Here is a 113,993-nt window from a genome sequence, read left to right as displayed (position 1 = left end):
CGGCGCCTGACCAGCTTGACCACCCGGCGGCATCCGGCGCGGGTCCTGTGGCGGCACTCGTCGCGGCTGCTCGTGCGGGGGTTGGCCACCTCGCGAGGGCATCGGCGGCGTCGGCCCACCCGGGCGTGGACCCGGGCCACCCGCGCGTCCGCCCGGAGCACCGCCGCTCGGCATCCCGCCAGGCTGCGGCGTGAATCCGCCCGCCGGTGGGGGCGACATCTGCTGCGGCGCCCCGCCACCCTGGAACGGTGTCGGCCCCGCGTCCGCCGCTAGTGGCTGGCCCGGGCCGCCGGTGAAGCCGGCCGCGCCGACGTTGTCCGTCGGACGTCCGCCGCTCTGCCGTCCCGGTTCGGGGCCGAATCCCGGCGGGGCCATGCCATAGCCGCCGCTCGACGAGCCGCCGGATGAACTCTCGCCGTGCGGCGAGCCGCCGCCGTGCGGCGGGCTGCTCGGTGAGCCTCCGGTCTGCGACGGGCCACCAGAGGAATCCGCGCCGTGCGAACCGCCCGACGAGCTGCCGCCGTGCGACACCCCACCCGACGAACTCGGCATTCCGCTGCCACCCATCGGCGGCGTTGATCCACCTGCGGGTGCCTGCTGCTGGGGAGCCGGACCATCCGACGCGACTCGCTGCGCCTCGGGCTGCTGCTGTGCGACGGGCTCAGCCGCCTGACGCGCAGGACCCTGCACGTCAGGCTCCGAACGTTGCGACGCGGGTTCCGGCCTCTGCTGGGAAGCAGGAGCCTCACCTCGCGACTCAGGCTCGTGCCGCGACTCCGACGCCGTCTCGTGCCGCGACTCTGCCTCGGAAGACGCCTCACCCCGAGACTCCGGCTCAGACGATGCCTCGCTCCGCGACTCGGGCTCGGACGGCGCCTCGCTCCGCGACTCCGGTTCTGACGACGACTCCGCCCGCGACGGCGGCTCTTCACTCCGTGACTCCGGTTCCGACGACGAACTCGGCTCCTCCGAGCCCCGCCGCGAATCCCCGGACTCGTCGGCACCCCGGGATTCACCGGACTCACCGGACTCACCTGAGCCGCTCGGCTCGCCGGATTCACCGGTGCTGCGCGAACCCCCGGACTCGCCCGATTCACCAGAGTTGCGGGACTCCCCAGAGCTGCCCGAGCCCGAGCCGGAGCCTCCGGACTCGCCGGCTCCACGAGACTCCCCCGAGCCGGAATCCCCCGACCCCGAGTCCCCGGAGCCAGAACCCGACTCCGAATCTCTCGAGCCGGAGCCGGAGCCCCCATCCCCACCAGGCTCAGCCCGCGGAATGTTCGCCTCATGCACCGAGTGCAGCTGCTCCTTGGCGCCCCCGACAGCCCCACCGACGGCCCCACTCGACGCGCCCGTCAGCAGCTGCTCCGGCGTCAACGACCCGAGATCCCCCGTCACCGCGGCCTGACCAACCGTCTGCGCGACCCCCTCGGCAGCCCCCCGCGCCCCGGCCCGCATCGCCGCGTCCGCGATCTGCCCACCAGCGCTGTGCGACAACCCCTCGGTCGCTCCACGCCCGATCGCGCCGCTGCCGGCTCCGACGACTCCGCCGACCGCGCCCGAGATCGCCGAATCCGAGGTCTTGGACCAGTCCCAGCTCTGGCGATCTCCCTTCGCCATCTGCAGGCCTTGAATACCCGCGTCCATGCCGAGGTTGATGGCCTCGTTCTTGAGGACCTCCATGCCGATCTTCTTGAGGCCCTGCTTGAGCAGCTTCTCCAGCAGCTCTTTCGCGACCTGCTTGAACCCCTGCTGCGCCAGCTTCTCGAGCAGCTGCCGGAACAGCATCTGCACGGTCATCCGCGTCGCGATCTGGGCCGGCGCGATGCCCGCCGTCGAGCCGCCGAACGTCACCGCCGCGGCCGCGATCATCGCCGCGATCTGGGCGGCCAGCACGATCAGCGAGATGATGATCATGTACTTCGTGTACTCGACGTCCAGGGCCGTCTGGTCGCACGAGTCGCCCAGCGCCTTCGTCGCGTCGGCCAGCTGCTTGAAGTACGCCTCGTCGCCCTCGACGAACTTCTTCCACTGCTCGACGAACGCGTCGGCGCCGTCACCCGTCCAGTTGTCGCGGATCCCGGACGCCGCCTGGTTGCCCGCGTCCGACGCGGGGCCGATCGCGGAAGACGCCGTGTGCCACGCGTCCCGCAGCGCGCGCAGCTTGGTCTCGTCGCCCTCCGGCCAGCTCTCGCCGACGACGATGGGCAGCAGCCACTTGACCGCGTCGGGCATCTCCATACCCACGGGTCATTGCCCCTTGCCGAGCTGGGACGTCACGTCTTGGTCGGCGCCCGTCAGGGCCTTCATCGACTTGTCGACGTTCTGCTGCATCCCGCGCAACCCCTGCACGAGGTTGGTGAAGCCCTCGACGGCACCCTGCGCGCCCGGCACGTAGTCCTTCGCGAACTCCTTGCCGGAGTCGTCGCCGCCCCAGCACTCGCCCTGCGCGGACAGCGCGCCCTGCAACGCCTTCAGCGCGTTGTCGAGCCCGTCGGCGGCCGTGACCAGGCCGGTCGACGCGCGCAGCACCGCGTCCGGCTCCGCGGTGAAGCCGGCTCCCCCGTCCGGCATCAGTCGCCCCTCGTCATCCAGGACGACGGCGGCTCCTCGTCCTCGTCCGCACGCGGCGGGCGGACACGCTGGGGTGCGGGCGCAGGCGCCGGCGGCTGGTCGTTGCGCAGGATCGAGCCGTCGTCTTCGAAGGATTCGGGACGCGGCGGCTCGGGAGCTTCCTCGGCGAAGTCCGGGATCGGCGGCACCAGCCCGGCCAGCGACGGCGCGCCGTCGACCAGGTCGGCGAGGTCGGGCAAACCTTCGGTGATCGGCGCCATCAGGTCCGCGATCTTCTGCTTGACCTGCAGCGATCCCTGACGCACCAGGGTCTGGACGGTGTTCGCGAGCTGCGCGGGGGTCGTGCGCTCGAACGCGTTCGGTGCGAACTCGAGCTTCGCGAGGCTGCCGCCGGCGTCGATGGTCGCGCGGACCAGGCCGTCGGGGGACGTCACGTGCGCGGTCGTCTCCGCCGCCGCGGCCTGGGCGTCACGCAGCTGCGCCGTCTGCCGCTCGAAGTTCTCCAGGAGGGTGTCCATCTGGTCCTTCATCGCGGCATTGCGTGCCTGAAGGCGCGCACGGTCGTCGCCCGCGGTGGTCACAGGAGCCCCCGGTGTCCCTCGAACCTACTAATGACTTCCCGTCACCCTAATGCCAATGGAGCAGTCATCGGAGCCGGTTCGGGCGTTTGCCTCAGCGAATCGTCCGGCGCCGGGCGAGGAGGTACCCGGCCCCGCCGACCAGGTAGCAAACGGTTGCGGCGATCAACAGGCCCGGCGACCGGCCGTCGTCCGGGATGACGAGCGCGCCCAGTGATACCGCCGCCACCTGGGTGATGTTGAAGAGCGTGTCGTAGAGCGCGAAGACGCGGCCGCGGGCTTCATCGGCGACGTCGAGCTGGATCGACGAATCGACGCAGAGCTTCAGCACCTGGCCCGCGCCGGTGATGAAGAACGACGCGAGCAGCGCGCACGGCAGCACCATCGGCAGCCCGAGCGCGGACTGCGCGATCGCCGCGACGACCAGCGCGCCGAGCACCGCGCGCACCCGTCCGGCGCGGCGGATCAGCCGGGCGGTCAGCAGGCCGGCGATGAGCAGCCCGGCCCCGGCCAGCGCGGCCATCTGCCCCAGCCCGGGCAGGCCGGCGCGCAGGAGACCGTGGTCGGTGAAGTAGTTGCGCATCAGCAGCACGGTGACCAGCAGCGAGACGCCGAACGACGCCCGGTGCGCGAAGAGCGCGATGAACCCGGCGGTGACGCTCGGCGCGCGCCAGGCGTGCTTCGCGCCGTCGGCCAGCCCGCGGGCGACCGCGACGAGCGGGTTCGTCGGCTCGTCGACCACGGACGGCCCGAGCAGCCCGCGCGCGAACCCACGGGCGATGAACGCCGCGACCAGGGTGCCGAGCACCGCGAACGCCGTCGTGTACGCCGAGCCGGCGTCGTCGCTGCCGAACAGGGCGCGCAAGCCGATCGCGCAGCCGCCGCCGATCACGGCGATGACCGAGCCGATCGTCGTGGCGAACGCGTTCGCCGTCACCACACTCGGCGGCGGGACGACGTGCGGCAGTGACGCCGAGAGCCCGGAGCCGATGAAGCGGGAGATCCCTTCTGCGGCCAGGGCCAGGGAAAACAGGCCGACCCCGCCGAACCCGAACCCGACGGCGGCGGCCGACGCGAGGATCGCCAGGCCGCGCAGGAGGTTCGCGAAGATCAGGACCTTGCGCCGGTCCCAGCGGTCGAGCAGGGCCCCCGCGAACGGCCCGACGACGGAGTACGGCAGCAGCAACGCGGCGAACCCGCCGGCGATGGCTAGCGGGTCGGCGGCGCGTTCGGGGTTGAAGAGCACGGCACCGGCGAGCCCGGCGCGGAAGACGCCGTCACCCCAGCTGGCGGCGAAGCGGGTGAAGAGCAGACGCCGGAAGGCCGGGTCCTTGAGCAGCGCTTTCGGCCCTACGCGCGGGGTTGCCGTCTGGGCGCTGATCGTCACGAACCCAGAGTAGAGGGTGGCCGACGCACTTCGGGGGGCTCCGGGGGCCCTCCCCCGGTTGGACGCCCTCGGGGCGAGATCGCGAAAGTGGCGCAGCCACTGAGTAAGAGGTGGCCGACGCACTGAGGTCGCCTCTCGGCGGCTATGCGCAGTGTGGCTCCAGCCGGACTGGTATTCCACAAAGGCGGTTCTTCAGTGAGCCCGGGGGACACGGAGTGCGCCGACCACTGTTTCAAACGAGGCGGGTGGGGCGATTGTTCCCGAGCCGAAGTAATTCGCCGGGCCAGAGGTGAGATCATGGGTCGCGTGCCAGCGGACGCCGAGGTTGAGCCGGGAACGCTCCTGGTCGCCGCCCCCACCATGGTCGACCCCAATTTCCGGCGGACCGTGGTGTTCGTCATCGATCACCGCGACGAGGGCACGCTCGGCGTCGTCCTGAACCGGCCGAGCGACGTCGCCGTGCACGACGTGCTGCCCAACTGGGGTGGCCACGTCGCCGAGCCGCAGTCCGTGTTCGTCGGCGGGCCGGTGGAGAAGAAGACGGCGTTGTGCCTGGCCGCGCTGCGCACCGGCGAGACCGCGGCGAGCGTGCCGGGCGTGATCGCGGTCCGCGGGCCGGTCGCGCTGGTCGACCTGGACACCGATCCCGAGGTCCTGGTGCCGAAGGTGCGCGGCGTGCGCGTGTTCGCCGGGTACGCGGGCTGGGACTCGGGCCAGCTGGCCGGCGAGATCGAGCGGGACGACTGGGTGATCGTGCCCGCGTTGCCGAGCGACATCCTGGCCTCGCCGAGCGGCGACCTGTGGAGCCAGGTGCTGCGCCGCCAGGGCGTGCCGATCGCGCTGCTGGCCACCCATCCGGGTGACCTTCAGCGGAACTAGGCCTTCTTGAAGACGCCGCAGCCGCCCTCGCCGCACGCGCAGCCGCTGCAGCCGGCGGGCGCCGCCGGGGCCGGCGCGGGGACGGTCAGCGCGGCCCGGTTGCCGAGTACGCCACCGCCCACGACCAGCACGAACATCGCCACGAGGCCCCCGAGCGCGGCGGCGATCAGGCCACCGGCCGACGGCATCGCGAGCCCGGCCAGCCCGGAGAGGATCGAGATCGCGCCACCGGCGGCCGTCGGCAACCCGGCGACGCGGTTCGCGAGCTTGAACGCGTCTTCGCTGCGCAACGCGGCCTGCGTGCGCACGCCGGTGCCGCCTTCGCGCGTCAGTTTTTCGCGGACGCCGAGGACACCGCCCCAGCCGACGACGACACCGAGCAGGATCGGAACCAGCGCGATAGCGAACACGGGTCAAGGATAAGCGTGACGTTCTGGCAACCTGCCGGATACCCTGATCGACTGTGCTACAGGCCATGTCACCCCGCGTACTGCCCACCGTGTTGGCCCTTGCCCTGATCGGGGGATTGGCCGCCGCGGCGCCGGCCGATGCCACCGAGAGTCACCAGCGCCCGATCCGGTTGCTCGGCGAGAAGATCGTCCCGAACTCCCTGCAGTACCAGGGGACGACGGTCGGCGGCCTGTCCAGCATCGACTACGACCCCCGCACCGGCGGCTACGCCCTGATCTGCGACGACCGGTCGGCGATCAACCCGGCCCGGTTCTACACCGCGACCTTCCCGATCACGGCGAAGGGCGTCGGTGACGTCACCTTCACCGGCACGAAGCCGCTGCTGCGGCCGGACGGCACGCCGTACCCGCCGCTCACGCAGAATGACCCCGCCAAGCCGCAGAACGAGCAGACGATCGACCCCGAAGAGCTGCGCGTCGACCCGTGGACCGGCGACTACTACTGGTCGCAGGAGGGTGAGCGCACCGCGACGACGTTGATCGACCCGTCGATCCGCGAGGCGCGTCGCGACGGCAAGTACGTCCGTGACCTGCCGATCCCCGCGAACGAGAAGATGACGCCGACGGCAGGCCCGCGGCAGAACCTGGTGCTCGAGGGCATCACGTTCACCGGCTTCGGCGCGCTGCTGGCCAGCGACGTCGAGGGGCCGCTCCTGCAGGACGGCCCGGAGTCGACGCTGACGACCGGCGGCGTCTCCCGGATCACGCTGCAGGGCCGCTACGGCCCGGTCCTCGCCCAGTACGCCTACCCGCAGGAGCCGATCTTCGCGTCACCGGTCCCGGCCGGCGCGTTCGCGACGACCGGCGTCTCGTCGATGCTGGCCGTCGACCAGGCCGACCCGACGAAGTTCCTGATGATGGAGCGCTCGTTCGTCACCGGCGTCGGCAACAAGGTGCGCGTCTACGAAATCGACACGACGGGCGCGACGAACGTCCTGAACGTGCCGTCACTGGGCGCGGCGAAGCACGTCACGCCGGTCAAGAAGCGCCTGCTCTTCGACGCGGCCGACCTCGAATTGTCCACTGTGGACAACCTGGAGGGCATGACCTGGGGCCCGAAGCTGCCGAACGGCGAGCGCAGCCTGGTGATCGTCAGCGACAACAACTTCTCGCCCACCCAGGTCACGCAGTTCGTCGCACTGGCGGTCCCCTCCGAACGGCTTTGACCAGCAAGTTACGATGAACGTATGAACACGGCTCGGCTGCTCCTTAGCCTGCCGCGCTGACCGGTCCCCGGCCGGCGCGGCGACCCCTCATGCCCTCGAGGCTGAGGGGTCGAGTTGTTTCTGGAGTACCTCGCGACGAAGGAAGACGGCGATGACCGAGACAACAGGGACCGACGTCCCGGCGCACCGCTACACGGCCGCGCTGGCCGGTCAGATCGAGCGGCGCTGGCAGGACTTCTGGGCCGACCACGGCACGTTCCACGCGCCCAACCCCGTCGGGCCGCTGGCGGTCGAGGGGCAGCCGGTCCCCAGCGACAAGCTGTTCGTCCAGGACATGTTCCCGTACCCGTCGGGCTCCGGCCTGCACGTCGGGCACCCGCTGGGCTTCATCAGCACCGACGTCTTCGCCCGCTTCCACCGGATGATCGGGCGCAACGTGCTGCACACGATGGGCTTCGACGCGTTCGGCCTGCCGGCCGAGCAGTACGCGGTCCAGACCGGGCAGCACCCGCGCAAGACGACCGAGGAGAACATCCGGACCTACCTGCGCCAGATCCGGCGCCTGGGCCTGGGCCACGACGAACGCCGTCGCATCTCCACGATCGACCCCGAGTACTACCGCTGGACGCAGTGGATCTTCCTGCAGATCTTCAACTCCTGGTACGACGTCGAGGCGGGTGGCGCGCGGCCGATCGCCGAGCTGGAGGCCGCCTTCGCCGACGGCTCGCGCCCGACACCCGGTGACAAGGACTGGGCCTCCCTGAGCGCGGTCGAGCGCAAGACGATCATCGACGACCACCGTCTGGTCTACATCTCCGAGGCGCCGGTCAACTGGTGCCCGGGCCTGGGCACGGTGCTGTCGAACGAAGAGGTCACCGCCGACGGCCGCAGCGAGCGCGGCAACTTCCCGGTGTTCCGCCGCAACCTGCGCCAGTGGATGATGCGGATCACCTCCTACGCCGATCGCCTGGTCGACGACCTGGACCTGCTGGACTGGCCGGAGAAGGTCAAGTCCATGCAGCGGAACTGGATCGGCCGCTCGCACGGCGCCCGCGTCACGTTCAAGGCCGGCGAAGACGCCATCGAGGTCTTCACGACCCGGCCGGACACCCTGTTCGGCGCCACCTACATGGTGCTGGCGCCGGAGCACCCGCTGGTCGACAAGCTGACCGCGGCCACCTGGCCCGAGGGCGTCGACAAGCGCTGGACCGGCGACGCGGCAACGCCCGCCGACGCCATCAAGGAGTACCGCGTCGCGGCGTCGCGGAAGTCCGAGCTGGACCGGCAGGAGAACAAGGAGAAGACCGGCGTCTTCACCGGCGCGTACGCGACGAACCCGGTCAACGGCAAGCAGATCCCGGTCTTCGTCGCCGACTACGTCCTGATGGGCTACGGCACCGGCGCGATCATGGCCGTCCCGGGCCAGGACGTCCGCGACTGGGAGTTCGCCGAGAAGTTCGGGCTGGAGATCATCCGGACCGTGCAGCCGTCCGACGGTTTCGACGGCAAGGCGTTCACCGGCGACGGCCCGGCGATCAACTCCGGCTTCTTGGACGGCATGGACGTCGCCGAGGCCAAGAAGACGATCATCGAGCGCCTGGCCGAAGACGGCACCGGCGTCGGCACCGTGCAGTTCAAGCTGCGCGACTGGCTGTTCTCGCGCCAGCGCTACTGGGGCGAGCCGTTCCCGGTGGTCTACGACGAGGACGGCCAAGTGCACGCCGTCCCGGAGTCGATGCTGCCGATCGAGCTGCCCGAGGTCGCCGACTACTCGCCGGTGACGTTCGACGCCGATGACCGCGACTCGATGCCGTCGTCCCCGCTGGCCCGCGCGACCGACTGGGTCGAGGTCGAGCTGGACCTGGGCGACGGCCCGAAGACCTACCGCCGCGACATCAACACGATGCCGAACTGGGCCGGTTCGTGCTGGTACCAGCTGCGGTACGTCGACCCGACGAACGCGGAGTCGTTCTGCGCGCCGGAAAACGAGGCGTACTGGATGGGCCCGCGCGCCGCCGAGCACGGCGCGGACGACACCGGCGGCGTCGACCTGTACGTCGGCGGCGTCGAGCACGCGGTGCTGCACCTGCTGTACTCGCGGTTCTGGCACAAGGTGCTGTTCGACCTGGGCCACGTGACGTCCAAGGAGCCGTACCGGAAGCTGTTCAACCAGGGCTACATCGAGGCGTACGCCTACACCGACGCGCGCGGCGTCTACGTCGCGGCCGAGCAGGTCGAGGAGCGCGACGGCAAGTACTTCTTCGAGGGTGAGGAAGTCAGCCAGGAGTACGGCAAGATGGGCAAGAGCCTGAAGAACGTCGTCACGCCGGACGAGATGGCCGAGAACTACGGCGCCGACACGTTCCGCTTCTACGAGATGGCGATGGGCCCGCTGGCCATGTCCCGCCCGTGGGCGACCAAGGACGTCGTGGGCTCGCACCGCTTCCTGCAACGGCTGTGGCGCCTGATCGTCGACGAGGCGGGCGGCGAGCTGCGAGTGTCCACAGAGGACGCTTCGGAGGCGGACCGCAAGGTGCTGCACCGAACCGTGGCGGGCGTCCGCGAGGACTACGCGGAGATGCGCTTCAACACGGCCGGCGCCAAGCTGATCGAGCTGAACAACCACGTCACCAAGACGTACGGCGCGACCGCGTCGACACCGCGCGAGCTGGCCGAGCCGCTGGTGCTGATGCTGGCCCCGCTGGCCCCGCACATGGCGGAGGAGCTGTGGCGCCGCCTGGGCCACGCGGACTCGCTGGTGCAGGGCCCGTTCCCGGTGGTGGACGAGAAATACCTGGTCGAGGACTCGGTCGAGTACCCGATCCAGGTCAACGGCAAGGTCCGCTCCCGCATCACGGTCCCCGCGAACGCCGCACCGGACGCGGTCCAGGCGACGGCACTGGCGGACGAGAAGGTCGCCGCCCTGGTCGGCGGCGGCACGCCACGCAAGGTGATCGTTGTGCCGGGCAAGCTGGTCAACATCGTCCTGTAGGCCGCGCTGGTGGCCACCCGGTTCGCTGGGTGGCCACCAGCCAGCCCCGAGCCCGGCCACTGTCCGTTGGGGGTGGCCTCGTCCGGGCCCAGCTGCAGTTGTCCACTCTCTGCCGGGCGGGCCGCCTGGGCTCCCAACTGCGGTCGTCCAGCACGCGGCTGAGTGGTCGCCACCGGTCTTCGACCCGGTTGTCCGCCGTCGCCGACCGGCCGCCATCGGTCCTCCGGCCAGGTTGTCCACACCCACCGCCGAATGTGGACAACCGTTGCCGCGCAGCCACTTTTCCGGCCCTCCGTCGCACCCCGCCGATAGACTGGACCTGGGGACGCCCCCCTGGGAGCGGTGGGGGGTGTCTTGGTTCCGCAGCGCGACGGCGGAAAGGTGCCAGTGCTCGCGTGGCGTTCTCGATTTGATTGAGCGGTCAAGGAAATCCGCTCGATCGAAGGAGAACCCGGCATGACCCTCGACGGCAAGGTGGCCCTGGTGACGGGCGGCAGCCGCGGCATCGGTGCGGCCACGGCACTGCGGCTCGCCGAGGACGGCGCCGACGTCGCCCTGACCTACCAGCACAACGCCGGGCAGGCGGCTGACGTCGTCGACAAGATCAAGGCCTTCGGCCGGCGGGCCCTGGCGATCCAGGCGGACTCGGCGGACGCCGCCGCGGTGTCGGCGGCCGTGGAAACCACGGTCGTGGAGTTCGGCCGCCTCGACGTCCTGGTGAACAACGCCGGCGTCGGCTTCGTCGGGCCGCTGTCGGACACCGCGATCGAGGACGTCGACCGCGTGCTGGCGGTGAACGTCCGCGGCGTGCTCGCGGTGACCAAGGCCGCGGCCGCCCACCTGGGCGAAGGCGGCCGCGTGATCACGATCGGCAGCTGCGTGACCGACCGCGTACCCGGCCCGGGCATGGTCCTGTACGCGACGAGCAAGGCGGCGATGACCGGCCTGACCAAGGCCCTGGCCCGCGAACTCGGCCCGCGCGGCATCACGGTCAACCTGGTCCACCCGGGCCCGACGGACACGGATATGAACCCGGCAGACGGCCCGTACGCGGCCGACCAGCGCGCCCTGACGGCGTTCGACCGGTACGGAACGGCGGCCGAGGTGGCGTCGGCGGTGGCCTACTTCGCGGCCCCGGCCAACGGGTACGTCACGGCGTCGACCCTCTCGGTCGACGGCGGCCACGCGGCCTAGCTGCGGTCGAGCCCGATTTCCTTCGCGAGGTCGATCAGCATGGACTCGAACAGGACGTCCGGCTTGGACATCGGGATCGGGTAGTTGCCGAAGACCTCGAGCGTGACGTGCCCGTAGAGCCGGGCCCAGAACTGGATCATCAGGTACGTCACGCCGAGGTCGAGTCGCTCCGCCGGGATGTTCTGCCCGGACTCGGAGAGCACGTCTACCAGCGACTGCTGGAAGGTCATGAGGTCGTCGCGCAGCTCGTCCGGCACCCCGCTGCTGGGCGGCGTGACCAGGTCGTGCATCGCGAGCACCCGCCCGGCGGCGGCCAGGAAGATCCGCCCGAACGGCTCGTCGACCCGGCTCAGCGCACTCCCGGCCGCGGACCCGACCCCACCGGTCGGCGACGCGAAGACGAGCGTGAATTCCTTCGTGTGGGTGAGTGCCCACCGCCGGAAACCCTTGCAGATGGCGAACAGCTGCAGCATCCCGTCGTCGGGGATCTCCGCGATGTCCTCGGCCAGCTCGTCGGCCAGGTCCGCGCAGACGTCGAGCCGCAGGTTCTCGACCAGGTCGTCGCGCGATTCGTAGTACCGGTACAAGGCGGGCGCGGTGATCCCCAGCTCCCGCGCGATCGCGCGCAGAGTGACCGCCTCGGGCCCCTGCTCGACCAGGAGCCTCCGGGCGGTCCGCCGGATGTCCAGTTCGGTAGCCGCACGCGCGCGACCCCTCCGCGTGGGGTGGCTCATCCGAACAGTCTAGGCGCTTACGACAACAAGTCCCGAACCAACGCGGCGGCGAAGGTTACGGAAAGGTGCAGCTCAGGCCCTCGCCTTGAGGTTGGTCAGCACCAGGTCCGCGACACTGCGGCTGATCTCGCAAGCGTCCTTGCCGTCAGCGGCGGCTCGGTCTCCGAGGATCAGCGTGACGCCGTAGGTCAGCTTGTCCGTCACGCCGACGACGACGTTGCAAAGCCGCTTGTCGGACGTGTCCCCGTAGGCGATCGCCGGGTACTCCTGGACCGGGCTCAGCTCTTTCCAGAGCGAGGATTTCGGTTTGGTGTTCTTGTAGGCGAGGCTCAGGCCCTGGTCCGACTTGGTGTCGTAGCCGACCGTCAGCCCCGCGCCACTTCCGGACGTGCTGTCCCACTGGCACAGGGGGCCGAGCTCGGCGTCCTCGGTCTTTCCGGGGCCGGTGTCGCCGAGGAAGTCACTCACCTGCGCGGCCGTGAGGGCGGTGTCGCACGGGCTGCCGGCCAGCACCTGGTCGGGAAGGGGGTTGGCGACCGCGGGGGCTCCGCTGTCGGGTACGTCGGACCCGGGGGTGGTTGCGGAGCTTGTGGGCGCGGGTGTTGCTGTGCCGTGTTCGCCGTTGCAGCCGCTCAGCAGGGCGGCGCACGTGGCGGCAACGGTCAGGGTGACGATGCTCTGCCTGTTCATTCGGCTATCCCGCGTTTCGTGGAGGTGTCGGCAGCTGCCTGCTGGTCGACGGCTTCAGTGATTCCTAGTGCTTTGCGAAGCCGGCCGATCAACTCGGTCAGGTAGCCGAACTGATAACGAAGGTGGCCCTCGTAGTAGCGGCCGGTTTCGTTGACGCCGTTCTGCCCGTTCACCGCGGCGTTGCTGGCCGGCTCATCCGCCGGAGGATCGGCCCGCGAAAGGTACGACGCGGTGCGGTACTGGGTGCCGATCGTTTGTCGTAGGTCTTCGGCCTTCTTGAGCATTGCCCGCATCTCCGAGCTGCTCATCGCGAACCCCTGTCCACCGGCCGGCCGCGACGCTCCGCTGGGCGTGTCCGTCGCCCAGAAGCCGATGCCGCTGAAGATCGCTCCTCCTGGCGCCGTCATCGCGCTCCTCCTCCCAGTCCGTTGAGCGTCGCGTACAGCACGTCGACCATTGCCGCTCGGGTGCCCGGCTGGATGCTGACCATCCGTTCGCGCGCCGGGAACGCGTACGTCAGCACTCGCCCGACTCCCGCCGCGTCCACCGCGGTGATCGGGGCGCTGCGGGCACCGTCGTTGACCGCGTAGCACTGGTGCATCCCCGTTCGCTTCGCCGCCATCAGCCGGCGGGCCCACGGCAGGGGGTCGCGGGTGGCGTCGGACGTCGGGTCGGCCAGGTCGTACGACTCTTCGTGGCCCGAGAACCGCGACTCCGGGATCGCCACCCGCTCGATCCGGGCGGGTGGGACCGGCGGCAGCACGTCCACCAGCGACTCGGCGATCCGTGACGGCTCCACGGCGTCGATGCGGATGGTGTCGGCCTTCCGGATCAGCCGGAACGCGCGTGGGCCGTCGGCCGAGATCAGGGCCGTGCCCGACTCGTCCGCCTCGATGTCGCCCAGCCACGCCGTGAACTGCCGCGGTCCGCGCGCCAGGACGCGCAGGACGTCGCGGAACTCGCGCGTCAGCGTGCCGCCGGTGGCGAGGCGAAGCGACGCGAGGACGTCGAGCACCTTCTCGTCCAGCCGCTTGCGGGTCTCGTCGCCGAGCCAGAGGTTGTCCGGGCCGAGGACCGCCGGGGGTGGGCCGTGCCGCTCCCACTCCCAGGCCGTCAGCAGCGCGGACTTGGGCAGGTAAAGCACCGTCACAGCCCGATCACCGGGGGCACGGTCCTCTCGTCGGACGCCCCGAAGATGCTCTCCGGGTCGGCTTCCACCAGGTACGACGCCCGCTGGTGCTCTTCGTCCTCGGTCTTGCCGCCCTTGGCTCCCTGGCCCATGCCGCCCATCCCCGGCGAGCCCGGCTTGCCCGCCGCGCCGCCGCGGATCCCGCCGGGTGCGCCCGGACGTCCTTCGCCGGGAAGCCCCGCGCCGGTGGACGCGCCGGGAGCACGGGCTCCGGTGGCGCTGCCCGTTCCCGGCGACGAGCCCGCGCCGAACCCGCCGCTGCCGCCTGGGCCGAAACCACCGCCGGGCCCGAAACCGCCACCACCGGGGCCGAAGCCCGGGCCGAAGCCGCTGCCGGGTGAAGAGGGCGAAGAAGGCTGGTAGCCCGGCGGGAACTGCGTCGACGGCGGGACGTAACCCTGCGCCCGGACGCTGTCATCCACGCCCGGGACCTGCGTGTGCGAACCCGGCGGCACGACCTGGCCCGGAGGTGGCGGCGTGACTTGACCAGGAGGCGGCGGTGGCTGCACGCCCGGCGGGTGGACCGCCGGTGGCGGCTGCACCTGCGCGCCGATCGGCCGGTGGTCGTCGTCGCCACCGCCGACGCGGGGGCGCTTGGCGGGCGGCTCGACCGGGTCCTTCGGGTCCTTGACCTCGAATTCGCCGCCGGTGTACTCGCGCAGCTGGCCGTAGTCGATCGTCCGGCCCGCGGTGTTCGTGCTCGACTGCTGCGAGTACGAGGTGTACCGCTCGACGTTCTCCTGCGCCTTCCGGTTGTACTGGTTGATCTTGTCTTCGGTGTCGGTGTCCCACGGCGTCGCGACGTCCCAGGCGCTGCGCGTCGGCGGCTGGTCGGTGACGTCCGGGTGCAGCGAGTTCTTCAGCTGGTGGAACTGGTCGATCTGCGTCTGGGACAGCGTCGAGTTGCGGTCCAGCGTCGCCGACGCCGAGGTCGCCGACGCCGTCAGCGGCTGGAGCCGCTCCCGTGCCGCGTCCGCGGCGCCGCCGGTCCACGCGGATTCGAGGCCGGACGTCAGCTCGCGCGTCCCCTGCTCCAGCTGCAGCTGGTACTTCGACTGGTCCACGCCGGCCCGGTGCACGCTCTGCAGCGACTCGGTGCCGGGGCCTGTCAGCACGGCCCGCACCAGCTGCCCGGGTGACAACCCGGCGGCCTGCGGGTTGTCCGCGCCGGTACCGGTCTGTGAAGCGATGTAGCCGCCCGCGATCGCCCCGGGCAGCCCGCCCGCGAGCATGCCGATGCCGGCCCCGTTCAGGACCTTGCCGAGGCCATCGGCCCCCGACTCGACGGTGTGCGCGATCTCCGACCCGACGTGCTTGGCAGCGTCGAGCATGTCGCCGAACAACCCCACCGAACTGCGCTCCCCTCGCGTTCGATCTCCCCTCTTGCGTTACGCACGATAGCGCACCGGTTACAGCTGGTGGGAGGAATCGACCTGGTCAGGGGTGGCCACGGGGCGTTCGTCACAAAAAGCGGAACCGCCCGCGACTGTCGGTGCCGTATGCCACACTCGGTCGCCGTACGGTTACTGACGTGAACGGGGAGGTTCGCGTGACGAACCCTGAGCAGCTCTTCGCGGCCTTCGAGGCCAAGATGGCGCAGGCGCAGCAGCAGGCCGACCGGATGCGCGCCGAGATGGCGACGGTCTCCGTCGCCGAGCGCAGCAGAGACGGCCAGATCGCCGTCGAGGTCAACCACCTCGGCAACCTCGTCGGCCTCGAGATCGGCCACGCGGTCCGCGACAAGCCCGATCTGGCCGGGGAGATCCTCCGGACCGTCCAGGTGGCGCAGAGCAGGCTCGCCGCCGCGGTCGAGTCCGGCGTGCCCTCGATCGCGGGCACCGACACGATGACCGAACTGGTCGGCCAGTTGCACCGCGAGTACCCCGAACCCGAGCCCGACGGCTTCGTCGAAGGTGGCGGCGGTTACGGCGCTCGCGCCGACGACGGTTCCCGCTTCATCGCCGAAGAAGAACCACCGAAGCCGGCTCCACCCGCGGTTCGCCCGCCGGCGAACGACGGCGTGGACGACGACTACTTCGGTGACGGCGACTACCTGCGCTGAGCGCAGGAAAGAGGAGGAAGGTAGACGTGGCCGGACAAACTGGCCCCGGGTTCGACGAGAACCCCGAGGCGATCGACGAGCACGCCAAGCAGATGGAAGCGACGTTCGACGTCCTCAAACAGGCCTTGGCCCTCAGTCGTGACGACCCGATCGGCCCGGACGCGTTCGGGCTGATCGGCCAGGTGTGCCAGCTCAGCACCTGGTGCGGACACCTGGCGGGGCAGGCGACGGACACGCTCGAGTCGGTGGTCGCCGGAGCCGACTACCACGTACAAGCGGTGCAGGCCTGGGCGAAGGCTCGCCGGGTGGACGAAGAATCGGCGTCGGCACTGGTGAACCGGGCCTCGGAGGTCAGCCGTGGCTGAAAGCCCGCTCATGGCGGAAGCCAAGCGCGAGACGGATTCCGAGAAGTACGGCGCCGACAGCCTCCTCGAAGGGGCTGGAGCCCTGCAGGACTACTACGGCGGCTTCGAGAAGATCCTGCACGGCGACTGGACCGAAGGCCTGTTCAGCTTGGCGAACGCCGGCCTCGGCGCCATGGACCTGGTCAGGGACGGGAACCCCCTCGAGACGCTGGTGAGCTGGGGTTTCGGCTGGGTGATCGAGCACCTCGACTTCCTGAAGGAACCGCTCGACTGGGTCACCGGTGACCAGGACGCCCTGGATCTCGAAGGCAAGAAGTGGGAGACGATCGGCGAGCACGTCCAGAAGACCGCCGAGGAACTGACCGCCGAAGTGCGGAAGAACTGCCTCGGCTGGAAGGGCAAGGCCGCCGACCAGTACCGGGTTTACGTCCAGCAGCAGCTGGACGCGTACGCGGCGCTGTCGGACGCGGCGACGAAGGTGGCGCAGGTCATCGGGATCTGCAAGACGATCCTCGACGTGGTCCGCACGTTGATCCGCGATCTCATCACCGACACGCTCGCGAAGGTCGTCATGATCCTGCTCCGCTACCCGCCGCCCGGGTATCCCGCCGCGCTGGCCGCGGAAGGCGTGCCGTTCGCGGTGAAGCAGGGCGGGAAGATGGTCGAGGAGTGCAGCCGGCTCGCACGAGCTTTCTCGCGGGCGAAAGAGTTTCTCGGCGCGCTCGGCGACTTCTTCCGCAGGGTGGTCTCCGCCGTAGGGACCGCGGGCAAGGAAATGTTCGACGGCTTCGCGAAAGCGGCAGCACGGGAAACCGGCATGAAAGCGTTCGAGCAGCTGGCCACCGGACCTGGTCGATCCGCCGGGGAGTCGCAGCACGACCGTGACGCGACGTCGATCGTCCCGGAAGACCACTCGACCGCTTATCCGGTCGACAAGGTGCCCCGCTCCGGCCCGGTCACCGACGACGGCCGGCCGTTTTCCGGGCAGCCGGGCGCTCAGCGGATCTCCGGGTCGATCTAGTCATCGTGCCCTCGACATCGGAAGAGCCCGGAACCCGGAAGGCCGCCGCATGAACATTCCTACGGTCGGAAGACCGCAGTGGGTGCGAAGCGTCGTCATCGCGGTTCTTGCCGTGCTGTTCGTGGTGGGGTCGTGGACGGGGGTGGCGTGGGTGACCGCGAGCCACGGTCCGGACCGCGGCGGCACGCCCGTCGCTCTCGCTCGCGTCAAGTCGTGTGAGCGGCTCGGGCCGATCAGCCGCGGGGGTATCGGGTTCTACTGGATCTGCGTGGCCGACGTGACTCCTGTCGGCGGCGCGACCAGGTCCGTGCGGTTCGGCCTGGACGAGCTGACACCGGACGACTTCGGGAAGGCTGTTCCCGTCGTGGGCTGGGAGACGGATTTCCAGCGTGATGTCGTGAAGCGGAAGATGCCGTCGTGGGTGCCGGCTCTGGTGGTCTTGCTTCTCGTCTTTTTGTGCTGGGCGGAACGTCGACGCTTCAGGCGGCTGCGGCGTCCGGTCGTGCACCACCCGGCCGACGTCCGGCTCACGGAGCCGGTCCGGGTGCCGAACCCGCCGGCTGCCGGCAGTCCCGACCGTGGTGCGTCGGTGATTTCGCCCGCCGAGTGGTCTCCGCGGAGGTACTGGCGCACGGCCGGTGCCTTGGTGGCGGTGGGGTGCGCGCTCGCCGCGCTCGCGCTGCCGCTCGACGATCCTGAAAGCCGCAGAGCGCTTTTCGTCCTCGCGGGGTTCGGGTTCGCCGCGCCGGTCTGGTTGATCTGCTGCACACCGCGCTGGTACCGGAAGAGCTCCTACTCCGCGCAACTGACGATCTCGGCCGAAGGCATCAGCTGGAAGCGTCGCCGGCGCGAGGAGCTCTTCACACTCGCCTGGCCGGACTTGGCCGAGGTCCGGGTCCTCACGGTCACCCACGGCGAGCTGACCCTGCGCGTGGTCGATCTGCTCCCCGCCGATCCGGAGGCGCCGGAACGGCGTCCCGAACTCCGCCGGTTCTGGCAGATCGGGGCGAAACTCGGCGTGTACTGGCTGCCCGGGGAGCCTCGGACCGTTCGGGTGCCCGAGGCGTTCAGCGACGCCGCGATCGGTCAGGTGCGGGCGGCGATGGCCGTCTTCCGGCCGGATCTCTTCCGGGAGTACGCCGCGGGCGTGACGGCGGGGGCGCCGCCGACGCCGATCACTCGGGGGGCTACGTGATCGGCGCCGGCGACCCGATGCCCTGCCCGGCTCGCGCCGGTCGGGCAACGTCATCACGTCTCCGTGCTGACGTTCCAAGAGAGCGGAGCCGGTCTGTGAAGTGACGTCCGGGGGACATGCATCCCCCGAACGAGTGACAGACATCCGCTGCTCGCATGATTGTCGCACTCAGCCCCGGATAAGTTACAAAAACCTTCACTTTCTTCCGGGCCGACCCTGATGACCTGGTCGGACGGCGTTTCGTGGCAAAGTACGGAGATGAACTCCGACGTGCTCGTTGTGGGATCCGCCAACGCCGACCTCGTCGTCGCGGTGGATCGGCGGCCGGGCGGCGGTGAGACCGTGCTGGGCGGGGACACCGTGCTCTCCCCCGGTGGCAAGGGCGCCAACACGGCGGTCGCGGCGGGGCGGCTCGGGGCGGACGTCGCGCTGCTCGGCGCCGTCGGCGACGACACCTACGGCCGGCTGCTGCTGGATTCGCTCCGCGCGGCGGGCGTCGACACCGGACTGGTCCGGACCAGCGACCGGCCGACCGGCATCGCCTACATCACCGTCACCCCGGACGGCGAGAACTCGATCCTGGTCTCCCCGGGCGCCAACTCGAACCTCGAACCGGCCGACGTCGAGGCCGTCTTCGACGGGGTGCGGGTCATGGTCGCCTCGCTCGAGGTGCCGCTGTCGACCGTCGAGCACGCCGTCGCGAAGGCCGCCGAACAGGGCGTCAAGGTCCTGCTGAACCTGTCGCCGGCGGCGAAGCTCTCCGCCGGGACGCTGGCCAAGCTGGACGTCCTGCTGGTCAACGAGCACGAAGCCGCCTGGCTGACCGGACCCGGCGCGGACTTCCGGCAGCTCCTCGACCTCGGGCCGCGCGCCGCCGTCGTCACGCTCGGCGCGGCCGGCGCGGTCGTCGTCGAAGCCGGTTCCACCACCGAAGTCGCGTCGCCGAAGGTCGAAGCCGTCGACAGCACCGGGGCCGGGGACGCCTTCGCGGGCGCGCTCGCGGCGTCCCTCGCCGACGGCGCCGACCTGGTCTCCGCGGCGAAGCACGCGGTGCGCGTGGCGGCGTTCAGCGTGACCCGGCACGGCGCGCAACCGTCTTACCCGACGGCCGCTGACCTGGGGGAATGATCGTCCGGACGCCCGTGTTGCACCTCACATGGGCGATTCATTCGGCTCGGCCTGGTGGCGTGGCTACGCGGCTCACCTGAGGGCGATAGCCGAAGCGAGACGCGCGGATCACCTCGCGATCATGCCGCTCGACGAGACGCTGAAGGCGCTCGGCAGGCAGTTCGAGATCGACGAAGGCGGCTACGACGTGCCGCTGGAGGACATCGTCGGCACCGTGGCCCGCGCCGGCGACTTCGACCGTGAGTTCCGGCCGCGCAACCGGGCACTGCGCGAACGCTGGGAGAGCCTGACGCGGACGTCGGCCGAGCTCCCGCCGGTGCGGCTCGTGCGGCTCGAAGGCGTCACCGACATGTTCTTCGTCGACGACGGCCACCACCGCGTCGCCATCGAGCGGGCTCGCGGCGCCCGCACCATCCGCGCGCGGGTCCGGCGGATCTGCACGATCGCGTGCGCGATGCGCTGCCTGACGCTCGCGGACCTGCCGTCGAAGACCGCGGAGCGACTGTTCCTGGAGCGCGTACCGCTGCCGGACGACGTCCGCTTCGGCCTGTGGCTCGACGATCCGGCCGACTGGTTCCGGCTCGCCGACTCGGCCGAGGCCTGGGGATTCCGCCGTATGCTGGCCGGGCGGCCGGTGTCCAGCCGCGACGAGCTGGCCGAGGCCTGGTGGCACGAGGAGGTCCGGCCGGTACTCGAACAGGTACGCCGTCGCGGCTTGTGCCCGCCACCACGAGATATCCAGGTCTATCTGAGCTATGGTCTAGACCATGTCGTCTGAGCTTGATGCCGCCTCCGCTGCGGGACGCACGTCGGCGGGGCCTTTGTCCGGGGTCGCCGTCAGCCCCGGCCGCGCGAGTGGTCCCGTCGTCCGCGTCGCGGAGCCGCTGGGTGAGCCCGCCGCCACCCCGGCCCCGGCCGATCCGGCCGCCGAGGCCGCCCGGATCGTGCCCGCCGCCGAAGCCGTGGCCGCGCGCCTGGAGAAACAGGCCGAGACCGCGTCCGGTGAAGCGGCGACGATCCTGATCACGACCGCCGCGATGGCCGCCGACCCGGCGCTCGCCTCGCAGGCGGAACAGCTGGTCAAGACCCAGGGACTGCCCGCGACGCGCGCCGTCTACCAGTCCGCCGAGGGCTTCGCCGAGGCGCTGGCCGCCGCGGGCGGGTACATGGCGGAGCGCGTCCGCGACGTCCGCGACGTGCGTGACCGGCTGATCGCCGAGCTGCTCGGCATCGCGCCGCCCGGGGTGCCCGAGCTGGCGACGCCGAGCGTGCTGGTCGCCCGCGACCTCGCGCCCGCCGACACCGCCGGCCTCGACCCGGCGAAGGTGCTCGCCCTGGTCACCGAAGAGGGCGGCCCGACCAGCCACACCGCGATCCTGGCCCGCGCGCTCGGCATCCCGGCCGTCGTCGCGGTCCGCGGCCTGCTGGCGCTGGACGCGCAAGCGCTTGCGGTCGACGGCGACACGGGTGCCGTCGAGTTAGCCGACCCCGCGGCCCCGGTCGTCACCGCGACGGTGGCCCAGCTGGCCGAGTGGAACGGCACCGGCGCGACGTCCGACGGCCACCGCGTGAAGGTCTACGGCAACGTCGGCTCTCCGGCCGACGCGCAGGCCGCGGCGGACGCGGGCGCCGAGGGCGTCGGCCTGTTCCGCACCGAGTTCTGCTACCTGGACGCGCCGGCCGAGCCGTCGGTGGCCGACCAGCGCGCGGCCTACACCGCAGTGCTGTCGCCGTTCCGCGGCAAGCCCGTGATCGTCCGGACCTTGGACGCGGGCGCCGACAAGCCGCTCGCCTTCCTGTCGCCGGAGGCCGAGCCGAACCCGGCGCTCGGGGTGCGCGGGCTGCGCGTGGCGTTCGACCGCCCGGAGATCCTGGACCGCCAGCTCGAAGCGATCGCGGGTGCCGCGGAAGACTCGGGCGCCGAGGTCTCGGTGATGGCGCCGATGGTCGCGACGGTCGAGGAAGCCGCCTGGTTCGCCGACCGCGTCCGCGCGGCGGGCATTGCCCGCGCCGGCGTGATGATCGAAATCCCGGCGGCGGCGCTGAGCGCCCGCGAAATCCTCGAGGCCGTCGACTTCGTCTCGGTCGGCACGAACGACCTGGCGCAGTACACGTTCGCGGCCGACCGCCAGCTGGGCGCGGTCGCGAAGCTGAACGACCCGTGGCAGCCGGCGCTGCTGCGCCTGCTCAAGCTGATCGGCGACGCGGCCAAGGCCACGGGCAAACCGGCAGGAGTCTGTGGCGAAGCGGCGGCCGACCCCCGGCTGGCCCTGGTCCTGGCGGGCCTCGGCCTGACGAGCCTCTCGATGAACGCCCCGGCGGTCCGCACGGTGGGCGCCGCCCTGGCGAGCGTCACGCTGGCGGAGTGCGAGGCACTGGCGGAGGCGGCCCTGGCGACGTCGAACCCGACGGCCGCGCGAGCCGCCACCCGTCCCTGACCTGGTCGAGAGCCACGAAGGCAACGGCGGCCGCCCCCACGCTCAGTCTATCGGTCATCACCGACGGTCCGGGTTTGTGCGAACCTGGGACGCGGAGTTGTCCACAACGTTCGAGGGGTGTGGACAACGACGTCCCGTGAAGGCCATCTCGGACCCCGGTCCGAGGTGGCCTTCACGGCGTCTGGGCAAGAGTGTCGATTCCGGCCCGGCCCGCTCGACGCCTTGGTGAAGGAGAAAGCCGAGTCGGGAGGTAACGGTCATGGCCACAGGTACCCGGGCCGGGCGGCGGGAGTGGGTTGGGCTGGCCGTGCTCGCGCTGCCCACCCTTCTCGTGTCGCTCGATGTCTTCGTGCTCATCCTCGCGCTGCCGAAACTCGCCGTCAGCCTGCACGCCGATGGCACCGAACAGCTGTGGATCATGGACACCTACGGCTTCATGGTCGCCGGGTTCATGGTCACCATGGGGACCCTCGGAGACCGGATCGGGCGGCGGAAGCTGCTGCTCATCGGGGCCACCGCCTTCGGGCTTGCCTCCGTCGTCGCGGCCTTCTCCACCAGTGCCGTGATGCTCATCGGGGCGCGGGCCGTGCTCGGGATCGCCGGGGCGACGCTCGCTCCCTCGACCCTCGCGCTCATCGGGACGATGTTCACCGACCCGCGGCAACGTGCGTCGGCGATCGGGATCTGGGCCGGGTGCTTCTCCGTCGGTGCGATCATCGGGCCGGTGGTCGGCGGGTTCCTGCTCGAACACTTCTGGTGGGGCTCGGTCTTCCTGCTCGGCGTCCCGGCCATGGTCCTGCTGCTGGTCATCGGCCCGAAGCTGCTGCCCGAGTACCGCGACGAGACCGCCGGCCGCCTCGATCTGCCCAGTGTCGCGCTGTCGCTCGCCGCGATCCTGCCCGCCGTCTACGGCGTCAAGGAGCTCGCTCGCGACGGCGTCCGCCCGCTGCCGGTCGCGGCCCTGATCACCGGGATCGCCGTCGGGTACGTCTTCGTGAAACGGCAGCGGACGCTCGACGAGCCGCTGCTCGACCTGCGGCTCTTCGCCGGGAAGGCGTTCCGGACCGCGCTCGGCGGGATGCTGCTGTTCAGCATGCTCGGCGGCACCACGATGCTGTTCGTCGCGCAGTTCTTCCAGCTCGCGCTGCACCTTTCGCCCATCGCCGCGGCGCTCGGGCTGCTGCCCGGGATGATCACCTCGACCATCAGCTTCCTCGTCGCTCCCGTGCTGGCCCGGCGCGTGCCGACCGGCACGCTCATCGCGGGCGGGGTCGTCACCGCCGCGCTCGGCATGGTCGTGCTGGCCTTCGCCGACGCCGACCCCGTGTGGCCGGCGATCGGGTTCGCGGTGACGTCGCTGGGGGTCGGGCCGATGGTCACGCTCGGGACCGATCTCGTCGTCGGGTCCGTGCCGCCGCGCCGGGCCGGGGCCGCCGCGTCGCTCGCCCAGACCGCCAACGAGTTCGGTTACGCCCTCGGCATGGCGACCGTCGGCACCCTGGGCAACGCCATCGTCCGCGCCCACGACGAAGCCGACGGCCTCCACGCCGTCGCCGGCCTGAGCGCGGTCGCCTTCGCCGTTCTCGTCTACTTCGTCGCCCGGCACCTGCGGACCGCCCAGCCGATCGCCGTTTGACGGGCGAAGGCCTCCCCCGCCCGATGCCTGGGCAGGGGAGGCCTTCTTGACGCCGGGGGCAGAGGGGCCCCGGGCTAGCCGAAGAGCCCGCGTCGCGGGTGGCGGATGACCAGGGAGCCGCCGTGGACGCGGCCGCTCAGCACGTACCGCGGGTTGCCCATGCGGCCGTTGCTGTGGGTCTTGTCCTCCATCGAGCCGAACTTGACGTCGCTGATCGCGTTGACGTCGACCGCCGCGTGCTCGGGGATGACGATCTCGACCGAGCCCCACTTGGCGTCCAGCTCGATGTGCACCACCGGCGACTGGACCTGGGCCTCGGTGAAGTCCAGCTTGGTCGAGCCGTACTTGTTCCGCACGACCATCTCCGACGGCACCACCCACGGGCCGCCGCGGTGCAGGGACGAGTACTTCGCGTTGAGCTCGAAGCGCTGACCGGGCACGTAACCGCCGCCGAAGCCCACCGGGGGCGCGTACGACGGGGCCGCCGCGCCGGCCGCGGCCGGGTGGTGGAGACCGGCGAGGTCGGCCAGCACGGTGTTCAGCTCGCCCCGCGTCTTCGACGCGAGCGCGCGGTCCGTGCGCTCGGTGAACTCGTCCAGGTCGATCATCCCGCGGCCGATGGCCTTCTGGAGCACCCCGACGACGTGCTCGCGCTCGTCGTCGGACACCCGAAGATCGCGCTCGCTCAACGGCTTGGTCTCGGTAGCCGGCTGTACCGTCGTGGTCTCTTCCTCGCCCATGTCCACGATGGTAGAACCGGATTCCTCCAGGGAGATCGGGGGAAAACCCTGAACGGACCCGTACTTCGCGGTGCCGCGCTCGGCGCGGCGCTCTTCGTGCTGGCCGGGTGCACCGGCGACGAGCCCGCCCCGCCGCCGGCTCCGGCGCCCACCAGCGCGCCGCCGACCTCCGCGGCTGCCCTGCCGGAGGGCCTCCACGGCGTGGCCGCCTCCGGCGGGATCGGCGTCACCGCACTGCTCCCCACCACCGGCCCGACCCTCTTCGACGCCGACCGCGGGCCCGCGGGCACTCCGCCCGGTTACCCCGGCGGTGATGCCGGGATGAGCGTCGTGCGCGTCGGGAAGTCCGCCGTCCTGACCGCCCACCACGACAACGACCTGTTCGACGTCTTCGTCTACACCGGCCCGGCGAGCCCGCCGCGGTCGCTCGGCCGCGCCTGGTCCGTGGCGCCCGGCGTCGACGGCGCGAGCGTGTGGGTGATCCGGCAGGACGCGCCGGACAGCTGCCGGCTCCAGCACGTGACGCTCGACGGCGGCGAGGTCGGCCACGGCCAGTCCGCCAGCTGCCACACCCAGGTCCGCGCCGAGACGAAGTACGGCCTCCTGATCACCATCAACGCCGACGGCGCCGAGTCGACGGACGCGCTCATCGAGCCGGCGACCGGCCGCACGGTGCAGCAGGCGCCGCGCATCCTCGCCGTCGCCGGGGACCGGATGCTGCTCGACGGCCTGACCGATCTCACCCTGGTCGACCTGCGCGACAACAGCCGCAAGAAGCTCAGCCGGCCGACGATCGGGCCCGCGCCCACGGTGGTGACCTCCCGCGAAGGCGCTCTGTTCGCCGCCGACTTCGCCGTCCACTCCTACCGGGCCACCAACACGCAGCTGCGTGACATCTGGCTGCTCCGCCCGGACTCGCTGAGCTGGGAACACGCGCCGGGGATGCCGTTCGTCACCGAGCACCTCAACGACGGCGGCGGAATGGACTGGAGTGACTCGGGTGATCTGGTGCTTGCCGACGGCGTCCTCGCCGCCTGGCACCCGGGCGAGCCGACCTGGCGGCTGGGCAAGGCCGCGCTGCCCGCGGGCGACTGGGGCGGCATCACCGTCCTGCCGTGACTACTACTCCTCGTCGAGGCCGTGCTCGATCGCGTACCGGGCCAGCTCGACGCGGTTGTGCAGCTGCAGCTTCCGCAGCGTCGACTGCACGTGGTTCTCGACGGTCCGGTGCGACAGCACGAGCCGCTCGGCGATCTGGCGCGCGGTGAGCCCCTTCGCGACCAGGCGCAGGACGTCGGTCTCGCGCTCGGTCAGCCGCGGCGGCTCGGCCCCCTCGGCGGGGGCGTCGGCCATCCGCCGGTACTCGCCGAGCACCAGGCCGGCCAGGCCCGCGGTGAACACCGGGTCGCCGACGGCGGTCCGGCGCACGGCGTCGACCAGCTCGGCCGCGGACGCCGACTTCACCAGGTAACCGGACGCGCCGGCCTTCACCGCCTCGAGGACGTCCTTGTGCTCCCCGCTCGCCGAGAGCACCAGCACCCGCGTCGACGGCAGGGCCGCCGTGATCTCGCGGGTGGCGTCGACGCCGGAGGTGGTGCCGAGGTTGAGGTCCATCAGCACGACGTCCGGCCGCACGGTCCGCGCGATCCGCAGCGCCGCGTCGGCGTCCGGGGCGGTCGCCCGCACGTCGAAGCCGTGTTCGGTGAGGTCGCGGGCCACCCCGTCCCGCCAGATCGGGTGGTCGTCGACCACCATCACCGAAATCCGTGGTTCGCTCATGACGCGCTCCTGGTGCTCGGCACCCTGACCTCCCACTCCGTGCCCCGGCCGGGACCGGTGTCGAGGGCCGCGCTCCCGCCGAGGTCGCGCACCCGGCCCCGGATGGATTCCACCACGCCGAGGTGCCCGTTCGCGGCCGCTCGCTCGAGAACGCCGTCCGGAATGCCCGGTCCGTCGTCGCGGACGCTCACCACCACCTCGGTGCCGAGGTCCTCCAGCAGCACCCACGCGTGCGCGTCCGCACCCGCGTGCTTCTCGACGTTGGCCAGCGCTTCCCTGGTGACGGCGACGAGCTCGTCCGTGACGTGCGCGGGCAGCTCGACGTCGTCCGCCGGGGTCGAGACCTGCACCGACGGCGTCGCGAGCAGCTGCAACGCCGTGCGCAGGCTCGTCGTCCCGGTCTCGCTCGGCTTCAGCGGTTCCGTCGTCACCAGCGACCGCAGCGCGATCTCCTGCTCGCCCGCCAGCCGGGCCAGCTCGGCCGCCTCGCCGCCGACCTCGTTGCCGCGCTTGCGGACGCGGGCGAGGACCTGCAGCACGCTGTCGTGGATCGACCGGGCCAGCCGCTCGCGTTCGGCGGTCGCCGCTTCCTTCCGCAGCGCCTGCGCCAGGCGGGTCGCGGCCTGCCGGCTCAGCGTCGCGGCCATCCCGACCAGCAGCCCGGCGGCGGCGAGCAGGACGCCGTCCCGCGCGACGTCGAGGTCGAACTTCTCGCGCGCGAGCCCGGTCGCCACCCCGACGACCAGGCCGGCGAGCACGCCGCCGACCGCGCCGAACCGCGCGCCCGCGGCCACCGGCGGCACCGCCGCCCACACCGTCGTGATGAGCGGGACGTTCAGCGCGAACTGCGCGTCGCTCAGGACGAAGGGCGAGGTGAGCAGCAGCCCGGTACCGACCACGACGTCGGCGACGACCAGCCACGGCGGCCGCGTCCGCTCGCGCAGGTACAGCACGCTGATCACGACCGACCAGACCGCCATCGCGCCCAGCAGCGTCCAGGCCAGCCACTCACGCCGGTACTGCTCGTGCTGCACGACGACCGTGCCGCAGGCGAACGCCCAGGTGAGCACGCGGAACGCGTTCACGCCGCGCCACAGCGGCGTGATCGGGTCCGGCGTCCGCGCGGTGGTCATTCCTTCTTGTCGTCCTTGTTCACGGCCGTCGCCGCGCGGGCGTTCTTCTCTTCGTCTTCTTCGTCGTCCTCACCGATCGTCGGCACCTCCGCGTCGGGGGTGCCGGGTTCGGCGTCGTTCGGCTGCGCGGCCTGGTCCTTGAGGACGTCGACCTCGGCCGGGTCCGGGTTCCGCTCGTGCAGCAGCGACCGGACGCCGGCGTTCAGCACGGCCAGCAGCGGCACGGCCAGCAGCGCGCCGGCGATCCCGCCCGCGACCAAGCCGGCGGTGATGGCCAGGACCACGGCCAGCGGGTGCAGCTTCACCGCCCGCCCGAGCAGCAGCGGCTGCAGGATGTGGCTCTCCAGCTGCATCACGCCGATGACGATGCCGAGCACGATGACCGCGCCGATGGGGCCGTTAGTCACCAGCGCGATCAGCACGGCGACGCCACCGGTCAGCACGGCGCCGATGATCGGGATGAACGCGCCGATGAAGACCAGCGTCGCCAGCGGGATCACCAGCGGCACACCCATGATCCACAGGCCGACGCCGATGCCGACCGCGTCGACGACGGCGACCGCGGCCGTCGCGCGGACGTAGCTGACCAGCGAGGCGAACCCGCGGCGCCCGGCGACGTCGACCCGGTTGCGGACCCGGCCCGGCACGACGCGGACCAGGAACGTCCAGATGCCGTCGCCGCCGCTGAGGAAGAAGATCGTGATGAACAGCGTCAGCAGGAAGCCGGTGAGGATCTCGCCGACGGTGCTCGCCGTGGTCAGCGCCGTCGTGGTGATGGACGCCTGGTTGTTCTGGATGAAGCCGATCGCCTGGTTGATGAAGTCCTGGATCTGCTCCTGCCGCAGGTGCGGCGGGCCGTTGAGCAGCCAGTTCTTGATCTGGTCGAGGCTCGCGTTCAGCTGTTGCTGCAGCTGGGGCAGGCCGGAGGAGAACTGCGTGATGACGAACGTCAGCAGCCCGCCCAGCACGGCCAGCCCGGCGATCACCACGATCGCGGTCGCCAGCCCGCGGGGGAACTTCAACGCCACCAGCTTCTGCACCGCCGGTGCCAGCAGAGCGGAAACCAAGAGGGCGATGGACAGCGGGATGACGACCACCGAGAGGTAGCCGATCACCCACACCACCGCGTACAGCGCGGCGACGATCACGATGAACCGCCACGCGAGCGCGGCGCTGATGCGCAGCCCCCGGGGGATCAGTCCCGTGATGTCCTCGTGCTCCGGCAGGAACGGGTCTTCTCCTCGCGCGTGGCTCACCGCCACACCGTACTGGCTGAGACGTCCGATTCGCCGGACTGCCAGCTGTGATCACTGATCGTCAGAACGAAATACACCGTGTGTTCTTCACACGATGGGGGCATCAAGTCGTTTCGAGGGTGCGCGTCACGCCGGGTGTTTGGTTAGGTCGCTACCGCAACGTTATGTAGCAACGGGTCGAGTGCGTCAGGAGACAACGAGTGGCGAACATCGCGACGAACGAGGGGCAGGGCGCCAAGCGCTCGCGCCGTCTCGTGTCGCGTGCGCTGCTCGTCCTCGGTGGCGCCGTCGCCGGCACCGCCGCCGCGTGGCTCGTCTCCGGCGGCACCGCGTCCGCCGACACCGTCGAGGTGGGCACCGCCCCGATCGCCGAGGCCGCCACCGGCAGCCTCGGTGACGTGAACGAAGGCGCGACGAACGCGGCGACCGACGTCTCGGCTTCGAGCTGCCACCAGGACGCCACGGCGTGGAGCAAGCCGTGCGCCCGCACCCTCGAGCACGAGGTCTCCGAGCGCGTCAGCGACTCGGTCTCGGACCTGGCCGAGGACGCCGTGGTCAGCCCGGCGCACCGCACCCTGGGCGCGGTCGAGCACATCGCCCGCAAGCCGCAGGACACCCGCGAGGTCCTCGAACAGACCTTCACCCCCGAGCCGGCGCACGATGTGCTGCAGCTGCTCGACCCCGCCGGCCAGGGCAACCTGGTTCCGCTCCCCCAGCTCCCGGGCCTCGCCCCGGTCGAGCCGCAGGGGCCGGTGACCGAGGAAATCGGTCAGGCCACGGACTCGGTCGCCGTCTCGGCCGTCCAGCTCCCCGCCGTGTTGCGAGCAGCGCTCGCGATGCCGACGGGTGTCCAGCAGAACGACGTCACCGGTGCCGCGGGCGAGTCCCGCGACTCGCACCGTGATCTGCCGTCGTCGCCGCTGGTCCCGGTGCAGCTTCCGGCCGCACCGTCTGTTCCCACCGCCCCGGGTGGCAGCTCTGCCCCCGGTGGTCACCTCGACGGCTTGAACTTCGGCGTCCCCTCGTGGGTCTCCTCGGCCGTCAGCGATGCCGCCGCCAGCGCTTACCGCGGCGGCCTGCGGCACACGCCGCGCACCCCGGGCACGCAGCCCGGTGTCACTCCTGACTGAAACACCTCCCTCCACGGGTAGCTGACGCGCCCAAGTCCGTCTTCATCTGACGGCGCAGCGTCCGCACTAGTCCCGTGGCACGGCGGTGCGCTTTGTTGCGCCCGCAAGAAGTTCCTTCCCCTCCCGGTGCGGCTCGGACTCCATTTCGAATTCGACGAGCGCACCCCCATAAGCCCGTAAGGGAACCCGAAATAAAGGAGAAACACCCCATGCAGACGTGGGCAAAGCGCGGCCTCCAGACCGCGCTGGTCACGGGTGGTTTGCTGATGCTGGGCACCGGCATCGCCTCGGCTGACGAGAACGTCAACCCCGACTCCCCGGCCTCCCCGCTCGACCTGAACGTGACGGCTCCGATCTCGGAAGCCAACAACGCGGTCGGCACCCCGTTCGGCCAGCTGGACCTGCCCGCCGGGCAGACGGAGCTGAGCACCAAGCCGGCCACCAAGGCCGCGAACGAAGCGGTCAAGCAGCTCGACGAAGCGAGCCCGATCAGCCAGAGCACCCTCGGCGGTGCCACCAAGGCTGACGGCGCGGGCGCCTTCACCCCGGGTCACCGCAACCTCAAGGGCAACAAGGTCGCCGGCGACATCGTCGTGCCGATCCAGATCGTGGACAACGCGGTCGGCGTCATCGGCGACGCGCAGGTCGACGGCACGGACCACTCGCAGACCTGGAACCACAACCAGGACGTCGCGACCGACGGCTCCAAGTCCGGCCTCGCCGGCAACGCCGTCGTCCTCGACTGGGCGCTCCCGGTCCAGATCGCCGGCAACTCCGGCGGCGTGGCGGGCGGCAGTGGCGCGGTGCACGGCGGCTCGGCCAGCCAGAGCACCACCGAGACCGGCGACATCGACACCGACGGCACCGGCTCCGGCCTGTCCGGCAACGTGGTGGCCGGCCAGTTCGCCACCCCGGTCCAGGTGACCGGCAACGCCGTGTCCTACCTCCTCGGCAACGCGTACAGCCAGTACGACGCCGACAGCGACGCCACCTCGGGTGGCTCCATCAAGTCCGCCGGTGACGGTGGCTCGGGCTCGGGCAACATCATCGGTGCGCCGATCGCCCTGCCGGTCAAGTTCAACGGCAACGCCGGTGGCGTGTGGGGCTCGGACGCGGACACGCTGTCGAACTCCTCCGCCGACGCCAAGGCCGGGGACACCCGCGAAGGCTCGCTGGGCATCCCGACCTACGAAGAGACGAGCGGCAACGACTCGTTCCTCGACGGCAACGCGGGCGCGGTGTCGCTCTCCCCGGTCGCCAACGTGGCGGGTGTCGCGGCGTCGTGGATCGGCAACGCGGCCACCGGCAACGCGACCGCGGGTCGCGACGGTGAAGGGACCCAGGGCGGCAGCTCCTCCAGCACTGTCGACTCGGGTGGCTTCGTCAAGACGGCCGGCGACGGCTCGGCGGCGGGCGGCAACGTCCTGAACCCGTCGGTCGCGCTCCCGGTCGAGGCGTTCGGCATCGGTGGCACGTACATCGGCAACTCGCACGCCAGCCACGACAACACCACCGACGCCAACGCGGGCAACGGGTCCTACACCCGCGGCAACGACGGCTTCCTCGGCGGCAACATCGTCAACACCCAGACCGCGGGCGCGCCCGAGGTCTACGGCATCGGCGCCAGCCACATCGGCAACGCGACCGGCCAGTCCACCGAGGACAAGACGGTCACCGCCGGGGCGTACGACGGCTCGCAGGGCAACGACTCGTCCGGCTCGGGCAACGTCGTCCAGGTGCCGGTCGCCGTCCCCGCCGAGGTCTTCGGCATCGGCGGCTCGTTCATCGGCCAGGGCTCCGGCTCGGCGGAGGAGACCAAGGTCGTCTCCGGCGGCGGCGGTGGCAGCACCAAGGACGACAACGGCTTCCTGAGCTCCAACCTGGGCACCGTCCCGGCGTCGCTCCCGGTGCAGGTCGCCAACATCGGTGGCGCCTTCATCGGCCAGGGCCACGGCAAGGGCTCGACCGACACGACGTCCAACGCGGGCGGCGACGTCACGGCGAACGGCCCCGCGGGTGCGGGCGCCGGCAACATCGTCGAGGCCCCGGTCTCCCTGCCGGTGCTGGCCGCCGGCTCGGGTGCCGCCCTCGGCGGCATCGGCACCGGTGAGAACGACAACATCACCGACTCGTCGGCGGGTGGCGACGCCCTCACCGACGGGCAGGACGGCGCGATCGCCGGCAACATCGTCAAGGCCCCGGTCGCGGGTGCCGCGCAGCTGTTCAGCGACGGCGTCGCGGGTGCGGCCCTCGGCCACGGCACCGGCACGAACGACACCGTGTCCACCGCGGGCGGCGACGCCACGACCAACGGTGACCGCGGCGCGATCGCCGGCGACATCGTCGGTGCGGACGCGCTGCCGGTCGTGCAGATCTTCGGCGACGCGGTGAGCGCGGCCGGGGTCTCCAGCGGCGACGGCATGAACACCACCACCGTGACCAACGCGGGCGACGACACCACCTCCGGTGTCGAAGGTGCGATCGCGGGCGACATCCTGGACATCCCGGTGACGGCGATCCCCCAGGTGTTCGGCGACAGCGTGGCCGTGGGTGGCGTTGCGCACGCCATCGGCGACAACTCGCTGACCACGGAGAACGGCGGCGAGCCGGTCACCGATGGTTACGGGTCGAGCCTGTCGGGCTTCGACTTCTACCACGACGCCGTGGTGCCGGTGCAGATCTTCGGGGTTCCCCTGGAGCTGATCGGCAACGCGACCGCCGACGCGACCGACATGACCAGCATCGACGGTGACGACGCGGACGCGGCCGACGCCATCTCGAACCCGGTCGAGGGTTCGGAGCTGGGCGCCGGCGAGCTGCCGTCGCTGACCGGTCTGGTCAGTGGCCTGCCGACCGCCGGGCTGCCCACCCAGGGCCTGCCCGCGCTGCCGACGGCCATCCCGACCCAGCGCGCCGACGTGCCGGTGAGCGGCCCGATGTCCGGGCTGCCCCACCTGCCGACCCCGGGCCTGCCCACCGCGGGTGGCCTCCCCGGCCTGAGCAGCCTGTCGGCGCTGGGCGGTGCCCTGCCCGGGCACGGCACCGAGCGTGCGGACCTGCCGACCGGTGGCCTGCCGGTGCACGTCCCGGCCCTCGGCGGCGGCCTGCTGCCCACCCTCCCGGCCGTCCCGGCCCTGGGTGGCGGCGTCCCGACGCTGCCCGTCGCGCTCCCGGTGACCCCGGCCCTGCCGGTGAACCCGCAGCTGCCCGCCGCCCCGACGACGCTGCCGGCCGCGCCGGCCGCGCTGCCGGTCAACGCGAAGCTGCCCGTGCTCGACGGTGCGGCCCCGGCCGCGCAGGTCCCGGCCATGTCGGGCCTGGACTCCACCAGCTTCCTCTCGAAGCTGCTGGGTTTCGTCAAGCGCAAGTAGTACCTGCACTACCTGCATCAACTGAATAGACTCTCCCTCCCTGGAGACGACGAGCCCCAGGAGCCAGCGCCGGCTCCTGGGGCTCGTTCGCGTCCCGGGTCAGGAGAACTGGAGAGACCGCTTCGCCAGGCCGTGCCAGAACCCGTCGATGACCGTGCGCCCTTCGGCGGAACTGGCGCCGAGCGAGACGAACAGCGGTGCGAAGTGCTCGATCCGCGGGTGCGCGAGAGCCGCCGCGGGCGCCTTGTGCCGGAAGTCGAGCAGCGTGTCGACGTCGCCGCTGCGCAGCACCTCGTCGCCCCAGTGGTCGAACTCGGCCGACCAGGCCGGCGGCGTCCCGTCGGTCGAGCGGGCCATGCCGCTCAGGTTGTGCGTGAAGAAGCCGCTGCCGATGATCAGCACGCCTTCGTCGCGCAACGGCGTCAGCTTGCGGCCGAGGTCGTAGAGCTCCTGCGGGTCCAGCGACGGCATCGAAACCTGCAGCACCGGGATGTCGGCGTCCGGGTACATCTCGACGAGCGGCACGTAGGCGCCGTGGTCGAGGCCGCGGTCGGGCGCGTCGTGGACCGGCGTCTCGGTCGCGCGAAGCAGCTTCTTCACCTTCGCCGCGAGCTCCGGCGCGCCGGGCGACGCGTACTTCACCTGGTAGTAGCGGTCCGGGAAGCCCCAGAAGTCGTAGACCAGCGGCACGGTCGTCGTGGCCGAGAGGGTCAGCGGCGCTTCTTCCCAGTGCGCCGAGACGACCAGGATCGCGGTGGGTTTCGGCAGGCCGGCGGACCAGCCGGCGAGCTGACGGGTCCACGTGGCGTCGTCGGCGAGCGGCGGCGCACCGTGGCTGAGGTAGAGGACCGGGCTGCGGGTCATCGACGGCTCCAGTGCTTGAAAGTTCAACTACTAGAGTACCTGACGCCGCCGCGGTCGTGGTTATTCCTCAGGCGGCTTCGAGGTTCGCCGCGCAGCGCTCGAGGGTGCGGATCGTCGTGCGGTAGTCGTCGTCGCTGACGCCGTCGGTCACCGCCGAGCGGAACGCCTTAATGCGCGCTTCGACGCGGGCGTGCGCTTCGCGGCCTTCGCCGGTGAGCTCGCCGGTGTCGGCGACCCAGCCGCGTTCGCGCAGGTCGGCGACCTGCGCGAACGTCGAGCCGAACGGTGCCATGACGACGTCGATCTCCGCCTGCGTGCGGGCGCCGAGGGCGATCGTGTTGAGGACCTGCCACTGCCGGCGGGTCAGCGATTCCGCGTCGAGGGCCTGGGCCGTGGAAGTTTCGAGAAGCTCGTGGACGTGGCGAAGCCACCAGCCGAGGGGTTTCATGGATACTCCGAATGTTGTCGGACAACTACATGTAAAAGTACATGCAGTTCGGGAGTGGAGCAACCATGACGGACGCGGTGGCCGAGGTCGAGCGCGCGATGATCGCGATCCGCCGCAGCCAGCAGCGGCGGGCGCTGAGCCGGATCGCCAAGGAGCGCGGCCGCGGCGGGCACGACCCGGTGCACGAGCTGCTCGACGTCGTCGAGGAGCTCGCCGAACGCGGCGAGGCCGGCACGGTGACGGCGCTGAGCACGGCGATGGGCGTCGACCAGCCGCGCGCGAGCCGGCTGGTCGCGCGCGCGGTCGAGCAGGGGCTTCTCCGGCGCGAAGCCGATCAGCACGACGGACGGCGTGCGGTGCTCGTGCCGACGGAGGCCGGTCAGGCCCACCTCGACGAGCTGCACACCTTCCGCCGCGCGGTGTTCGCCGAGGTCATGGCCGGCTGGCCGGCCGACGACCGCGAGAACTTCGGCCGGCTGCTGACGGCGTTCGTCCGCGGGTACGGCGAACTCGGCCGCTAGTCGCTACCGCCTAGTCGTGGGACAGGTCGACGAAGCGGCTGTAGTGCAGCTGGTGCGCGACGACGATCGTCGCGGTCGGGCCGGCACGGTGCTTCGCGATGATCAGGTCCGCCTCGCCGGCGCGCGGGTCGTCCCGCTCCCAGGCGTCCGGCCGGTTGACCAGGATGACGAGGTCGGCGTCCTGCTCCAGTGAGCCGGACTCACGCAGGTCGGACAGCATCGGGCGCTTGTCGGTCCGCTGCTCGGGACCACGGTTCAGCTGGCTGATCGCGATCACCGGGACCTCGATCTCCTTCGCCAGCAGCTTCATCTGCCGCGAGAACTCCGAGACTTCCTGCTGCCGCGACTCGACGCGCTTGCCGGACGTCATCAGCTGCAGGTAGTCGAGGACCACGAGCTTGAGGTCGTGCCGCTGCTTCAGCCGGCGGGCCTTCGCGCGGATCTCCATCATCGTCATGTTCGGCGAGTCGTCGACGAACAGCGGTGCTTCGGAGACTTCGCTCATCCGGCGGGCCAGGCGCGTCCAGTCGTCGTCGGACATCTTGCCACCGCGCATGTCGGCGAGGCGGATCTTCGCCTCGGCCGAGAGCATGCGCATGACGATCTCGGTCCGGCTCATTTCCAGCGAGAAGATGACGCTGGTCAGGCCGTGCCGGATGGACGCCGAGCGCGCGAAGTCCAGCCCCAGCGTCGACTTGCCGACACCGGGACGCGCGGCGACGATGATCATCTGGCCCGGGTGCAGGCCGTTCGTCAGCTCGTCGAAGTCGGTGAAGCCGGTCGGGATGCCCTGGGACTGCCCGCCGCGGGACGCGATCGCGTCGATCTCGTCCATCGTCGGCTGCAGCAGCTCTTCCAGCGCGACGTAGTCCTCGCTGGTCCGGCGCTCGGTGACGTCGTAGATCGCGGCCTGGGCGCGGTCGACGACCTCGTCGATGTTCGCGCCGTCCGCGGCCGCCGCGCCGTAGCCGTACTGCACGATCCGGGTGCCCGCCTCGACCAGCCGGCGCAGCACCGCCTTCTCCGCGACGATCTCCGCGTAGAAGCCGGCGTTCGCCGCTGTCGGCACCGTCGCGATCAGGGTGTGCAGGTACGGCGCGCCGCCGATGCGGCCCAGCTCGCCCCGGCGCTCCAGCTCGGCGGAGATGGTGATCGGGTCGGCGGGCTCGCCACGGCCGTAGAGGTCGAGGATGCAGTCGTAGATCGCCTGGTGCGCCGGGCGGTAGAAGTCGTCGGGGCCGAGGGCCTCGATGACGTCGGCGACGGCGTCCTTGGACAGCAGCATGCCGCCGAGCACGGACTGCTCGGCCGTGATGTCCTGCGGCGGCTGGCGGTCGAACCCGCCACCGGAGCCGGGGTCGCTCGGACCCGGGTCGTTCTCCGCATACATCGGACCGCGGTCGTCGGTCAGCGCCACCGCTCCGGACACCTCCTCGTCATCATGCGAACACCCGTTCGATTATGCCGGAACTTCACTCTCGAAGCACGTGGCGCGAGCCGCGCCACCAGTCCTCTTCCGCCGTGTCCCCCGATGATCGGCGAAGACGGGTCATGAGTGTCCGACCGCCACGCCGGACACCACCGTGAGTACCGGCTCGGCGGGGACGCTATGTCCCCCGGAAGGCCGAAAGCAATTCAGGGTGGGGACCCATCTGTGGACAACCTGTGGATGAATGGGGGCAACCAGTCACAGGTGCCGCGATAGCTGTGGACAAGTTGGGGACAAGGGTGATCGGCATCCGCGAATCCCCAGCTCAGGGCCTGTGAGTAAGGTGTGGAGAACTTCCGCAAAACTCGTGCGGCGTGTCGTGTGAAACCCGTCGCTCGGCGTGTCGTGGACCAGCTCAGGCCCATTGACCCCCACAGCCTGTGGATGAAAACTACGGACGGTAGAGGCGTAACCCGGTGGGCTGAACGGCCGTCGCGTCACGCCGCGGTGAGCCGGCCCTGTGCGCTGCGTAACCGATCGGCGAGAACGCGCTGGTCGGCCGGGGTGAAGGCGATCCGGCTCTCCCCACGCCCCGGAATCTCCTCGGTCAGCCAGCGGCCTTCCGAGGTATCGATGTAGTTCACCGGCCGTTCGATGCGATGCCACGATCCGGTACGGCTGCGGGCCGCGACGTACAGGCTGCCGCTCCCCATTCGGCGTAGCGCGAGGATCCGCCGGAGCTCGTCGGCCTCCTGCGAGCCGTCGGCCGGCCGGTCGTTGCGCATCAGGGCGAAGCCGTCATCGTCGCGGCGGCCGCCGCCCTCGAGCTGGCTCTTCGGCACCGCGATCGGCGTCCCACGGCCCGGCGCGAGCTTCGGGATCTGGCCGAGGAAGTCGTCCAGCACTTCACCGGGACGGGTCGACTCCAGCACGACGACGTCCAGCTGCTCGTGCTTGGCCAGCACGAACGCCTCGCCGCCGGCGCTCCCGGCCAGCAGCCGGTAGCTGACCGCCTTGCCCTGGAAACCGCCGTCCACCCAGCCGTAGTACTCCAGCTGCGGCCGCGCGACGGCTTCGATCGTCGCGACGAACCCCGGGTGCATGCCGCGCGGCCCGAACAGGCCCGCCTTGGTGAGCTCGGCGTTGACGCGCTCGTCTTCGGCGCGCTGGGCCTCGTCGCTGTACCAGGTCGGCGTCTCGGCCAGCACCGTGTGCGGCTCCCCGCCACGGCGCCGGATCAGGTTGATCACGGTGCCGGTCGAAAGGGTGACCTGCCTGTCCAGCACCGCTCTTCCCCCTAGTGAAGATCAGCTTTGATGAACCCGGAAAGCCGGGCGCGCCCATCTTGGCACGCGCCCGGTGGCCCCGCGTGCGTTACTCGCCGATGACCGGCGGCGCGGTCAGCTCGTCCGTGCCGAAGATGTCGTTCGGGTCGTCGCCGAGCAGGTACTTCGACGTGCGTTCCTCGTCGCCGCCGCCCTGGCCCTTCGCGCCGTGGCCCATGCCGCCCATGCCACCCATCCCGGTGGAGCCGCCGCGCCCGGCCGCCGCGCCGCCCGCGCCCATCGCACCGCCGGCTCCGGCCCCCATGCCGCCGCGGCCGGCGCCGGACGCGCCCGGCATCGCCGCGCCGGTCGAGCTCCCGGGCCCGAAGCCGCCGCTGCCACCCGGCCCGAAGCCCGCCGTCGGGTCGCCGATCCCGCCGACTCCACCGACCCCGCTCGAGCCGCCCGGTCCGAAACCGCCGGCACCGCCGCCCGAGAAGCTCGGGCTGCTCCCCGGCCCGAACCCCGGCATGCCGGGCACGTCCGAAGGCGAGAAGCCCGACGAGTGCGTGCCGTCGGAGTTGAAGTTCGGCGGGGTGTAGTTCCCCGTCGGGATCTTGGACGGGTCGTAGTTCCCGCCGGGGACCTGCGACGGGTCGAAGCCCGGCACCTTGGACGGGTCGTAGCTCCCGCCCGGCACCTTGGACGGGTCGTAGCTCCCGCCCGGCACCTTCGACGGGTCGAAGCTGCCGCCGGGGACGTTCGGGCTGCCGAAGGACGGGACGCTGCCCGGTCCCGGCATGTTCACACCGCCGGGACCGCCACCCGGACCCCCACCGGGGCCGCCGCCCGGGCCGCCGCTGCGTTCTGACCCGTCGCCGGTGCCGTTCTTGTCGTCCTTCTTCTTGCCGTTCTTGTCCTGGTCGACGGCGACGTTCTCCTGCTGCCCCTGCAGCGCGGAGTACGTCGGCATCTTCTGGCCGTTGTCGTTGCTCGACTTGTAGTAGGTGTTGAAGGCGTCGACGTTGGCCTGGCCCTTGGTGTTGTAGTCGCGGATCGCCCGGTCGGTGTCGGTCGTCCACGGCGTCACCGCGTTGAGCAGGTTGTTCTTCGGCGGGTCCTTCGGGACCTCCTGCACCTGGGCGTGCACCGTGGTGAAGGCGTTGTTCTGCTCGCCGAGGTACTTGTCGGAGTCGGTCAGCTTGGTGCCCGAGTCCTCCATCCAGGTCCGCAGCGGGTGCGCGCCCGCGTTCTGCGCCGCCTCGGAACCGCCGCCGGTCCAGGCCGCGTCCATGTCCTTGGCCAGGCCGTCGATCGTGGTGAGCCGGTCCTGGTAGGCGCCCTTCAGCCGGCTCGCCGCCGCCTGGCCGTTCGAGATCGAGCCCGTGCCGGGGCCGGTGGTGATCTGGTTCCAGATGTCGTAGCAGTCGATCTTGCGATCACCCTGCACGGAGTTGTGGTCGTCCGAGTGCGTGGTCGCCATGTTGTACGCGGCGAAGCCGCCGAGCAGGACCAGTTCGAGCATCTCAGCCCCCCATCAAGGTCTGGATCATCGACTCGCCGAACTTCTGCACCACCGCGCAGGGGTCCGTCGCGCCGGCGCCGTTGTCGTACTGCACCAGGATGTTGACCGCCAGCTGGTCGGTCACCCCGATGAAGACGCCGCACTTGCCGTCCTTGCGGTCGTCCACCGCGGCGGCGTAGACGGCGGGGTACCCGTAGGCCTGCGTCTCTTCGAAGTAGGCGTCGTTCGCCTTGGTGTCGTAGACGTCCTGGAGCCCGTTCTTGTTCGCCGTCACCGTGGTCACGTCGATCTGGTTGCCCGGATCGGCGGCCTCCTGGAAGGTGCAGCTCGGGCCGTTCGCCGTGGTGCGCGGGGTGCCGTCGCCGAGGGCGAGCTTGGCCCGGCCGGTCGCGTCGATCGTCGTGCAGGCGTCCGACGTGATGTTCGCGGTGTTCAGCGGGCTCGGCACCCGCGGCGCGGAGTCGGCGGCCGAGCGCGACGTCTCGCTGCCGCCGGAATCGGCGGTCGGCGCCGGGTTGGCGGTGCCCCCGGTCTTGCTGGAGCAGCCGGCGACCGCGAGCACGGCGAAGGCCACGGCCGGGACGGCGAGCAGTCGGCGGTTCACGTGGCCTGGTTCCCCGTCTTCGAGAGGTCGGCCTGCGTGTCCGACTCCTTGGTGGTGATCTTCTGCTTCGCGGCGGTCAGCGCCTCGATGTAGTTCTTGACGTACTCCTGCATCTTCTTGTTCTGCTCGAGGAACGCCTTGCCGGACGGGTTCGCGAGCTTCTCCCAGTCGCCGCTGGCGAACTCCTTGCCGGGCGCCTTGACGTTCGCCATCAGGTTGGCGTCGTCGTAGTCGCGCTTCAGGTCGGCCTGGAGGTCCTGCCACTGCTTGATGACGCCGTCGATCTTGGCGGCGTCGAACGTGAACCCGCCGCCACCGGCCAGCGCGGACATGTTGACCTCGTTACCCATCCGGATCCATCCCCTTCGCGTCCCCGCCCATTCTCCTACGACGTGGCCGTTGTGTCCGGGGTTCCCCCGAAACGCGTGAAGGCGGGCCGCCCACCAGGGGCGACCCGCCTTCAGCACGTGCTACTGGCTACTTGGCCTTGACCTCGAGCCGGACCTCGACCTTGACGTCGGGGTGCAGCCGGGCGCCGACCGAGTGCTTGCCGACCGTCTTGATGTGGTCGCGCAGCTCGATGACGCGCTTGTCGAGCAGCGGGCCACCGGCCGCCTTGATCGCGTCCACGATCTCGGCCGAGGTGATCGAGCCGAAGAGCTTCTTCGAGCCCTCGGCCGACTTGCCGGTGAGCTGGATGGCGCCGAGGCCCTCCAGCGTCGCCTTGATCTCCTTGGCGTGGTCGAGGTCGCGGATGCGACGGCTCTCCTGCGCGCGCTGGATCGTGCGGACGTTCTTCTCCGCGCCCTTGGTGGCCGCGATCGCGTAACCCCGCGGGAGCAGGTAGTTGCGCGCGTAACCGTCCTTGACCTCGACGATGTCGCCGGGGCCGCCGAGGTTGGCCACGTCGGTGGTGAGGATGATCTTCGCCATCTCCGGGCCTCCTTAGCGCGCGGTCGAGGTGTAGGGCAGCAGCGCCATTTCGCGGGAGTTCTTGACCGCGATGGCGATGTCACGCTGGTGCTGGCTGCAGTTGCCGGTGACGCGACGGGCACGGATCTTGCCGCGGTCGGAGATGTACTTCCGCAGCAGGTTGGTGTCCTTGTAGTCGATCAGTTCCGGACGGCCCTTTTTCTCGGCCTTGCAGAACACGCAGACCTTCTTCTTGGGCTTGCGAATGGGTGGCTTGGCCACTGGTTACTCCTGGAATTCAACTCTTGTGGATGTGTACGAGATCAGAAGGGAGGCTCGTCGGAGAAGCCACCGCCACCGCCACCGCTGCTCGCGGCCGGGGCGGAGCCCCACGGGTCGTCGGCCGGCATTCCGCCGCCACCGCCGCCACCGCGGTTTCCGCCGCCGCCGCCACCGCCGCCGCCGAAGTCACCACCGCCGCCGCCACCGCGGCTGACCTTGTTGACCTTGGCCGTGGCGTAGCGCAGCGAGGGGCCGATCTCGTCGACCTCGAGCTCGACGACGGTGCGCTTCTCGCCTTCCTTCGTCTCGAACGACCGCTGCTTCAGCCGGCCCTGGACGACGACGCGAGCGCCGCGCGTCAGCGACTCGGCGACGTTCTCCGCCGCCTGCCGCCAGATGTTGCAGCGCAGGAACAGCGCCTCGCCGTCCTTCCACTCGCCCGACTGCTTGTCGAGCGTGCGGGGCGTGGACGCGACGGTGAAGTTCGCGACCGCCGCACCGGACGGGGTGAAACGCAGTTCCGGGTCGGACGTCAGGTTGCCGATCACCGTGATGACGGTGTCTCCAGCCATCGGGAATACCCTTCGGCTCAGGCCTTGGCGGCGACGACGGGCGGCTTGGCCGCGGCGGCGCGCTTGATCTCGCGACGCATGACCTTGGTGCGGAGCACGGTCTCCTGAAGCGACAGCTGGCGGTCCAGCTCCTTCACCGCGTCCGAGGACGAGTTCAGGTCCAGCAGGGCGTAGATGCCCTCGGCGTGCTTCTTGATCTCGTACGAGAGCCGGCGCCGGCCCCAGACGTCGACCTTCTCGACGCTTCCGCCCGAAGTGCGGATCACGTTGAGGAAGGTGTCCAGCGTCGGAGCGACAGTGCGCTCGTCGAGCGTGGGGTCCAGGATGACCATTACCTCGTAATGGCGTGACACAACCACTCACCTCCTATGGGCTCGCGGCCACGGACTGTCCGTAGCAGGAGGGTTTGTCCAGGTAAGGCTACCTGGGGGTGCCGATCGGACCGGACGGCGGGGTCGGCTGGGGCTCAGGCGGCCCGGCGCAGGACCCAGGTCCGCACGAGCGCCGCGGTGACGCCCGCGAGCACGATCACCGCGAGCAGCATCGGCAGCTGGACGTCGTCCGGGCCGACGGGCGAGGACATCGACTGCGCGTTGCCGGCGTCGCGGATGTCGGCGCCCTGGCCGGCCTGGTCGCCGGTGCCGACCTGCGGCGCGGAGGCGTCACCGGGCAGCGTGCCGTTGGCCGGGTAACGCACCCCCGGCGCGACGGCGGTGCCCGGGGTCGCGGTGGGGAGGCCGCTGTAGTCGCGCATCGGCGCGGTGCCGCCACTGCCGCCCGCGGTGCCCGGGTTCAGGTTCGAGAGGTTGCCGGTCGAGCCGCCGCCGGGGCTGGTCGCGGTCCCGCCACCCGGCTGCGCACCGGTCCCGCCGGCACCGGGCTGGCCGCCCGGGGTGCTCGGCGCGACGTAGTTGGCGGCGAGCAGGGTGAGGTTGCAGCTCTTGGCGACCGTGCTTTCGACGCTGTTCAGCGTCTTGTTCCAGTCCAAGCCGAGACCCAGCGAGTGGGAGTTGGCCAGCGCCGTGCGCACTGCCTTGCCGATCGCTGCGCCGGTGGCCGCGCCGCCGGCCGAGTTCGGCACCTGACCCACGGGAATGGCTTGGATACCGGCGATCGAGTCACCGGCCCAAGCGCCTACCGCGAGCGTGCCGGCGTTGTTGGCACCGTTCGTGACCAGTGTTTTGACGGATGCTCCGGTGATCGCGACCTGATCGCTCATCTGCCCGGAGACCGTGCCCGTGCAGCTGTTGCTCACAACCTGCTGGCTGGCGGAGGCGGTGCCCGCGGACAGGAAGGCGCCCCCGGTGACGAAGGTGGCGATGGCGGTGACGGTCAGTGCGCGGCGGGTCGTCTGCCAGGTGGGGATCTTCCGCACGAGCACTGACCTCCGGAGGTCTATCGGGGCGTCGTCCTGGGCAACAGCAACACCAGGTGTACCAGGCTCAACGACGGGGATACGTGAAAGATACTCGGCAGTCGGCTCAATTGGCAGCGGCCATCCGGCGGAGCACCCAGGTGCGGACCAGGCCCGCGCTGACTCCGGAGAGTGCCAGAACGGCGATCAGCAGGGGCAGGTTCGACCCGTTCGTGAAACCGTCCTGTGCGGACGGTAGCGCTTCGGCCTGTCCTGCGGTCTGGATCCCGGAGTTGCCGGCGGCCGCGTCGTTCGGTCCGGTGAGGCCGTACTGCGGGGCGTAACCCGGGATCTGGCTGCCGTACCGGATCGCCGGCGACGGCGTGAACAACCCGGCCGTCGCGAACGGGATGCCGCCGTAGTCGCGCATCGGCGCGTAGCCGGTGCCGACGGAGAACGGGAAGCCACCGAACACCGGGCTCGTCGCGAAGCCGGGCAGGAGCGGGCTGTTGGCGTCCGGGATCGGGGTGGTGCCCTGCGGGGTCCCGCCCTGCGGCGCACCCCCGGTCCCACCCTGGGCGGGCGGCTGCTGCGGGTTGCCACCGGTGCCGGGCGACTGGCCGGGCGCCGGCTGACCGCCACCGCTAAGAGCCTTGCCGACATCGCCGGTCGCTTTGCTGATGCCGTTGGTGGTGCCGGCGACGGCGCCGTTCACCGCGCTCGCGGCGGGAGCACCGATAACCGGCACCGGGGCCACGACCGTATCCACGACTTTGACTGTGATCTTGCAAAGGCTGCCGAGCAGGCCGCCGAGGATGTCGGTGACGGATTTGATGCCCAGCGGGGTGGAAATCAAATCGCCGGGCTTCACGGTGACCGTGTCGCCACAGTTGGCTTTGACGGTGTCCGCCGAGGCGGTGCCCGGCACGCCCAGCACAGCCGAGCCTGCGAGGACGAACGCCGTCGCACCGACCGCCGTTGCTCTGCGTGCCCGGTTCTCCATGCTCGCCGCCCTTGTCTCGTGCCCTCTGCCCAGGACAACGACGTTAAGGCAGACGAGTAACGCCCGCTCGCTCAGGAATGTCCGGCATTCGAGTGGAAGCGGGCGTTACGGTGGGTGAATCTCACGCGGGGCGGCGACGGATCCAGGCTCGGACGAGGGCCGCCGCGACGATCGCGAGGGCCAGCACCGCGAGCAGCATCGGCAGTTTCGCCGGCGGCGTGACGCCGGGGAGCGCCACCGCGGAGCCGGACTTCTGCTCGTCGACCGTCGGGACCTGCGCGCCCGGGATGATCTGGGCGATCACCGGCACCTGCACCAGGCTGCCGGGCAGCAGCGCGGCGTTGGTGAAGACGCCCGAGATCGCGTCACCCGGCAGGCCCGCGCCACCGGCACCGGTGAGCACCGGGCCGAGGCTGTCGCCGGGCGGGGTCTGCCCGGGAGGCGTCTGGCCCGGCGGCGTCGTCGGCGGGGGCGGCTGCTGGGGCGGCGTCGTCGGCGGCGGTGTTCCGGGCGGCACGGGCAGCTGCGGCGCGCCGACGTCTTGCAGGATGCTCTGTGTCGTGTTCCCGACGGCGTTGACCGTGCCCTGCGCGACGGGGCAGACGGCCTTCGCGGCGACGTCGCCGACCACCGGCACGTCACCGAGGCCGAGCGCCCGCACGGTGTCGCCGACCGGGAGGGTCAGCAGGGGCGCCGAGCCGTTCGTGTTCTTCGCGCTCGAGTCGAGGCCGACGGTCAGCCGGTCCGGGGAGTTGAGGGGCGCACCCGCGTCCAGCAGCAGGCCGTTCGGGCCGCTGCGGGCCTGGCCGTTCTGGAGGGTGGCCGCGCAGTCGCCGCCGAGGGTCGGACTGGAAGCGGCGCTTGCCACGCTTGGTGCCGCGAGGGCGGCGGAAGCGGCGAGCGTGAACCCCAGTGCGGTGATCCGGGCGACGTGCTTCCCCATCGATGCCCTCCGGCAGTCGGACCAATCTGGATCACGGAACGCGCTCACGGTACTCCACGAGCGTCACCATCCGGGTCCGCAGGCCGAAGTTCATCCGGGAGTAGCGTGCTCGGCATGCTGATTGGCGCCCATGTCCGTGACGACGACCCGTTGACCGCGGTCGCCGACCGCAAAGCCGACGTCGTCCAGTTCTTCCTCTCCGACCCCCAGGGCTGGAAAGCCCCGAAGCCGCACCCGCACGGCGAGGCCATCCTGGCCGACCCGGTCGAGGTGTTCATCCACTCGCCGTACCTCATCAACGTGGCGTCGCTGAACAACAAGATCCGGATCCCGTCCCGCAAGAACGTCACGCAGCACGCGGACGGGGCCGCCGCGGTCGGCGCGAAGGGCCTGATCGTGCACGGCGGGCACGTCGGCGCCAACGACGACGTCGAGGCCGGGCTCGACAACTGGCGCAAGCTCTTCGAGCGCGAGCAGGAGAAGGGCGGCTTCAAGGTCCCGATCCTGATCGAGAACACCGCCGGCGGCGAGAACGCGATCACCCGCGACCTCGACGTCATCGCCCGGCTGTGGGACAAGGTCGGCGAGTTCGGCGCCGGGTTCTGCCTGGACACCTGCCACGCCTACGCCGCCGGCTGGGACCTCGCGATCGCCGTCGGGAAGGTCAAGGCCATCACCGGCCGGATCGACCTGGTGCACCTCAACAACTCCCGCGACGAGTTCGGCTCGACGCGGGACCGGCACGCGAACGTCGTCGAGGGTGAGGGCACGATCGACCCCGAGGCCCTGGTCGCGGTCGCCCGCGAAGCCGGCGCCCCGGTGATCGTCGAAACGCCGGCCGACGGCCAGGCCGCCGACATCGCGTACCTGAAGGAACAGCTGGGTTAGACGGCCACGGCTCGCCGGCGGCGCCGGGTGGCGTTCGGGATGATCACGTCCCGGGCGCCGTCGAGGAAGCCGCCTGCCGGGTCGTCGTCGCCGGCGATCCGGACCAGGTCGGTCGCCGGGCGGTAGATCTCGCGGACCACCAGCACGCACAGGCCGACGACGGCCAGGTCGCGGAGCACGACCGTGCCCAGGAAGAAGCCTTCGGGCAGGCCCTTGTGGTCGACGCCGAGGTAGTAGAACATCCGCGGCACCCACACCAGCGCGTCGATCAGCATCCAGCCGAGCAGCAGCCGCCAGCGCGGGATGGCCAGCACGGCCAGCGGCACCAGCCACAGCGAGTACTGCGGGCTCCACACCTTGTTGGTCAGCAGGAACGCGGCCACGACGAGGAACGCAAGCTGCCCCAGCCGCGGCCGTCGCGGCGCCGCCAGCGCCACGTACGCGATGCCCGCGCAGCAGGCCAGGAACAGCACGGCGATCGTCCAGTTGAGGTAGGTCGGCGGCTGGTTCTTCTGCAGCACGCCGTCGAACCCGGCCCAGCCGGTCGTGTACGAGAAGACGTTGTAGAGCGAGTCCGGGTCCATCGGCCGCAGGGTGTTCAGCCGGAAGAACTCCCACCAGCCGCGGGTCGCGGTGAGGATGAACGGCGCGTTCACCGCCACCCACGTCACGACGGCGGCCGCGGCGGTGCGCCAGAACGGCGTCAGCTTCCCCGCGCGCAGGCAGAGCACGAACAGCACGCCGAGCAGGAGCAGCGGGTAGAGCTTCGCCGTCGCGCCCAGGCCGAGCAGGAGCCCGGCGAGCAGCGGCCGTTTCCGGGACCAGGCGAGCAGGCCGGTGGCCGTGAACGCGGTCGCGATCGCGTCGAAGTTGGTGAACGCGTGCACCAGGACCAGCGGTGACGCCGCCACGAGCACCATGTCCCACGGCCGGCGTTTCATCGTCCGGCCGGTGGCCCAGACGGTGACCAGCCAGGCCATCGACAGGAAGAACGCGGAAATGTCGAAGTAGATCGCCACGGGCAACGCGCCGGGCAGCCAGCCGGTCTCGGCGATGTTGAGCCAGCCCGCCGCGAGCTTCGCGTTCACCCACTGGAAGAGCCCGGTGAACACCGGGTACTCCATGTACCGGGTGTCGTTCTCCGCGGTCTGCGAGCTCTCCTTCCACGACGTGTAGTACGGGAAGGTGCTCGGCCGGTCGAGCCGCTCGGAGCTGTAGAGCGGCACGATGTCGGAGTAACACATCGCGACGAACGGGCGGCCCGCGCGCCAGTCGAGCTGGGTGGCGCCGCTGGAGTCCTGGTACTGCTGGATGCAGGAGCCCTTGCCGAACCAGCAGAGCATCAGGGCCAGCGTCGCCAGCAGCAGCCCGACGCGCTGCGGGGACCAGAACCAGTGCCTGCCGACCGCGGCGTGCTCGCCCAGCGGCCCGCCGACGGGTCTGGTGACCGCCGCCGCGAGTGGGTCGTTCCAGCTCGGGACGACCCGATCCGCCCTGCTCAGCGTCACGGGGCCGGGGTCCGGCTCGCGCGTGGTCTCCTCTGGCACGACCGGGATGTTATCGGTGATCGCCCGATGGCGAAGTGAAGGCGACGATCATGCCGGATTCGCGTAGTACGAGGCCAGGACCTCGGCGGCCGCGCCACGCGTGACGATCTCCTCGCCGAAGGAGTCCTCGACGACCTCGATGCGCTGCCAGTGCGGCAGCGGCAGCAGCTCCTCGAGCCGCTCCGAAACGGCGTCACGGTAAGTGCCCGGTTCGTCCCGCACCGCGCGTCCGGCCAGCACGATCCGTTCCAGATCGAGCACCTGGACGAGGTCGGCGAGGCCGATCCCGAGGAAACCGGCGGCGGCCCGCGTGCCGGGGGCCTGCTTGGCCATGATCTCGACGCAGCCGCGCCGCCCGCAGGCGCAGCGGGGGCCGTCGTAGGCGATCGTGGTGTGCCCGAACTCACCCGCGTTGGTCCGCGGGCCGCGGTAGAGGTGCCCGTCGATCAGCAGGCCGACGCCGATGCCGGTACCGACCAGCACGACCGCCGTCGCCGTCGGCTCGCCGTGCGGCCACAGCTGGGCGAACGCGGCGGCGTTGGTGTCCTTGTCCAGCACCACCGGCAGCCCGGTGCGCTTCTCGAGCAGGTCACGCAGCGGCACGTCGTGCCAGCCGGGCATGCTCGTCGCGTCGCGGACCAGGCCGGCGAGGTGGTCCAGCGGGCCGACCGCGCCCAGGCCGAGGCCGAGCACTCCGAAGCCGTCCGCGAGTTCGAGCGCGGTGGTCCCGATGGCTTCGACGGCCTGGTCGGGGGTGAACCCGACCGGGAGCGGACCGCCCGCCGTCTCCTCGACCTCGCCGATGAGGTTGGTCCGCAGGACGCGGTACTCGTCGCGGTCGAGGCGCGCGCCGAGCGCGTGGCGGGCGCCGGAGCGGACGGTCAGCTGCGTGCGGGGCTTGCCGACGCCCGCGGACGGCTGCCGCTCTTCGTCCAGGAGGCCGGCGTCGAGCAGTTCGGGCACGATCTTGGACACGGCCTGCTGGGTGAGGCCGGTGCGTTCGGCGAGCTCGACCCGGCTGAGGCCACCGGCCCGCAGGATGTGCGTGAGCAGGAGGGCGCGGTTGTGCTCGCGCACGTTGCGCAGGTTCCGCCCGGTGGCCGCCATGGTCTAGATCCTCGCATGCCTGGTCAATTTCGCAACACTGTTGTTTAATGGGCGCCATGGTTGACGACTTGCGGGTGGGCATCCTCGGCTACGGCATCGGGGGACGCGTCTTCCACGCACCGCTGGTGGCGGCGACGCCCGGACTGACCCCCGCGGTGATCACGACGTCGAGCAACGCCGTCCAGGCGCGCACCGACAACCCCGGCGCGGAGATCGTCCCGGACGCCGACGCGCTGTTCGAGCGCGCGGGCGAGCTCGACCTGATCGTGGTCAGCACACCGAACCGCACGCACGTCCCGCTCGCGCTGCGGGCCATCGCGGCCGGCGTGCCGGTGGTCGTCGACAAGCCGTTCGCGCCGACCGCGGCCGAGGCCGAGCAGGTCGTCGCCGCGGCGAAGGCGGCGGGCGTCGGGCTCACCGTCTTCCAGAACCGCCGCCTCGACTCCGACTTCCTCACCGTGCGGCAGGTCCTCGACTCGGGCCGCCTCGGCGAGGTGTTCCGCTTCGAGTCCCGCTACGACCGCTGGGTGCCCAAGCCGAAGGACAACTGGCGCGAGTTCGGGGACCCGGCCGAGGCGGGCGGGCTGCTCTACGACCTCGGCGCGCACATCGTCGACCAGGCGCTGCAGCTGTTCGGCCCGGTCACCCGGGTCTACGCGGAGGTCGACCGCCGTCGGGCAGGCGTCCAGGTCGACGACGACGTCTTCGTCGCGCTGCACCACGCCAACGGCGTCCGGTCGCAGCTGTGGGCGTCGGCGCTCGCGGGCACCCAGAACCCGCGGTTCCGCGTGCTCGGCGACCAGGCGACGTTCACCAAGTACGGCCTCGACGTCCAGGAACCCCAGATCAAGACGGGCATGCGCCCCGGCGACGACGGCTGGGGCGTGGAACCGGCGGCGGACGCGGGCAAGATCGGCGTCGGCAACGACGTCAAGACCGTGCCCACCGAAACCGGTCGCTACGAGCAGTTCTACGCCCAGGTGCGCGACGCCCTGCGCGGCGAAGGCGAGTTCCCGGTCGACCCGGAGTCGTCGGTCGCGGCCCTGCGCGTGATCGAGGCGGCGCACCGCTCCGGCGTCGAAGGGATCGTCGTCGAGCTCTGACCCCAGACCGGCCGTGACCTCGGTGTCCCCCAGCTCCGAGGTCACGGCCTTCTCTTTGTGAAACGCGGGTCAGCCGCCCGGATCCGGGTCGCCGCTCTGGCCGGAGTCGTTGCCCCCGTTGCCGTTCCCGTTGTTCCCGGTCGTGTTGTTCCCCGTGGCGTTGCCGTTGTTGCCGCCGCCGTTGCGGTTGCGCTGGCGGTCCTGCAGCTCCTGAAGCCGTTGCTGGAACTGGCGGAGCTGGTCCTGCTGTTGCTGCCGGTCGCCGGGCTGGGCCTGGTTCCGCTGGTCGCGCGGCTGCTGTTGCTGCTGCTGTTGCGGCGGCGGGGGCAACTGGACTTCCACCTGCTGCTGGTCCACCGGCGAGCTGATCGCCGCCACGCGGTCGAAGCGTTCGGCCGGTTTGCCCTGCAGGTACAGCTGCATGAAGCGGTCCCAGATCGGGCCCGCCAGCGTCGACCCGAACAGCGGCGCGCCACCCGGGCCGTGCAGCGCCTTGTCGCCGTCGCTGCCCACCCAGACCGCCGCCGAGACCGACGGCGTGTAGCCGACCATCCACGTCTGGGCGTTCGCGTTGGCGGCCGACGCCGGTTCGTCGTTCTGCGGGGTGTGCTGCTGGGTGCCGGTCTTGCCCGCGCACTCGTGGCCGGCCGGGCAGGTCAGGTGCGAGAACTGGATGACCGGCGCCAGCGCCGCCGTCACGTTGCCCGCGATCTGCGCGCTCTTGGCCGCGTCGTTGTCGGCGAACGCGTCCGTGGACCGGTCCTGGGCCTCGTACGCCGTTTCGCCGTTCGCGTTGGTCACCTTCTGCACGAAGTGACGCTGACGCTGGACGCCGCCCGCCGCGAACGTCGCGTAGCCCGAGGCCATGTCCGCCGGCGTCACCTGCGTCGCGCCGCCGCCGATCGAGATGTTGTTGTCACCGGTGAACAACGCGCTGCGGCCGCCGTTGTCCTTCGTGCGGACACCCGCTTCCTGCGCGGCTTCCGCCACCCCGGACGGCTTCGTCACGTTCAGCACCATGTCGTAGAACACCGTGTTCGTGGACCGCTGCATCGCCTCCGCGACCGTGCACTCGTCGGAACAGCTGCTGCTGTCACCCGCGTTGCGGATCGGCAGGTCGACGCCGGGGAACGTCCGCGGTGAGGTGCCGTCGAACCGCGCGTCGAGACCGCGGCCGAGCTTGAGGAACGCGGCCAGGTCGAACGGCTTCATCGACGACCCGGGGTTGTGCGCCTCGTCGGCCCAGTCGCGGCCGGCCTGGTCTTCGCCGTTCGGGCCCTTCACCACCGGATCGCCGCCGTAGTAGGCGAGCACGCCGCCGGTCTTCGGGTCGACGGCGACCAGCGCGTCGAGGATCTGGGTGTCGGTCTGCTCGGCCATCTGCTCGGTCACGGCCTGCTCGGCCGACTGCTGCGCCTGCGAGTCGATCGTGGTGAACACCTGGAACCCGCCGCGGTAGTACTCCTGCTCGCTGATCCCCTGCGCCGCCAGCTCGGCCTTGACCTGCTTCTTGACGAACGGGTTCAGCGCGCCGGCCTGCTTGCTCTCCACCAGCGGGATCGGGGCCGGGAACTTCGCCGCGGCGCGCTGGGCCGGTGTCAGGTAACCGTTCTTGAGCATCCGGTCCAGCGCCGTCGTCCAGCGGGCCGTGGCGACGGCGGTGTTCTCCGAGCGGCCCGGCTGCTGGATCAGCCCGGCCAGCAACGCGGCCTGCGAGTAGTCGAGCTGGCCGACGTCCTGGCCGAAGTAGGCCTGCGCGGCGGCCTGGATGCCGTACGCGCCGCGGCCGAAGTAGATGATGTTGAGGTAGGCGGTGATGATGTCCGCCTTCTCGTAGGTCTGGTTCATCTTGAACGACTTCGCGAGCTCGGTCCACTTGCGCGTGAGCGTCGGGTCGTCGTCGCCGGACGCGTTCTTGATGTACTGCTGGGAAATCGTCGAACCACCACCGGACCCGCCGGTGACCTGGTTGTACGCCGCCCGCAGGATGCCGCCGACGTCGAAGCCCGAGTTCGTCTCGAACGACGCGTCCTCGGTCGCGATCACGGCTTTCTTGACGACGTCCGGGATCTGGTTCGCCGCCAGGATCTGCCGGTTGCCGCCGGTGGGCACGTCCTTGCCCATCTCGGTGCCGTCGCGGTAGAGGTACGTCACGGCCTGGCCCTGCGCCTGCGCGACGGTCTCCGGTGACGGGACGTCGACGGCGAGGTAGGTGATCGCGAACGCGATCCCGGGTACGACGACGAACAGCCCCGCCGCCACGTACCCGATCCGCCGGATCCGCCGCCAGCGCCGTTTCCGCACGTCCTGCTCGGTGCTCGGCCGGGGCCGCCGCGGCGGCTGACCCGGGCGGGGCAGCAGGATCGGCACCGTCGGCGGGTCGTCCGGCTCGGTGCCGTTGTGGACGTGGTGGGTGATCAGCTCCGGTTCGCTGCCCTGCAGCCCGGCGCGGGGCAGCGGCCGGGCGCCCGGCCGCCGGGGACGTTGACGGGGATCGGGAGCGCGACCGCGCGAAGTGCGGGTTCGGTCGTTGGTCACGGGCCGGCCTCCACGGTGGGCTGCGGACGCAGTCCTCTCGGAGGGCACACGTACCGCGGCCCACCGTGGTTCAGGCCGTCAGCGGCCCGGATCGTCCCCCGAGGTCGGCGTCTCCTTCGACGACGTCGGCTTCGTGTGCTTCGGCGTGCTCTCCTGCGACGACGACTGGTCGCCGTCGTGGCCGTGGTCGTCGCCGTCGTTCCCGCCGTTGTCGCCCTGGTCGCCGCCCTGGTCGGGGTTCTCGCCCGTGGGCGTCGCGTCGGTCGTCGTCGCGACGTCCGACGACGGCGGCGGGGCGACCTCGCCGCCGATGCGGTCCACCTTGTCGAACTTCTCGCCCGGCTTGCCCGCCAGGTAGAGCGACATGAACTTCTGCCACATCGGGCCGGCGATCGTCGAGCCGTAGATCGGCGAGTTGTTCTTGCCGTGCAGCGGCTTGTTGCCGTCGCCGCCGACCCAGGCCGCCACCGAGACGGACGGCGTGTAGCCGACCATCCACGTCTGCGAGTTCGCGTTCGCCGCCCACGACGGCTCACCCGCGGTCTTCGTGTGCTGCTGCGTCCCGGTCTTGCCGGCGCACTCGTGGCCGGCCGGGCACTTCAGGTGCGAGAAGTCGATGACCGGCTTCAGCGCTTCGGTGACGTTCCCGGCGATCTGCCGGCTCTTGTCCGAGTCGCTGTCGAACGCGGGCTTGGCGTCGGTCGGCGCTTCGTACGCGACTTCGTCCTGCCCGTTGACGACCTTCGTCACGAAGTGCCGCGCGCGCTGCTCGCCGTTGGCCGCGAAGGTCGCGTACGCGGAGGCCATGTCGACCGGCGTGATCTGCGTTTCGCCACCGCCGAGCGAGATGTTGTTGTCCTTGGTCGAAATGATCGACTGGCCGCCGTCGTCCTTGGTCGTGACGCCGGCCTCCTGCGCGGCCTGCTTGACCGGGCCCTGCTTGGTGTCGTTGAGGACCATGTCGTAGAACACCGTGTTCGCCGAACGCATCATCGCCTCGGAGACGGTGCACTGCGTCGAGCAGCTGCTGCCCGGGCCGGCGTTGCGGACGACGCGGCCGTCGAACGTCCGGTTGTTGGAGCCGTCGAACGTCGAGTCGAGGCCCTTGCCCATCTTGAGGAACGCCGTGAGGTCGAACGCCTTCATCGACGAACCCGGGTTCTGCGGGGTGTCCGCCCAGTCGCGTCCGGCCTGGTCCTGCCCGTTGACCTGGATGATCGGCTTGCCGCCGTAGTAGGCGAGCACACCGCCGGTCTTCGGGTCGACCGCGACGAGCGCGTTGAGCAGCTGGTCGTCGACCTGGCCCTTCATCGCTTCGGTGGCCGCCTGTTCCGCGGCCTGCTGCGCCTTCGGGTCGATCGTCGTGTGCACCTGGAAGCCGCCGGAGTAGTAGCGGTCCTCCGGGATGTCGTGCGCGGCGAGCTCGTCCTTCACCTGCTGCACGACGAACGCGGGCGGCGCGCCGGCCTGCTGCTTGCTGTCCTCGAGCGGGATCGGCGTCGGGAACTGCGCCGACTGGCGCTCGGCCGCGCTGATGTAGTTGTTCTTCAGCATCCGGTCGAGCGCCGTGGTCCAGCGGTCGTGCGCGACCTTGTCGTTCTCCGACCGGCCCGGCTGCTGGATCAGGCCGGCGAGCAGCGCCGCTTCCGAGTAGGTCAGGTCCTTCGCGTCCTTGTGGAAGAAAGCCTGTGACGCCGCGCCCACCCCGTACGCCCCGCGCCCGAAGTAGATGATGTTCAGGTACGCGGTGATGATGTCCTTCTTCTCGTACGTCTGGTTCATCTTGAAGGACTTGGCCAGCTCGGTCCACTTGCGCGTCAACGTCGGGGCGTCGTTGTCGGTGGCCTTCTTGATGTACTGCTGCGAAATCGTCGAACCACCGCCGGTACCGCCGGTGGCGTTGTTGAACACCGCGCGCAGCAGGCCGCCGACGTCGAAGCCGGAGTTCGTCTCGAACGAGTCGTCCTCGGTCGCGATCGCCGCGTGCTTCATGATGTCGGGGATCTGGTCCGGGCTGAGCAGCACCCGGTTGCCGCCGCGCGGCACGTCCTTGCCCATCGGCGAGTTGTCGGCGTAGAAGTACGTCACCGCCTGGCTCTGGTTCTGCGCGACCTCCGTCGGCGACGGGACGTCGACCAGGAAGTACGTGATGACGAACGCGATCGCCGGGAGCACGACGAACACCCCGACGACGCCGTAGCCGACGCGCCGGATGATCTTCCAGCGCCGCTTCTTGCGTTGTTCCGGGGTGAGGACCGGCTTGCCGTCGCCGTCCGGCTCGACGTCGTCGTAGGCGTCCTGCTCCTCGTACGCGTGGTGCGTCATCAGCTCGGGCCCGCCGCTCATCGGCGGCGGCTCGGGCCGGTAGCCGCGCGGCTGCTGCCACGGCTGCTGCGGCTGCGCCGGGGGTTGCTGCTGCGGCCGGCCCCCGGGCGGCGTCGGCGGGCGGCGCGGGCCCTGGCCGCGGGGTCCCTGTGGTCCGGACGGCCCCTGACGGCGCGGATCAGGACCCTGGCCGGGCCAGGAGCGGGATCGATCGTCGGGCACGGGGCAGTCCTCCAGTCAGTGTGGGCGGCAATGGTCGCCACCCCTGTTGGAAGGGACGCGCGTGAACCCCGTGGGTTGCCGGATGATCACCCCGGAAACGGTTCAGGGCCCTCCGCGATCGCGGAGGGCCCTGAACGTCGGCTATCCCGGGCCTGCGCCCGGTGGGGCAGCGATCCCGCCACCACCTCCGTTGCCGAACGTGTTGCCGATCCCGGGATCGGGAGTTCCCGGCGGGCCGGGTCGCGTCCGGCTCGTCTTCGTGGTCGACGTGTTCGTCTCGGTGTCCGTCGGCTCGGTGCTGGTGGTCGTCTCCGGGGTGCTCGGCGGCGGCGTCGTGGTGGTCGGCGTGTCCGGCGGCTTCGACTGCGTGGTCGTCACGTCGTTGACGTCCTTGCCGATCGCCTGCACCTTGTCGAACTTCTCCGCCGGTTTGCCCTTGAGGTAGAGCTTCATGAAGTTTTCCCACGTCGGACCGGCGACGGTGGCACCGAAGATCGGCTTGTTCTTCGGGTCGTGCAGCGGCTTGTTGCCGTCACCGCCGACCCAGACCGCGGCCGACACGGACGGCGTGTAACCCACCATCCACGTCTGCGCGTTGCGGTCCTTGTACGCGGCCGGGTCGCTGTCCTTCGCCGTGTACTGCTGCGTACCGGTCTTGCCGGCGCACTCGTGGCCGGTGGGGCACTTCAGGTTCGAGTGCGCGATGACCGGCTGCAGCGCCTCGGTGACGTTGCCCGCGATCTGCTGGCTCTTCGACGCGTCGTCGGCGAACGCCGGGTTGGTCTTGATGTTGTTCTCGTCGAACTCCACCTCGTCCTGCCCGTTCGTCAACTTCCCGACGAAGTGCTGCTCGTGGTAGACACCGCCGCTGGCGAACGACGCGTACGCCGCCGCCATGTCCTCCGGCGTCACGGCCGTGCCACCACCACCGAGCGAGATGTTGTTGTCGTCGGTGTAGAGGACGCTCTTGCCGTCCGGCGCGACCTTGACCCCGGCTTCCTTCGCCGCTTCCGCGACCCGCGACGGCTTCGTCACGTTCAGGACCATGTCGTAGAACACGGTGTTCGCCGAGATCTCCATCGCCTTCGCGACGGTGCAGTCCTTTCCGCAGCTGGCGCTGTCACCCGCGTTCCGGACGACACGCCCGCCCAGCGACCGGTTGTTCGAGCCGTCGAACGTCTCGCCGAGGCCCTTGCCCATCTTCAGGAACGCCGTGAGGTCGAACGCCTTCACCGACGAACCCGGGTTGCGGGCCTGGTTGGCGCGGTCCTGGGCGATCTGGTCCTTGCCGCTGGCGTCCTTCACCAGCTCCGGACCGCCGTAGTAGGCGATCACCCCGCCCGTTTTCGGGTTGACCGCGACCAGCGCGTTCAGCAGGTTCTCGTCCGTCTGGCCCTTCATGCCTTCCTGGGACGCCTGCTCCGCCGCGGCCTGGGCCGCCGGGTCGATCGTGGTGTAGATCTTGGCGCCGGTCGAGAACAGCTTGTTCTCGTCGTAGCCCTTGGCCGCCAGCTCGTCCTTGATCCGCTGCTGGAGCTGGTAGGTCATCTTCCCCGAGTCCTGCTCCTTGTTGGAGTTCTTCGGGATCGGGGTCGGGTACTGGAAGCCGGCGCGTTCGTCCGCGCGCAGCCACTTGTTGGCGACCATCTGGTCCATCACGTACGCCCACCGCTTCTGGGCGTACGCCTCGTTTTCCGAGCGGCCGGGGCCCTGGATCAGGCCGGCCAGCAGGGAGGCCTCGGAGGCGTTGAGGTCCTTGGCGTCCTTGTTGAAGTAGGCCTTGGCGGCCGCCTGAATGCCGTTCGCCCCGCGTCCGAAGTAGACGATGTTCAGGTAGGAAGTGATGATCTCTTCCTTGGACTGCTGGTTGTTCATCTTGAACGACTTCGCCAGCTCGGTCCACTTGCGGGTCAGCGTCTGCTGGTCGTTCTGCGTCGCCTGCTTGATGTACTGCTGGGAGATCGTCGAACCACCACCCTGGCCGCCGGTCACCTGGTTGAAGACCGCGCGCAGGATGCCGGTGACGTCGAAGCCCGAGTTGGTCTCGAACGTCGCGTCCTCCGCCGAGTAGACGGCGTGCTTGACGACCTCGGGCACCTCGCCCGGCTTCAGCAGCTGGCGGTCGCCGCCCGGGGGCAGCTCGCGGCCCAGCTGCTGGCCGTTGGCGTCGAAATAGGTGATCGGCTGGCTCTGCAGCGCCTTGATGCTCTCCGGCGTCGGCACGTCGACCAGGAAGTAGGTGATGACGAACGCGATCGCGGGCACCACGACGAACAACCCGAAGAAGACGTACGCGCACCGGCGGATGATCTTCCAGCGGCGCTTCTTCTTCTGCGCCGGCGTCAGGACCCTCTTGCCCTTTTCGTCGAGCTCTTCCTGGGGCTCGACGTCGTCCGCGTACTCGTTGAAGGCGGCGTCTTCGTAGCCGTCGTCGTACGGGTCGCGGCCGATGTCGTCGGTGCCGTTGTGCGCGTGGTGGGTGATCAGGTCCGGCTCGCGCCCGGGCGGCGGCACCGGACGGCGGCCGGGCGGTGGCTGGCGGAAGCCCTGCGGCGGCGACCCGGGCGGACCCTGCTGCGGCCGCTGGCCGGGCGGCGGCGGGACCGGCCGGCGCGCCGGCATGCCCTGCTGCCGGGGTCGCTGCGGACGGCGCGCGGGTTCGTCGGCGGGCCACTGGGGACCGCCTTCGTCGCCGGCCGGCCACTCGGGCGCGGCGCCACGGCCGCTGGGGACACCGCGCGGCGGCGTGCCGCGCTGGGGTCGCCGGGGGGCTTCTTCGCCGGGCCAGGCCGGTCCGGGGTCTTCCCCCGGCCACGGGCCTGACTGGGCACGGCGAGGTGCATCTGGCTCCTGGCCGGGCCAGGAGCGGTTGCGATCGTCGTTCACGAATGGGCCTCCCAGACCGGCGCCCGGTAGTGCGCCGTTCTGCGCTCTTCAGCGGTAGTGATGCAGCTCACCGGCCCGCGGTCCTTCGCGGACCGTCGGCCGGCTCCCCCGTGCCGAGGACGTACGACCGGACCAGGTGGTTCCAGTGGCACGCCCGGCACACCTCGACGTCGTACACGGTGAACTCGGCGAACGAGCCGGCCATCCTGGCCAGCTCTTCGGGGGTCCTCGCCGAGCCCGCGACGTGCTTGAGTTCGTCACCGTAGACCCAGGACACCAGGGTCAACGGTTCCTGGCGGCAGATCGGGCAGGGCTGGTCACCGGCCCGGCCGTGGAACTTCGCCGCCCGCAGCAGGTACGGGCTCGCGTCGCAGGCCTCGTGGCTGCCGACGCGCCCGGAGCGGACTTCGGCCAGCAGCGCACGGCGCTGCAAGGCGAAGTCCACGACCTGCCGCTGGTTAATCACCAGGACAGAGTACGGGCTCTTCCTGTGTGGTCCACGCCCCCTAGCGTGACCTCTCTCGCGACCGGTGGGGACACGCCGGACGTTCGATAACTCTCCGGTGACTTTCGCCCACGATCTGCTGATCTCGCCTGTTGGCTTCGCCACTTCGATGTATCGGGGCGATATAGTGGCTGGGTAGGTTGAACCGAGGCGATCATTCGGAGCAACGCGGATCGCCGAGGTTTGTTCCCGGAAGGGGGTGCGGTGTGCTGGAGTTCGCGATCCTGGGTCTTCTGCACGAAGCGCCCATGCACGGGTACGTGCTGCGCAAGCGGCTGCACGACACGCTCGGCACGCTCCGGACGTTCTCGTACGGCTCGCTGTACCCGACCCTGCGGCGGCTGCTGCGGGCCGGGTACCTGGTCGAAGAGCTCGACGAAGCCGACGACCGAGCGTGGTCGAGGCGAGGCAAGCGGGTCTACAAGCTCACCGCGGAGGGCAAGGAGCGCTTCAGTGAGCTGCTCGGCGACGCCGGGCCGCAGACCTGGGACGACGAGGGGTTCGGCGTGCACCTGGCCTTCTTCTCGCGGACCCCGGCCGACGTGCGGATGCGGATCCTCGAAGGCCGGCGGCGGCGCGTCGAAGAGCGCCGCGAAGGTTTGCGCGCCGCGCTGGCCAGGACCGAGGAGAGGATCGATCGCTACACCCGCGAGCTGCACCGGCTGGGCCTGGAGACCAGCGAGCGGGAGGTGCGCTGGCTCAACGAGCTCATCGCGCACGAACAACACGAACAAGCCGAGCGGCAAGGTCCCGAGACCTGAGCCGGGCGGCCGCGCCGCAGCGTAGCGGCAGACCTACTGAACAGACACGGATTGAAGGAGAAACCCCCATGGGCGAGAACCGCCGCGTACGGGTGGCCATCGTGGGCGTCGGCAACTGCGCGGCGTCGCTGGTCCAGGGTGTCCAGTACTACCGCGACGCGGACCCGGCCACCCGCGTCCCCGGTCTGATGCACGTCGACTTCGGCGGCTACCACGTCCGCGACATCGACTTCGTCGCCGCGTTCGACGTGGACGCCAAGAAGGTCAGCCGCGACCTGTCGGAGGCGATCTTCGCGTCCGAGAACAACACCATCAAGATCGCCGACGTGCCGCCGCTCGGCGTCACCGTCCAGCGCGGTCACACGCACGACGGCCTCGGCCGCTTCTACCGCGAGACGATCGAGGAGTCCGACGAGACCCCGGTCGACATCGTCGCCGCGCTGCGCGAAGCGAAGGTCGACGTGCTCGTGTCGTACCTGCCGGTGGGCTCCGAGGTGGCCGACAAGTTCTACGCGCAGGCCTGCATCGACGCGGGCGTCGCCTTCGTCAACGCGCTGCCGGTGTTCATCGCCTCCGACCCGGAGTGGGCGAAGAAGTTCACCGACGCCGGCGTCCCGATCGTCGGTGACGACATCAAGTCCCAGGTCGGCGCCACCATCACGCACCGCGTGCTGGCGAAGCTGTTCGAGGACCGCGGCGTCCAGCTCGACCGGACGATGCAGCTCAACGTGGGCGGGAACATGGACTTCCTGAACATGAAGGAGCTGGAGCGCCTCGAGTCGAAGAAGATCTCGAAGACCCAGTCCGTCACCTCGCAGATCGACCGCGACCTCGGCAAGGCCAACATCCACATCGGCCCGTCCGACTACGTCCAGTGGCTCGACGACCGCAAGTGGGCCTACGTCCGGCTCGAGGGCCGCGCCTTCGGCGACGTCCCGCTGAACCTGGAGTACAAGCTCGAGGTGTGGGACTCGCCGAACTCGGCGGGCATCATCATCGACGCCGTCCGCGCCGCGAAGATCGCGCTCGACCGCGGCATCGGTGGCCCGATCCTGTCGGCCTCCTCCTACTTCATGAAGTCGCCGCCGGAGCAGTACGACGACTCCACCGCGCGCGACGCCGTCGAGAAGTTCATCCGCGGCGAGCTCGAGCGGTAGAACAGTCCCCCCGTCGAAGGCCGTCACCGCTGGTGGCGGCCTTCTTCGCGTGGTGCACTAAACCGGTGGGGTGGGGCGCGCGTGAACGTGGCGTGAGTGCGAGCGTCGGGGAGAGCGTGCCGGGGGACCTGGGCGCGCCGACCTTCCACGCCCTGTTCCAGGAGTACTTCGCCCAGATGACCCGGCTCGCGCACCTGCTCGGCGCGGACGACGCGGAAAACGTCGCCCAGGAGGCTTTTGTCAAGCTCCACCAGCGCTGGGACACCCTGACCGACCACACCCGCGTGGCGGGTTACCTCCGCGCGACCGTGGTGAACATGTCGCGGTCGCGCACCCGGCACCTGCGGGTGGTCCGGCGGACGCCGCAGGAGCTGCCGCCGGACGAGCTGTCGGCGGAGGTCCGGGCGGTGGCCAACTGGGAACACCAGCGGATCCGCGCGGTTCTGGGCAAACTGTCCAGGAGGCAGCGCGAGGTGCTGGTGCTGCGCTACTGGCTGGACCTGAGCACGGCGGGCATCGCGGAGACGCTGGGGATCTCCCCGGGCACGGTCAAGGCGACCACGCACCACGCGATGGAGAATCTGCGCAAGCACCTGGGGGACGACCTGGGAGGTGAGCGATGACCGACCTCGAACGCAAACTGGCCGAGACACTGCGGGAGCAGGGCGGGGAGGTCACGCCCGACCTCGCCGGCGCGTGGGCGGAGCAGCTGCGCCGCCAGCGAAGGCCGAGAGCGGCCCGCCGCCGGTTGACGGTGCTGGTCGCGCCCCTTGCGGCGGTGCTGGTGGTGCTGACCAGCGTGCTGCTGGCCACCCAGCTGAACTCGGCGCCGACGCCGGTCCAGCCGGCGCGCCCCGGCCGGCCGTTCGTCCTGGCAAAACCGGAGCACCGGCCGTTGTCCGAGCTGCAGGTGACGGGCACTCCGGCCATTCTCACCAACTTCGTCGGCCAGACCGATGTGTGGACCACCTATGTGTTCACGGCCACCGTGGCCGGCGCGGCGCGCTTCTGCGTGGCCGCCGTGCCCAGAGGCGACCAGCTCGTCCCCGGAGCGCCGCAGTACGGGACGAAGTCACCCTCCTGCGTACCGCTCGACGACAAGACGGAACTCGCCGCCGGGTACGTCGGGGAGAACGGCGGTCCGCTCCCCGCGGACAAAGCGGTCTTCGTGACCGCTACGACCGTATTGCAGCTGAGGACCTTCAACGCGAAGGGCGATCTGTCGGCAGCGCTGCAGAAGACGGTCTCCGACCACGGGGTTTTCCTCGTGGACGTGGTCGAGGGTTCCCCGCCCGAGCGCTACGAAGCCGACTACAGCCTCACTTCGCAAGAAGCGCACCCGGCAAGTCGGTGATCGTCGCCACCACCGCCGTGGCCCGCTTCAGCACCTCCGGGTCCGGCGGGAAGTGCGGGTTCGGCACCGCGTAAACCGCCATCCCCGCGGCCAACGCCGACCGCAACCCGTTCGTCGTGTCCTCGACGGCCGCGCACTCCGCCGGCGCCACCCCCAGCAGCTCCGCTGCCCGCAGGTACACGTCCGGGGCCGGCTTGCCCGCGCCGACCTGCTCGGATGACACCGCCGCGCCCACCGGCAGGCCCGTGACGTCCAGGAAGCCCTTGATCAGGATCACCGGCGACGAGCTGGCGATCGCCACCGGCCACTTCTTCGCCACCGCCCGCACGACGTCGACCGCGCCGTCGATCAGCGGCGGCCGCTCGGCGTACCGGGCCGCCATGCGCTTGACGACGATCGTCGCGATCTCGGGTGGCGTGAGCCGCGCGCCCAGCTCTTCGACCAGGTAGCGGGCCCATTCCGGGGTGCTCATCCCCTGCTGCGCGCGCGTCGCCTCCTCGCGCCAGGTCCCGCCGTGCTCGGCGACGACCGCGCGGCGGACCTCGTCCCAGATCCGCTCGGAGTCCACGAGTACGCCGTCGAGGTCGAAGATCACCGCGTCCATGCCCCGAGCCTAGCTTGTGAGCCGACTTACTTAGCCACCCTTACTAATTTTTGTTAGCATGGCTAAGTGACTTCCCCGATCGCCGATCTCGCCCACCGGCTGCGGCCGCTGGTCTTCCGGCTGTACCACCAGGTGCGCCGCCAGACCCCGCAGCTGACGCTGACCCTCACCCAGGGGTCGGTGCTGAGCGAACTGGTGAACGGCGGGCCGCGGCGGATGAGCGCGCTGGCCGAGTTCGAGCAGGTGAAGCTGCCGTCGATGACCGACGTCGTCAGCCGCCTCGAACGGCTCGGGCTCGCCACCCGCGCGCCGGACCCCGCCGACCGGCGGGCGGTGCTCGTGGACGTCACCGACGAGGGTCGTCGCTTCTACGCCGAGATGGTCACCGCCCGCGAAGAGTTCCTTCGCGAACGCCTGATCGCGATGGACGACGCCGACCGCGCTGCGATCGAAGCCGCCCTGCCGGCTCTCGCCAAGTTGCTCGTTGACGCCAAGAAGGAGGAACTGATCAGCGATGAGCGCTGAACACCACTCGAGCCTGCTGGACGCGGTCAAGGGCCAGCCCAAGCAGGTGTGGATCACCGCGTTCGCCGCGGTCATCGCCTTCATGGGAATCGGTCTCGTCGACCCGATCCTGCTGTCCATCGCCAAGGGCCTGGACGCGACGCCGTCGCAGGTCACCCTGCTCTTCTCGTCCTACCTCGGCGTCCAGGTCATCGCGATGCTGGTCACCGGCGCGGCGAGCGCGAAGTTCGGGCCGAAGCGCACGGTGCTCGTCGGGCTGACGCTGATCGTCGCGGCCACCGCGCTGTGCGCGGCCGCCGGTTCGATCGAGCAGCTCGTCGGGCTGCGCGCGGTCTGGGGTCTCGGCAACGCGTTCTTCATCGCGACGGCGTTGTCGGTGATCGTCGGCGCCGCGACCGGCGGCCAGTCCGGCGCGATCCTGCTCTACGAAGCCGCGCTCGGTGTCGGCCTGTCGGTCGGCCCGCTGCTGGGCGCCCTGCTCGGCAGCATCTCCTGGCGCGGCCCGTTCGTCGGCACGTCGATCCTGATGGCCGGCGCGCTCGTGCTGTGCGCGGTGTTCCTGAAGGGCGACAAGCACGAGAAGCGTGATCCGATCAAGCTCCTCGACCCGCTTCGTGCGTTGAAGCACACCGGCCTGCTGCGCACTTCGGTCGCTTCGGCGCTTTACACCGCCGCGTTCTTCACGGTGCTGGCCTGGTCGCCGTTCGTCCTCGGCTGGAGCGCCATCGCCGTCGGCCTGATCTTCTGCGGCTGGGGCCTGTGCGTCGCCGTCGCGGGTGTCGCGCTCGCGCCGCGACTGGCCGCCAAGCTCGGTGAACGCCACGCCGCCGCGGCCGCCGTCTTCGGGTACGCCGTGCTGATGCTGGTGCTGGCCGTGCCGAGCAAGCCGGTGCTGGTCGTCGGGATCATCGTCTCCGGGCTCGTGTCCGGGCTGCTGAACACGCTGTTCACCGGCACCGCGATGTCCATCAGCGACGCGCCGCGCCCGGTCGCCAGCGCGGGGTACAACTTCTGCCGCTGGCTCGGCGGTGCCGTCGCGGCGACGCTGGTCGGGCACGTGGCCGAGTGGTTCGGTTCGCCGCAGGCGCCGTTCGTCGCCGCCGCGGTGCTGTGCGTCGTCGCCGGTGGCCTGCTCTCGCTGCGGGAGAAGAAGGCGGACGCGCACGCCGTGCCGCAGGAAGCCGCGCTCGTCGGCGAAGAGTTCTGAGAGGGCCAGTCCGGCGTTCACTCGAATGTCTCTATTGACTGGTTTGGGAGACTTACGGTCGGTTCGTTCCCGAACTCCCACCATGGAGGCCTCGTGCCCGACCGTCTGCTCCCGCTCTTCCCCGCCCACCCCGGCGGCCGCTCCCCGGTCACCTGCGAATACCGCTGCGGCAACGCTTGCGCGCACCCCGAGCCGAACGAGTCCGGCAACGCGTACTTCGGTGACGTCGTCAAGGACATCTCCCGCCGCCGGGTCTTCAAGGCGGGCGCCGTGATGGCCGCCGCGGCGGGCGGGTTCGCCGCGCTCTCCGGGACGGCCGCCGCGGCACCCGCGCCGAAACCGCGTCCGGCCCCCGGCACCGACTTCGACCCCGTCCCGCCGAACAAGCTCGACGCGGTCGTCGTCCCGGACGGGTACGCGCAGCGCGTCGTCATCCGCTGGGGCGACCCGGTGGTGCCGGGCGCGCCGAAGTTCGACTTCACGAAGCAGACGGCGGCCGCGCAGGCGAAGCAGTTCGGCTACAACAACGACTTCGTCGGCCTCATCCCGCAGGACGCGCTGGGCCTGAACAACTTGCTCGTCGTGAACCACGAGTACACCGCCGAGGTGCACCTGTTCCCGGCCGACCAGTACGACTCGGCGAACCCGACCGAGGAGCAGGTGAAGATCGCCTGGGCGGCGCACGGTCTTTCGGTGCTGCAGGCGCGGCGCGACCCGGTCCGCGGCGGCCTCGAGGTCGTGCCGAGCCGGTTCGCCCGCCGGATCACGCTCGACACCGTCTTCGAGGTCCGCGGGCCGGCCGCCGGTTCGAAGTACCTGAAGACGTCGGCCGATCCGAGCGGGCGCAAGGTCCGCGGCACGCAGAACAACTGCTCCGGCGGCGTGACGCCCTGGGGCACCGTGCTTTCCGGCGAGGAGAACATCCACCAGTACTTCGCGAACTCCGAGACGGTCACCGACCCGGTGGCGGCCGCGAGGCTGAAGCGGTACGCCATCGGCGTCGGCGCCAGCACCCGCAAGTGGGAGCGGTTCGACAAGCGGTGGGACGTCGCCCAGGAGCCGAACGAGCCGAACCGGTTCGGCTGGGTCGTCGAGATCGACCCGAACGACCCGCACTCGACGCCGGTCAAGCACACCGCGCTCGGCCGGCTCAAGCACGAGGGCGCGAACATCAAGATCACCGCCGACGGCCGCGTCGCCGCCTACTCCGGGGACGACGAACGCTTCGAGTACATCTACAAGTTCGTCTCCAAGGGGAAGTACAAGCCGGGCAAGAGCGCGCACGCGCGGCGGCACAACTCGGCGCTGCTCGACGAGGGCACGCTGTACGTCGCGCGCTTCACCGGCGACAGCCCGGCGTCCGAGATCGACGGCACCGGCAAGCTCCCGGCCGACGACGAGTTCGACGGCACCGGCGAGTGGCTGCCACTGGTGAGCGGCGACAAGTCCTTTGTGGACGGATTCACCGCCGAGGAGGTCTACGTCTTCACCCGGCAGGCCGCCGACAAGGTGGCCGCCACGAAGATGGACCGGCCCGAGGACATCGAACCGAACCCGGTCACCGGCCGGATCTACGCGGCGCTGACCAACAACAGCGACCGCGGCGCGGCGGGCAAGGCGGGCGTCGACGAGGTGAACCCGCGCGTGGCCAACCGGAACGGGCAGGTGCTGGAGTGGGCGGAGGCCCGCGGCGACGCGGCGTCGACGACGTTCTCGTGGCGGCTGCTGCTCGTCTGCGGTGACCCGGCCGCGGCCGACACGTACTACGGCGGCTTCGACAAGAGCCAGGTCAGCCCGATCTCCTGCCCGGACAACGTGGCCTTCGACCGCCACGGCAACCTCTGGGTCTCGACCGACGGCAACGCGCTCGGCGCGAACGACGGCCTGTTCTCGGTGCCGGTGACCGGTCCGGAACGCGGCCACGTCAAGCAGTTCCTGTCGGTGCCGCCCGGCGCCGAGACGTGCGGCCCGAACGTCACCGACCACGTCGTCCTCGTCGCGGTGCAGCACCCGGGTGAGAACGCGGCGAGTTCGGCCACCCCGACGTCGCACTGGCCCGACGGCGGCACCGCGCAGCCGCGGCCGTCACTCGTCTCGGTGTGGAAGAAGGGCCGCTTCGGCCGGCCCGGCCGCATCGGCGAGCGCTGACGCAGCGGGTTCGCGCCGGCCGAGGTTCACCCTGAAGGGGACCGCTCTCGGCCGGTGCGGGCCCGGGCCCCGCGCCATAGTCGGGGGGTGATCTTCTCGGCGCGCGCGATGGCAGTGGCGATGGCGGTCTCGGGCGCGGCGGTGCCCGTGACCGCGGCTTCCCCCGCGGACCCGCCTCCGGCCTGCGGCGGCGTCGCGGCGAACCCGAGCGTCGAAACGACGGCGGCGAACGGCGCGCCGGACGGCTACGTCTTCACCCCGGCCGCGCCGGTGCCGCCCGGGACGCCGGCCGCGAAGCAGCCGAAACTGCTGACCGACCAGGCGTACGCCGTCGACGGGCGGCGGTCCGCGATGATCCAGACGCCGGACGGCAAGGCGAGCACCGCCTACCAGACCGAGAAGTTCGTGCCGGGCGGCGTTTACACGCTCAGCGTGTCGACCGGCGCCGCGCTGCCGAGCGCGAACCCGGCCACCGGCCTGCGGTTCTACGACGCGACCGGCGTCCAGGTGCTGGAGAACAAGCTCGTCGTGGACCACAACGCGAGCGACGGGCACCTGGCCGAGCAGGACTTCCCGGCGTCGACCGCGCCGGCCAGGGCGTCGGCGGTGAAGTTCTTCGCCACGACCAGCGCGGAACGGCTCCGCTGGGACTGCGTCGTCGTGCAGCTCGCGGCGTACTCGGTGAAGAAGGAAGTGCGGAACCCGGTGACCGGCGCGTGGGGCCCGTTCGCGACGGTCACGGCGGGCGAGACCGCGCACTACCGCGTCACCGTGACGAACGACGGCACGCAGGACCTGACCGGGATCACCGTCCAGGACCCGTGGTGCGCCACGCCGTTCGCGCCGTTCACGCTGGCCGCGGCCGCGAACGAGCAGCTGACCTGCGACCACCCGAACCTGACGGTGGCCGACACCGGACACGTCAACACGGCGAAGGTCACCGGCGTCCACTACCCCGGCGGCACGCTGGGCGACAAGACGTCGTCGGCGACGATCACCGTGGTCCCGCCGCCGGCGATCGCCAAGATCGGCGACTTCGCCTGGAACGACCGCAACCGCGACGGGCTGCAGGACCCGGGCGAGCCCGGCGTCGCGGGCGTGAAGGTGACGCTGAAGGACGGCGCGGGCGGCACGGTCGGCACCGCCACGACGGATGCGAACGGCAAGTACGGCTTCGAGAAGCTGAAGGACGGCACCTACCAGGTCTGCTTCGCCGTCCCGGCGGACTTCACGGTGACGCGCGAGGACGCAGGCAACGACGACCAGGACTCCGACGCGGACCCGGACGGCTGCACCGCGCCACGCACCCTCGGCGGCCCGAAGCGCGAGGACTTCTCGGTGGACCTCGGCCTGGCCCCGCCGACGAACCGGATCGGCGACTTCGCCTGGACCGACACCGACGGCAACGGCCTTCAGGACGCGGGCGAGCCGGGGCTGGCCGGGGTGAAGGCGGTGCTGAAGAACGGCACGAGCGTCGTCACCGGCCCGGACGGCGCCTACGCCTTCACCGGCCTCGAAGACGGCACCTACGAAGTGTGCTTCACGGCCGAGGGGCACACGCCGACGAAGAAGGACGCCGGTGACGACACTCGCGACTCCGACGTGGACCCCTCGGGCTGCGCCTCCCGGACACTCGGCCCGGGCAACCGCGACGACCGCACGGTGGACGCCGGGTTCGTCGTTACGGTAGGGGCATGACGGATCTTCCCCTGGCCCTCGTGACCGGAGCTTCGCGCGGAATCGGCGCGGCGGTCGCCCACCAGCTCGCCCCGACGCACCGCCTCCTCCTCGGCGGCCGCGACGCGGACGCGCTGGACGCACTGGCAAAGGAACTGCCGGGCGCAACCCCGTGGCCGGTGGACCTGACCGACCAGGCCTCCCTCGAACAGGCGGCCGCGGACATCACGTCCCTGGACGTCCTGATCCACTCGGCCGGAGTGGCCCGCCTGGGCCGGGTCGAGGCTACCCCCGCCGACGCGTGGCGGGAGAACTTCGAGGTCAACACCGTGGCGGTGGTCGAGCTGACCCGCCTCCTGCTCCCGGCTCTGCGGGCAGCCCACGGTCACGTCGTGGTGATCAACTCGGGAGCGGGCCTGAACGCCCGCCCGGGCTGGTCCCCGTACGCGGCGAGCAAGTTCGCCGTCCGCGCCTTCGCCGACGCCCTGCGCGAGGAGGAACCGGACCTGCGCGTGACGTCGGTCTACCCGGGCCGCACGGACACGGAGATGCAGCAGAAGATCTTCAAGGGCGAAGGCCGCGAGTACGACACGTCGCACCTGCTGAAGGCGGACTCGGTGGCCACAGCAGTGGTCACGGCGGTGTCAGCAGCCCCGGACGCCCACGTGACCGAGGTCATCCTCCGCTCCCGCTGACCCCGTCACTTTCACCGAGAAAGATGCGTCTGAGACCCCCCTGGACGTATCTTTCCCTACGAAAGTGCGACTTTGCGGCGCAAAGTTCAGGCGCGTAGGCGGGCCGCGGTTTCGGCTACGCCGGCCTGCACCTTCGAGCGGTCCACCCGTAGCGACTCGCCGTCCGCCACCACCTGCTCGCCCGCGACCCACACGTCCCGGACCCGGCGGGAGCCCGCCGCCCAGACGAGGTTCGACAGCAGCTGGACGTCCGGGACGTCCAAGCCGCACGCGAACGCCGGGTCGTCCAGGTCGATGTGGACCAAGTCGGCCCAGCGGCCCGGCTCCAGTGCGCCGATGTCGGCGCGGCCCAGGGCCGCGGCGCCGCCGCGGGTCGCGAGCAGGAACGCGTCCGCCGCCGTCAGCACCGTCGAGTCGCCCGTCGCGAGGCGGGCGAACATCGCCGAGAGCTGCAGTTCTTCCCACAGGTCGATGTCGTCGTTCGACGCCGGGCCGTCGGTGCCGAGGCCGACCGCGACGCCCGCCGCGCGCAGCTCGGCGATCCGCGCGATGCCCGAAGCCAGCTTCGCGTTCGAACCCGGGCAGTGCGCCATGCCCACGCCGTGCGCGGCGAACAGCGCGATGTCCGCGTCCGACAGGTGGATCGCGTGCGCGGCCAGCACCCGGCCGTCCAGCATGCCGAGCTTGGCCAGCAGCGCGGGCACCGAGCCGTGCGCTTCGCGAACCGCGAGGTCCTCCGCGGCTGCCTCGGCGACGTGGATCTGGATCAGCGCGCCGCGCGCGGCCGCCGACTCCGCCGTCGCGCGCAGGCCCTCTTCCGACAGCATGTACGCCGAGTGCGGGCCGTAGCCGAGCTCGACGCGGTCGCCCGGGCCGAAGCGCAGGCCGTCCGCGTCGATCCAGCGCTCGATCGCGGCCAGCTGGGCGCGCCAGTCGAGGCCCGGCAGCTCCATCACCGGCGGCGCGACCAGCACGCGGCCGCCCGTCGTGAGGACGGCGTCGACCAGCTGCTCGCCTTCGAAGTACATCTCGGCGCTGGTCGTGACGCCGTGGCGCAGCATCTCGACCGAGCCCAGCAGCATGCCGGTGCGGACGTCTTCGGGCCGCAGCTTCGCCTCGGCGGGCCAGATGATCTCGTTGAGCCACGGCAGCAGCGGCAGGTCGCCGCCCATGCCGCGCAGCAGCGTCATCGGGCTGTGCGCGTGCGTGTTGATCAAGCCGGGCAGCAGGATGCCGGTCAGGGTGGTGACCGGAGCGGCGGACTCGGGGGCGGTGGCCACCGGTCCGCAGTACGAAATTCGCCCATCGGTGTCGACATCGACGACCGCGTCGCGCAGGAGTGAACAGGACGGGTCGGCGGGGAGAACGACAGGAGCGTGGAAACGGCGTTGCATGTCGGGATACTACGCACCCCCCCAGAGCACCCGGAATTACGAGACGACTCCGCTCCGCCACGCCCAGGCCGCGATCTCGACGCGGTTCCGCGCGCCGATCTTGCCCTGCACCGACGCGAGGTGCGTCTTCACCGTCGAGAGCGACAGGTAGAGCTCCGACCCGATCTCGGTGTTCGTCAGCCCGCGCGCGGCCGCCTTCACGACGTCCATCTCGCGCGCCGTCAGCGGTTCGGAAGGTGGCTTGACCTGCGGTTTCGCCGGGCCGCTGCCGTCGAAGTGCTTGAGCAGCCGGACGGTGATCTGCGGCGACACCAGCGCGTCGCCGCGGTCGGCCGCGCGGACCGCCTCGATCAGCAGCGCCGGGCCGGCGTCCTTCAGGAGGAAGCCGGACGCGCCGTTGCGCAACGCCGTGTGCACGTACTCGTCGAGGTCGAAGGTGGTGACCACCACTACCTTCAGCGGGTCGGTGACGTCCGGGCCGGCCAGCTGCCGGGTGACCTCGAGGCCGTCGAGGCCGGGCATACGGATGTCGAGCAGGCAGACGTCCGGGCGCAGTTCGCGGGCCTTCGAGACCGCCGAGACGCCGTCCGCGACGTCGGCGACGACCTCGATGTCGTCCTGGGCGTCCAGGATCATGCGGAACCCCATCCGCACCATCTCCTGGTCGTCGGCGATCAGTACCCGGATCACTCGTCCCCTTCCGCTTCTTCCGTAGCCGCCAGCGGCAGCCAAGCTTCGACGCGCCAGCCGCCGTCCGGGCCGCGCCCGGCCGAGAGCCGGCCCTTCAGCAGCGCGACGCGTTCGCGCATGCCGACCAGACCGTAGCCGCCCGAGCCGCCGGCGGGCCGGTGCGTGCGCTCGCGCCCGTTGTCCGTCACCCGCAGGTGCAGTTCTGTGCCGTTCACCTCGGCCAGCACGAACGCGTCGGTCGCGTCCGCGGCGTGCTTGCCGACGTTCGTCAGGGACTCCTGCACCAGCCGCAGCGCCGAGCGGCCGACCTCGTGCGGCAGGTCCGGCGGCAGGTCGAGGTGCATCGACGTCGGCACGCCGTGGTTGGCGCCTTCGACCAGCTTCCGCAGGTCGGCGCCCAGATCCGTGGTCGCCTGCTCGCTGAACTCGCTCGACCCGGCGGGCGCGTCACCGCGCATCGAGCGGACCAGCCGCCGCATCGCCGCGAGCGCCTCGACGCCGGCGTTCTCGATCCGGCCCATCGCCTCGACGGCGATCTGCGGGTTCTTCTCGGCCATCATCCGCGCGGCCTGCGCCTGCACCACGATCCCGGTGACGTGGTGGGCGACGACGTCGTGCAGTTCGCGGGCCAGCGCCATCCGCTCGGCGGTCTGCGCCTCGGACACCGCGGACTGGACGACCGTGGTGCGCTCGGAGTCCCGCGACCGCAGCATCAGGCCGACGGCGATCGAGATGCCCAGCATCAGCGCCGCGGCGAAGGCCAGGATCGACAGCGTCTGCGGGTCGGTCTGCAGGTTGCCGGCGGGCTGGTTCGAGTTGACGATCGCCGCGAGCGCGACGACGGCCGACAGCACGGCCACCCGGGCCCACGAGGCGCTCAGCCCCCGGGCGCGGGTCAGGGTGACCACCACGCCCATCCCGGCGATGACCTGCACGAACGGCACCCCGCCGGGCATCGGGTAGGAGCTGCGCAGCTGCAGCAACGGCGTGATGACCGCGGAGAGCAGCAGAACCCCGGCGATGGCGAGGACCGCGTCGGCGGGCCGCCGCGGCGACAGCACCGCGATGACGGCCGCGACGAGCGAGCAGAACAGGATCGGGAAGCCGCGGGCGGTGCTGGAGTACGTGTAGCCGAACTCGAAGATGAGCGCGAACCCGAGCAGCCCGATCAGCGGCCACTGCCCCATCGCCAGCTCGTTGACCCGGCGGAGCTTGCGCGTGCGCGGATCGGCCTTCGGGCCGCGGTCGCGGATCGCGATGGCGGGCACCACCGCGCCGGCGAGCAGCAGCACGCCGAACAGCAGGGCCTGGTAGAGCGATCCGCCGTCCAGGTCGCCGACGCCCCGGTAGCGGCCGAAGACCGCGACCAGGCACCCGACGACCAGGGCGCTGACCACGCAGAACGCCACGCCCGCCCGCGCCCGGCGAGTCACGTAGTAGAGCATCAGCTCCCCCGCCACGATCTCGGTGATCGTCACCTTCGGCAGCACGCTCGAGTACGGCGGGATGTGGAACGCGTGGATGAAGAGGGTGGAGAACACCAGCACGGCGGCACCCGCCGCCCCGGCGACGGCGGCCCGCTTCTGGGCCCACAGCGCGCAGGCCACCATCGCGAAGATGCCGGGCAGCAGCCCGAAGTCGACGAAGCGCGGGCCGGAGTCGTCGAGCGCGGCCTGCGTCGTGAAGACGACGTCGAAGAGCAGCGCGGCGAACAGCACGGCCGCGGGCACGCCGATGCGCCGCACCAGGGTCGTGGTGCGGGTGTAGAGCGTGTTCTGCGGAGGCGCGGCGGGCACAACGTGACGTTAGAGGATCCGCGGGCGTCCGCACCTTGGCCGAGTGGCTCGCGCTCCCTCGGCCGATCGGCCGATGCGGGCGGGCCCGTGACTGGCCGTCTGCCCGAAGTGGACATCCCTTGCTCTCGGCGAAGCTCATCGGCATCAAGATCCCGACCGACAGGGGAGAACCTCGTGGACCCGAACACTCCACAGTGGACCGATGGGCCGGTGCTGTCCGGCCGTGGGCTCGTGAAGCGCTACGGCGCGCAGTACGCCTTGGCCGGCATCGACATCGACATCCAGCCGCGGGACGCCGTCGCCATCGTCGGGCCGTCCGGCTCGGGCAAGACGTCGCTGCTGCACGTGCTGGCCGGCATCCTCCGGGCCGACGACGGGCAGATCTTCCTGGCCGGACAGCGGATCGACCACCTCGGCGAGAAGAAGCGCAGCGAGCTGCGCCGCACCGAGTTCGGTTTCGTCTTCCAGTCCGGGATGCTCGTCGCGGAGCTGTCGGCGGAGGAGAACGTCGCGCTGCCGTCACTGCTGGCCGGCCTCGGCCGCAAGGAAGCCATCGACGCCGGGCGCCAATGGCTTTCGCGCCTCGGCCTGGCCGGCAAGGAGCGCCGTCGCCCCGGTGAGCTGTCCGGCGGCGAGGCCCAGCGCGTCGCGATCGCGCGGGCGCTGACCCACCGGCCGAAGGTGATCTTCGCCGACGAGCCGACCGGCGCCCTCGACACCCGCACTGGCCGCGACACGATGGACGCCCTGCTCGGCGCCGCCCACGAGACGGGCGCCGCGGTGATCGTCGTGACGCACGACCGCGAACTGGCCGAGTCGATGCCGAAGACCGTCGCCATCCGGGACGGCCTGATCGCCACGAGGCTCGCGGCATGAACTCGCTGCAGATCGCCCTGCGGGTGCTGAAGGTCGACCGGCGGACCCGGACGTCGGCGATCCTCACCGCGGTCGGGGTGGCCGTCGCGACCGGGCTGGTGCTGCTGCTGGCGACGCTGCCGTTCGCCACGCAGAACCGTGAGCAGCGCGCCGTCTGGCAGGGTTACCAGTTCTCCAGCCGCAGCACCGACGGCCCGGCGAAGCTGGTGTACTCCGTCTCGAAGGACTACTTCGACGGCCGGCAGATCAGCCGCGTCGACGTCGCGCTGGCGCCGGGCGCCACCGCGGCCGGGATCCAGCTGCCGGCGGGAGTGCCGCAGCTGCCCGGGCCGGGCGAGACCGTGGTGTCCCCCGCGCTCGGCCGGTTGCTGCAGGGCAACTCCGCCGCGCAGCTCGGCGACCGGTTCGGCAAGCCCGTCGGGGCGCTGGGCGACGACGCCCTGCGCTTCCCCGAACAGCTCGTCGCGCTGACCGGGCACACGCCGGACGCGATGCCCGAGGCGTCGTCACCGGTCTCGGGCTTCCCGAACGGGAAAGCCAGTGCGGACGGCCTGCTGATGCTGCTGTCCTGGGTCGGCATCATCGTGCTGCTGGTGCCGAGCCTGGTGCTGGTCGCGTCGTCGGCGCGGCTGACGGCCGCTCGGCGCGAGCGGCGGCTGGCCGCGCTCCGGCTGGCCGGCGCGACACCGGGGCAGGTCACGAACATGGTGGCCGCCGAGACCACGCTGTCCGCGGGCATCGGCGCCCTGCTCGGCCTGCTGCTCAGCCCGGCGCTGCACGGCCTCGCGTCGTTCGTGCCCTGGGCCGGCGGCACCTGGCAGGCGGCCGACTTCACGCTGCCGGTCGGCCTGACGGTGTTCATCGTCGTGGCGATCCCGGTGCTCGTGGTGCTGGCCGGCGTCCTGGGCCTGCGGCGGGTGCTGAAGAACCCGCTGTTCGCCGCGGGCGGTCACACGAAGAAGCCGTTGCGCTGGTGGCGGCTGCTGGCCCTGCCCGCGGCCGGGCTGTTCTTCCTCTACGCGGTCTCGACTTCGGGTGACTCCGGCGGCATCGGCATGGTCATGGTGGGGCTGTTCCTGCTGGTCGGCTCGGCCGCGATCGTCGGCCCGTGGGTGACGTCGGCGGTGGGCGGCACGTTCGTCCGGATCTGGCGGCGGCCGTCGTCGCTGCTCGCCGGGCGACGCCTGCGTGACGACCCGAAGAGCGCCTACCGCGCCTCCGCCGGGATCGTGCTCGCGGTGTTCGCCGGGTCGATGGCGCTGACGCTGCTGCCGACGTTCGAGTCGATGGCGGGCGGCGGCCGGTCCTTCCAGGACTCCGTGCTCTACGTCGACACCGACGGTCAGCACGCGAGCAAGATCGTCGACCAGGCCAACGGCTCGCTGCGGAAGTACGGGCAGTCCGAGAGGGCCGTCGCGGTCGGCCAGGTTTACCTGGTCCAGGGCGAGGGCGCGAACCGCACCGGCCACCGGGCGCTGGTGATGAGCTGCGCGGACGCGGTCAAGCTGACCCGGTTCGGGCTCACCGCGGAGAACTGCACGGGCGGTCCGGCCGTCTTCGGCGACTCGGCGCTCGACCTGGCGCAGTACAAGGTCGTCGACAACTGGGAAGGGCCGGCCGTGGCCGTCAAATCGGGGACGCGGGCGGAAGCCATCCACCTGCCGGACGCCGACCTGGCCGGCACGTCGATCATCGACCCGGCCGCGCTGCCGGAGGGCTTGGCGCCGAGTTACGTCACCGTGGTCGCGCCGACCACCGACGCGAACCGCGAGATCGTGCGGACGGCGCTGGCCGGGCCGGCCGCCGGCGAGGAGGTCGGCAGCCGGGACCAGTACCTGTTCAACCAGCAGACCGAGCTCGGCGACCTGCGCCGGGTCACGGTGATCGGGCTGCTCGCGGCCGGGGTCCTGGCCGGCTGCAGCGCCGCCGTCGCGACCGCCGGTTCGGTGATGGACCGCCGCCGGACGTTCGGGGCGCTGATGGCCGCCGGCACGCCGGTGCGGGTGCTGTCGCGGGCGCTGCGGATGGAGGCCGCGCTGCCCGCGCTGGTCGCCACCATCGGCGCGGGAATCGTCGGGGTGCTCGTCGGTGTTGGGCTCTACAGCATGGTCGACCCACGCGGGATCGTGGTGAGTCCGTGGCTCCTGGCGCCGGTGGTGCTGGGGGTCGGCGTGGCCCTGCTCGGCGCGTCGGTCTGCACGCCCGCCCTCAAGCGGGTCCAGGCCGAGCCGCTGGCCGAGGAATAGGACGTTCGCCCCTCTGTCGGGGGAGGGGCGAGCACCGGGGGTAGTGAGCTGAAGGGGACCTTTCTCCGCGGGGATCCGGGGAGGGTCCCCTTCAGCGTTTCTAGCGCTTCTCGAAGATGAGGTCGTGCGAGACGCGGCCGTCGACGTCGGCGCGCTGCTCGAACTTGGTCACCGGCCGCCACTCCGGGCGCGGCGCCCAGCCGTCGTACCGGTTCTTCAACGCCGGCTCGGCCGAGCAGACCTCGAGCATCTGCTCGGCGTAGTTCTCCCAGTCGGTCGCCATGTGGAACGTCCCGCCGGGTGCGAGCCGCGACGCCACGAGCGCGGCGAACGACGGCGACACGATCCGCCGCTTGTGGTGCTTCTTCTTCGGCCACGGGTCCGGGAAGAACAGCCGGACGCCGTGCAGCGTCCCGGGCTCGACGTGCTCGGTGAGCAGCACGACGGCGTCACCGTGCAGCAGCCGGAGGTTCTCGACGCCCAGCTTTTCGGCGCGCAGCATCAGCTGGCCGAGGCCCGGGTCGTAGACCTCGACGGCGACGTAGTTCAGCTCCGGCGCCGCGGCGGCCAGCTGCGACGTCGTCTCGCCCATGCCGGAGCCGATCTCGATCAGCACCGGCGCCTCACGGCCGAACCACGCGCCGAAGTCCAGCGTCCCGGCGGGCAGCTCGCCCACCGTGCGGCCGACGTCCGGCCACAGCTCGTCCCACGCGCGTTGCTGCCCGACGGTCATCCGGCCACCGCGCTTGACGTAGCTGACGACGCTGCGCAGCCGTCGACTGTCCTCGTTCTCCACCAAGCGAGGCTAACTGGTGGTCACCGAGCGGCTTCGAACTCCCCGAGCCGGGACCGCAGGCCGGCCAGTCCGGCGACCGGGATCGGGTCCGGCGTCGGCCCGGTGTGCGCCGGGAGGACGTCGATCCAGCCGCCGTGCCGATCGGTGTTCATCACCGTCGTGGGAATCGCGTGTCCCGATTTCCCGCGTTCGGACGGCATGAACTCCCAGTAGCCCGATTCGCCGTCCGCGGCCCAGGGGACGAATTCCCAGCCCGGCCGCCTGCCGAGCAGTTGCGCGATGCGGTCCTCGACGCGGAAACCCTGTTCCCGGGAATCGAGCTTGCCGTCCGCGACCGCGCGCAGCCACCACGGCGCGGGGATCGGTCCGGCCATCCCGGCCGACGCGCGGAACAGCGCCAGCACGCTGTCCTCGGGCGCGCGATGCACCCAGGCACGGCGAAGTTCCGCGGGCGTGCCCGCCGCCATGGCGTTCTGCGGGAGTTCGATGGCCCGCGACCATTCAAGATCCAACATGGGTTCGAGCCGCGGTGCGTCGTCTTCGACGCGGGCCCGGGGAATCGTGCTGCCCAATTCTTGACCGGTGTCCACCGCCAAGGATCACCTCCAGGGGAGCTCAGACGGGTCCGGTTCACTCACTTACGAATATTGCCTGGTCATAGCATTATGTCCGGCGCCTGTGAGAGAAGCCACAACGTTTTCATCTTCTCTTAACACAGTTTTGTGGAGTAGTGAGACGGCGATCACGCTCAGGCATCGCGCTTCGCCGTGACGACCACGCCGGCCACGAACAGGGCAATGCTGATGGCGGCGAAGTAACCGAGGTAGCCCCACGGGCTCAGCGGCGCGGCCGACAGCTGCAGCGGCCCGGCGGCGAAGCCACCCGCGCCGACGAACTCGTCCGCGGCGTGGAACGGCATCCACTGGTAGATGTGCCTGCCCGCGCCCGGGATGAAGACGACCAGGCCCTCCAGCAGCTGCGTCCACACGAGCACCGCGGCCAGCGCGAAGGCGACGTTGCGCAGCAGCAGTGCGACCCCGACGCCGGCCACCGCGGTGAACAGGAAGACCAGGCTCTGGCCGAGCACCGAGCGCCACTCCGCACCCGAGTGCAGCGCGAGATCGGCGTCCGGCTGCACCAGCGTCCCGACACCCCAGGCGCCGAAGCCGACGACCAGCCCGAGCACAGCACCCACCGCGCCGATGATCGTCACCTTCGCCAGCAGCGCGGGCACCCGGCGCGGGACGGCCTGGAAGGTCAGCCGCATCGTGCCCCAGCCGAACTCCGACGCCGTCGCGAGCACGGCGAGCACGAGCAGCACGGTCCGGCCGTTGCCGCTCGCGAGCTGCGTGTTGCCGACGGTCGCCGGGATCTCCGGCCCGGCCAGCGCGAAGAACAGCGCGGTGAAGCCGAGCGGCGCGACGAACGCGAGGGTCAGGCACCATAACGGCGCCCGGGTGCTGAAGAGCTTGATGCGCTCGGCGCGGAGCAGGTTCAAGGTCGTCACTTCGCGGCCTCCGGAGCGGCGGAGAACTCCACGGCCTCGCGGGTGAGGTCGAGGTAGGCCTGCTCGAGCGAGCCGGTGATCGGGCTCAGCTCGTGCAGCGTCGCGCCGGCGTCGAAGGCGAGCTGCCCGATCCGGTCACTGTCCACTCCGGACACCACGAAGGCGCCGTCGGCTTCGGTGAACGTCACCTGCCCGGTGAGCGCGGCGCGCAGCTCGTCGGCGTGCGGGGTGCGCACGCGCACGCCGTGGTGGCTCGTGCGGGCGACGAACTCGTCCATCGAGCCCTGGTAGATCAGCCGGCCCCGGCCGATCACCACCAGGTCCTGGGCGGTCTGCGCCATCTCCGGCAGCAGGTGGCTCGACACGAACACGGTCCGGCCCTCGGCGGCCAGCGAGTGCAGCAGCTGCCGGATCCAGGCCATGCCCTCGGGGTCGAGGCCGTTGACCGGCTCGTCGAACAGCAGCACGCGCGGGTCGCCGAGCAGCGCGGCGGCGATCCCCAGCCGCTGCAGCATGCCGAGCGAGTACCGCCCGGCCCGCGTCTTCCCGACGCTCGTCAGCCCGACCAGCGCCAGCACCTGGTCGACGCGCTTGTCGGGGATGCCGTTGGTCGCGGCCAGCCAGCGCAGGTGGTCACGTCCGCCGCGGCCGGGGTGGCGCCAGCCGGCGTCCAGCATCGCGCCGACCGTCGTCAGCGGGTCCTTCAGCTCGGGGTACGGAACGCCGTCGATGAGCACGGTCCCGGCGTCCGGGGTGTCGAGGCCGACGATGAGCCGCATCGTCGTGGACTTGCCGGCGCCGTTCGGACCCAGGAACCCGGTCACGCGGCCGGAGCGCGCGGTGAAGGTCAGCTGGTCCACGGCGGTCGTGTCGCCGTACGCCTTGGTCAGTGCCGTCGCTTCGATCACGTGCTCACCTCGTCCCGTCGCGGTGAGCCTAGCGAGGAACGGAAAATCCGGGTCGCCCCCCGACAGCGCGACCCGGATTTCCCTTTTCCCCTGTTTCCCCTCAGGCGTCCCGCTTCTTCGCCACCCCGAGGGCGATGAGCAGGAACACGATCGAAACCCCGGCGAAGTAGGCCAGCGCCCAGCCCGGGCTCAGCGGCGAGTCCGACGGCATGGGGCCGTTGCCGGCCGGCGTCGAGCCGACGAGGAACTTGTTGGCCACGTTGAACGGCATCCACTCGTGGATGTGGTTGCCGATCTTCGGGATCAGCTGGACCAGGCTCTCGACGGCCAGCGAGTAGATGAGCAGCAGGGCGATCGCGCCGGCGCTGTGCCGGATCATGGTGCCGACGGCGACGGCGAGCACCGCGCTGAAGGCGAAGACCACGCCGAGCCCGGCGACGGTGGCCCAGTCCTGGCCGGTGGCCAGGGCGAGGTTGTCGTTCGGCCGCATCACCTTCGCGAGGCCCCACGCGCCGAACGCCGAGATCTCGCCGATGACCAGCGCCAGCAGCCCGACGACGACGGCCTTGGCGACCAGCGCCGGCGAGCGGTGCGGCACCGCCTGGAAGGTGGTGCGGATGGTGTTGAAGCGGTATTCGGTGGTCACCGCGAGGGCGGCGAGCACCATGACGACGGCGATGCCGAACTGCGTGCCACCGAACTGGGTGGCCGAGACGGTCAGCGAGTCGCCGGCCTCGGTCGCGCCGGCCAGGATGGCGGCGAAACCGACGGACAGGACGATGGTGATGAGCGCGCACCACCACGGCGAGCGGGTGGTGAACAGCTTGATGCGTTCGACCGCGAGCAGGTTCATGACTGTGGTTTCCCCGTGTGGTGTGCGGTTACTTGGCGGACTCGAGCACTTGGTGCGCCTCGGCTTCGAGACCGGTGTGGTACTCGACGGAGTCGCCGGTGATCTGCATGAAGGCCTGCTCGAGCGAGCCGGTCTGCGGGCTCAGCTCGTGCAGCACGATCCGGTGCTCGGCGGCGATCTCGCCGATCTTGTCGCTGTCCATCCCGGACACGACGAGCGCCTTCTCGTCGCCGGTGACGCCGGCGCTCGCGCGCTGCAGGACGTCACGCAGCTCGGTCAGCTGCGGCGAGCGGACCTTGACCGTGTTCTCCGCGGCGCGGGAGACGAAGTCTTCGGTCGACGACTGCGAGATCAGCTGCCCGCGGCCGATCACCACGAGGTTGCTGGCGGTCAGCGCCATCTCCGAGAGCAGGTGGCTCGACACGAAGACCGTGCGGCCTTCCTCGGCCAGCCGGTGCATGAACTTCCGGATCCAGAGGATGCCCTCCGGGTCGAGGCCGTTCACCGGCTCGTCGAACAGCAGCACCTCGGGGTCGCCCAGCAGGGCGGCCGCGATGCCGAGCCGCTGCGACATGCCGAGCGAGAACCCGCCGGCGCGCTTGCCCGCGACGTTGCTCAGGCCGACGGTGTCGAGCACTTCGTCGACGCGGGCGGCCGGGATCTTGTTGGACTTCGCCATCCACTGCAGGTGGGCGCGCGCCGAGCGGTTGGGGTGCACCCACTTCGCGTCGAGCAGCGCTCCGACGGTCCGCAGCGGCTGCTTGAGGTCGTGGTACTTCTTGCCCCCGATGGTGACCTGGCCCCCGGTGGGGTTGTCCAGGCCGAGGATCATCCGCATGGTGGTCGACTTGCCCGCCCCGTTGGGACCGAGGAAGCCGGTGACCTGCCCCGCGGCCACGGAGAACGACAGGTTGTTCACCGCCAGCGTCTTTCCGTACCGTTTGGTGAGGCCCGTTGCCTCGATCATGGCTTGCTCCTCTTCGCCCCTCGCTTACGACGTACCTATCGTCGCGGGTGAGGACCTGTTCGCGCGTCACCCTGTAGACCGAACCGGGCCCCCTACCTGAGTAGTACCTTCCTGGCTTTTCGGCCGATGCGCGATCGGTGATGACCCTGACCCGACCCTGATGCGGACCCGGGTGACACCATTAATGAACTTTGGTTCAATAATGCCGTGGCCCGGCCGAGGAGCATCACCGACGAGCGGCTGCTGGCCGCGGCGGAGACCGTGATCGGCCGGTGCGGACCGGGATTCACCCTGGCCCAGGTGGCCGCCGAGGCCGGGGTCGCGGTCGGCACGGCCGGGCAGCGCTTCGGGTCGAAGGCCGGTCTGCTGCGGGCGCTTAGCCGGCGCGCGACGACCCACGCGGTCGAGCGGATGCGGGCGTGCGCGGATTCCCGGGATGACCCGATCGTGGGACTGCGCGAGGCGGCCGTGACGGTCTACGCGTCGCTCGGTGACGCCGAAGAGGCGGCCAACCACCTGGGCCAGCTCGGCGTGGACATCGGCGACCCGGTGCTGCGGGCGCTGCTGGGCGAGCACTGCGCGGCGGTGGAGGCGGAGCTGGGCCGCCTCGTCCACGCGGCGGCGGCCGAGCTGCCGCACGCGCCGAGCGTGCCCCGCGCCGCGCGGGCGTTGCTGGCGGTGCTCAACGGGGTGTCGCTGGACTGGTCGATCCGGCCGGAGGGGCGGCTGGCCGACCGGCTGGCCGAAGACGTCGACGCGGTGCTGACCGCGTGGCGGGGACGGGAGAAGACATGAGCTTGCTGGGCAAGGTCGCGGTGGTCACGGGGGCGACCCGGGGCTGCGGCCGCGCGATCGCGGTGGAACTGGGCCGCGCGGGGGCGACGGTGTACGTCACCGGCCGGTCGACGCGCGAAACGACGTCACCGATGAAGCGCCCGGAAACGATCGAGGAGACGGCGGAACTCGTCGAAGCGGCGGGCGGCAAAGCCGTCGCGGTCCGCTGCGACTTCACGTCGGTGTCCGATGTGGACGCGCTGAAGACCCGCATCGAGTCCGAAGTGGACGGAGTCGACGTCCTGGTCGACGACGTCTGGGGCGGCGACATGTACTTCCACTTCGACGCGCCGTTCTGGGAGACGCCGCTGGAGGACGCGCTGAGCCTGACGCACAACGCGCTCGACACGCACCTCATCGCGCTGCACGGGCTGCTGCCGCTGGTGGTCGCCCGCCGCGGCTTGGTGCTGGAGGTGACCGACGGCGACAACGACGACTACGTCGGCGCGGGCCTGCCGTACTACCTGGCCAAGTGCGGCATCCGCGCGCTCGGCCGCGCACTGGGCGTCGAGCTGAAGAAGAACGACTGCGTCGGCCTCGCCGTCACCCCAGGTTTCCTGCGCTCGGAGTCGATGCTGGACATCTTCGAGGTCACCGAGGCCACCTGGCGCGACGCGGTAGGCAAACTTGCGCCGGTCGACTTCAAGATCTCCGAGACCCCGTACCTGCTGGCCCGAGGCGTCGCAGCCCTGGCCCAAGACCCGGACGTCGCCCGCTTCGCCGGCCAAACGCTGGCATCCTGGACCCTGATGCACGAGTACAACTACACGGACATCGACGGCGACCGCCCGGACTTCGGCCGCTGGCTCACCGAAGTCCGCAACACGGGCAAAGACCCGGCAACCACACCCCCGGACGACTACCGCTGACCCAACCTCGCCACTTTCGTCATGAAAGTGGCGCTTTCGGGGGCCTGAAGCTGCACTTTCCCTAGGAAAGATGCGGGGTTGTGGAGGGAACTCGGGGGATGTGGACAAGTGGGTCGTAGTTGATCTTCGTCGGGGTCCGTTGTCGGCGGTGTGACGCAGGTTTGGTGGGTGTTCCAACGTCGCAGCAGAGACCTGGTCGACTTCGCCGAGCCCTTCATCGGGAGCCACGCCGTCGCTGAAGACGCCTTGACGTTGTGTGACTTGAGGTCTCCATCGTTCACCAGGTTGTTCCGGAACGTCTACGTCGCCTCGACCACTGAAGTCACGCACTCGATGCGATGCCGGGCGGCGGCTCTGTTTGCACCGAGCGGCGCCGTCCTGACCGGGTGCTCGGCAGCGGCTGTCCGTGGCCTTGAACTGGTCGGCCCGCAGGACCTGGTCGAATTCGTCGTGCCCGAGAAACTGAAGTTCAACAGGCAGGCCGGACTGCACATCCGGCGGACCAGCCGGATGATCGACAGCGAGCCGTGGGGTGACATCCAGCTCGCTACGCCACTTCGGCTGGCGTTGGACGTCACCACGAACACCAAGCTCCATCGTTCGCTCCCGCGAACTGTCGGCTACCTCGACGCCTTCCTCGGCAGCGGGCTGGTGAACCCGGCCGAGCTGCGCCTTTACCTCCTGCCGCGCCGTGACAACGGAATGGTGCGAGCCAGGAAAGCGGTCGCGCTGGCGGACGCGCGTTCGGAGAGCCTTCCCGAGTCCGAGCTGCGGGTGTGGCTCACCGTCGCCGGGCTCAAGCCCGAGGTCCAAGTCGACGTCGTCACCGGAGCGGGTGACTTCCTCGGCCGTCTTGACCTGGCATTCCCCGCGCGGAAGCTGGCTGTCGAATACGACGGCGAGTGGCATCTCGACGGCATCCAGCCGCGCCTCGACGCGCAACGCCGCGCTGCGATCGAGGCTGAGGGCTGGCGCTTCGTGATCGTCACCAAAGCTGACTTGTACGGCGATCCGAAGCGAGTGGTCGCGACCGTCCGAGCGGCACTTTCCCTATGAAAGATGCGTCCGCAGGGCCCCCGGACGCATCTTTCATAGGGAAAGTGCGGGCTTCAGCTAAGCGAGCCCGGGGCGGGCGAGGCCGGTTTCGTAGGCCAGCACCACTGCCTGCACCCGGTCGCGCAGGTCCAGCTTCGCGAGGATCCGGCCGACGTGCGTCTTCACCGTCGCCTCCGAGAGGAACAGCGCCTCGGCGATCTCCAGGTTCGACATGCCCTTGGCGATCAGCACGAGCACCTCGCGCTCGCGGTCGGTGAGCACGTCCAGCTCGGCCGTGTCGCGCATCGGCGTGCCGCCGGCGCCGACGAAGCGGTCCAGCAGCCGGCGCGTCACCGACGGTGAGACGACGGCGTCGCCTGAAGCCACCGCCCGCAACGCCGAGACCAGGTGGTCGGGCTGGGTGTCCTTCAGCAGGAACCCGCTCGCCCCGCCCTGCAGCGCCGCGTAGACGTATTCGTCGAGGTCGAACGTCGTCATCACGAGCACCCGCGCGGTGCCGTCGGCGACGATCTTCTTCGTCGCCTCGACGCCGTCGAGCACCGGCATCCGGACGTCCATCAGCACGACGTCGGGGCGCAGCTGTTCGGCCAGCCGGATGGCCTGGGCGCCGTCGCCGGCCTCGCCGACGACGTCGATGTCCTCCTGCGCGCCCAGCACCATCCGGAACCCGACGCGCATCAGTTCCTGGTCGTCGACGACCACCACACGGATCACTGCGCCAACCTAACCGGCAGCGCCGCGCGGACCTGCCACCCACCACCCGGTGCCGGGCCGACTTCGAGCGTCCCGCCGTAGACGTGGGCGCGTTCGCGCATGCCGATCAGCCCGTTGCCACCCGGGACGGCCAGCCGGGGCGTGGCGCGGCCCGCGGGGATCAGCTGCGGGAGGCGGCCGGCGCCGTCGTCCGACACCAGGACCTCGACCAGGTCGCCGGTCCGGTGCAGCCGCACGGACGCGGTCGCGCCGCGTCCGGCGTGCTTGAGCGTGTTGGTCAGCGACTCCTGCACGATCCGGTACGCCGCGAGCGACACGCCGGCGGGCAGGTCGCCGAGCTCGTCGGTCTCCAGCGTCACCGGCACGCCCGCCGCGCGCATCCGCTCGGCCAGGTCGGCGATGGCGTGCGCGTCCGGCTGCGGGACCCGCGGCTCGCCTTCGGCGCGGTCGTTGCGCAGGACGTCGAGCAGCGCGCGCAGCTCGCCGAGCGCGCCGCGGCCGGTCTCGGAAATCGTCTGGAGGGCCCGCTGGGCGAGCTCGGGGTTGCTGCGGATCGCGTACGAGGCGCCGTCGGCCTGCACCACCATCACGCTGACCGCGTGCGCGACGACGTCGTGCAGCTCGCGCGCGATGCGGCCGCGTTCCTCGGCCACCGCGATCCGGGTGGCCTGGTCGCGTTCGGTTTCGAGCAGGTGCAACCTCGCCTCCACTTCCACGTCGTAGGCGCGGCGCGCCCCGACGAACTCGCCGAGCGTCCAGCACAGCGCGATGCCGAACGCCAGGAACAGCACCGAGATGAGGATGTCCCCGGACTGCTCGATCAGCAGCTGGACGGCCGACGCGACCACGACCGCGCCGACGAACACCACGCCTTGGCGCCGTCCGGCGTAGACGACGACGGAGTAGATGCTCATCGCCAGCCCGGCCGCGCTGCCGATGCCGAGCATCAGCGCCGCGTGCACGATGCTGATCACCAGCACGACGTACGCCGACCACAGCGGCGACTTCCGCCGGAACACCAGCGGCGTCACCATCGCGACGATCACTGGGATCCCGACGTACCAGGGCGGCAGTTCGGGCACCTCGGCGAAGCCGTCGGCGACGAAGAGCATCAGGTCGAACAGGCCGAGCAGGACGGCCAGCACCGAGTCGCCCGCCATGGGGTGGGCACGCATCCACAGACTCAGCCGTCGCACCAGGCAACACTAGGTCCCGGCCCGCGGATCCCGCGTCGGTCGCCGGTACCACCTTCGGTGCGACCCAGGGATGAGGCGCATGGGACGATTCCCGGGGTTGTCCGTACGACGGGAGGGCTGGGGGCCGTGACGTCACCGGAGCAGGGCCGGCTCGCCGGTCCGCTGTCGATGTCCGTGGCCAACCTGTGCCACCGCCTGCAGTCGCAGGTGTCCGCGCGGACGTCGGCCGGGTTCGCCGAGGTGCTGCGCCGGCTCGGCGCGCCGCTGCAGGTGGCCGTCGCCGGGCGGATCAAGTCAGGCAAGTCGACGCTGGTCAACGCCCTGATCGGGCGCCGGGTGGCGCCGACCGACATCGGCGAGTGCACCCGGCTGGTGACCCGCTTCCAGTACGGCACGGTGGACCGCGTCGAGATCGTCTTCACCGACGGCCGCAAGCAGGTGCTCCCGTTCGCCTCGGACGGGATGATCCCGGCCGAGCTGGGCGTCGACATCACCAAGGTCTCGCACATCGAGGCCTACCTGACCAACGCCGTCCTGCAGGGCATGACGGTGATCGACACCCCCGGCCTCGGCTCGCTCGACGCCGCGTCGGTGTCGCGTACCGAGCTGCTCCTCGGCGCCGCGAAGCACCGCAAAGACGACGACGAAGAGGGCTCCGACGACCTCGACGACACCTCGCGCAACGCCGTCGCCGGCGCCGAGGCCGTCCTCTACGTCGTCACCCAGGGCGTCCGCGCCGACGACCAGCAGGCGCTCGCCGCGTTCACCGCGGCCACCGCGAGCCGCGAGGCCGGCCCGGTCAACGCCATCGCCGTGCTGAACAAGGCCGACACCATCGCGCCCGAGTCGGTCGAGGGTTCCGACGGCGACATCTGGAAGGCCGCGACGATCCTCTCGGAGAAGCAGGCCTCGACGCTCAAGCCGCGCGTCGCCGACGTGCTGCCGGTGATCGGGCTGATCGCGGAGTCCGCCGAGTCGGGCGGCTTCACCTCCGCCGACGCCGAGGCGCTGCGGGCGCTGGCCGACCTCGACGACGACGTCCTGCAGACCATGCTGATCTCGGCCGACATCTTCACCAGCTGGGAGTGCGACGTCCCGGCCGGCACCCGGCTGCGCCTGCTGGAGAAGCTCGACCTGTTCGGCGTCTCGCACGCCGTCGACGTCATCCGCAAGGAACCGGAGATCACGGCGGGCGCGTTGCGGCGGTCCCTGCTGGACGCGTCGGGCCTCGAAGCCGTGCGGCAGCGGCTGTCGATCGTGTTCGCCGCCCGCGCCGACGGGATCAAGGCGGCCGCGGCGCTCGCGTCGGTCACCGCACTCGCGCACGCCTCCGGCGACCCGGCCGAGCGCCAGCGCGTGCACGACGCCATCGAGGTGCTGCTCGCCAAGCCCGAGGCCCACCAGCTGCGGCTGCTCGAAGCGCTGACGCTGGTCGCCTCCGGCGCCGTCGACATGCCCGAAGACCTCTCCGAAGAGGTGCTGCGGGTGGGCAGCAACGCCGACATCGGCGCCCAGCTCGGCAAGCCGGGCGCACCCCGGCCGGAGCTGGCCGCGCACGCGCTGGAGCGCGCGGGCTGGTGGCGGTCCTTCGCGTCGTTCGGCGCGACACCCGCGCAGAGCCGCGTTGCGCACGTGGTGCACCGTGCATATTTCCTGATCTGGCAGCAGGTGCGCGAGCCACAGGCCTGACGCTTGTTTCACGTTGCCGACTTCTCCTGGAGAAGCGGCTTTTCCGCGTACTCTGGAAAACGTGCAGCTGGAGAACACGACATCCTGGCGAGCGGGGTGGAGCAGCGAGACCGAGATCGACGTCGCGCTGTACATCCGTGACGCCTTGGCGCTGTCCGTTTCCGAAGGACAGGTCCTGCCGCCGGTGGAGCCGCAAGTCCCGGTGCACGTCCCGCCGGAGATCGACCGCGCCGCCGTCCAGGAGCAGTGGGCGGACTGGTGGAACGACCTCCTCGCGTTCCTGCGCGGCCGGGTGGACCCGGACCCGCGCAGCCCGCGCAACCGCTACGGCCGGCCCGCGCTGGCCCACGATTCGGCGATGCGCCAGGCGATCGAGTACTTCGCCCCGGCCGCGTCCCGGCATTTCGCCAACGCGCGCGGCCCGGCGCTGCGCGGTGCGGGCGAGCCGTCGGGCACGACCCCGTGGGCGCCCGGCTTCTACCGGCGCCAGATCGTCGCCGGCGAGCGGCTCGGTCAGCTCGTGCGGGAGGCCGAGGTGCGGCTGGGGCGGCGTGCTTACCCGTTCCGGCTGAACGTCATCGAGATCTCCGTGGCCGGCTCGATCTGCCTGCGCACGGCCGACGACCAGCTGCTGGTCTCGTCCCGGTTCGCCGAGGACGGCCCGGGGCTGGAGGCCAAGCTCCGCGAGGTCATCAACGAGCTGGTCTGACCCCCGGCTTTCATAAACCGAGCGCGCGGTCTGATAATGAACGGCATGGAGACGACCGTCGACGAGCCGTCGTGGCTGCGCACCGGGTCCTGGGTCGGCTGCCCGCTGGCCGGCGCCGCGCTGGGCGTCGGGGTGTGGGCCATCGCCGCGTGGGTCACCGGCCTGCCGGCCTTCCCGTTCCAGGGCGTGTTCAAGGTGCTCACGAAGCTGCCGCAGCCGTGGGCGACGCTCGCCGCCGTCGCCGGCGGCCTGGTGCTCGGGTTCGCGTTCGCGGTGATCTGGGCGCACGACCGGCTGGTCGTCACGGTGTCGCCGGCCCGCGTCACGCTGGTCCGCGGCGAGAAGACGCGGCGCATCGAAGCCGAGCTGGACGCCGTCTACCTCGACGGCAAGGAGCTCGTCCTGCACACCGTCGACGGCCGGGAGATCGCCCGGGAGAAGACCGACCTCGGCGCGCCCGAGCTGGCCAGGGCGTTCGCCGAACACGGCTACCCCTGGCTCGACGAACCGCCGGCCGAGCGATGAGGACGGTCGACCCCGCGAAGCACGCGGCCAAGCGCCGGGCGATCGTCGACGCCGCCGCCGGGTGCTTCGCCGAGAAAGGCCTGGAGCGGACGACGACCGCGGACATCTGCCGCGCCGCGGGCATCAGCTCCGGCAGCCTCTTCCACTACTTCCCCACCAAGCGCGCGGTGTTCACGGCGATCTTCGAGGAGGACGCCCGCGACACGGCCGAACGGCTCGCCGCGGCGGCCGAGGCGGCCGACCCGTGGACCGCGCTGCTCGACGTCGCGCTCGCGCTGGCCGCCGAGGTCGCGCACCCCGCCATCGCCCGGCTGGTGCTCGAGGCCGCCGCGCAGGCCGCGCGCGACGACGAGTTCGCCGCGCTGATCCGGCGCAACGAACGCGCGCTGGCCGACGGTCTCGCCGTCTTGATCGAGCGGGCCGTGGCCGCCGGGCTGATCGACCCCGGCGTCCCGCCGCCCGCCGCGGCGGGCTGGGTCGCGGCCCTCGCCGACGCGCTGATCACGCGGGCGGCGTTCGACCCCGACGTCGACGTCGCGGCCGAACTCGCGATCCTCCGGACGATCTTGATCCGGTTCCTTCGCCCGGTTCCGGCCGTTTCGCCCCCGGATGGCGTCTGAGTGCCCCAAACTGGTGGAATCTGCGGTGAGCCGGACGGGGTGGTGCGGGTGGCGTGGTTTCGGAAGGACGGCGTGGTGGATGCCGACGAGACGCCCACCGGCCAGATCCCGGCGCTGAGCATCGCGCAGATCATCGAAGAGGCTGACGCGGAGAAGGGAACCGACGGCGCGACGCCGGCGTCGGACACCGATGTGCACCCCTTGCAGCCGGTCATCACCTCCCCTGTCGGCCTGGAGCGCGCACTCGCGGATCGCGAAGCGCTGATCCAGATGTGCTTGTACGCACTGGATCGCGCCCGCAGCGGCGGCGTCGTCGAACGGCTCGAAGAAGGGCTGGCCGCGATCGGCGTTCAGGCCCTGCGGCCCGACGGCGAGCGGTTCGACCCGGCCCGGCACGAAGCCGGCGGTGCGCTGCCGACCGAGGACCCGGCGCTGGACGGCGTCGTCGCGGAAACCGAGGTCACCGGCTTCGCCGACCACGACCGCCTGCTGCGCGCCCCGATCGTCATCGTCTACGCGAAGAAGACCCCGTGAGCGCACCCACCGCGCCGAGCCTGCCCGCGCAGGTCCAGGCGGCCCGTGACCAGCTGCTGACCGTCGTCCGCGACGCCGATCCCGACGCCGCCAGGTGGGTCGACGACATCCGGAAGGCGCGGCCGAAGAAGCCGGCCGTCGTGGTCGTCGGCGAGACGAACCGCGGCAAGAGCTCCCTGGTCAACGCCCTGCTCGCGCGACCGGGACTGTCCCCTGTGGACGCCGACGTCGCCACCGCCACCTACCTCGTGTTCGACCACGCGGAGACCTGGGGTGCGCAGGCCTGCTACCCCGGCCAGCTGGCGCCGGTGCCGATCGACCTCGGCCAGCTGATCAACTGGGTGTCGGCCGCGCACGAGCTGCCGCCGGGCCAGATCCCGCCGCGCTACGTCGAGGTCACCGGCCCGGTACCGCTGCTCGAACGGCTTTCGCTGGTCGACACCCCCGGCGTCGGCGGGCTCGACTCGATGCACGGCGAGCTGGCCAAGGAGGCCGCCGCGGGCGCGACGGCGCTGCTGTTCGTCGTCGACGCGTCGGCGCCGTTCACCTCGACCGAGCTGCAGTTCCTGCGCGACGTCGGCGAGCGCGTCGAAACCGTGGTGTTCGCGCTGACCAAGGTGGACATGTTCCGCGGCTGGCGCGAGGTGCTGGCGGCCGACCGGCAGCTGCTGGCCGAGCACGCCCCCCGCTTCGCCGACGCCGTGTTCCACGCGGTGTCGCCGCGGATGTTCGAGACGGCCGCGAAGGCGCCCAACGAACAGCTGGCCGCGATGCTGCGGGAGAAGTCCGGCATCGCGAGCGTCCAGACGGCGTTGCAGGAACTGCTGGTCGGCCGCTCGGCGATGCTCGGCGAGGCCAACACGCTGCGTGCGCTGTCCAGCGCGCTCGCCGTGCTCAAGGCGAAGCTGCAGGCCGAGAGCCGGGCGCTGTCGGCGGGCGAGGCCGAGGCCGAGCAGCTGCGCGAACGCCGTGACCAGCTGCAGGCCGAACGCCGGACGTCGACCCGCGGCTGGCAGCTGAAGCTGCGGGGCGAGGTGCAGCGCACCCGCGTCGAGGTGCTGCACGAGAGCAGCCGTCAGATGCGGGACGCGCAGACCCACTTCCGGCAGCTGATCGACGCCGCGAAGCGCGACGAGCTGACCGCGTTGCCGCAGCAGGTCGACATCGCGCTGCAGACGACGTCGCAGCGGATCTCGATGCTGCTTTCCCAGCGGCTCAACCAGGTCACGAACGTCTCGCTGTCGGAGCTGTTCTCGCCGGAGGAGCTGGACGTCATCCGCGCGCAGTTCGCGCGCGCCGGCGGCCCGCCGGTCGTGCTGCGCCCGCCGGACAAGAAACCGCCGACGGCCGAGGACAAACTGCTCGTCTTCATGGGCATCTCGGGCGGCGTCGGGGCGGGCAAGGTGGCCGCGCTGCCGCTGGCCGGCGTCGCGATCCTCAACCCGGTGGTGCTGCCGGTGACGATCATCATCGGCCTCGGCGCGGGCTGGTGGATGGCCCGCACGCGCAAGCACGCGGCCGACAAGCAGCACCTGAAGCAGTGGCTCGTCGAAGCCATCGCGGACGCCCGCTCGACGCTCGATCAGCTCGTCGCCGAGCAGCTCATCGAGGCCGAGCAGCAGCTGTCGATGGCCCTGGACGAGGCCCTCGGCCGGCGCATCGACGCGATCGAGGCCGAGCTGAAGGAAGTCGACAAGACGATCAAGATGGGCGCCCAGGAACGGGCGAAGAAGATCGCGATCGTCTCGAAGCGGCTGAAAGAGGTCAGCGACGGCCGTGACCGGGCGGAAGCGTTCCTGACCCGGATCCGGGCATTGCGGGACAAGCCGGCCTGAGCGCGCGTCCGGTTGTGGTGGGGAACCGAACCGGCCTACGGTGAGTCATACCCTCAGACAGCAGGTCGGAAAACGGCGTTACCCGGTTCGAAGGGGGAAGTCCCATGTGGGTCGACGAGAGTGGCGGCAGCGACACCGACGCCAATGGTGCCGAGGCGATGACCGTGCACGTCGACGGCCAGGAGTACCAGGCCGAGGTCAACTACGACGTGAACGACGACGGCGTCAACGACACCGCGATCGTCGAACACGACGACGGCACGGCCCAGGCCTTCATCGACACGAACCACGACGGCCAGGCCGACCAGTACGCCGTCCTCGACGAGACGGGACACGTCGTCGAGCAGGCCGTCTACGACGAGGCCAGCGGCGAGTGGATCCAGTCGGAGGGCGGGGGCCACGACGACTCCGACTCCGGCACCGGCCACGAGGACAGCTCCGGCGGCCACATCCACGCGGACATGCCGGACGGTGAGGTCGACGCGGGGGCGGCGACCATCGACACCGACCACGACGGACACAACGACACCGCCGTCGTCGAGACGAAGAGCGGCGGCACCATCGCCTTCACCGACAAGGACGGCGACGGCGAAGCGGACATCGCGGTGCAGGTCGACGCCGACGGCACGTCCACGACGTTCGAGCACAGCGGCCCCGGCCAGTGGACCGAGGTCTCCAGTGGACTGCTCGATTCGGGCGGCGACCAGCAGATCGGCGACCCCGCGGGCGACGCCGAGTGGGGCGGCGCCGGCACGCAGACGCTCGAGGGCGTCGCGCACATCGACTCCGGCACCGGGCAGTGGATCTCGCCCAACTGAAACGTTACCCAGGTCACAGTTTGAAAGCCCGGCGCACCCGTGCCGGGCTTTTTTCATGTCGCAAATGAAAACAAGCAGGTCACGGGTGTGACACCGCGCACCGCAAGATTTACTGCGAATGCACCGATCCGGTGACGTCTGAATCGATTCCCTTATCGTTCTTGTGAGAGAACGTACACGTCAGCTCTCGGTTACCTGCCGGTCATGCGGCTACTCTCGGGGAATCCCAAAAAACGCACACCGGCTTCGCCAGCCGGTGTGCGAAGCCATTCGGTCGCCGGCAACGCAGCCCGCTCCGGAACACAGCCGTTCCGAGCGGGCTCATTTTGTCGTCGGAAGTCAGGAGCAGAGATGACCGCAGTCGCCATCCCCGGACTGGACACCGCGCCGACGACGCACACCGGCGTGCTGTCCTTCGTCCGGGAGGTCGCCGAACTGACCACCCCGGACCGCGTGGTGTGGGTCGACGGGTCTGACGAAGAAGCCGCCCGGATCAACCAGGAGCTCGTCGAAGCCGGCACGTTCGTGCAGCTCAAGTCGAAGCCGAACTCCTTCTGGGCCACCTCCGACCCCAACGACGTCGCCCGCGTCGAGGACCGGACCTTCATCTGTTCGGAGCGTCCCGAGGACGCCGGTCCCACCAACAACTGGACCGACCCGGCCGAGATGAAGGCCACCATGACCGAGCTCTTCCGGGGCTCGATGCGCGGCCGCACGATGTACGTCATCCCCTTCTGCATGGGCCCGCTCGCCGACGAGAATCCCAAGCTGGGTATCGAAATCACCGATTTCGCCTACGTTGTCGCCTCGATGCGCGTGATGACCCGCGCCGGCCGCGCCGCCCTCGACAAGTTCGTCGGGCCGGACGGCAGCGAGCGCGAATTCGTGCCCGCGCTGCACTCCGTCGGCGCGCCGCTCGAGCCCGGCCAGAAGGACTCTTCCTGGCCGTGCAACGAAACGAAGTACATTTCGCACTTCCCGGAGGAGCGCGCGATCTGGAGCTACGGCTCGGGATACGGCGGCAACTCGCTGCTCGGCAAGAAGTGCTACTCGCTGCGCATCGCTTCGGTGATGGCGCGCGACGAGGGCTGGCTCGCCGAGCACATGCTGATCCTCAAGCTGATCTCCCCCGAGGACAAGGTCCACTACGTCGCGGCGGCGTTCCCCAGCGCCTGCGGCAAGACCAACCTCGCCATGCTGCAGCCGACCATCCCGGGCTGGCGCGCCGAGACCCTCGGTGACGACATCGCCTGGATGCGCTTCGGCGAAGACGGCCGCCTCTACGCGGTCAACCCGGAGTTCGGCTTCTTCGGCGTCGCGCCGGGCACCGACTGGCACACCAACCCGAACGCCATGCGCACCATCGAGCAGGGCAACACGGTCTTCACGAACGTCGCCCTGACCGACGACGGCGACATCTGGTGGGAGGGCATGGAGAACCAGCCCGAGCACGCCACCTCCTGGAAGGGCCAGGAGTGGACGCCGGAGTCGAGCGAGAAGGCCGCGCACCCGAACTCGCGCTACTGCACGCCGATGTCGCAGTGCCCGATCCTCGCCGACGAGTGGGACGACCCGAAGGGCGTGCCGATCTCGGCGATCCTGTTCGGCGGCCGCCGCAAGACCACGGTGCCGCTGGTCAACGAGGCCCGCGACTGGCAGCACGGCGTGTTCATGGGCGCCACCATGTCCTCGGAGACGACGGCCGCGGCCGCCGGCGCGGTCGGCAACGTGCGCCGCGACCCGATGGCCATGCTGCCGTTCCTCGGCTACCACGCCGCCGACTACTTCAAGCACTGGCTGACGCTGGGCAAGAACGCCGACGCGAACAAGCTGCCGAAGATCTTCTACGTCAACTGGTTCCGCCGCGGCGACGACGGCCGCTTCCTGTGGCCGGGCTTCGGCGAGAACTCGCGCATCCTGAAGTGGGTCGTCGAGCGCGTCGAGGGCAAGGGCAACGCCGTCGAGACGCCGGTCGGCTTCGTGCCCCGCGCCGAGGACCTCGACACCGAGGGCCTCACCGAGCCGCTCGAGGACATCCAGGCCGCCCTCGACGTCAAGCCCGAGGAGTGGCGCGCGGAGCTGCCGCTGATCGAGGAGTGGTTCGACAAGATCGGCGACACCGTGCCGACGTCGCTGCGTGACGAGCTCGACGCGCTGGCCCAGCGCCTCGCCTGAGTCTCTCCACCGAGAAGGGGACGTCCCGTGTGGACGTCCCCTTCTTGTAGGTTCGGGCCCATGAGACCGTTCCGCTTCGGTGTGGCACTGGTAGCGCCCGGCTCGCGGGCCGGGTGGGTGGCGAAGTGCCGCCAGGCCGAGGACCTCGGCTACGACGTCGTCGGCGTGGTCGACCACCTCGGGCGGGTCGCGCCGGTGCCGGCGCTGCTGCTGGCGGCCGAAGCGACCGAGCGCGTCAAGCTGAACACCTACGTGCTCAACGCGAGCTTCCACAACCCCGTGCTGCTGGCCCGTGACCTCACCGGGCTCGACGAGTTCACCGGCGGCCGCCTCGAGATCGGGATCGGCGCGGGGTACGTCCGCGCGGAGTTCGAGGCCGCCGGGATCGAGTGGGGCACGCCCGGGCAGCGGTTCGCGCGGCTGAAGCGGGTGGTCGCCGGGATCGAGCGCGCGTACGCGGGTCGCCCCCGGCCGCCGCTGCTGCTCGGCGGCCGCGGCGACCGGATGCTGGAGTTCGCCGCCGAGCACGCCGACACCATCGCCTTCACCGGCACCGCGCCCGGCGCGGCCGAGGGACGGCTGGCCCTGGCCGGTCCCGCCGCGGTCGCCGAGCGCGTCGACTTCGTGAAGCGGGCGCTCGGCGGTCGTGACACCGAGCTCAACCTGATGGTCCACCTCGTCCGGATCACCGACGACCGGCAGACGGCGCTCGAAGAGGCCCACCGGCTCGTGCCGCACCTCGGTGCCGACGAGCTGGGCGAGCTGCCGACCGTCCTCATCGGCTCGGCGGAAGCGGCGGCCGAGCAGCTGCGGCGCACGCGGGAGACGCTCGGCATCAGCTACTTCACGGTGATCGAGGACGACCTGACCAGGCTGGCCCCGGTGATCGAAAAGCTCCGCTGAGTACCGTGTCCCTATGACTGGGGACTTCCGCTTCGGCGTGAACATGGTCGTGCCGGACAGTCGCGCCGCGTGGGTCGGGAAGTGCCGCCAGGCCGAGGACTTCGGCTTCGACGTCGTGTCCGCGGCCGACCACCTCGGGATGGCGCCGCCGTTCCCGGCGCTCGTGCTCGCCGGCGAGGTCACTTCGCGCGTCAAGCTCAACACCTACGTGCTCAACACGCCGTTCTACAACCCGGTGCTGCTCGCCCGCGACGTCACGGGCACCGACCGGTTCACCGACGGCCGCCTGGAGCTGGGGCTCGGCGCGGGGTACGTCAAGGAGGAGTTCGAGGCCGCCGGGCTGCCGTTCCCGTCCGCCCGCGAGCGCGTCGACCACCTCGAACGCACGATCCTCGAGCTCAAGCGGGCGTACGCCGACCCGGAGCACAAGCCCGCGCCGGCGCGTCCGGAAGGACCGCCGCTGCTGCTCGGCGGCCGCGGCGACCGGATCCTGACCCTCGCCGCCGAGCACGCCGACATCATCGGCTTCACCGGCACGGCCAAGTCGCCGGACGCCGGCGCGCTGGTCCCGGCGAGCGCCGAGGACATCGGGGAGCGCGTCGAGTTCGTCCGGTCGAAGCTCGGCGACCGGGAAGCGGAGTTCAACCTGCTCTGCCACTTCGTGAAGATCACCGAAGACCGCGCGGGCGCGCTGGAGGACCTCGCGAAGCTGACGCACGGCGTGCTGAGCGCCGGGCAGCTCGCCGAAGTCCCGACCGCGCTGGTCGGCTCCCCCGCCGAGGTCGCCGAGCAGCTCCACGCGCACCGCGAGCGGTTCGGGCTGACCTACTACACCGTCCTGGAGCACGACATGGCCCAGTTCGCCCCGGTCCTCGAAGCGCTCCGATGATCGACGCGAAGGGGATCGGCGTCCGCGCCGGCGACATCTGGCTGTTCGACGACCTCGACTTCAGCGTCGACGCCGGTGAGGTCGCCGCGATCGTCGGGCCGAACGGTGTCGGCAAGTCGACGTTGATGCGCTGCTTCTACGGCATGCAGCGGCCGCAGCGGGGCCGCGTGCTGGTGGACGGCAAGCTGCCCGACGAGCGGGACGTCGAGTTCCGGCGGAAGGTGTCGGTGCTGTTCGACGACTCCGACTTCTTCGCCGAGCTGACCCCGTTGCAGCACCTCGACCTGCTCTCCGGCACCTTCGGCGCCGACCTCGGCGACCACCAGGACCTGCTGCGCGACGCGGGCCTCGGTGAACGCATGCACGTCACGTCCGGGCACTTCTCCGCCGGCCAGCGCCGTCGGTTGCTGCTGCTCGGCGTCACCGCCCGGCCGCACCGCGTCCTGCTGCTCGACGAGCCGGAGCGCGCGCTGGACACCGCGGGCAAGGAGTGGCTGGTCGAGGTGATCGCCCGGTCGACGGCGGCCGGCGCGGCGGTCGTGGTGGCCACCCACCACCCGCCGCTGCTGGAGGCCGCGGACAGCGTGCTCGAACTGTGGTGACGTTGGCGCCGCGGCGGATGAAGATCCCGGGCCGCAAGCGGTTCGGCGGGATCTTCAGCGGCGACACGGCGTCGTTCGTCTTCCTGTTCGGCTTCGGGTTCCTCTTCACGGCGTTCTTCCACGTCGACGGCTGGCGCCCGGCGGTCTACGGCTCGTCGCGAGTGGACTTCCCGGCCGTCCTCGGCTTGCTGACGCTGTGCTGCGCGGTCGGCTGGCGCGGCCTGCTGCGCCGCGGGTTCGCCTGGGTCGAGCCGGCCGAACTGACCTGGCTGGACTTCGCGCCGGTCGACCGCGGCCGCGTCGTCGCGCTGCGGCTGCTCGGCGCGTGGACCGGCGTCGTGGCGGTGACCGGTTACCTGGCCGCGCTGCTGCTCGCCGTCGGCGGCGGCGGGCTCGGCGAGTGGCGCGCGGGGATCGCCGTCGTCGCGGCGACCGCCGTGATCGCGTACGTGACCGCGCGGCGGACGGCGTGTGGTTCGACGCGGCCGGCCCGCTGGTGCTGGCGGTGCTCGGGCTGGCGATCGCGGCGTTCCACCTCGGCGCCGCCGCGGTGGAGTTCGTCGCGGCCGGCGTGGTCGTCGCGGCCCTGCCGCTGGCGTTCGGCGGCGAGCCGGTGACGCGCGCGGGCCGGTCGGCGCTGCTCGCCGGCTGGGAGGGCCGGGTGCTGCGCTCGGTCGCCGTCACCTTCCTCGACCCGATGATGCTGCTCCCGCCGTCGGCGCCGGTCGGGCGGATCTCGGTGCGCCGCCCGACGCCGCTGCGGCTGGCCGTGGCGGAAACCGCCGGCCGGACCAAGTACGCGGGCGCGGCCGTGCTGGTCGGCTTCGCGATCGTGGTCGCGCACATCGCGCTGCCGACGCTGCCGGGCCCGGTCCTCGTCGGCCTCGGCGCGTACCTCGCGTTGACGCCGTTCAGCGCCGGGCTCGGCGAGCTGTGGCGCAACCCGGGGCGTCGCCGCTGGCTGGGCTCCCCGGACCGCGACCTGGTGCTGGCGAACGGCCTGGTGCTCGCCGGCGTCGGCCTGCTGTGGGCGGTGGTGCTGTACGGCGTCACGCTGGCGGCCGGGACGTCGTTCGCCGGGCCGGCGTGGCTCGCGGTGCCGCTGTCGGTGCTGTCGATCCTGCGCACGGTCACCCGCAAGGCCGTCGACTACGGCAACCCGGCGTTCGTGGACACCCCGATGGGCCCGATGCCCGCGAACCTCGTCCGCCAGCTATTCCGCGGGCTCGACCTGCAGGTTATCGGGATCGTGCTGCTTTCCGCGGCCATCTGACCTACCCTCGATGCGACGAATGGAGCAGTCATGGGTGGCGGACACGCGTCAGGGGTGGGGCGCCGGGCGACCAGCGAGTTCCCGCCGGGCTGGAACGACGAGCACATCATCTCGGTGGTGAAGGACGTCGCGAACGACCCGAGCGAGGCCCGGCGGCAGCAGCGGAACGGCCGGTGGCGGTGTGCCGGCGAGCGGTTCAACGTGCACATCGTCGTGCTGGTCGAGGAGAACGGCTACGTGCACACGGCCTACCCGGTGGCGGGCCCCGGCGTGACCCGCAACCCGGACGCGGCCCGCGACCCGGCGAACCCGACGGTCGCCGACCTCAAGGAGAACCGCATCAGCTTCTTCGCCGACAGCGTCCTCACGATGCTCGGCGACCGGCTCTCCCCCGAGGACTTCACGCACTACCGCACGCTGCTCTGGTCAGGCGAGTGGGAAGAGCTGGCGGACGTCCTGGCCGCACACGCGGCAAAGGTCGACCTGAAGTTCTCGGCCGACGAGCTGTCGGACTTCGAGAAGCTGCTGAACAGCTACGACCTGCCGGTAGCGGGCTGCGCGTTCCTCAACGACCGCGACCACATCCTGACGCAGCTACGCGCCTCGTGACCAAGGCCTAGCTGGCCTGCGAAAGCGGTGGTGACGCGGCCGGTGCGACGGTCGCGCGCAGCTCGTCCAGCGGCAGGCCGACGGCGTCCGCGATGGCCGTGACCGTGAAGAACGCCGGTGTCGGGATTCGGCCGGTCTCGATCTTGCGGAGCGTCTCGACCGAGATCCCGGCTTCCCCCGCGACGTCGACCATGCTCCGGCCGGCCCGCGCCGTCCGCAGCGCCTGACCGAGGCGTTCGCCTCGCTCGCGCTCTTCCTCCGTCAGCGGTACTCGCACCATGAAACCAATTCTAATACCAGTAGTTATCCACTGCCTGTGGACAACTCTGTGCACAGGTGTGGAAAAGCCCCGCCGAACCGGAGTTCGACGGGGCTTCCACAACACCTTGTGGCGTCAGGCGCCCGGAGGCACCGGCAGTGCCACACCGGGCAGGCTCTGGTCGTTCGGCACAACACCGTCGACCAGGTAGGCCTCCACGACCTTGTCCACACCCGCGTTGCCGCCGGCGTAGATCCCGTGGTCACCCTCGCCGGTGATCGTCAGCATCCGCGAACCCGCGAACGCCTTGTGCGCGCGGCGCGCGCCCTCGATCGGCGTCGCCGGGTCGTGCTCCGACTCGACGATCAGCACCGGCGGGACACCCTTGCCGTCCAGCACGGGCAGCGGCGCCGGGGTCTTCTTCCAGAACAGGCACGGCTGGATGAACCAGCCGGCGCCCAGCAGCGGCTGCTGCTTGTCGATCAGCTTCTGCGAGTCCTTGATGGCACTGTTCGTCGTGCCGGTCCACGGACCCTCGTTGCAGGGGATGCTCCAGAAGCTGGCGTCGTACGAGTCGCCGTCGCTCGGGACCATCAGCGGCTGCGGGCCGAGCGTCGTGGTGCTCTTGTCCGCGACCTTGACCTTCTGCGCGGCCGACGACTTCGACTGCGCCGAAGCGGTGCCCTGGGTCAGCGTGCGGACGCTGACCAGGTAGTCGGCCAGCGCCGGGAACGCGCGCTTCGAGTAGATCTGCGACGCGATGAAGGCGTCCAGGCCGTTGGCCGACACGCTCGAACCGTCGGGCAGGGTGACCGCGCCCTGGGTCAGGGCGTAGCGGACCTGCTCGTAGGTCTGGCGGGCCGCCTCGCCGGTGGTGCCGAAGTGGTAGAGCTTGTCGTACTTCGCCACCCACGGGAGGAAGTCGGACCGGAAGCGGCGCTCGAAGCCGAGCGGCTGCCAGTCGAACGACTTCTGCCAGGTCGTCGTGAACTCCGTCGAGGAGTCGAGCACGAACCGGCCGGTGCGCGCGGGGTAGGCCTGGGCGTAGTGCGCGCCCATCCAGGTGCCCGCGGAGTAGCCGACCCAGTTGATCTTGTCGCGGCCGAGCAGCACGCGCAGCAGGTCGATGTCCTTGACCGTCTGGTCGGTGTTGATCAGCGGGCCGAGCTCACCGGACTTCACCTGGCACGACTGCGCGGCGTACTTCGTCGCCTGCAGGATCAGGTTCAGGTTCGCGCGGTCGCGGTCACGCGGGTCCAGGTCCGAGCCGGTGCCGATGGCGCCGCCGCACGTGATGTTCGTGCTCTTGCCGGTGCCGCGCGGGTCGAACCCGACGATCTCCTGGTGCTCCCGCAGCTTCGGCTGGTTGCGCAGCCGCGCCGGGAAGTTCCGGCCGGGCGCGCCCGGGCCGCCGGGGTTGGTGACGACGCTGGCCGTCGCGTCGCCGGTCGCCTTCAGGCGGCTGACGGCGATGGTCAGGTCGATCTGGGCGTTCGCCTGGTACCAGTTGCGCGGCGTCTTGTAGGTCGCGCACTCCATGTCCTCGGCGCCCGCGGGCGGGGCCGTCGGCAGCTCGGCGGGGACGGCGCACTTGTGCCAGTCCAGCTTCTGGTTCGCGTACTGCACCGGGATGTTCGTGGAGTTCCGCGGCAGCTTGGCCGCCGCGGCCTCCTGACCTGCGAACGCAGGCGTGAACCCGGCCAGCAGGGTGCCGGCGATCGCCGGGATCACCACCGCGTAGCGGAGTCGTGTCATACGGTTGCCCCTTTGGATTTTCTTCAAGTGGAGTCGCGCTATTGATATAGGGCGGGTAACGACGGGGCAACCGACGTTGGTCGGGGTGTTGGCCGGCAACGCGGTACGCGGCGATCAAATCGATATCGGACAGACGTGACGTCCCGTCAGCCAGGTTCTAAGGTCAGGCGGTCGGTTACGGGAGTGTTAGGTGAGGTCCGATGTCGACTGTGAAGCACGACGACGGGAAGGTGCGCGGGAAGCCCTTCAACCCGTGGTACCTGCTCTTGATCGTCCCGCTGCTGGTCCTGGTCACGCCACTGTTCAACATGGACGGTCCGCGGCTGTTCGGGATGCCGTTCTTCTACTGGTTCCAGTTCCTCTTCGTCGCGGTCGGGGTCCTCAGCACGTGGATCGTCTACCTGATGACGCGGGAGAAGCCGGCCGGTGACGCCCCGGACAAGCTGAGCGTCGACGACCTGGACGAGGGGGACGCTCGATGAGCAACCTGCAGTGGCCGGAACTGATCATCTTCACGATCCTGTTCCTGCTGGTCACCGTGCTCGGGTTCATGGCCGCGCGCTGGCAGCGCGGCGGCGGGCTGGACCACCTGGACGAGTGGGGCCTCGGCGGCCGCAAGTTCGGCTCGTGGGTCACCTGGTTCCTGCTCGGCGGCGACCTCTACACGGCGTACACGTTCGTCGCGGTGCCCGCGCTGGTGTTCAGCGCCGGCGCGCTCGGCCTCTACGCGCTGCCGTACACGATCGTCGTCTACCCGATCGTCCTGCTCCCGGCCCTGCGGATGTGGTCGGTGTCGCGGGTCCGCGGCTACGTCACCCCGGCCGACTTCGTGCGCGGCCGCTTCGGCTCGCCGATCCTCGCGCTGCTGATCGCCATCACCGGCATCGTCGCGACCATGCCGTACATCGCGCTGCAGCTGGTCGGTCTCGAAGCCGTGCTGCGGACGATGGGCATCAACGGCTCCGGCATCGTCGGGCACCTGCCGCTGCTGATCGCCTTCATCATCCTGGCGGTCTACACCTACCAGTCCGGCCTGCGGGCGCCCGCGCTGATCGCGTTCGTCAAGGACATCCTGATCTACATCGTCATCCTCGTGGCGATCATCTACCTGCCCTCGAAGCTGGGCGGCTGGTCGCACATCTTCGACACGGCGGCGGCGAAGCTCGGCACGCCGAACCCGGCCACCGGCAAGCCGGCCGGGTCGATCCTGCTGAACGCGAACAACCAGCTGCAGTACGCGACGCTGGCCCTGGGTTCGGCGCTCGCGCTGTTCCTCTACCCGCACTCGCTGACCAGCGTGCTGGCCTCGCGCGGCCGCAGCGTCATCAAGAAGAACATGGTCGCGCTGCCGGCGTACTCGCTGGTGCTGGGCCTGCTGGCGCTGCTCGGGTACGTCGCGATCACGGCGGGTGTCAAGCCGCTGACGAACGCGGCGACCGGCAAGCCGGACGGCAACACGATCGTCCCGGTGCTGTTCGACAACCAGTTCTCGTCGTGGTTCGCCGGCATCGCGTTCGCCGCGATCGGCATCGGCGCGCTGGTGCCGGCCGCGATCATGTCGATCGCCGCGGCGAACCTGTGGACGCGCAACATCTACAAGGAGTACATCCGCAAGAACGCGACCCCGCAGGAAGAAGCGAAGCAGGCGAAGCTCGCTTCGCTGGTCGTGAAGCTGGGTGCGGTCGCGGTGATCATCCTGATCGACCCGCAGTTCTCGATCGACCTGCAGCTCATCGGCGGCGTGCTGATCCTGCAGACGCTGCCGGCGGTCGCGCTCGCGCTGTACACGCGCTGGTTCCACCGCTGGGGCCTGATCGCGGGCTGGGTCGTCGGCATCGGCTGGGGCCTGATCATGCTGTACGGCATCCCCAACCCGGCCAACGGAAAGCTCCACTTCGGCGGTTCGGCGCTGTCGCTCGGCAACTTGTCGATCTTCGGCTGGCACCCGTTCTCGGGCTCGCTGGTGCAGATCTACGTCGGCTTCGTCGCGTTGATCGCCAACCTGGTGGTCGCCGCGATCGTCACGGTGATCGCGCGGCAGATGAAGGTGTTCAACGGCACCGACGACACCAACCCCGCGGACTACCTGGCCGACGAGAACGACAAGAACCTGCGCCCGATCGGCGCTGCTCACTGAGCGGTGCGCCGGCTGATCACCGCGCGGGAAACGAGGTAGAGCACCACGCCGTTGAGCAGGTGCCAGAGGAAGTGCGTGCCGGCCGGGACGTAGTCGCAGACGTCCCGGTCGAGCGTGCGCAAGCTCAGTGACAGCGCGAAAATCGCACCCGCCACAGCGAAGTGCGTCCAGGAGGCGTCGCGCGAGAAGGCGAGAAGCGCGACGAAGACGCCGAACGCGATGAGCGCGGAGAGGTAGAGCCCGCCCCCGAGCAACGCCGTGACGACGGTGAGCACGAGGAACGCGGGTGCGGCAAGCCACGCCAGGCGCCAGCCGTAGAAGACGCGCGCGAACACCACGACGTACACCAGCACGAAAACGAGAATGCTCACCGAATCCGCGACGCCGGCCCAGCGCGTCGCGATCAGGTGAAACGCCGTGCTGGCCGCGAAAACCAGCCCGATCAACACAGCGAGCAGACGCCCGGCGCGATCCCCCGCGGCCAGCCGCCACACGAGCACGGCGGCGAGGAGGAACGCGAGATTGCTGAGACTGTTGAAGGGTTCTCCCCAGAGCCCGGGCGCGACCCGTTCGCAGTACCCGTCGACGTAGTCCGTCACGGGGACAGCCAACCATGACTAGCGTGGAGTGTATGAGCGACGCGGTGAGCCGGTTCCCGGTGACGGAACTCGAAGACCTGCCCGACGACTTGCGCGAGCGCGTCGGCGTGATCGCGGAGAAGTCCGGGTTCACGCCGAACATCTTCCGTGCGCTCGGCCACCGGCCGGCCGAACTGCGCGCGTTCCTCGACTACCACGACGCGCTGATGGAACGCTCCGACGGGCTCAGCAAGGCCGAGCGCGAGCTGGTCGTCGTCGCGACGTCGGGCGCCAACCACTGCACCTACTGCGTCGTCGCGCACGGCGCGATCCTGCGCATCCGCGCCAAGGACCCGGAGCTCGCCGACCGCGTGTCGAGCAACCCGTGGCAGGTGGAACTGGACGAACGCGGCCGCGCGATCGTCGACCTGGCGCTCGCGCTGGCCCAGGACTCGGCGCTGTTCGGCGAAGGCGACCTCGAAGCCGCGCGCGACGCAGGGCTGACCGACGACGAGATCTGGGACGTCGGCGCGATCACGGCGTTGTTCGCGATGTCGAACCGGCTCGCGCACCTGACGGCGTTGCGGCCGAACCCGGAGTTCTACTTGCTCGGCCGCGTCCCGCGTTAGAACTCCCGGCGCCAGATCTCCTCGGTCAGCTTCGGACCCCAGCCGTCGAAATCCGCTTCTTCGACGAGTTCGAACCCGGCCGCGCGGTAGAGCGCCCGGGCAGCGTCGAGGATGGACACCGTCGACAGCTCCATCACGCGGTAGCCGTGGGCCCTGGCGAACTCGACGCACTCGGTCACCAGCCGCTTGCCGACGCCGCGACCCCGGGCCGACGGCTCCAGCAGCAGTAACCGCAGCTTCGCGGTGTCCGCGTCGGAGCCGCGGGCGCAGCCGATGCTGCCGACGCGCTCGCCGTCGAGCTCCGCGATCCAGAAGCCCTGGCGCGTGTCGTCGTGCACGGCGAAGTCCGCGACGATGCGGGCGACCAGCCCTTCGAACCGGTTGTCGAAGCCGTACTCGCGGGCGTACAGCGCGCCGTGCCGCTGCACCACCCAGCCGAGGTCGCCCGGTCGTGGCGGGCGGAGGACGAGCGCCGGGTCGCGCCGGCGCTCGCCGACGACGTCGCCGATCGTGCGCATCGCGGCCAGCATGCGCCGCTGGTCTTCGTCGGCGAAGCGCCGGAGCAGGCCACCGATCTGTTCGGTGGACCGGCGGTTGAGCAGCGCGAAGGCGTCCCGGCCGGCGGCGGTCGGCCGGACGAGCTGACGGCGGGCGTCCTCGTCGGACCGTTCGCGGGTGATCAGGCCGCGGCCCTCGAGGCGGGCGAGCAGCCTGCTGGCGTACCCGGCGTCGAGGTCGAGGCGTTTCCGCAGGTCGGTGACGGCCAGCGGGTCGCGCTGGGTCAGCTCGAAGAGCACCCGGGCTTCGGGGAGGGAGTACTCGGCGTCGGCCGGGCCTTCGTCCAGGACACCGATGACGCCGGTGTACAGCCGGTTGAAGGCGCGGACCGCGGCGACCCGTTCGGCCAGCTCAGTGTCGTTCATTGACCACCTCAACAAAGTCGTTGACGGAGTCAATGATTACGCCATCAGGCGGCCCGGGCAAGAAGTTTCGGGGAAAATGGGAAACCCCGTGATGCTGCCAGGTCGGGGGTCCGCCAGCATCACGGGGTCGTAGGGGGTATCGACGCGGATTTGCGCGGCGTTACACCTTCACCAGTTTGTGGGCTAGGTCACTCGAATGGGCGACCGCCACTGGTGAGTTTGTCAGCGCATGTAGCCCGAGCGGGCCTGCGCGATCGCGATGAGTTCCTGACGAACCGTCGCGGTGGCAGCGGTGTCGATCGCCCGGTCCAGCGCCCGGCGAGTGCGAACCTCGGCGCGACGGGCTCGGAGCTTGGCGGCGATGTTGTTCATCGGTTTCTGCATCCCCTTCGGAGGGTCTCGGTGGCTTGTAGCTCTAGTATGCACCTTTTTTCACAAGGAGGCCAACGAATGTCCGGTGATGTGGCGCACTCGCCGATGAATCATCGGCAAATTTGGGAAAGAGCCGAAGAGATCATGGTGTCGGCGGTCACGACGGGGCAACCCCTCTGTCGTTGTCTACGACTGTCTAGCGATTTACTGATAATCGGCTAGCGACGCTCATAGAGCGCGATACGGCCAGGTCGGGAGCGTCAGGCGCGGTCAGTCGCGGCTGAGCAGGTAGTGCCCGAAGTGCGGGACGGTGAAAGCGATCTGTCCCCGCTCGGCGGAGAACACGAGGCCCTTCTTCATCAGGCTGTCGCGCGCCGGCGACAGCGACGACGGCTTCCGCCCCAGGAAGACGGCGACGTCGGCGGTGCCGGCGGCCTCGTCGCGGCCCTGGGTCAGCTCGGCCATCGCGAGCAGGTACTCGCGCTCGGCCGGCGTCGCGCGCTCGTAGCGCGAGCCGAAGAATCCGACGGCCAGCTCGGACTCCGCTTCCGGCGCGGCGACCTGGACGTCCTTGAGCGTGATCGGGTCGGCCGGGGCCGCGTCCCAGGCCGCCTTGCCGTAGGCCTGGATGAAGTACGGGTAGCCGCCGGACGCGTCGAAGAGCGCGTCGAGCGCCTCCGGCTCGATGCTGGCGTCCTCACGCTCGATCGGCGCCATCACGGCGAAGTCGGCGTCCGCGCGGTCGAGCCGGTCGATGCGCGCGTAGCGGAAGAGCCGCTCGGAGTACGACTTGGACGCCGAGAGCACCGCGGGCACGTGCGGCAGCCCGGCGCCGACGACGACGAGCGGCGCCCCGGACTGCGAGAGCTCGTGACAGGCGGCGCAGAGCGCGGAGACGTCGTCGGGCTGCAGGTCCTGGATCTCGTCGATGAGCAGCGCGACGCCGGTGCCGACGTCCGCGGCCAGCTCGGCGACGTCGGTGAACAGCTCCACGAGGTCGATCTCGATGTCCCCGGAGTCGGCCCGCCCCTGCGCGGCGGGCACGTCGATGCCCGGCTGCCACCGGTCACGCAGCTTCGCGTCGGCCTTGTTGGCCCGCAGCGCGAACGCCTTGAGCACCCCGAGCACCTCTTCGACCCGATCCGGCGCCCGATGCCGCACGGCGAGATCCCGGATGGCCCGGTGCAGCGCGGCGGAGAGCGGCCGCCGCAGTTCGGCGTCCGGCCGCGCCTCGATCTTCCCGGCCCCCCACTTGTGCCGCACGGCCATCGCCCGCAACTCACCGAGCAGGACGGTCTTCCCGACCCCACGCAGCCCCGTCAGTACAAGACTGCGTTCAGGCCGCCCCCGCGCCACTCGCTCCAGCACCACTTCGAAGGCCTTGAGCTCACGCTCACGCCCGGCCAGCTCGGGAGGCCGTTGCCCGGCGCCCGGCGCGAAGGGGTTGCGGATGGGGTCCACTCTGCCAAGCTATCGACGTATCTAGCGCCAGGACGATATTCGGCCATAGACGGCTAGCGCGTGTCGCCGGAGTTCGACCGGATGGCCGAACGATCACCAGCCGGACCTCGCCTCGCCCCACAGGCGTCCCCCACCCATCCCTGGGGGGCAGCCCCGTGTCCAGCGTATCGCCGCCCACCGACGAATCTGCTCCGTCGCCGCGAATCCGCCCCAGTTGTCCACAATCGCCACGGCCTGTGGACAACCACGACCGGAAGCCGCGAGGCAAGACCGCGATGTGGCACCGTGGGCGGCGTGACCGAATTGGACGTGGGCGCGGTGGTGGCCGGCACCGTGTCGATCATTCCGAAGCCCGGCGCCATCGGGTTGTTCGTGGACCTGGGCGGTACGCCGCAAGGATTCGTCGACGTCTTGAGCCTGCCGAGGCAAGCGACGGACTGGCCGCCCGTCGGCACGAAGACCACCTTCGAAGTCCTCACCCGCCGCCCGAAACAGATCCGCTTGTGGCCGCTCGACCCGCGATTCCGATCAGGGCCGTTCGACAACGGTGTCTCCGAAGACGAGTGGCAGGCGCGGAAAGCGCGCTACCCGGTCGGCGCGAGCCTGGCCGCGGAGGTGAGCGAGGCCTACATCTCGGACGGTTCTTACGTAGTCCGGTACGAAGGCGGCTGGTCCTCGATGGAAGGACAAGGCGAGCCACCCGAAGTAGGCACTCGCGCCGAATACGAGGTGGTCAGCCACCTCGACACGACCCGGCGCACACTCCTGCGCCCAGCGGGTACATAGAGACGAACAGGTCTGCAGCCCTGCTCGTCTCTACCCCCAGCGCGCACTACGACGCAGCGCTAGTCGCTCAGGTTCCGCTCCGCGTAGATCTTCATCGCGTCGCGGACGAATTCCGCCGTCGCGCCTTCGAACCCGTAGCGCGGGTCGTCCACGTACAGCTGCCCCAGGCCCGCGAAGTAGCCCGCGGACACCGACGAAACCGCCGGCCGGAGCCACGCGTGCAGCCGGCCCGTGATCTCTTGCACCTCGGCCGAGTCCGGGGAAAGCCCGGCCGCGCGGGCCGCGCCGAACGCCGTGGAGACGTCCACCTGCTCCTGCTGGTGGGCCTTCTTCTCCTCGGCCGACAGGGAACTCCACCACCGGTCCCCCGTCGCGTACGCCGAAGCGCCCCAGCGCCGGGTGACCTCTTCCTGGTACTGCGTGTGGTCGAAGCCGTCGAACACTTCTTCTGCCATCAGTCGTTCACCTCCCTTCAGTTTCCGCAGCGTCGTGCGGACCGACGCGATCTGCCGCCCGATCCGCCGCTGCTCCTGTTCGAGCAGGTCCAGGTGGGTCTCAAGCGCGGCCACGCGGTCGCGTTGCCCGTCGAGGACCTCGGCGATGGCCGGGAGCCCGAGGCCGAGATCGCGCAGCAGCAGGATCCGCTGCAGCCGGACGAGCGCGTGCTCGTCGTAGTAGCGGTAGCCGTTGCCGCCGATCCGGCTGGGCTCGAGCAGGCCGACCGCGCCGTAGTGGCGCAGCGTCCGGCTCGTGGTCCCGGCCGAGCGGGCGATGTCCTGTATCGACCACTCCATGACATCGACGATAGAAGTTGACGCAGCGTCAAGGTCAAGCGCTAACACTTTCTAGTGTTCTCTAGGAATGACACGATATTTGCCCAGACATCGCTAGGAGGGTTCGGCGCCGGGCCGAGCGGGCATTCCAGCTGTAGGTTTGACCAGGAAGAAGCCCGGACCAGGAAGGCAACGACCGTGATACTCCGCCGTGTGGCTCGTCCACTGATCGCCGCGACATTCGTGTACGGCGGGATCAACGTGCTCCGGAACACGCAGTCGCACGCGAAGACCGCCGAGCCGTTCCTCACGGACGCCTTCGACAAGCTCGAAGGCGTCATTCCCGAGCAGGTGCCGCGCGACCCGGCCACGCTCGTCCGCATCGACGCCGCCGTGAAGATCGGCGCGGGCCTCGCGTTCGCGACGGGCAAGGCGCCGCGGCTGACGTCCGCGCTGCTGCTCGGCAGCCTGGTCCCGACGACGCTGGCGGCGCACAGCTTCTGGACGCTCCAGGACCCGGCCGAGAAGAAGAAGCAGCAGATCCAGTTCCTGAAGAACGCCGGCCTGGCCGGTGGGCTGATGCTGGCCGTCGCCGACACCGCGGGCAAGCCGTCGGTCGGCTGGCGCGCGCGTCGCGCGGCGAAGGACGCCGGTCACGGCGTCGAGAAGCTGGGCCGCAAGGCCGAGAAGCGCGCCAAGAAGCTGGCGAAGAAGGCCGAGAAGGCCCTCCCCAACTGACAAACGCGAAAGGGGCCGTCCCACCCGGGACGGCCCCTTTCGCGTGCCTTACTTCTCCAGGATCGCGGTGACGCCCTGGCCGCCCGCCGCGCAGATGGAGATCAGGCCGCGGCCGGACCCCTTCTCGTGCAGCAGCTTCGCCAGCGTCGCGACGATCCGGCCGCCGGTCGCGGCGAACGGGTGCCCGGCCGCCAGCGACGAGCCGTTGACGTTCAGCTTCGCCCGGTCGATCGAGCCCAGCGGCTCGTCCAGCTCCAGCTTCTCCTTGGCGAACGCCGGGTCCTCCCACGCCTTGAGCGTGGCCAGCACCTGTGACGCGAACGCCTCGTGGATCTCGTAGTAGTCGAAGTCCTGCAGCGAAAGCCCGGCGCGCGCGAGCATCCGCGGTACGGCGTACGCGGGCGCCATCAGCAAGCCCTCCTCGCCGTGCACGTAGTCGACGGCCGCGGTCTGCGAGAACGTCAGGTACGCCTGCACCGGCAGCTTGTGCGCCTTCGCCCACTCCTCGGTGGCCAGCAGCACGGTCGACGCGCCGTCGGTCAGCGGCGTCGAGTTGCCCGCGGTCATCGTGCCGCCCGGACCGCCGAACGCCGGCTTGAGCTTGGCGAGCTTCTCCGCGGTCGAGTCCGCGCGCAGGTTCTGATCGCGCGCCAGCTTGAGGAACGGCGTCACGAGGTCGTCGAAGAACCCGCGGTCGTAGGCGGCGGCGAGGTGCTGGTGGCTGGCGGCGGCCAGCTCGTCCTGCGCCTCGCGGGTGACCTCCCAGATCTTCGCGGTCAGCGCCGCGTGCTCGCCCATCGACAGCCCGGTGCGCGGCTCGGAGTTGCGCGGGATCGCCGGGACGATGTGCCCGGGGCGGATCTTCGCGACGAGCTTCAGCCGGTCGCCGAGCGTCTTCGCGGCGTTGAGCTGGATGAGGATCTGGCGCAGGTCCTCGTTCACGGCCAGGGGCGCGTCGCTGGTGGTGTCGACGCCGCCGGCGATGGCCGAGTCGATCTCGCCGAGCGCGATCTTGTTCGCGACGTTGACGATGGCCTGCAGGCCGGTGCCGCACGCCATCTGCACGTCGGACGCGGGTGTCGCGGGCGAGAGCTTGCTGCCGAGCACGCTTTCGCGGGCCAGGTTGAAGTCCTTCGAGTGCTTGAGCACGGCGCCGGCCGCGACCTCGCCGATCACCTCGTCCTGCAGGGAGAAGCGGCTGACCAGGCCGTCGAGCGCGGCGGTGAACATGTCCTGGTTCGACGCCTTCGCGTACGGGCCGTTCGATCGCGCGAAGGGGATCCGGTTGCCGCCGATGATCGCGACCTTGCGGACGGCTGGTGCTTTCTTGGGCGGCATGAACGTCACCTCTCTGGTCGGCTCTCTCACACTGTAACCTACTCGCAAGTAGGTTAGACTGCGACGTGACGCAGACTGCACGGGAGGCAACCGATGGCTGACAGGTACCAGCAGTTCACGAAAACCCCGTTGGGGAAGTTCGTGGTGCCGAAGCTCGGCCTGCCCAGCCCCGCCACCCTGCGCCGGTACCAGCCCGGGCAACCCGCCCTCGAGGGTCCCGCACTTCTGGGCGCCGCGCCCGGCGGACGCCTGGAGAAGAAGGTCCGCGACCAGCTTGCGGACGCGGGCATCGACGTCGTCACCACTTCGGGTGACAGGCACGCGGCGCTCGTCTTCGACGCCACCGGCGTCACCGAGCCCGGCCGCCTGCGCGAGGTCTACGACTTCTTCCACCCGGTGATCCGCAGCGTCGGCCCGTCCGGCCGCGTCGTCATCCTGGGCACCCCGCCGGAGCAGGTCGAGGGCCGCGAGCGCATCGCGCAGCGCGCTCTCGAGGGCTTCGTGCGCTCCGTGGGTAAGGAGCTGAAGCGCGGCGCGACCGCTCAGCTCGTGTACGTCGCCGAAGGCGCCGAAGACGCGACGGAGTCGACGCTGCGCTTCCTGCTGTCCGCGAAGTCGGCCTTCGTCGACGCCCAGGTCATCCGGATCGGCGCCGAAGGCAAGACGGCGACCGCGCCGGCCAGCTGGGAGAAGCCCCTCACCGGCAAGGTCGCGTTGGTCACCGGCGCGTCCCGCGGCATCGGCGCGGCGATCGCCGACGTCCTGGCCCGCGACGGCGCGCACGTCGTCGCCCTCGACATCCCGGCCCAGGGTGCCGACCTGTCGAAGGTCGCCAACAAGATCGGCGGCTCGGCGCTGCAGCTCGACATCACGTCGCCGAGCGCGCCCGCGAAGCTCGCGGAGTACCTGAAGGAGCGTCACGGCGGCGTCGACGTCGTCGTGCACAACGCGGGCATCACGCGCGACAAGACGCTGGGCAACATGAGCGAAAGCGCGTGGGACTCGGTGATCGCCGTCAACCTCGCGTCGCAGCTCGCGGTGAACGACAAGCTGCTCGCCGATCGCGTGCTGAACGAGAACGGCCGCGTCATCGGCGTCTCGTCGATCGCGGGCATCGCCGGCAACGTCGGCCAGACGAACTACGCGACGTCGAAGGCGGGCGTCATCGGCATGGTGAACGTCGGCGCGCCGCAGCTCGCGGAGTACGGCGGCACGATCAACGCCGTGGCGCCGGGCTTCATCGAGACGAAGATGACGGCGGCGGTCCCGCTGTTCATCCGCGAGGCCGGCCGCCGGCTGTCGAGCCTCGGCCAGGGCGGCCTGCCGGTGGACGTCGCCGAGACGATCGCCTGGTACGCGAACCCGGCGTCGGCCGCGGTGAACGGCAACGTGGTCCGCGTCTGCGGCCAGGCCCTGCTGGGGGCCTGACGTGGCGATCCGCGAACTCGACAGCACGCCGAGCCTGGCGACGCTGTACCCGAAGGCGCTGCTCGGCGGCGTCCTGCGCAAGCCGGCCGGCTCGTCGCTGCCGGACACGGAACTGGTGCGCACCGGCGTCGTCGTCGATCCGGCGCACCTCGCCGCGTACAACACGGTGTGCGGCTTCCGGCTGAGCGACGAGCTGCCCGCGACGTACCCGCACATGCTGGCGTTCCCGCTGCAGATGGCGCTGATGACCGAGCAGGGCTTCCCGTTCCCGCTGCTGGGCATGGTCCACGTCGCGAACCGCATCACCCAGCACCGCGCACTGCGGCTGGGCGAACCGCTGACGGTGCGCGTCCGCGCGGAGAACCTGCGCCCGCACGAGAAGGGGCGTCAGTTCGACGTCATCAGCGAAGCCCAGGTCGGCGACGAGACGGTGTGGACGGACGTCAGCACCTACCTGCGCCGCAGCGGCTCTTCTGGCGCTACCCCTCGCCGCGACCAGCTCGTGCCCCCGACCCCGGACGCGATCTGGCGAGTCCCGGGCGACATCGGAAGGCGCTACGCGGAGGTCTCGGGCGACCGCAATCCGATCCACCTGCACCCGCTGACGGCGCGCCTGTTCGGCTTCCCGAAGGCGATCGCCCACGGCATGTGGACGAAGGCCCACGCGCTCGCGGCGTTCGAAGGCCGTCTGCCGGAGGCGTTCACGGTGGACGTCCGCTTCAAACAGCCGGTGCTGCTGCCGGCCAAGGCGGGCTTCACGTCGTGGGCCACGCCGGAGGGCTGGGCGTTCGAGCTGTGGAGCAAGTCGAAACCCCACCTGGACGGCACGATCACCTCACTCTGACGGCTTCCAGACCTCGCCCTCGATGAGGTCGTTGAAGCCGAGCCAGACGAGGTTCATCAGCCAAGACGCCAGGACGCCGTCCGAGATGTCGGGGTGGTCGAGGGCCCAGTCGGCCAGCGACTCGGCCGCCCCGACCAGGGCCGCAGACAGGCCTTCGCCGGAGAACTCGGCCTGCTCGCCGACGCCCTTGCGGGTGCCGGCGGACACGACGAGCGCCGCGACCAGCTGGATCGCGCGGGCCCGCATGTCGGTGACCTCCGCGGCGAACGCGCCGCCGACCGTCAGGGCCTGGCGGTGCAGCACCGTCCACGACTCGCGGTACTCCGCGACGAACCGGTAGAACGACCGCAGGCCGTGCCACAGCTGCATGTCCGGCGGCAGATCGGGCTTCACGCCGGCCTGGATGGCCTCAAGCAGCCGCGTCGCCTCGCGGCGGATGCACGCGCCGAACAGGTCCTCCTTCGAGCCGAGGTAGGTGTAGATCATCGGCTTCGAGACGCCGGCGACGTCGGAGATCTCGTCCATCGACGCCGCGTGGTACCCGTGGCGCGAGAAGACCTGGACGGCGGCGTCCAGGATCTGGCGCTCGCGCACCGCACGGGGCAGCCGCCGAGCCCGTTCGGGCGGACGCTGATCATCCTCTGACACGCTGGACCTCCCTGTTGCTGACCGGAGACGGTACCGGGCGTTGACCCGGTGGGGTGATTTCGGCACGCTTGCCCGCCTACCTACTGACGGGTAGCCTTACGCTCGGGTAACTGGAGAGGGAGTGACCATGGCCGACAATGCCGGGATGACCAGCGCCGATCAGATCGTCGGCCTCCGCGGGGCGGCGTTGCTCGACACCCTGGAACGGCTCGACCCGCTCAGCCCCGAGGCGCACGCCCTCGACGTCAACACCCTCGCCGACGCGGTCAACCCCCGCGATCTCGGCAAGGACGACTTCCGCCGGCTCCTGAACGCCCTGCTGCGCCTGGCCGAGCGCGCCCCCGCGTTCGACCTGAGCAAGGTCGACCCGGCGCGCTTCGCGTCGCTGGTCGCCGCCGCATCGCGCGCCCAGCTCGAAAGCGTCGTCGCCGAGCGGCCGTTGCGCGAGCGCGTACTGGACGAGATCTTCGCCCGAATGGGCGCCCACATCCGCCCCGACCGCGCCCGCGACCTGCACGCGGTCGTCCACTGGCGCATGGCGGGCGGAACCGGCGACGGCGGCTACGACCGCTACGAGACGGTCATCTCCCACGGTTCGTGCACGGTCAGCCGCGAGATGCGCTCCGATCCTCGGGTGACGATCACGATCGCCCCCGTGGACTTCTTCCGGCTCATCACCCACCAGGCGACACCCGCAGTGTTGTTCGTCACGGGAAAAATCAAAGTCAAAGGTGACCTCGCCTTTGCCGCCGGCCTGATCGGTTTCTTCGACCTCCCGAAACCCGTATAGTTCGTCGCCGTGCCCCGAAATGCGGACGACCGCCCGTGGCGATCCCGCCTGCGCACTTCCCGCCGCCCGGCCCGCATCCGGGCGAGCCACGCGATCAACGGCTTCGCCGAGAAGCTGGTGATCGGCAACCTGACGGCCGGCCAGTTCATCCAGGTCCTGGAAACCCTGCACATGCTGGGAAACGCGGGCGCGGGCATCGAGCTGAGTTCACTGTCGACAGACGTCCTGGTCGACGTCGTCCGCCGAGCATCCCGCGACCAGCTGAAGGCCATCGCCGACCACCCGGAACTACGCTCGGTCTTCCTGGACGAGATATTCCGCAGAATGTCGGAACACTTTCTCCCATCCCGCGCTCGTCACGTGGACTTCGTGGTTTCCTGGCGCTTTTCCGACGGCCAAGGCGAGGACGGCTACGACCGCTTCCAGACGGTGATCGAGGACGGAGTGTGCGTTTCCAGCACAGACCTGTCCCGCAGTCCGGACACCACGATCACCCTCTCGGTGGACGACTTCATCCGCATGGCCACGGGCAACGCAGCGGTAGCAGCGATGTTCGTGACGGGCCGAGTGAAG

The 113,993-nt window shown here is 70.6% G+C and carries 107 protein-coding genes and 1 pseudogene (1 of these 108 cut by a window edge); 54 read left to right on the top strand and 54 right to left on the bottom strand.

Going from position 1 to position 113,993, the window contains the following annotated elements; translation table 11 throughout:
* Positions 1-2,250 precede the first annotated feature (2,250 nt).
* The 3 genes from MUY22_RS12140 to MUY22_RS12130 all read right to left on the bottom strand — a co-directional run bounded on the left by MUY22_RS12140 (position 2,251) and on the right by MUY22_RS12130 (position 4,539).
* The gene (locus tag MUY22_RS12140; protein ID WP_247059604.1) at positions 2,251-2,574 is read right to left on the bottom strand and encodes a WXG100 family type VII secretion target; all 324 of its coding nucleotides are present in this window, start codon (positions 2,572-2,574) and stop codon (positions 2,251-2,253) included.
* Positions 2,574-3,104, bottom strand: coding sequence for a YbaB/EbfC family nucleoid-associated protein (locus MUY22_RS12135; protein WP_247059603.1), 531 nt, complete (start codon positions 3,102-3,104; stop codon positions 2,574-2,576). The genes MUY22_RS12140 and MUY22_RS12135 overlap by 1 nt, the downstream gene beginning before the upstream one ends.
* Before the next feature lie 142 nt (positions 3,105-3,246).
* Positions 3,247-4,539 carry an MFS transporter gene (locus MUY22_RS12130; RefSeq protein ID WP_247059602.1) on the bottom strand — a complete coding sequence of 431 codons (1,293 nt, stop codon included), beginning with the start codon at positions 4,537-4,539 and terminating at the stop codon, positions 3,247-3,249.
* A 297-nt stretch (positions 4,540-4,836) separates the two neighbouring features.
* Here MUY22_RS12130 and MUY22_RS12125 point away from each other — a divergent pair, with 297 nt between their 5' ends.
* Positions 4,837-5,418 (top strand): YqgE/AlgH family protein, encoded by a 582-nt coding sequence (locus MUY22_RS12125; RefSeq protein WP_247059601.1) that lies wholly within the window; start codon positions 4,837-4,839, stop codon positions 5,416-5,418.
* Here MUY22_RS12125 and MUY22_RS12120 read toward each other — a convergent pair.
* On the bottom strand, positions 5,415-5,828 hold the full coding sequence (locus MUY22_RS12120) for an SdpI family protein (RefSeq protein ID WP_247059600.1): 414 nt from the start codon (positions 5,826-5,828) through the stop codon (positions 5,415-5,417). The genes MUY22_RS12125 and MUY22_RS12120 overlap by 4 nt on opposite strands.
* 65 nt (positions 5,829-5,893) lie before the next feature.
* Here MUY22_RS12120 and MUY22_RS12115 point away from each other — a divergent pair, with 65 nt between their 5' ends.
* The 3 genes from MUY22_RS12115 (at position 5,894) to MUY22_RS12105 (ending at position 11,240) form a co-directional block, all read left to right on the top strand.
* Positions 5,894-7,054 carry an esterase-like activity of phytase family protein gene (locus MUY22_RS12115; protein ID WP_247059599.1) on the top strand — a complete coding sequence of 387 codons (1,161 nt, stop codon included), beginning with the start codon at positions 5,894-5,896 and terminating at the stop codon, positions 7,052-7,054.
* 151 nt (positions 7,055-7,205) lie between these two features.
* Positions 7,206-10,046: a leucine--tRNA ligase gene (gene leuS / locus MUY22_RS12110; protein WP_247059597.1), complete on the top strand. Its 2,841-nt coding sequence runs from the start codon at positions 7,206-7,208 to the stop codon at positions 10,044-10,046.
* A gap of 456 nt (positions 10,047-10,502) precedes the next feature.
* Positions 10,503-11,240 carry an SDR family oxidoreductase gene (locus MUY22_RS12105; protein ID WP_247059595.1) on the top strand — a complete coding sequence of 246 codons (738 nt, stop codon included), beginning with the start codon at positions 10,503-10,505 and terminating at the stop codon, positions 11,238-11,240.
* Here the strand turns inward: MUY22_RS12105 and MUY22_RS12100 are convergent.
* From MUY22_RS12100 to MUY22_RS12080, 5 genes are all read right to left on the bottom strand, one after another.
* Positions 11,237-11,974, bottom strand: a complete 738-nt coding sequence (locus MUY22_RS12100) for a TetR/AcrR family transcriptional regulator (protein ID WP_247059594.1) — start codon at positions 11,972-11,974, stop codon at positions 11,237-11,239. The two genes, MUY22_RS12105 and MUY22_RS12100, sit on opposite strands and share 4 nt — an antisense overlap.
* A gap of 72 nt (positions 11,975-12,046) precedes the next feature.
* Positions 12,047-12,664 carry a DUF3558 domain-containing protein gene (locus MUY22_RS12095; RefSeq protein ID WP_247059593.1) on the bottom strand — a complete coding sequence of 206 codons (618 nt, stop codon included), beginning with the start codon at positions 12,662-12,664 and terminating at the stop codon, positions 12,047-12,049.
* Positions 12,661-13,071: a hypothetical protein gene (locus tag MUY22_RS12090; protein ID WP_247059592.1), complete on the bottom strand. Its 411-nt coding sequence runs from the start codon at positions 13,069-13,071 to the stop codon at positions 12,661-12,663. The genes MUY22_RS12095 and MUY22_RS12090 overlap by 4 nt, the downstream gene beginning before the upstream one ends.
* Positions 13,068-13,814 carry an ESX secretion-associated protein EspG gene (locus MUY22_RS12085; protein WP_247059591.1) on the bottom strand — a complete coding sequence of 249 codons (747 nt, stop codon included), beginning with the start codon at positions 13,812-13,814 and terminating at the stop codon, positions 13,068-13,070. Before MUY22_RS12085 ends, MUY22_RS12090 begins: the two co-directional genes overlap by 4 nt.
* Entirely contained in the window at positions 13,811-15,202 is a 1,392-nt protein-coding gene (locus MUY22_RS12080) for a hypothetical protein (RefSeq protein WP_247059590.1), read from the bottom strand. The genes MUY22_RS12085 and MUY22_RS12080 overlap by 4 nt, the downstream gene beginning before the upstream one ends.
* Before the next feature lie 200 nt (positions 15,203-15,402).
* Here MUY22_RS12080 and MUY22_RS12075 point away from each other — a divergent pair, with 200 nt between their 5' ends.
* The 8 genes from MUY22_RS12075 (at position 15,403) to MUY22_RS12040 (ending at position 23,698) form a co-directional block, all read left to right on the top strand.
* Positions 15,403-15,915 (top strand): YbaB/EbfC family nucleoid-associated protein, encoded by a 513-nt coding sequence (locus tag MUY22_RS12075; RefSeq protein ID WP_247059589.1) that lies wholly within the window; start codon positions 15,403-15,405, stop codon positions 15,913-15,915.
* A gap of 26 nt (positions 15,916-15,941) precedes the next feature.
* Positions 15,942-16,280, top strand: coding sequence for a hypothetical protein (locus MUY22_RS12070; protein WP_247059587.1), 339 nt, complete (start codon positions 15,942-15,944; stop codon positions 16,278-16,280).
* A complete protein-coding gene (locus MUY22_RS12065) occupies positions 16,273-17,301 on the top strand; it encodes a WXG100 family type VII secretion target (protein ID WP_247059584.1) in 1,029 nt (342 codons plus the stop codon). Before MUY22_RS12070 ends, MUY22_RS12065 begins: the two co-directional genes overlap by 8 nt.
* A 49-nt stretch (positions 17,302-17,350) precedes the next feature.
* Positions 17,351-18,496: a DUF6346 domain-containing protein gene (locus MUY22_RS12060; protein WP_247059583.1), complete on the top strand. Its 1,146-nt coding sequence runs from the start codon at positions 17,351-17,353 to the stop codon at positions 18,494-18,496.
* A gap of 258 nt (positions 18,497-18,754) precedes the next feature.
* Entirely contained in the window at positions 18,755-19,624 is an 870-nt protein-coding gene (locus MUY22_RS12055) for a ribokinase (RefSeq protein WP_247059582.1), read from the top strand.
* Positions 19,625-19,745: 121 nt separating this feature from the next.
* Positions 19,746-20,402 carry a hypothetical protein gene (locus tag MUY22_RS12050; protein WP_247059581.1) on the top strand — a complete coding sequence of 219 codons (657 nt, stop codon included), beginning with the start codon at positions 19,746-19,748 and terminating at the stop codon, positions 20,400-20,402.
* Positions 20,392-22,062: a phosphoenolpyruvate--protein phosphotransferase gene (gene ptsP / locus MUY22_RS12045; RefSeq protein ID WP_247059580.1), complete on the top strand. Its 1,671-nt coding sequence runs from the start codon at positions 20,392-20,394 to the stop codon at positions 22,060-22,062. Before MUY22_RS12050 ends, ptsP begins: the two co-directional genes overlap by 11 nt.
* Before the next feature lie 259 nt (positions 22,063-22,321).
* Positions 22,322-23,698 (top strand): MFS transporter, encoded by a 1,377-nt coding sequence (locus tag MUY22_RS12040; RefSeq protein WP_247059579.1) that lies wholly within the window; start codon positions 22,322-22,324, stop codon positions 23,696-23,698.
* 74 nt (positions 23,699-23,772) lie between these two features.
* Here the strand turns inward: MUY22_RS12040 and MUY22_RS12035 are convergent, their stop codons facing one another.
* Complete coding sequence (locus MUY22_RS12035; RefSeq protein WP_247059578.1) at positions 23,773-24,438, bottom strand: DUF1707 domain-containing protein; 666 nt, start codon at positions 24,436-24,438, stop codon at positions 23,773-23,775.
* A gap of 96 nt (positions 24,439-24,534) precedes the next feature.
* Here MUY22_RS12035 and MUY22_RS12030 point away from each other — a divergent pair, with 96 nt between their 5' ends.
* A complete protein-coding gene (locus MUY22_RS12030; RefSeq protein WP_247059577.1) occupies positions 24,535-25,557 on the top strand; it encodes a hypothetical protein in 1,023 nt (340 codons plus the stop codon).
* 3 nt (positions 25,558-25,560) lie between these two features.
* Here the strand turns inward: MUY22_RS12030 and MUY22_RS12025 are convergent, their stop codons facing one another.
* Genes MUY22_RS12025 through MUY22_RS12015 form a run of 3 tightly spaced genes read right to left on the bottom strand, consistent with a single transcriptional unit; the run spans position 25,561 to position 28,606 of the window.
* Positions 25,561-26,217 carry a response regulator transcription factor gene (locus MUY22_RS12025; protein ID WP_247059576.1) on the bottom strand — a complete coding sequence of 219 codons (657 nt, stop codon included), beginning with the start codon at positions 26,215-26,217 and terminating at the stop codon, positions 25,561-25,563.
* Positions 26,214-27,350 (bottom strand): MacS family sensor histidine kinase, encoded by a 1,137-nt coding sequence (gene macS / locus MUY22_RS12020; protein ID WP_247059575.1) that lies wholly within the window; start codon positions 27,348-27,350, stop codon positions 26,214-26,216. The genes MUY22_RS12025 and macS overlap by 4 nt, the downstream gene beginning before the upstream one ends.
* Positions 27,347-28,606 (bottom strand): AI-2E family transporter, encoded by a 1,260-nt coding sequence (locus MUY22_RS12015; protein WP_247059573.1) that lies wholly within the window; start codon positions 28,604-28,606, stop codon positions 27,347-27,349. Before MUY22_RS12015 ends, macS begins: the two co-directional genes overlap by 4 nt.
* Before the next feature lie 200 nt (positions 28,607-28,806).
* Between MUY22_RS12015 and MUY22_RS12010 the strand changes: the two genes are divergently transcribed.
* The gene (locus MUY22_RS12010; protein WP_247059572.1) at positions 28,807-29,736 is read left to right on the top strand and encodes a hypothetical protein; all 930 of its coding nucleotides are present in this window, start codon (positions 28,807-28,809) and stop codon (positions 29,734-29,736) included.
* Between the two features lie 209 nt (positions 29,737-29,945).
* Positions 29,946-33,107 (top strand): PE-PGRS family protein, encoded by a 3,162-nt coding sequence (locus MUY22_RS12005; RefSeq protein WP_247059571.1) that lies wholly within the window; start codon positions 29,946-29,948, stop codon positions 33,105-33,107.
* A 99-nt stretch (positions 33,108-33,206) separates the two neighbouring features.
* Here MUY22_RS12005 and MUY22_RS12000 read toward each other — a convergent pair whose 3' ends face one another.
* Together MUY22_RS12000 and MUY22_RS11995 are read right to left on the bottom strand one after the other, a co-directional pair.
* Positions 33,207-33,971 carry a dioxygenase gene (locus MUY22_RS12000; RefSeq protein ID WP_247059570.1) on the bottom strand — a complete coding sequence of 255 codons (765 nt, stop codon included), beginning with the start codon at positions 33,969-33,971 and terminating at the stop codon, positions 33,207-33,209.
* A gap of 67 nt (positions 33,972-34,038) precedes the next feature.
* The gene (locus MUY22_RS11995) at positions 34,039-34,419 is read right to left on the bottom strand and encodes a MarR family winged helix-turn-helix transcriptional regulator (RefSeq protein WP_247059569.1); all 381 of its coding nucleotides are present in this window, start codon (positions 34,417-34,419) and stop codon (positions 34,039-34,041) included.
* 65 nt (positions 34,420-34,484) lie between these two features.
* Between MUY22_RS11995 and MUY22_RS11990 the strand changes: the two genes are divergently transcribed.
* Positions 34,485-34,940, top strand: coding sequence for a MarR family winged helix-turn-helix transcriptional regulator (locus MUY22_RS11990; protein WP_247059568.1), 456 nt, complete (start codon positions 34,485-34,487; stop codon positions 34,938-34,940).
* Positions 34,941-34,950: 10 nt separating this feature from the next.
* Here the strand turns inward: MUY22_RS11990 and dnaB are convergent, their stop codons facing one another.
* The 12 genes from dnaB to MUY22_RS11930 form a co-directional block, all read right to left on the bottom strand.
* The gene (gene dnaB, locus MUY22_RS11985; protein ID WP_247059567.1) at positions 34,951-36,357 is read right to left on the bottom strand and encodes a replicative DNA helicase; all 1,407 of its coding nucleotides are present in this window, start codon (positions 36,355-36,357) and stop codon (positions 34,951-34,953) included.
* Positions 36,358-36,866: 509 nt separating this feature from the next.
* Positions 36,867-37,655 (bottom strand): ESX secretion-associated protein EspG, encoded by a 789-nt coding sequence (locus tag MUY22_RS11980; RefSeq protein ID WP_247059566.1) that lies wholly within the window; start codon positions 37,653-37,655, stop codon positions 36,867-36,869.
* 88 nt (positions 37,656-37,743) lie between these two features.
* Positions 37,744-39,159, bottom strand: a complete 1,416-nt coding sequence (locus MUY22_RS11975; RefSeq protein ID WP_247059564.1) for a hypothetical protein — start codon at positions 39,157-39,159, stop codon at positions 37,744-37,746.
* A 1-nt stretch (position 39,160) separates the two neighbouring features.
* Positions 39,161-39,763 (bottom strand): DUF3558 domain-containing protein, encoded by a 603-nt coding sequence (locus MUY22_RS11970; protein WP_247059563.1) that lies wholly within the window; start codon positions 39,761-39,763, stop codon positions 39,161-39,163.
* Positions 39,760-40,113: a hypothetical protein gene (locus tag MUY22_RS11965; protein ID WP_247059562.1), complete on the bottom strand. Its 354-nt coding sequence runs from the start codon at positions 40,111-40,113 to the stop codon at positions 39,760-39,762. Before MUY22_RS11965 ends, MUY22_RS11970 begins: the two co-directional genes overlap by 4 nt.
* A gap of 127 nt (positions 40,114-40,240) precedes the next feature.
* Positions 40,241-40,696 carry a 50S ribosomal protein L9 gene (rplI, locus tag MUY22_RS11960; RefSeq protein ID WP_247059561.1) on the bottom strand — a complete coding sequence of 152 codons (456 nt, stop codon included), beginning with the start codon at positions 40,694-40,696 and terminating at the stop codon, positions 40,241-40,243.
* A gap of 12 nt (positions 40,697-40,708) precedes the next feature.
* Positions 40,709-40,957 (bottom strand): 30S ribosomal protein S18, encoded by a 249-nt coding sequence (gene rpsR / locus MUY22_RS11955; RefSeq protein ID WP_003098744.1) that lies wholly within the window; start codon positions 40,955-40,957, stop codon positions 40,709-40,711.
* A gap of 41 nt (positions 40,958-40,998) precedes the next feature.
* Positions 40,999-41,529 (bottom strand): single-stranded DNA-binding protein, encoded by a 531-nt coding sequence (locus MUY22_RS11950; protein ID WP_247059560.1) that lies wholly within the window; start codon positions 41,527-41,529, stop codon positions 40,999-41,001.
* A 17-nt stretch (positions 41,530-41,546) separates the two neighbouring features.
* Complete coding sequence (rpsF, locus tag MUY22_RS11945; protein WP_247059559.1) at positions 41,547-41,882, bottom strand: 30S ribosomal protein S6; 336 nt, start codon at positions 41,880-41,882, stop codon at positions 41,547-41,549.
* A gap of 113 nt (positions 41,883-41,995) precedes the next feature.
* Positions 41,996-42,910, bottom strand: a complete 915-nt coding sequence (locus tag MUY22_RS11940) for a hypothetical protein (protein ID WP_247059558.1) — start codon at positions 42,908-42,910, stop codon at positions 41,996-41,998.
* Between the two features lie 100 nt (positions 42,911-43,010).
* A complete protein-coding gene (locus MUY22_RS11935) occupies positions 43,011-43,886 on the bottom strand; it encodes a hypothetical protein (protein WP_247059556.1) in 876 nt (291 codons plus the stop codon).
* A gap of 121 nt (positions 43,887-44,007) precedes the next feature.
* Positions 44,008-44,829 (bottom strand): hypothetical protein, encoded by an 822-nt coding sequence (locus MUY22_RS11930; RefSeq protein WP_247059555.1) that lies wholly within the window; start codon positions 44,827-44,829, stop codon positions 44,008-44,010.
* Positions 44,830-44,943: 114 nt separating this feature from the next.
* Between MUY22_RS11930 and MUY22_RS11925 the strand changes: the two genes are divergently transcribed.
* Complete coding sequence (locus MUY22_RS11925; RefSeq protein ID WP_247059553.1) at positions 44,944-45,717, top strand: deoxyribonuclease IV; 774 nt, start codon at positions 44,944-44,946, stop codon at positions 45,715-45,717.
* Here the strand turns inward: MUY22_RS11925 and MUY22_RS11920 are convergent.
* A complete protein-coding gene (locus tag MUY22_RS11920; protein WP_247059551.1) occupies positions 45,714-47,264 on the bottom strand; it encodes a glycosyltransferase family 87 protein in 1,551 nt (516 codons plus the stop codon). The two genes, MUY22_RS11925 and MUY22_RS11920, sit on opposite strands and share 4 nt — an antisense overlap.
* Before the next feature lie 48 nt (positions 47,265-47,312).
* The gene (locus MUY22_RS11915) at positions 47,313-48,371 is read right to left on the bottom strand and encodes an ROK family transcriptional regulator (RefSeq protein WP_247059549.1); all 1,059 of its coding nucleotides are present in this window, start codon (positions 48,369-48,371) and stop codon (positions 47,313-47,315) included.
* A 56-nt stretch (positions 48,372-48,427) separates the two neighbouring features.
* Between MUY22_RS11915 and MUY22_RS11910 the strand changes: the two genes are divergently transcribed.
* Positions 48,428-49,474, top strand: a complete 1,047-nt coding sequence (locus MUY22_RS11910; protein WP_247059547.1) for a Gfo/Idh/MocA family oxidoreductase — start codon at positions 48,428-48,430, stop codon at positions 49,472-49,474.
* 69 nt (positions 49,475-49,543) lie between these two features.
* On the opposite strand, the gene MUY22_RS11905 is transcribed toward MUY22_RS11910, so the two are convergent.
* The 4 genes from MUY22_RS11905 to MUY22_RS11890 all read right to left on the bottom strand — a co-directional run bounded on the left by MUY22_RS11905 (position 49,544) and on the right by MUY22_RS11890 (position 57,911).
* Positions 49,544-52,012 (bottom strand): transglycosylase domain-containing protein, encoded by a 2,469-nt coding sequence (locus MUY22_RS11905; protein WP_247059544.1) that lies wholly within the window; start codon positions 52,010-52,012, stop codon positions 49,544-49,546.
* A 78-nt stretch (positions 52,013-52,090) separates the two neighbouring features.
* Positions 52,091-54,358 carry a transglycosylase domain-containing protein gene (locus MUY22_RS11900; RefSeq protein WP_247063828.1) on the bottom strand — a complete coding sequence of 756 codons (2,268 nt, stop codon included), beginning with the start codon at positions 54,356-54,358 and terminating at the stop codon, positions 52,091-52,093.
* 342 nt (positions 54,359-54,700) lie between these two features.
* Entirely contained in the window at positions 54,701-57,181 is a 2,481-nt protein-coding gene (locus tag MUY22_RS11895; RefSeq protein WP_247059542.1) for a transglycosylase domain-containing protein, read from the bottom strand.
* A 331-nt stretch (positions 57,182-57,512) separates the two neighbouring features.
* Positions 57,513-57,911 (bottom strand): DUF5318 domain-containing protein, encoded by a 399-nt coding sequence (locus tag MUY22_RS11890; RefSeq protein ID WP_247059540.1) that lies wholly within the window; start codon positions 57,909-57,911, stop codon positions 57,513-57,515.
* A gap of 245 nt (positions 57,912-58,156) precedes the next feature.
* Between MUY22_RS11890 and MUY22_RS11885 the strand changes: the two genes are divergently transcribed.
* The 4 genes from MUY22_RS11885 (at position 58,157) to MUY22_RS11870 (ending at position 61,222) form a co-directional block, all read left to right on the top strand.
* A complete protein-coding gene (locus MUY22_RS11885) occupies positions 58,157-58,711 on the top strand; it encodes a PadR family transcriptional regulator (protein WP_247059539.1) in 555 nt (184 codons plus the stop codon).
* Positions 58,712-58,779: 68 nt separating this feature from the next.
* Complete coding sequence (locus MUY22_RS11880) at positions 58,780-59,868, top strand: inositol-3-phosphate synthase (RefSeq protein WP_247059538.1); 1,089 nt, start codon at positions 58,780-58,782, stop codon at positions 59,866-59,868.
* A 92-nt stretch (positions 59,869-59,960) separates the two neighbouring features.
* Positions 59,961-60,491 carry an RNA polymerase sigma factor gene (locus MUY22_RS11875; RefSeq protein WP_247059537.1) on the top strand — a complete coding sequence of 177 codons (531 nt, stop codon included), beginning with the start codon at positions 59,961-59,963 and terminating at the stop codon, positions 60,489-60,491.
* Positions 60,488-61,222 (top strand): hypothetical protein, encoded by a 735-nt coding sequence (locus tag MUY22_RS11870; RefSeq protein ID WP_247059536.1) that lies wholly within the window; start codon positions 60,488-60,490, stop codon positions 61,220-61,222. The genes MUY22_RS11875 and MUY22_RS11870 overlap by 4 nt, the downstream gene beginning before the upstream one ends.
* Here MUY22_RS11870 and MUY22_RS11865 read toward each other — a convergent pair.
* Positions 61,188-61,826 carry an HAD family phosphatase gene (locus MUY22_RS11865; protein WP_247059535.1) on the bottom strand — a complete coding sequence of 213 codons (639 nt, stop codon included), beginning with the start codon at positions 61,824-61,826 and terminating at the stop codon, positions 61,188-61,190. The two genes, MUY22_RS11870 and MUY22_RS11865, sit on opposite strands and share 35 nt — an antisense overlap.
* A 66-nt stretch (positions 61,827-61,892) precedes the next feature.
* On the opposite strand from MUY22_RS11865, the gene MUY22_RS11860 reads away from it, so the two are divergent.
* From MUY22_RS11860 to MUY22_RS11840, 5 genes are all read left to right on the top strand, one after another.
* Positions 61,893-62,351 carry a MarR family winged helix-turn-helix transcriptional regulator gene (locus MUY22_RS11860; RefSeq protein ID WP_247059533.1) on the top strand — a complete coding sequence of 153 codons (459 nt, stop codon included), beginning with the start codon at positions 61,893-61,895 and terminating at the stop codon, positions 62,349-62,351.
* Positions 62,341-63,558, top strand: coding sequence for an MFS transporter (locus MUY22_RS11855; protein WP_247059531.1), 1,218 nt, complete (start codon positions 62,341-62,343; stop codon positions 63,556-63,558). Before MUY22_RS11860 ends, MUY22_RS11855 begins: the two co-directional genes overlap by 11 nt.
* 93 nt (positions 63,559-63,651) lie before the next feature.
* Positions 63,652-65,706, top strand: a complete 2,055-nt coding sequence (locus MUY22_RS11850; RefSeq protein WP_247059530.1) for a PhoX family phosphatase — start codon at positions 63,652-63,654, stop codon at positions 65,704-65,706.
* A gap of 87 nt (positions 65,707-65,793) precedes the next feature.
* Complete coding sequence (locus MUY22_RS11845) at positions 65,794-67,404, top strand: SdrD B-like domain-containing protein (RefSeq protein ID WP_247059529.1); 1,611 nt, start codon at positions 65,794-65,796, stop codon at positions 67,402-67,404.
* Complete coding sequence (locus MUY22_RS11840) at positions 67,401-68,078, top strand: SDR family oxidoreductase (RefSeq protein ID WP_247059528.1); 678 nt, start codon at positions 67,401-67,403, stop codon at positions 68,076-68,078. The genes MUY22_RS11845 and MUY22_RS11840 overlap by 4 nt, the downstream gene beginning before the upstream one ends.
* A gap of 86 nt (positions 68,079-68,164) precedes the next feature.
* On the opposite strand, the gene MUY22_RS11835 is transcribed toward MUY22_RS11840, so the two are convergent.
* Genes MUY22_RS11835 through MUY22_RS11825 form a run of 3 tightly spaced genes read right to left on the bottom strand, consistent with a single transcriptional unit; the run spans position 68,165 to position 71,958 of the window.
* A complete protein-coding gene (locus MUY22_RS11835) occupies positions 68,165-69,472 on the bottom strand; it encodes an amidohydrolase family protein (RefSeq protein WP_247059527.1) in 1,308 nt (435 codons plus the stop codon).
* Positions 69,473-69,508: 36 nt separating this feature from the next.
* Positions 69,509-70,162, bottom strand: a complete 654-nt coding sequence (locus MUY22_RS11830) for a response regulator transcription factor (protein WP_247059526.1) — start codon at positions 70,160-70,162, stop codon at positions 69,509-69,511.
* On the bottom strand, positions 70,159-71,958 hold the full coding sequence (locus tag MUY22_RS11825; protein ID WP_247059525.1) for a sensor histidine kinase: 1,800 nt from the start codon (positions 71,956-71,958) through the stop codon (positions 70,159-70,161). The genes MUY22_RS11830 and MUY22_RS11825 overlap by 4 nt, the downstream gene beginning before the upstream one ends.
* Positions 71,959-72,132: 174 nt before the next feature.
* Between MUY22_RS11825 and MUY22_RS11820 the strand changes: the two genes are divergently transcribed.
* Together MUY22_RS11820 and MUY22_RS11815 are read left to right on the top strand one after the other, a co-directional pair.
* Positions 72,133-72,834, top strand: coding sequence for an ABC transporter ATP-binding protein (locus MUY22_RS11820; RefSeq protein WP_247059524.1), 702 nt, complete (start codon positions 72,133-72,135; stop codon positions 72,832-72,834).
* Entirely contained in the window at positions 72,831-75,080 is a 2,250-nt protein-coding gene (locus MUY22_RS11815; RefSeq protein WP_247059523.1) for an FtsX-like permease family protein, read from the top strand. The genes MUY22_RS11820 and MUY22_RS11815 overlap by 4 nt, the downstream gene beginning before the upstream one ends.
* Before the next feature lie 100 nt (positions 75,081-75,180).
* On the opposite strand, the gene trmB is transcribed toward MUY22_RS11815, so the two are convergent.
* The 6 genes from trmB to MUY22_RS11785 all read right to left on the bottom strand — a co-directional run bounded on the left by trmB (position 75,181) and on the right by MUY22_RS11785 (position 80,111).
* On the bottom strand, positions 75,181-75,852 hold the full coding sequence (gene trmB, locus MUY22_RS11810) for a tRNA (guanosine(46)-N7)-methyltransferase TrmB (RefSeq protein ID WP_371827670.1): 672 nt from the start codon (positions 75,850-75,852) through the stop codon (positions 75,181-75,183).
* A 44-nt stretch (positions 75,853-75,896) separates the two neighbouring features.
* A complete protein-coding gene (locus MUY22_RS11805) occupies positions 75,897-76,448 on the bottom strand; it encodes a hypothetical protein (RefSeq protein WP_247063827.1) in 552 nt (183 codons plus the stop codon).
* 176 nt (positions 76,449-76,624) lie between these two features.
* Entirely contained in the window at positions 76,625-77,383 is a 759-nt protein-coding gene (locus MUY22_RS11800) for a hypothetical protein (RefSeq protein ID WP_247059520.1), read from the bottom strand.
* Positions 77,380-78,291 carry an ATP-binding cassette domain-containing protein gene (locus MUY22_RS11795; protein ID WP_247059518.1) on the bottom strand — a complete coding sequence of 304 codons (912 nt, stop codon included), beginning with the start codon at positions 78,289-78,291 and terminating at the stop codon, positions 77,380-77,382. The genes MUY22_RS11800 and MUY22_RS11795 overlap by 4 nt, the downstream gene beginning before the upstream one ends.
* A 100-nt stretch (positions 78,292-78,391) precedes the next feature.
* Positions 78,392-79,144 carry an ABC transporter permease gene (locus tag MUY22_RS11790; protein ID WP_247059517.1) on the bottom strand — a complete coding sequence of 251 codons (753 nt, stop codon included), beginning with the start codon at positions 79,142-79,144 and terminating at the stop codon, positions 78,392-78,394.
* Positions 79,145-79,172: 28 nt separating this feature from the next.
* Positions 79,173-80,111 carry an ABC transporter ATP-binding protein gene (locus MUY22_RS11785; protein ID WP_247059516.1) on the bottom strand — a complete coding sequence of 313 codons (939 nt, stop codon included), beginning with the start codon at positions 80,109-80,111 and terminating at the stop codon, positions 79,173-79,175.
* Positions 80,112-80,318: 207 nt separating this feature from the next.
* On the opposite strand from MUY22_RS11785, the gene MUY22_RS11780 reads away from it, so the two are divergent.
* The 3 genes from MUY22_RS11780 (at position 80,319) to MUY22_RS11770 (ending at position 82,870) form a co-directional block, all read left to right on the top strand.
* Positions 80,319-80,906 carry a TetR family transcriptional regulator gene (locus tag MUY22_RS11780; RefSeq protein ID WP_247059514.1) on the top strand — a complete coding sequence of 196 codons (588 nt, stop codon included), beginning with the start codon at positions 80,319-80,321 and terminating at the stop codon, positions 80,904-80,906.
* Positions 80,903-81,814, top strand: a complete 912-nt coding sequence (locus MUY22_RS11775) for an SDR family NAD(P)-dependent oxidoreductase (protein WP_247059513.1) — start codon at positions 80,903-80,905, stop codon at positions 81,812-81,814. Before MUY22_RS11780 ends, MUY22_RS11775 begins: the two co-directional genes overlap by 4 nt.
* 168 nt (positions 81,815-81,982) lie before the next feature.
* A complete protein-coding gene (locus MUY22_RS11770; RefSeq protein ID WP_247059511.1) occupies positions 81,983-82,870 on the top strand; it encodes an endonuclease domain-containing protein in 888 nt (295 codons plus the stop codon).
* Between the two features lie 57 nt (positions 82,871-82,927).
* Here MUY22_RS11770 and MUY22_RS11765 read toward each other — a convergent pair whose 3' ends face one another.
* Complete coding sequence (locus tag MUY22_RS11765) at positions 82,928-83,584, bottom strand: response regulator transcription factor (protein ID WP_247059510.1); 657 nt, start codon at positions 83,582-83,584, stop codon at positions 82,928-82,930.
* Positions 83,581-84,744: a sensor histidine kinase gene (locus tag MUY22_RS11760; protein ID WP_247063825.1), complete on the bottom strand. Its 1,164-nt coding sequence runs from the start codon at positions 84,742-84,744 to the stop codon at positions 83,581-83,583. Before MUY22_RS11760 ends, MUY22_RS11765 begins: the two co-directional genes overlap by 4 nt.
* A gap of 204 nt (positions 84,745-84,948) precedes the next feature.
* On the opposite strand from MUY22_RS11760, the gene MUY22_RS11755 reads away from it, so the two are divergent.
* From MUY22_RS11755 to MUY22_RS11695, 13 genes and pseudogenes are all read left to right on the top strand, one after another.
* On the top strand, positions 84,949-86,469 hold the full coding sequence (locus MUY22_RS11755; protein ID WP_247063822.1) for a dynamin family protein: 1,521 nt from the start codon (positions 84,949-84,951) through the stop codon (positions 86,467-86,469).
* 61 nt (positions 86,470-86,530) lie between these two features.
* Positions 86,531-87,178 (top strand): hypothetical protein, encoded by a 648-nt coding sequence (locus MUY22_RS11750; protein WP_247059509.1) that lies wholly within the window; start codon positions 86,531-86,533, stop codon positions 87,176-87,178.
* Between the two features lie 45 nt (positions 87,179-87,223).
* Positions 87,224-87,703: a hypothetical protein gene (locus tag MUY22_RS11745; protein WP_247059508.1), complete on the top strand. Its 480-nt coding sequence runs from the start codon at positions 87,224-87,226 to the stop codon at positions 87,701-87,703.
* The gene (locus MUY22_RS11740) at positions 87,700-88,323 is read left to right on the top strand and encodes a TetR/AcrR family transcriptional regulator (protein WP_247059507.1); all 624 of its coding nucleotides are present in this window, start codon (positions 87,700-87,702) and stop codon (positions 88,321-88,323) included. Before MUY22_RS11745 ends, MUY22_RS11740 begins: the two co-directional genes overlap by 4 nt.
* A gap of 192 nt (positions 88,324-88,515) precedes the next feature.
* Complete coding sequence (locus MUY22_RS11735; protein WP_371827669.1) at positions 88,516-88,857, top strand: nucleotide exchange factor GrpE; 342 nt, start codon at positions 88,516-88,518, stop codon at positions 88,855-88,857.
* Complete coding sequence (locus MUY22_RS11730) at positions 88,854-90,692, top strand: dynamin family protein (protein WP_247059506.1); 1,839 nt, start codon at positions 88,854-88,856, stop codon at positions 90,690-90,692. Before MUY22_RS11735 ends, MUY22_RS11730 begins: the two co-directional genes overlap by 4 nt.
* 104 nt (positions 90,693-90,796) lie before the next feature.
* The gene (locus MUY22_RS11725) at positions 90,797-91,510 is read left to right on the top strand and encodes a hypothetical protein (protein ID WP_247059505.1); all 714 of its coding nucleotides are present in this window, start codon (positions 90,797-90,799) and stop codon (positions 91,508-91,510) included.
* Between the two features lie 351 nt (positions 91,511-91,861).
* Complete coding sequence (locus MUY22_RS11720; protein ID WP_247059504.1) at positions 91,862-93,685, top strand: phosphoenolpyruvate carboxykinase (GTP); 1,824 nt, start codon at positions 91,862-91,864, stop codon at positions 93,683-93,685.
* A gap of 60 nt (positions 93,686-93,745) precedes the next feature.
* On the top strand, positions 93,746-94,588 hold the full coding sequence (locus MUY22_RS11715; RefSeq protein ID WP_247059503.1) for a TIGR03621 family F420-dependent LLM class oxidoreductase: 843 nt from the start codon (positions 93,746-93,748) through the stop codon (positions 94,586-94,588).
* A gap of 13 nt (positions 94,589-94,601) precedes the next feature.
* Complete coding sequence (locus MUY22_RS11710; protein WP_247059501.1) at positions 94,602-95,477, top strand: TIGR03621 family F420-dependent LLM class oxidoreductase; 876 nt, start codon at positions 94,602-94,604, stop codon at positions 95,475-95,477.
* Positions 95,474-96,079, top strand: a complete 606-nt coding sequence (locus MUY22_RS11705; RefSeq protein ID WP_247059500.1) for an ATP-binding cassette domain-containing protein — start codon at positions 95,474-95,476, stop codon at positions 96,077-96,079. The genes MUY22_RS11710 and MUY22_RS11705 overlap by 4 nt, the downstream gene beginning before the upstream one ends.
* Positions 96,073-97,352 (top strand): annotated as a pseudogene (locus MUY22_RS11700) (hypothetical protein). The gene MUY22_RS11705 and the pseudogene MUY22_RS11700 overlap by 7 nt, the downstream one beginning before the upstream one ends.
* A 30-nt stretch (positions 97,353-97,382) precedes the next feature.
* On the top strand, positions 97,383-97,961 hold the full coding sequence (locus MUY22_RS11695; RefSeq protein WP_247059499.1) for an EndoU domain-containing protein: 579 nt from the start codon (positions 97,383-97,385) through the stop codon (positions 97,959-97,961).
* 7 nt (positions 97,962-97,968) lie between these two features.
* On the opposite strand, the gene MUY22_RS11690 is transcribed toward MUY22_RS11695, so the two are convergent.
* Together MUY22_RS11690 and MUY22_RS11685 are read right to left on the bottom strand one after the other, a co-directional pair.
* Positions 97,969-98,241: a helix-turn-helix domain-containing protein gene (locus MUY22_RS11690; RefSeq protein WP_247059498.1), complete on the bottom strand. Its 273-nt coding sequence runs from the start codon at positions 98,239-98,241 to the stop codon at positions 97,969-97,971.
* Between the two features lie 114 nt (positions 98,242-98,355).
* On the bottom strand, positions 98,356-99,975 hold the full coding sequence (locus tag MUY22_RS11685) for an alpha/beta hydrolase (RefSeq protein ID WP_247059497.1): 1,620 nt from the start codon (positions 99,973-99,975) through the stop codon (positions 98,356-98,358).
* Positions 99,976-100,175: 200 nt separating this feature from the next.
* On the opposite strand from MUY22_RS11685, the gene MUY22_RS11680 reads away from it, so the two are divergent.
* Positions 100,176-100,457: a DUF3311 domain-containing protein gene (locus MUY22_RS11680; protein ID WP_247059496.1), complete on the top strand. Its 282-nt coding sequence runs from the start codon at positions 100,176-100,178 to the stop codon at positions 100,455-100,457.
* Positions 100,454-102,112: a monocarboxylate uptake permease MctP gene (gene mctP, locus MUY22_RS11675; RefSeq protein ID WP_247059495.1), complete on the top strand. Its 1,659-nt coding sequence runs from the start codon at positions 100,454-100,456 to the stop codon at positions 102,110-102,112. The genes MUY22_RS11680 and mctP overlap by 4 nt, the downstream gene beginning before the upstream one ends.
* On the opposite strand, the gene MUY22_RS11670 is transcribed toward mctP, so the two are convergent.
* On the bottom strand, positions 102,106-102,711 hold the full coding sequence (locus tag MUY22_RS11670; RefSeq protein WP_247059494.1) for a hypothetical protein: 606 nt from the start codon (positions 102,709-102,711) through the stop codon (positions 102,106-102,108). The genes mctP and MUY22_RS11670 overlap by 7 nt on opposite strands.
* A 32-nt stretch (positions 102,712-102,743) precedes the next feature.
* On the opposite strand from MUY22_RS11670, the gene MUY22_RS11665 reads away from it, so the two are divergent.
* The gene (locus MUY22_RS11665; protein WP_247059492.1) at positions 102,744-103,319 is read left to right on the top strand and encodes a peroxidase-related enzyme; all 576 of its coding nucleotides are present in this window, start codon (positions 102,744-102,746) and stop codon (positions 103,317-103,319) included.
* On the opposite strand, the gene MUY22_RS11660 is transcribed toward MUY22_RS11665, so the two are convergent.
* The 3 genes from MUY22_RS11660 to MUY22_RS11650 form a co-directional block, all read right to left on the bottom strand.
* The gene (locus MUY22_RS11660) at positions 103,316-104,242 is read right to left on the bottom strand and encodes a bifunctional helix-turn-helix transcriptional regulator/GNAT family N-acetyltransferase (RefSeq protein WP_247059491.1); all 927 of its coding nucleotides are present in this window, start codon (positions 104,240-104,242) and stop codon (positions 103,316-103,318) included. The two genes, MUY22_RS11665 and MUY22_RS11660, sit on opposite strands and share 4 nt — an antisense overlap.
* A 222-nt stretch (positions 104,243-104,464) precedes the next feature.
* Positions 104,465-104,614 (bottom strand): hypothetical protein, encoded by a 150-nt coding sequence (locus tag MUY22_RS11655; protein WP_247059489.1) that lies wholly within the window; start codon positions 104,612-104,614, stop codon positions 104,465-104,467.
* Between the two features lie 270 nt (positions 104,615-104,884).
* Positions 104,885-106,075, bottom strand: coding sequence for an ATP-binding protein (locus MUY22_RS11650; RefSeq protein ID WP_247059488.1), 1,191 nt, complete (start codon positions 106,073-106,075; stop codon positions 104,885-104,887).
* A 285-nt stretch (positions 106,076-106,360) separates the two neighbouring features.
* Between MUY22_RS11650 and MUY22_RS11645 the strand changes: the two genes are divergently transcribed.
* Positions 106,361-106,861: a hypothetical protein gene (locus tag MUY22_RS11645; protein ID WP_247059487.1), complete on the top strand. Its 501-nt coding sequence runs from the start codon at positions 106,361-106,363 to the stop codon at positions 106,859-106,861.
* A 59-nt stretch (positions 106,862-106,920) separates the two neighbouring features.
* Here the strand turns inward: MUY22_RS11645 and MUY22_RS11640 are convergent, their stop codons facing one another.
* The gene (locus MUY22_RS11640) at positions 106,921-107,655 is read right to left on the bottom strand and encodes a MerR family transcriptional regulator (protein ID WP_247059486.1); all 735 of its coding nucleotides are present in this window, start codon (positions 107,653-107,655) and stop codon (positions 106,921-106,923) included.
* A gap of 177 nt (positions 107,656-107,832) precedes the next feature.
* Here MUY22_RS11640 and MUY22_RS11635 point away from each other — a divergent pair, with 177 nt between their 5' ends.
* A complete protein-coding gene (locus tag MUY22_RS11635) occupies positions 107,833-108,372 on the top strand; it encodes a DoxX family membrane protein (RefSeq protein WP_247059484.1) in 540 nt (179 codons plus the stop codon).
* Positions 108,373-108,420: 48 nt separating this feature from the next.
* Here MUY22_RS11635 and MUY22_RS11630 read toward each other — a convergent pair whose 3' ends face one another.
* Positions 108,421-109,710: an acetyl-CoA C-acetyltransferase gene (locus MUY22_RS11630; RefSeq protein ID WP_247059483.1), complete on the bottom strand. Its 1,290-nt coding sequence runs from the start codon at positions 109,708-109,710 to the stop codon at positions 108,421-108,423.
* Positions 109,711-109,803: 93 nt separating this feature from the next.
* Here MUY22_RS11630 and MUY22_RS11625 point away from each other — a divergent pair, with 93 nt between their 5' ends.
* Positions 109,804-111,138 carry a 3-oxoacyl-ACP reductase gene (locus tag MUY22_RS11625; protein ID WP_247059482.1) on the top strand — a complete coding sequence of 445 codons (1,335 nt, stop codon included), beginning with the start codon at positions 109,804-109,806 and terminating at the stop codon, positions 111,136-111,138.
* Position 111,139: 1 nt separating this feature from the next.
* Positions 111,140-111,982 carry a MaoC/PaaZ C-terminal domain-containing protein gene (locus MUY22_RS11620; RefSeq protein ID WP_247059481.1) on the top strand — a complete coding sequence of 281 codons (843 nt, stop codon included), beginning with the start codon at positions 111,140-111,142 and terminating at the stop codon, positions 111,980-111,982.
* Here the strand turns inward: MUY22_RS11620 and MUY22_RS11615 are convergent.
* The gene (locus tag MUY22_RS11615; protein WP_247059480.1) at positions 111,974-112,630 is read right to left on the bottom strand and encodes a TetR/AcrR family transcriptional regulator; all 657 of its coding nucleotides are present in this window, start codon (positions 112,628-112,630) and stop codon (positions 111,974-111,976) included. The genes MUY22_RS11620 and MUY22_RS11615 overlap by 9 nt on opposite strands.
* 127 nt (positions 112,631-112,757) lie before the next feature.
* On the opposite strand from MUY22_RS11615, the gene MUY22_RS11610 reads away from it, so the two are divergent.
* Positions 112,758-113,420 carry an SCP2 sterol-binding domain-containing protein gene (locus MUY22_RS11610; RefSeq protein ID WP_247059479.1) on the top strand — a complete coding sequence of 221 codons (663 nt, stop codon included), beginning with the start codon at positions 112,758-112,760 and terminating at the stop codon, positions 113,418-113,420.
* Between the two features lie 93 nt (positions 113,421-113,513).
* Positions 113,514-113,993, top strand: the 5' portion of a protein-coding gene (locus tag MUY22_RS11605; protein ID WP_247063818.1) for an SCP2 sterol-binding domain-containing protein. 72 nt of this gene lie beyond the right edge of the window; only the first 480 of its 552 coding nucleotides appear in the window; its start codon is at positions 113,514-113,516; the stop codon falls past the right edge of the window.

Source organism: Amycolatopsis sp. WQ 127309 (assembly GCF_023023025.1).
In the GTDB taxonomy this organism is placed as follows: Bacteria; Actinomycetota; Actinomycetes; order Mycobacteriales; family Pseudonocardiaceae; genus Amycolatopsis.
Note: the sequence above shows the minus strand (reverse complement) of the source record. Positions and strands in the feature narration are given on the sequence as shown.

Bases quoted from the DNA above. Each gene is read 5' to 3' on its own strand.
- MUY22_RS12140 (WP_247059604.1), bottom strand. From the start codon at position 2,574: ATGCCGGACGGGGGAGCCGGCTTCACCGCGGAGCCGGACGCGGTGCTG.
- MUY22_RS12135 (WP_247059603.1), bottom strand. From the start codon at position 3,104: ATGAAGGACCAGATGGACACCCTCCTGGAGAACTTCGAGCGGCAGACG.
- MUY22_RS12125 (WP_247059601.1), top strand. From the start codon at position 4,837: ATGGGTCGCGTGCCAGCGGACGCCGAGGTTGAGCCGGGAACGCTCCTG.
- MUY22_RS12115 (WP_247059599.1), top strand. From the start codon at position 5,894: ATGTCACCCCGCGTACTGCCCACCGTGTTGGCCCTTGCCCTGATCGGG.
- leuS (WP_247059597.1), top strand. From the start codon at position 7,206: ATGACCGAGACAACAGGGACCGACGTCCCGGCGCACCGCTACACGGCC.
- MUY22_RS12105 (WP_247059595.1), top strand. From the start codon at position 10,503: ATGACCCTCGACGGCAAGGTGGCCCTGGTGACGGGCGGCAGCCGCGGC.
- MUY22_RS12100 (WP_247059594.1), bottom strand. From the start codon at position 11,974: ATGAGCCACCCCACGCGGAGGGGTCGCGCGCGTGCGGCTACCGAACTG.
- MUY22_RS12095 (WP_247059593.1), bottom strand. From the start codon at position 12,664: ATGAACAGGCAGAGCATCGTCACCCTGACCGTTGCCGCCACGTGCGCC.
- MUY22_RS12090 (WP_247059592.1), bottom strand. From the start codon at position 13,071: ATGACGGCGCCAGGAGGAGCGATCTTCAGCGGCATCGGCTTCTGGGCG.
- MUY22_RS12060 (WP_247059583.1), top strand. From the start codon at position 17,351: ATGAACATTCCTACGGTCGGAAGACCGCAGTGGGTGCGAAGCGTCGTC.
- MUY22_RS12055 (WP_247059582.1), top strand. From the start codon at position 18,755: ATGAACTCCGACGTGCTCGTTGTGGGATCCGCCAACGCCGACCTCGTC.
- MUY22_RS12050 (WP_247059581.1), top strand. From the start codon at position 19,746: ATGCCGCTCGACGAGACGCTGAAGGCGCTCGGCAGGCAGTTCGAGATC.
- ptsP (WP_247059580.1), top strand. From the start codon at position 20,392: ATGTCGTCTGAGCTTGATGCCGCCTCCGCTGCGGGACGCACGTCGGCG.
- MUY22_RS12040 (WP_247059579.1), top strand. From the start codon at position 22,322: ATGGCCACAGGTACCCGGGCCGGGCGGCGGGAGTGGGTTGGGCTGGCC.
- MUY22_RS12035 (WP_247059578.1), bottom strand. From the start codon at position 24,438: ATGGGCGAGGAAGAGACCACGACGGTACAGCCGGCTACCGAGACCAAG.
- MUY22_RS12025 (WP_247059576.1), bottom strand. From the start codon at position 26,217: ATGAGCGAACCACGGATTTCGGTGATGGTGGTCGACGACCACCCGATC.
- macS (WP_247059575.1), bottom strand. From the start codon at position 27,350: ATGACCACCGCGCGGACGCCGGACCCGATCACGCCGCTGTGGCGCGGC.
- MUY22_RS12005 (WP_247059571.1), top strand. From the start codon at position 29,946: ATGCAGACGTGGGCAAAGCGCGGCCTCCAGACCGCGCTGGTCACGGGT.
- MUY22_RS12000 (WP_247059570.1), bottom strand. From the start codon at position 33,971: ATGACCCGCAGCCCGGTCCTCTACCTCAGCCACGGTGCGCCGCCGCTC.
- MUY22_RS11995 (WP_247059569.1), bottom strand. From the start codon at position 34,419: ATGAAACCCCTCGGCTGGTGGCTTCGCCACGTCCACGAGCTTCTCGAA.
- MUY22_RS11990 (WP_247059568.1), top strand. From the start codon at position 34,485: ATGACGGACGCGGTGGCCGAGGTCGAGCGCGCGATGATCGCGATCCGC.
- MUY22_RS11975 (WP_247059564.1), bottom strand. From the start codon at position 39,159: ATGCTCGAACTGGTCCTGCTCGGCGGCTTCGCCGCGTACAACATGGCG.
- MUY22_RS11965 (WP_247059562.1), bottom strand. From the start codon at position 40,113: ATGGGTAACGAGGTCAACATGTCCGCGCTGGCCGGTGGCGGCGGGTTC.
- rplI (WP_247059561.1), bottom strand. From the start codon at position 40,696: ATGGCGAAGATCATCCTCACCACCGACGTGGCCAACCTCGGCGGCCCC.
- MUY22_RS11950 (WP_247059560.1), bottom strand. From the start codon at position 41,529: ATGGCTGGAGACACCGTCATCACGGTGATCGGCAACCTGACGTCCGAC.
- MUY22_RS11935 (WP_247059556.1), bottom strand. From the start codon at position 43,886: ATGGAGAACCGGGCACGCAGAGCAACGGCGGTCGGTGCGACGGCGTTC.
- MUY22_RS11930 (WP_247059555.1), bottom strand. From the start codon at position 44,829: ATGGGGAAGCACGTCGCCCGGATCACCGCACTGGGGTTCACGCTCGCC.
- MUY22_RS11925 (WP_247059553.1), top strand. From the start codon at position 44,944: ATGCTGATTGGCGCCCATGTCCGTGACGACGACCCGTTGACCGCGGTC.
- MUY22_RS11915 (WP_247059549.1), bottom strand. From the start codon at position 48,371: ATGGCGGCCACCGGGCGGAACCTGCGCAACGTGCGCGAGCACAACCGC.
- MUY22_RS11910 (WP_247059547.1), top strand. From the start codon at position 48,428: ATGGTTGACGACTTGCGGGTGGGCATCCTCGGCTACGGCATCGGGGGA.
- MUY22_RS11900 (WP_247063828.1), bottom strand. From the start codon at position 54,358: ATGAGCGGCGGGCCCGAGCTGATGACGCACCACGCGTACGAGGAGCAG.
- MUY22_RS11895 (WP_247059542.1), bottom strand. From the start codon at position 57,181: ATGCCGGCGCGCCGGCCGGTCCCGCCGCCGCCCGGCCAGCGGCCGCAG.
- MUY22_RS11880 (WP_247059538.1), top strand. From the start codon at position 58,780: ATGGGCGAGAACCGCCGCGTACGGGTGGCCATCGTGGGCGTCGGCAAC.
- MUY22_RS11870 (WP_247059536.1), top strand. From the start codon at position 60,488: ATGACCGACCTCGAACGCAAACTGGCCGAGACACTGCGGGAGCAGGGC.
- MUY22_RS11865 (WP_247059535.1), bottom strand. From the start codon at position 61,826: ATGGACGCGGTGATCTTCGACCTCGACGGCGTACTCGTGGACTCCGAG.
- MUY22_RS11855 (WP_247059531.1), top strand. From the start codon at position 62,341: ATGAGCGCTGAACACCACTCGAGCCTGCTGGACGCGGTCAAGGGCCAG.
- MUY22_RS11840 (WP_247059528.1), top strand. From the start codon at position 67,401: ATGACGGATCTTCCCCTGGCCCTCGTGACCGGAGCTTCGCGCGGAATC.
- MUY22_RS11835 (WP_247059527.1), bottom strand. From the start codon at position 69,472: ATGCAACGCCGTTTCCACGCTCCTGTCGTTCTCCCCGCCGACCCGTCC.
- MUY22_RS11815 (WP_247059523.1), top strand. From the start codon at position 72,831: ATGAACTCGCTGCAGATCGCCCTGCGGGTGCTGAAGGTCGACCGGCGG.
- MUY22_RS11790 (WP_247059517.1), bottom strand. From the start codon at position 79,144: ATGAACCTGCTCGCGGTCGAACGCATCAAGCTGTTCACCACCCGCTCG.
- MUY22_RS11785 (WP_247059516.1), bottom strand. From the start codon at position 80,111: ATGATCGAGGCAACGGGCCTCACCAAACGGTACGGAAAGACGCTGGCG.
- MUY22_RS11775 (WP_247059513.1), top strand. From the start codon at position 80,903: ATGAGCTTGCTGGGCAAGGTCGCGGTGGTCACGGGGGCGACCCGGGGC.
- MUY22_RS11760 (WP_247063825.1), bottom strand. From the start codon at position 84,744: ATGGCGGGCGACTCGGTGCTGGCCGTCCTGCTCGGCCTGTTCGACCTG.
- MUY22_RS11755 (WP_247063822.1), top strand. From the start codon at position 84,949: ATGTCCGTGGCCAACCTGTGCCACCGCCTGCAGTCGCAGGTGTCCGCG.
- MUY22_RS11745 (WP_247059508.1), top strand. From the start codon at position 87,224: ATGGAGACGACCGTCGACGAGCCGTCGTGGCTGCGCACCGGGTCCTGG.
- MUY22_RS11740 (WP_247059507.1), top strand. From the start codon at position 87,700: ATGAGGACGGTCGACCCCGCGAAGCACGCGGCCAAGCGCCGGGCGATC.
- MUY22_RS11725 (WP_247059505.1), top strand. From the start codon at position 90,797: ATGTGGGTCGACGAGAGTGGCGGCAGCGACACCGACGCCAATGGTGCC.
- MUY22_RS11720 (WP_247059504.1), top strand. From the start codon at position 91,862: ATGACCGCAGTCGCCATCCCCGGACTGGACACCGCGCCGACGACGCAC.
- MUY22_RS11715 (WP_247059503.1), top strand. From the start codon at position 93,746: ATGAGACCGTTCCGCTTCGGTGTGGCACTGGTAGCGCCCGGCTCGCGG.
- MUY22_RS11710 (WP_247059501.1), top strand. From the start codon at position 94,602: ATGACTGGGGACTTCCGCTTCGGCGTGAACATGGTCGTGCCGGACAGT.
- MUY22_RS11705 (WP_247059500.1), top strand. From the start codon at position 95,474: ATGATCGACGCGAAGGGGATCGGCGTCCGCGCCGGCGACATCTGGCTG.
- MUY22_RS11695 (WP_247059499.1), top strand. From the start codon at position 97,383: ATGGGTGGCGGACACGCGTCAGGGGTGGGGCGCCGGGCGACCAGCGAG.
- MUY22_RS11690 (WP_247059498.1), bottom strand. From the start codon at position 98,241: ATGGTGCGAGTACCGCTGACGGAGGAAGAGCGCGAGCGAGGCGAACGC.
- MUY22_RS11685 (WP_247059497.1), bottom strand. From the start codon at position 99,975: ATGACACGACTCCGCTACGCGGTGGTGATCCCGGCGATCGCCGGCACC.
- MUY22_RS11680 (WP_247059496.1), top strand. From the start codon at position 100,176: ATGTCGACTGTGAAGCACGACGACGGGAAGGTGCGCGGGAAGCCCTTC.
- mctP (WP_247059495.1), top strand. From the start codon at position 100,454: ATGAGCAACCTGCAGTGGCCGGAACTGATCATCTTCACGATCCTGTTC.
- MUY22_RS11665 (WP_247059492.1), top strand. From the start codon at position 102,744: ATGAGCGACGCGGTGAGCCGGTTCCCGGTGACGGAACTCGAAGACCTG.
- MUY22_RS11660 (WP_247059491.1), bottom strand. From the start codon at position 104,242: ATGAACGACACTGAGCTGGCCGAACGGGTCGCCGCGGTCCGCGCCTTC.
- MUY22_RS11655 (WP_247059489.1), bottom strand. From the start codon at position 104,614: ATGAACAACATCGCCGCCAAGCTCCGAGCCCGTCGCGCCGAGGTTCGC.
- MUY22_RS11640 (WP_247059486.1), bottom strand. From the start codon at position 107,655: ATGGAGTGGTCGATACAGGACATCGCCCGCTCGGCCGGGACCACGAGC.
- MUY22_RS11630 (WP_247059483.1), bottom strand. From the start codon at position 109,710: ATGCCGCCCAAGAAAGCACCAGCCGTCCGCAAGGTCGCGATCATCGGC.
- MUY22_RS11625 (WP_247059482.1), top strand. From the start codon at position 109,804: ATGGCTGACAGGTACCAGCAGTTCACGAAAACCCCGTTGGGGAAGTTC.
- MUY22_RS11610 (WP_247059479.1), top strand. From the start codon at position 112,758: ATGGCCGACAATGCCGGGATGACCAGCGCCGATCAGATCGTCGGCCTC.